Raw genomic sequence first — 112619 nt, forward strand, 5'->3', positions numbered from 1 at the left:
ATGTTCCCGAACCTGAAGGTGATCGTCACCCTGGGCGACGTCTCGCGGCGCAACGTCCTCAAGACCCTGGGCCTGAAGGCCTCGGCGGGCATCCCCGGCCACGGTTCGGAGTTCCAGGCCGGCCCCTATCGCATCTTCAACAGCTATCACTGCTCGCGGCTCAACACGAACACCGGCCGCCTGACGACGCCGATGTTCGAAGCGCTGTTCGAGCGGGTGAAGGCTTATCTGGACGAGAACCCCTAACTAGCGGGGCTTCATCCAGCCGTTGTCGTTCAACCAGTCGACCAGCAGGTTCGGCCAATGCTTGAACGAGGCCTGCTCCTTGCGCAGGCCCATGTTGAAGGCGTGGCCGCCGGCCTGGAACAGGTGCAGCTCAACCGGCACCTTGGCGGCGCGGAACTTGGGCAGCAGGTCGACCAGCGGCGCCGAGCAGCACTCGTCGTCATTGGCCGCGACCATGAAGGCGGGCGGCGTATCGGCCGGGACCTTGTCGGGCACGCCCAGCGGGCCGGGATAGACCAGCACCTGGAAATCCGGCCGCGCGCTGACCTGGTCGATCGCGTCGACCTTCGGGTCGCTCGGCAATGCGCCCTGGTAGACCTCGAGATTGGCGGTCTCGCCGCCGGCCGAGAAGCCCATCAGGCCGATGCGCTTGGGGTCGACCCCGTACTCGGCGGCATGGCTGCGCACCCACCGCACGCCCCGAACCGCGTCTTGGCGGGCGTGCTCGATCGTGTAGGGCGAGCCCTCCTCGCGAAACAGCCGGTACTTGATGATAAAGACCGCCACGCCGGCCGGGTTCAGGACCTTGGCGACGTCCGTGCCTTCCGAGCGGATCACCAGGATCCTGTGACCACCGCCCGGCAGCACGACCAGGGCCGCGCCGGTGGCGATCTCCTTGGGCGGCAGATAGACGGTGACCGACGGGTTGTTGATGCTCCTGAGCCAGTAGTCGCCGGGGATCTCGGGCATGTCCTTGCGGCTCTCGAAGCCCGGCGCGCCGTTGGGCCACAGCGGGATCTGCTGCTGGGCATGAGCCAGGCCGGGCGCCAGCAGCGCCAAGGCCAGGACCAGAGCCCTCACAGCTTCACCGTCCGACCTTCGCGGGCGGCGCGGTAGATGGCCTCGATCACCCGCAGGTCCTTCAGCCCCTCCTCGCCCGACACGATCGGGTCACGGTTCTGAAGGATGCATTCGGACAGGTGGTCCAGCTGGGCCGAGAACTGGTTCTTGGGCTGCGGGGCCGGCTCGCGCGGGCCGTTCTGGCCGCTGAATCGGGCGCGCATCGACTGGCCCTCATAGCTGGTCGCCGGCTCGCAATCGACGAAGCCCTTGGGCCCCGTCACCCGATAACGATTGAAGTTGGCGCTGTAAGCCGAATAGCAGTTGGCCGTCGCGCCCGAGGGGAACTTCAGCTGGAAGCTGATGATGTCTTCCACCTCCTTGAAGCGGATATCGTTGTGGTCGGTGGACTCCACGGCGTTGACCGCAATGGGCTCCTCGCCGGTCAGATAGCGAGCGGCGTTCAGACTGTAGATGCCGATGTCCATCAGGCTGCCGCCGCCGGCCAGGGCCTTGTTTAGCCGCCACTGCTTGGGATCGCCGATGGTGAAGCCGTGGTCGGCCACCACGGTGCGCACCGGGCCCAGCGCCCCGTCGCGGATCAGCTTGATGGCCTCGATGTTGTGGGCCTGGAAACGGCTGCGATAGCCGATCATCAGCTTGCGGCCGGCCTTCTTGCAGGCGGCGATCATCGCCTCGCAGTCGGCGACCGTATTGGCCATCGGCTTCTCGCACATCACGTGCTTGCCGGCCTTGGCCGCCCGCTCGGTGAAGGTGCGGTGCAGGCTGTTGGGCGTGATGACGTAGACGATATCGACGTCGGGATTGTCGATGATCTTGTCGAAGGTCTCGTAGCTGTAGCGGTGGCTTTCCGGGACGCCATACTGCTCGCCGAAGGTCTTCAGCTTCTCGGGCGTGCCGCTGACCAAGGCCACCAGCTTGGAGTGCTCGCACTCGGCGAAGCGCGGCATGATGATCCTGGTGGCGTAGTAGCCCAGCCCTAGGATCGCGTAGCCCAGCTTGCGCCCGGGCTCGGCGGCTTTCGCGCCCAGAGGCAGAGCGGCGGCGAGACCAGCCGCCAGGAATGTCCGCTTGCTGATCTCGTCCATGATGCTTCTCCCCTTACCAGGCTAGTCCGGAGGTCTTGGTGCGCACCTTCGCCACGACGTGGTTGGAGGTGATGAACAGCGTCTTGCCGTCCTCGCCGAACGTGCAGTTGGCGGCCGGCCCACCCGTCTCGATGACGCCCAGCAGCTTGGCCTCCGGCGTCAGGATCAGGATGCCGCCCGGCCCGCTGGCGAACAGCCGCCCCTTGGCGTCGACCTTCATGCCGTCGGGCAGACCGGGACCGCCGGCCGCCTTCAGCTCGGTCGCGTCGAAGAACACCTTGGACGAGGTCGGCAGGCCGTCCGCGCCCAGGTCATAGGCCATGATCACCGGCCGCTTGGGGTCCGAGATCGCGACATACAGGCGCTTGCCGTCCGGCGACAGGCCCACGCCGTTCGGGAAGGTCAGCTTGTCGTCGACCAGCGCCACCTCGCCATTGGGTCGCAACAGGTAGACGCCGTTGAACGGCAGCTCCTTGGCCGGCGAGGCGTCGCCGCCTTCCAGGCCATAGGGCGGATCGGTGAAGTACAGCGAGCCCTTCAGCGGCCCGTCGCGGACCTCTACCAGGTCGTTGGGGCTGTTGAACTTCTTGCCCTTGTAGGTCCCGGCCAGGATCGTCTTCTTCTTGGTCGCCAGGTCGATCTTGGCGATGCCGCGATTGCCGCAGTCGGCGGCCAGCAGCTCGCCGGCCAGGCTGATGATCGCGCCGTTCGTGCCGGCCTCGCGGAAGATCTTGGTCGGCGGGCCGTCATAGCCCGAGGGCCGCAGGAAATCGGTCTTGCCGCTCTTGGCGTCCCAGCGGTGCATGACGTTGCCGGGCACGTCCGAGAACAGCAGGTACTTGCCTTCCCACACCCAGGTCGGGCCCTCGGCCCAGGTGATGCCGTCGGCGATCTGCTCGATGGGCGCATTGGCGTCGAGGATCGCGTCCAGCTCCGGCGAGAGGCGGCGGATGCGGCCAATCTTGGGATAGGCCGTCGGAACGGCGAAGGCCTGGCTCGAGGCCAACAGGGCGGCTCCAGCGCCCAGCACGGCGCGGCGGGTTGTCATGATGAGTTCCGCTTCTTGATTGGTCTGACCTTTATGCGGAGACAGCGTTGTCGCTGCAATCCGCAGTACGACTAAAGTCGTATACGGGGCACCGCGTCCAGCCAGCGGGCGTAGGCCGCCTCGCGCTCGTGATCCTTGATCGAGGGTGTCAGGGTCTCGGCGGCGGGGCTGACTTCCGCCGCCTCCTCGACCGAGGCGTAGAGCCCCGCCCCCACCCCGGCGAACAGGGCCGCGCCCAGCGCCGTCATCTCCTGGTAGCTGGCCCGACGGACCGAGATGCCGGTCAGGTCGGCCAGGCGCTGCGAAAACCAGGCGCTCTTGGACATGCCGCCGTCGATCCGCAGCTGCGCCGCCTCGCCGAACGCCGTGGGCGCATCGGCCCGCATGGCCTCGATCAGGTCGCAGCTCTGCAGGGCGCAGCTGTCGAAGGTGGCGGCCGCTATCTCGGGCAGGCCGGCGTCGCGGGTCAAGCCAAAGATCCCGCCGCGCGCATTGGCGTCCCACCAGGGCGCGCCCAGGCCGGTGAAAGCCGGCACCACGACGACGCCGTGATCGGCCTTGGCCGCACGCGCCAAGGCCTCGGCCGCACGCGGGCCGCCAGTGATGCCCAAGCCTTCGCCCAGCCACTGGATCGCCGCGCCGGCCACGAAGATCGAGCCTTCCAAGGCGTAGGTCGTCTTGCCGTTCACCCGCGCCGCCACCGTGGTCAGCAGCCGCGAGCGCGAGATCGGACGTTCCTCGCCGGTGTTGATCAGCATGAAGCAGCCGGTGCCATAGGTGGCCTTCATCTGGCCGGGTGCCACGCACCCCTGCCCCATCAGCGCCGCCTGCTGGTCGCCGGCCACACCCCGGATCGGCACCTCGCGGCCCAGCACCTCGGCCTTCGACGCGCCGTAGTCGTCGACACAGTCCAGCACCTTGGGCAGCAGCGCCGCCGGCACGTTGAAGAGCTCGAGCATCTCGGCCGACCAGTCCTGGCCGGCGATGTCGAACAGCAATGTGCGCGAGGCATTGGTCGCGTCGGTGGCGTGCACGGCCCCGCCCGTCAGCCGCCAGATCACCCAGCAATCCATGGTGCCGGCCAGCAGCTCGCCCGCCTCGGCCCGAGCCCGCGCGCCGGGGACCTTGTCGAGGATCCAGGCGATCTTGGTGCCCGAGAAGTACGGATCCAGCAGCAGGCCCGTGACCTCGGTGACGCGCGGCTCGTGACCCGCGTCCTTCAGCCGGGCGCAGACCTCGGCGGTGCGGCGGTCCTGCCAGACGACGGCCGGATGGATCGGGCGACCGGTCTTGCGGTCCCAGATCACCACCGTCTCGCGCTGGTTGGTGATGCCGATGGCGGCGATGTGCTCGGCGCGGCCCGACTTCTCCGAAGCCTCGCGCAGCACCGCCACGCAGGCGGCGTAGATCTCCTCGGCGTCGTGCTCGACCCAGCCGTCGTTCGGATAGCTCTGGCGCAAGGGCCGCGTAGCCTCGGCCAACGGCTGGCCGGCGCGGTCGAACAGGATGGCCCGGGTGCTGGTCGTGCCCTGGTCCAGGGCCAAAATCAGATCTTGGGCCACACGCGCCTCCGCTCAAGCTTGCGACATCTCGACGCGATACGCTGCGTCGGCGTCTTTGTTCCGTTTAAGCATGTTTTCATTTGGGGACGGCAAGGTCATCCTCATCCGGTCTTCCGGATTCGAAGGAGGCGGGCCATCCAAGCCGTCGAGATCGCATCGCTCTTGAAGCTGGCCCGCAGTCGCGAGGCCGGAGACCGTGAACGTCTGCTCACGGGGATCATCGACCTGTGCGAGGCCGGCCAGGCGCGTGGCGAGCCGACCCACCCCGACATCCAGGCCCTGCTGAACTCGATCTTCATGACCTTGGTGGTCGAGGCCGAGCGCGACATCCGTCATCGCCTGTCCGAACGCCTGGCCGACGCCGACTGGGCGCCCTCGGCGCTGATCAACATCATGGCGCTGGACGAGATCGACATCGCCCGGCCGATCATCGCTCGCAGCCCGGTGCTGCAGGATCACGACCTGATCCGCCTGCTGGTCCAGGCGACCCTGGAACACCAGATCGAGATCGCCCGCCGCCCGCGCCTGCCCGGCGCCGTGGTCGAGGCGATCATCAGCCGCGACGAGCCGGCCGTGCTGACCGCCCTGGCCTCCAACGAGACCGCCGAAATCTCGCCCGACGCCATGGGCCGCCTGGTGAGCCGCTCGCGCGAGGTCGTCGCCCTGCGCTCGCCCCTGGCGCGCCATCCCAGGCTGTCCAGCGACCTGGCCGAGCAGCTCTATCTGCTGGTCGGCCGCGCGCTGCGCGACGCGCTGGCGACTCGCTTCCACCTGGATCCGGCCAAGATGCAGGCGGCGGTCAACGACGCCCTGCGCGCCGCACATCGTGGCGAGAACGATGACGAGGTCGGCCCGGTCGAACAGGACGAGGACCGCGAGGAGATGGAGCGCTCGTTGATCGAGAAGCTCGACTCCGCCGGCCAGCTGCGCCCCGGCTACCTATTGCGCGTGCTGCGTGAAGGCCGGCTGCAGCTGTTCGTCATGGCCCTGGCGCGCCTGGGCAAGTTCGAATCCGCCCAGATCCGCCGCGCCATCGACAGCGGCCGCCCCGAACTGCTGGCCCTGGCCTGCTCGGCCGTGGGCATCGACCGCAGCGTCTTCCCGACCATCTTGGAACACGTCCGCCAGTTGAACGGCGGCCGTCCGGGCGGCGGTGACGAGGGCGTGCGCCGCGCCGCCAGCGCCTTTGGCCCCTTCACGCCGGACATCGCCGGCATGGCCTTCCGCCAGGCCGTCGGCCAGGCCTGATCTGTGGTTTGACAAGGCGGCGGCGTTCCCGCCACTTGGCCGCATGTACCAGCCGCAACCGATCGTGACTCGCCTGGCGTTCAAGGCCAGCGACCGGCCCGAGGCCATCGAAGCGCGTGAACGCCTGACCGCCCGCTACGGCGACGTCGGCGACGAGAACGCCCAGGTCATCGTGGCCCTGGGCGGCGACGGTTTCATGCTGGAAACCCTGCACGAGGCGATCGCCACCCAGACGCCGATTTACGGCATGAACCGCGGTTCGGTCGGCTTCCTGATGAACGAGTACAGCGAGGACGACCTCCTGGAGCGGATCAACGCCGCCGAGCGCGCCGTCATCCATCCGCTGGCCATGGTCGCCATCGATTCGCGCCGGACCCAGCACCGGGCCCTGGCGATCAACGAGGTCTCGCTGCTGCGCCAGACCCGCCAGACCGCCAAGCTGCGCATCTCGATCGACGGCAAGGTGCGGATGGGCGAGTTGGTGTGCGACGGCGCCCTGCTGGCCACCCCGGCCGGCTCGACGGCCTACAATCTGTCCGCCCACGGCCCGATCATTCCGATCGACGGCCAGGTGCTAGCGCTGACGCCGATCTCCGCCTTCCGCCCTCGCCGCTGGCGCGGCGCCCTGCTGCCGCAGTCGTCCCGCGTCACCTTCGAAATCCTGGAAGCCGACAAGCGTCCGGTTAGTGCGGTGGCGGACAATTTCGAGGTCCGCGACGTGATCGAGGTCCACATCTCCGAGGATCGCGGCACCTCGCTGTCCATGCTGTTCGACGCCGGCCGCAGCCTGGAAGAGAGAGTGTTGGCCGAACAGTTCTCGGCCTGATCTGAAGATCTCGCCCGCCCCCTGAGACGTTGGGTCGCGGGAAACGACGGTCTCATCCAATGTTAACGCCTGCTATGTTAGCGGTACTCAACTATCCGCCACTGGGGAGGCGCTCCGTGACGAACAAGACCGCTGAAGTCATTCAGGTGCCGAATATGCTCAAGCTCAAGGTGGGCGGGCGTGGCGGCATCGACATGGCTGCCATCGCCAAGGCCGAGGCCGCTCTGAAGAGCCTGTCGGGCAACTTCGCCCAATGGCTGAACGACGAAATCACCAAGCTGGAAGCCGCTCGCCTGGGCGTTCGCACCGAGGGCCTCAACGCCCAGACGGTCGAGACGCTGTACCTTCGCGCTCACGACCTGAAGGGCCTCGGCGCGACCTACGAGTTCCCGCTGATCACGCGCCTGTCGGCCTCGCTGTGCAAGCTGATCGACGATCCGGACACCCGCCTGTCGGCGCCGATGTTCCTGGTCGACGCCCACATCGACGCGATCAAGGCCTGCGTCCGCGACGACATCAAGGTCGACACCCACCCCGTGGGCAAGGCCCTGGTCACCGAGCTGGAAGCCCGCGTCACCGAATATCTGGGCGCTGCGGCCTGATCCGCTAGGACAGGCCGAACAGCCCCTTCAGATACGGATTGAGCATCCGGCCTTCCGGATCCAGTTCCTGGCGCACGGCCAGGAAGTCCTTCCAGCGCGGATAGATCGCCGCCAGCTGGCCGCCGTTCAGCGTGTGCAGCTTGCCCCAGTGCGGCCGGCCGTCGTAGCGGCGGAAGATCGGCTCGATCAGTTCGTACAGGAACGTGAAGTCGTCGCGGTAGTAGGCGTGCACCGCCACCGAGCCGCGCACCCCGCCCTGGAACGGCGACAGCCAGGCGTCGTCAGCCGCGATGCGCCGCACCTCGATCGGGAAGAAGACGTCGGGACGCTCCTTCTCGATGGTCGCGACAACCTCCTGCAGGGCCTTGAGCTGGTTCTCGACCGGCAGGTGGAATTCCATCTCGTTGAAGCGCACCGGACGCTCGGTCGACAGCAGCTTCCAGCCCTCGTCGACGGCGGTCTCGGGCTTGGCGGTCGACAGCAGCGCCTTGGCGGCGGCCTTGCGCAGCGGCGTGGCGAAGCCCAGCAGGTTGCGCAGGCCCCGCAGCGCCAGCAGGAACTCGGTGTCCTGGTCGGGACCCCGGTCCAGGGCCGGATCGTCGGTCTCGTCGTGGCTGATATTGGCCGCCAGCCCCGTGAACGGCACGGCGTAGAACTCGAAATTGCGGTGCTGAGCCCAGCGGGCCTCGGCGTTGGCCAGGGCCTCATCGAACGGCTCCAGCCAGACCTTGCGGCGCAGGCGGCGGTTGGCGCTGGTGCGCATCCGCACCTGGCTGATCACGCCCAGCGCGCCCAGCGAGACGCGAGCGGCCTGGAAGACCTCGGGGTTCTTGGTCGCGTCGGCGTCGATGACCTTGCCCGAGGGCGTCACAAGTCTCAGGCCTGTGACGTCGCCGTGCATGGCCATGATTTTCTGGCCCGTGCCGTGGGTGGCGGTGCCCAGGGCGCCGCCCAGCGACTGCTTGTTGATGTCGGGCAGGTTCGGCAGCGCCCGGCCCTTCTCGGCGAGCAACGGGCCGAGCGCCCCGAGCCGCGTGCCGGTGCGGATGACCGCCTCGTCGCCTTCCCAGCCAACGATGCCGGACATGGCGTCCAGCGACACCAAGGTCCCGCTGGTGGGGGCCAGCGCGGTAAAGGAGTGGCCGGCGCCAACGGGCCGGATCGGGGCCTGGGCGACCTTGAGCGCCGTGGCCAATTCGTCCTCGTCCTTGGGGGCCAGGCGGGCGGCGGGATAGGCGTGCTGCACGCCCGACCAGTTTCGCCACAAGAGCTTGCCCTCGGCGTTTACCGAGGCCGGCGACGGCGGTTCGGGCTTGTCCCCGGTGGCGACCTTGTAGGCGGCGACACCGCCGCTCGCGACCACAGCCGCTCCGGTTCCGCCCGCTATCAGGGCTCCGCGCCTGGAGATCATGCCCGCTCCTCGCCTATTTGCCGGAGTCTTCGCGCCCCGCCATGAATCGGATCAGACCCCGGAAGTCGTCCGGTGTGCAAGCCACGCACTGTCCGGTGGCCGGCATGGCGTTGAAGCCCTGGATGGTGTGGTCCAGCAGCACCGCCTCGCCCTGCTTCCAGCGCGGGTCCCAGGCGGCGTGGTCATGGACCAGCGGCGCGCCCGTACCCGGCGTGGCGTGGCAGGCATGGCACGAGGTCTCGTAGAGGCCAGCCAGCTTGGCGTTGGTCGGGCGCAGCGCCGCCGCCTGTTCAGGCGTAGGCGGCGGCGGGGTCTTGGCCCCGCAGGCGGTGAGAAAAAGGGCGGACGCGAGAACGACGAACGCCCTCCGCATCAGGCGATCCCCGACAGGCGTTTGGCCGCCGTCAGCGTGTTGGCCAGCAAGCAAGCGATGGTCATCGGCCCGACTCCCCCCGGAACCGGCGTGATGGCGCCGGCGATTTCCCTAACCTCGTCGAAGGCGACGTCGCCGACAAGCCGGGTCTTGCCCGCCGCGGCGGCTTCGGGATCGCGGGCCGGGAAGCGGGTGATGCCGACGTCGATAACGACCGCGCCCGGCTTGATCCAGTCGGCCTTGACCATCTCGGCCCGACCGACGGCGGCCACGACGATGTCGGCCTGGCGCACGATCCCCGGCAGGTCCTGGCTGCGCGAGTGGGCGATGGTCACCGTGCAGTCGGCGGCCAGCAGCATCTGGGCCATCGGCTTGCCCATCAGGTTCGAGCGGCCGATCACCACGGCGTTCTTGCCCTTCACGTCGCCGATCACGTCCTTGATCAGCATCATGCAGCCCGTCGGCGTGCAGGGCGCCAGGGCCGGCAGGCCGCTGGCCAGGCGACCGGCATTGGTCACGGTCAGGCCGTCGACGTCCTTGTCCGGCGACAGGGCCGCCACGACGTCCATCTGGCTGATGTGCGGCGGCACCGGGAACTGCACCAGCACGCCGTGGATCTTCGGATCGGCATTCAGCTTGGCGACCACGGCCAGCAGCTCGTCCTGGGTGGTCTCGGCCGGCAGGCGGTGGGTCTCGGAGTACATCCCCGCCTCTTCCGTCTGCTGACCCTTGCTGCGAACATAGACCTGGCTGGCCGGATCCTCGCCGACCAGTACGACGGCCAGGCCGGGGGTCAGGCCATGCTCGGCCTTCAGCGCCGCGACCTCCTCGGCAACCTTGGCCCGCAGATCGGCCGCGAAGGCCTTGCCGTCGATGAGTTTGCCCTGGGCCATGGTCGATCTCCTGCTTGGCCCGTCCCTACCGTTTGGAGACGAGACTCGCAACGCCGAGGGGTTGACCATCCTCCGGCGCCGGCGTGTGCTCGGGCCATGACCCAGCCCTCTCCCGACGCCCATGCCCGCGAATTGCTGAGCAAGCTCGGCGTCCCCGCCCTGCCCGCCGACGGCGGCCATCCAGTGCGCAGCCCGATCGACGGCCAGGTCCTGACCCACGTCCCCTTCGACGACGCCCGCGAGATCGGCGCCAAGGTCTCGGCCGCCTGCCATGCCTTCGCCGCCTGGCGCATCGTTCCCGCTCCGCGTCGGGGCGAACTGGTCCGCCTGTTCGGCGAAGAACTGCGCGCCGCCAAGGCCGACCTCGCCGCCCTGGTCACCCTGGAGGCCGGCAAGATCGCCTCGGAGGCGGCCGGCGAAGTCCAGGAGATGATCGACATCTGCGACTTCGCCGTCGGCCTCTCCCGCCAGCTGCACGGCCTGACCATCGCCTCCGAACGCCCCGGCCACACCATGCGCGAGACCTGGCACCCACTGGGGCCAGTGCTGGTGATCAGCGCGTTCAACTTCCCGGTCGCCGTCTGGGCGTGGAACGCGTGCCTGGCGCTGGTCTGCGGCGATCCGGTGATCTGGAAGCCGTCCGAGAAGACGCCGCTGACGGCGCTGGCGACCCACGCCATCCTGCAGCGCGCCCTGGACCGCTTCGGGGACGCGCCCGACGGCCTGACCAGCGTCGTCCTGGGCGGCCGCGATGCCGGCGAGCGCCTGGCCCGCGACCCGCGCATCCCGCTGGTCAGCGCCACAGGCTCGACCCGCATGGGCAAGGCGCTCGCGCCCCTGGTCGCCGAACGTTTCGGCCGCTCGATCCTGGAGCTGGGCGGCAACAACGCCATGATCGTCACGCCCTCGGCCGACCTGTCGTTGGCCCTGCGCGCCATCGTCTTCTCGGCGGCCGGCACGGCGGGCCAGCGCTGCACCAGCTTGCGCCGGCTGATCGTCCACGAGAGCCTGGTCGACAAGGTCGCCGACGCGGTCGATACGGCCTTCCAGCGCCTGCCTGTCGGCGATCCGCGCGAGACCAACACGCTGCTCGGCCCGCTGATCGACAAGGCCGCCTATGACGTCTTCGTCGAAGCCATAAACCAGGTCCGCGCCGAGGGCGGGACCGTCAGCGGCGGCGAGCGCCTGCTGATCGACCAGCATCCGGACGCCTTTTATGTGCGCCCTGCGCTCGCCCGCCACGCCGCTCCCGCCCCGTGCATGCAGCGCGAAACCTTCGCGCCGCTGCTGCACGTCTTGCCCTACAGCGACTTCGACGAGGCCGTGGCGATCCAGAACGACGTCCCGCAAGGCCTGTCCTCCTGCATCATGACCAACGACGTCCGCGAGGCCGAAGCCTTCCTGTCGGCCGCCGGCAGCGACTGCGGCATCGCCAACGTCAATATCGGCCCCTCGGGCGCCGAGATCGGCGGCGCGTTCGGCGGCGAGAAGGAGACGGGCGGCGGCCGCGAGAGCGGCTCCGACAGCTGGAAGCAGTACATGCGCCGCCAGACCGCGACGGTGAACTATTCGGGTGCCCTGCCGCTGGCTCAGGGGGTGCGGTTCGATCTGTGAGGCGCTCTTGCCGTCCGCCCCGGCAGACGGCATAAGCCCTGCCTCGGGTCATCGACCCATGAAACGCCGGCTTAGCACAGCGGTAGTGCAGCGGTTTTGTAAACCGAAGGTCGGGGGTTCGATCCCCTCAGCCGGCACCATTCTCTTCCAGGTCCCCTTTCCGGTAGGCTTCAGGTCGATGACCGCCATCCTCTTCATCGACGCCGACGCCTGCCCCGTCAAGGACGAGGCCTACAAGGTCGCCGCACGCCACGGCTTCAAGACCTTCGTGGTGTCCAACAGCTGGATCCGCGTGCCCGCGACCCCGGTGATCGAGCAGATCGTGGTCGACGCCGGCCCCGACGTGGCCGACGACTGGATCGCCGAGCGCTGCGGGCCGGGCGACGTGGTGGTGACCAACGACATCCCCCTGGCCGACCGGGTGCTGAAGGCCGGCGGCGCGGCGCTGGCCCCGAACGGCCGAGTGTTTAGCCCCGACATGATCGGCTCGGCCCTGGCCTCACGGTCCATCGGCGAGCACCTGCGCTCGATGGGCGAGGTCACCAAGGGCCCCGCCGCCTTCGCCAACGCCGACCGCTCGCGTTTCCTGCAGGCCCTGGACCAGCTGGTGGTCAAGGCCAAGCGCGCGGGCCCGCCGCGATGATCGAGATCACCTCCTGGCTGCGGATCGACGAGGACGAGCTGGTCTGGAAGGCCACGCGCGCCTCGGGTCCCGGCGGCCAGCACGTCAACAAGACCTCGACGGCGATCGAACTGCGGTTCGATGTCCGCAACTCCCCGGCCCTGCCCGAGGACGTCAAGGCGCGGCTCGAGACGCTGGCCGGCAGCCGCCTGACCCAGGACGGCGTGCTGATCCTGTTCTCGCAAGGCTCGCGCTCGCAGGAAATGAACCGCCAGGACGCCCAGGAGCGCCTGGTCGACCTGATCCGCCGCGCGACCGAACGGCCCAAGCCCCGCAAGGCGACCAAGCCGACCTATTCCAGCAAGCTCAAACGCCTGGATGGTAAGGCCAAGCGCGGGACCGTGAAGTCCGGACGCGGACGGGTGAAGTTCGACGACTAGGCCGTCGCTTTAGGCGGTTTCCGGCGGCGCCGGGGTGCTGAACCCGATCACGTCCTGCTTCCATTCCGGTTCGACGATCAGGCCGGTCAGCATCTTCTGCAGGTAGCCGGTCATGGCCGCCTGCTCTTCCGGGGTCAGATTGGCGCAGATCTCGCGGTTCAGCGGACGGATCTCGCCGCGGATCTTTTCCAGCAGGTTGCGACCGGTGTCAGTCAGGCACACGACGACGATCCGACGGTCGCTGGGCGAGGCTTCCCGCGCCACCAGGCCGTCGGCGATCAGGCTGTCGATCGAACGGGTCAGCGTCGTGCGATCGGTGGCCGCCAGCTTGGCCAGCCGGGTCATCGACAGGTCCCCAAACCGACGCAGAGAGATCATCGCCACCCACTTGGCGAAGGTCAGGCCGTGTTGCGCCAACAGGTCGGCGGCGACCGCGCGGCGATGCTGCTCGGTCTGATAAAGCAAGTAGCTCAGATAGCTCGGCAGCGGCAGGGCGTGGTCCTCGACCAAGCCGGCGCGCTCATCCCCCTTACGCATAGTCGTTTCGCCCCCCAAAGCGGCGCTCTGTGTCTCATAAGGTTAACGGTCACGCAATCTGCGGCGCCCCTAGGCCAAACGAAAAACCCCGCGAAAGGCTTCGCGGGGTCATCTGTTTCAATTTAAGCGCGAAACCCGAGCGGTGAAATGCGCTTGCCCGGTGTTACCGGTCTCAGGCGCGAGCCCCTAGGTCAGGCGGCGGCGCGGTTGCGGGTGACGCCGCGGGTCAACCAATCGTCCGGATACGTCTCACGGACGGTGATCGACTTGAACTGGGTGACGGGGATGCTGGCGTGGTCGCCGGGGTTCAGATCGCGCGACACCGAGTGGCCGGCGAACTCCTCGATGATGGTGATCACTTGGCTGCTGCCGGCGGCGTTCTCGATCAGGACCATGTTCATGGGGGTTCTACTCGGTGATCTCGAGGAAAATGAGAAAGTCGTGCGGAAGGAAGGGAGCCGAGCCTAGATCTGGCTGGGCTGGACGCGTTCCTTGAGGCCCTTCAGCGCCCAGGCCTCGACAGCCTTGGCGTTGCCCAGGCGGCGGAAGGCGCCGGCCGTGTGCTGCTCGCAGTAGGACCCGCGGCTGGTCAGCTTGGGGCGGCCGCAGAAGCCGAAGTCGTCGCCTTCCGGATTGCCGATCGGCCAGCGGCACGAGTGGGCGCCCAGCTCCAGGATGCCCGAGGTCGGCAGCAGGTCTTCTTCGGTGCGTTCCAGGCGCGGCGCGACGTGGGGCGCGGCGGTGGTCTCACGGGTCGGCCGGCGCGCCGGGATCCGCGACGGAACGCGGACGCTGGTGACGCGCTGGCGCACCGGAACTTCGCGGACGGTGATGCCCAGGCGGTGGACCTTGCCGATCACCGCGCTGCGGCTGACGCCGCCCAGTTGACGGGCCACCTGGCTCGCGCTGAGGCCTTCGAGCCACAGCTTCTTGAGGGTGGCGGTCCGCTCTTCGCTCCAGTCCATGGTCGTTCTTCCCTGCCCGTCCGGAGCCAGCCCGCTCCGGTGAGAAAAGTGGTAGATTTTATGGTTAACGCTCGTCAAACAGTTATGTGCAGACCCACGGTTTGCGATTTCACTTTTCGTGTGAAGAATCACGTAGATACCGGCGATTGTCGCAGGGGCGCGGCCAAGCTTAGATTAAGGAACATTGTTCCGTGACAAGCCCGCGGCCCTGATTTTATAAGGGTTTGGAATGCGTCGCGCGGTCGCAGACCGTGCGGCGAAACGTCAGTCGGGGACCATCATGCGTACTGTGAAACTGGCCGTCGTCGCGGCCCTCTGCCTGACCGTTTCAGCCTGCTCGAAGGACGGCGGCAGCTCGGCCGACGCCCCCGCCGACGCACCGGCGTCCGCGCCCAAGGTGACCGACGCCGACCAGACCGCGGCCCTGGCCGCCCTCCCCGCCCCGTACAACACCGGCGACCTGTCGAACGGCCAGAGCAAGTTCGCCTTCTGCCGCTCGTGCCACACCATCACCGAAGGTGGCCCGGACATGACCGGCCCCAACCTCTATGGCGTTTTCGGCCGCAAGGTCGGCTCCAAGCCCGGCTACGCCTATTCCGAGGCGGTGAAGAGCGCCGGCTTCACCTGGGACGCCGAGCACCTGGACAAGTGGCTGTCGAGCCCGCGCGAATTCCTGCCCGGCACCAAGATGACCTTCGCGGGCATCCACGACGCCAAGGACCGCATCGACCTGATCGCCTATCTGAAGGTCGAGACCGGCTACAAACCGGCTCCGTAAGCGATGCGCCCGGCCCCGCCCGAGATCGAGGCGCTGGTCCAGCGCCTCTACGACGCCAACCAGCGGCGCGACTTCGCGGCGTTCAGCGCCCTGGTCGCGCCGGACCTGCAGTGGCCGGACGCCACGCGGGGCGGCGTGCTGACCTCGCCCGAGGCGGTTCGCGCGTACTGGGCCTATAACGACGCCGCGATCCGGGTGGAGACCACGCCGGTCGAGGTCCATCTGGATGACGACGACCGCATCATCGTGGACGCCAACCAGGTGGTCTGGAACCGCAATGGCCAGCTGTGGTCGGACATGTGCGTGCGGCATTGTTACACGCTCCGCGACGGCCTTTTCTGGCGCATGGATGTGGGTTCCAGGGGGGACTCGGACTGAAGGCCCATGACGCCCGACGAAGATCGGATCGCGCAGCTGCTAAGGGCCATCAACGCCCGGGACCTCGACGCGACCGTGTCGTGCTACGCGCCTGACGCCCGCTTCGCCGATCCGCTCGAAGGCGGCATGCTGGAAGGCCTGGACGCTATCCGCGCCCACTTCGTCCATCTGTTCGAAGCCGTTCGCGTGGAGCTGACCGCGATCACGCTCACGCGCGAACCCGACGACCGCGTCCGCGCCCGCCTGCACATCGTCACGCGCGGCCCCGGCGGCGGGCTTTGGCAGGACGATGTGATCACGGTCTGGTATCGTCTGGACCGGGGGCTGATCGCCGAGCAGGACGTCGACGACAGCGGTCGGGACGGAAACGAACCATGAGCGCGCTGCTGGCCGTGCTGGAAGAGGCCTATGAGGCCTTCAACGCCCAAGACCTGGCGGGCATCCGCGCGGCGCTGCATCCCGAGGTGACCTGGCCCGACACGCTGGAGAGCGGCTCGCCCTTCGTCGGCCTGGAAGCCACGATGGCCCAGTTCGCCCACATCTTCGCGACCATCGTGCCGAACATCCAGCTGATCCGGGTGCTGGAAGAGACCGCCGACGCCCTGACGGTCGAGGCCCAGTACTCTGTGGAAAGCCCCGACGGCCACGTCTGGACCGACACCCGCGCGACCCTGACCTATCACTTCCGCGACCGCCTGCTGACGGGCATGACGATCGTCGGCGGGTTCTAGGCCAGCAGGTCGGCGCAAGCGTCCAGGATGGCTTCAGCGTCCAGGCGGTACTTCCCGTACAGATCCGGCAGGTCGCCGGACTGGCCGAAGACCTCCAGGCCCAGGGCTCGCACCCGCTGCCCGCGCACCGAGCCCAGCCACGACAGGGCCAGCGGCGAGCCGTCGGTCAGGGTGACGAGGCCGGCGTCGCGATCCAGCGGGGCCAGCAGGGTCTCGATCGTGGAGACGCGAGCGCCCTCCCCGGTCCAGCGGGCGCGGCCCGAGGCGGTCCAGTCGCGATGCAGCACGTCGGCCGAGGTGACAGCCAGCAGGCCGGCCTCGGGCATGTCCTCGGCCAACGCCTCGAACGCCGCCAGGGCCTCGGGGGCCAGGGCGCCGCTGTAGACCAAGGCGAGGCGTGCACCGGGCGCCGGAGGCTTCAGCCAATAGGCTCCGTCGATCACGCCCTGGCGCCAGGCGTCGTCCGTCCGCTCGGGCTGCTGCAGCACCCGTGTCGACAGGCGCAGATAGGTCGAGCAGCCGTCCGTCGCCTGGATACGCTCGAACGCATGCGCCATCAGCACCGCCGTCTCGTCGGCGAAGGCCGGCTCGTAGGTGTCAAGGCCCGGCTGGGCCATGCCGATGACCGGCGCATTGATCGACTGGTGCGCGCCGCCTTCGGGGGCCAGCGTCAGGCCCGAGGGCGTGGCGACCAGCAGGAACCGGGCGTCCTGGTAGCAGGCGTAGTTCAGGGCATCGAGACCCCTGGCGATGAAGGGGTCGTACAGGGTCCCGACCGGGAACAGCCGCTCGCCGAACAGCGGCGCGGTCAGGCCCAGCGCCGCCAGGGCGATGAACAGGTTGTTCTCGGCGATGCCCAGCTCGACATGCTGACCGGTCTCGGCCTTGGACCAGACCTGGGCCGAGGGGATGCGGCGGCGCTTGAAGACGTCGTCATGGGCGCGGCGTTGGAAGACGCCCCGGCGGTTCACGAAGCCGCCCAGGTTGGTCGACACCGTCACGTCCGGCGAGGTGGTCACCACTCGGCCGGCGAACTCGTCCTTGCGAGCGGCGATCTCGAACATCACCTTGCCGAAGGCGGCCTGGGTCGACTGCTCGCCCCCGCCGGCGACGGCGGCCAGCAGCTCGTCGGCCGCGGGCGTCGGGATGGCTGGCGCGATATGCTGGCGCTCGACCTCTTTGGCGAACGGCGCGCGCGCGACCAGGCCCTTCAGGGCCGTGCGTTCGGCAGCCGACAGGCCCGACAGCGGATCCCACTCCTCGCCCTCCACGACACCGAGACGCTCGCGCAGCTCGGCGATCTGGGAGGGCGTCATCAGGCCGGCATGGTTGTCCTTGTGGCCCTGGAACGGCAGCCGCAGGCCCTTGACGGTGTAGGCGATGAAGAAGCGCGGCCGGTCGTCCTGTCCCGCCTTCTCGAAGGCCTCCAGCAGGGTCTCCAGGCAGTGGCCGCCCAGCTCGGTCATCAGCTCAGCGAGGTCCACGTCCTTGTAGGACGCGATCAGGGCCAGGGTTTTGGGACTACCCTCCAGGTCGGCATTCAGTCGCTCACGCCAGGCCGCGCCGCCCTGGTAGGTCAGGGCCGAGAACAGGTCGTTCGGCGCGGTTTCGATCCATTCGCGCAGCTTGTCTCCGCCCGGCTTGGCGAAGGCCTCGCGCTGGCGCTTGGACCACTTCAGCGTTTCGACCGTCCAGCCGGCGGCCTCGAAGATCTCGCCGTAGCGGGTGAACATCCGGTCCTGAGTGGTCGCATCCAGGCTCTGGCGGTTGTAGTCGACGATCCACCAGGTGTTGCGGATGTCATGCTTGCAGGCCTCGATCAGGGCCTCGTAGATGTTGCCCTCGTCCAGCTCGGCGTCGCCCAGCAGCGAGATCATCCGGCCCATCTTCTCCGGCTTCACCGCGCCGCGCGCCGCCAGATAGTCCTGGGTCAGCGAGGCGAAGGCGGTCATGGCCACGCCCAGCCCCACCGAGCCGGTCGAGAAGTCGACGTCGTCCACGTCCTTGGTGCGCGAGGGATACGACTGCGCCCCGCCCAGCGCCCGGAAGCGCTTGAGGTTCTCAAGGCTCTGGCGGCCGAACAGGTGCTGGATGGCGTGGAAGACGGGGCTGGCGTGCGGCTTGACCGCCACCCGGTCCTGCGGCCGCAGCGCCTTCATGTAGAGGGCCGTCATCAGCGTGGTCATCGAGGCGCAGGAGGCCTGGTGTCCACCGACCTTCAGGCCATCGCGGCTTTCGCGGAGATGGTTGGCGTTGTGGATCGTCCACGCCGCCAACCACAGAATCCGTTCCTCGAGACGGCGCAGCAGAGCGATTTCCTGCCGCTTGGCCGTCAGATGGCCATCAGCCATGCTTCCTCACCTGCGTTAAGCGGGCGAGGTTTGCCCCTCGCCGTTCTTCTCGGCGGCTTCATACTCTTCGATCTGGCGCGCCGTCCACTCCGGCGACTTCGTGAAGCGCGCGAGCAGGTCATAGAACACCGGAACGATGAACAGCGTCAGCAGGGTCGCGAAGATCGAGCCGGTGAAGATCACCGAACCGATGGTCTTGCGGCTTCCCGCGCCAGCGCCCGCCCAAAGCATCAGCGGCAAGGCGCCCATGGCCGCGGCGATCGAGGTCATGATGATCGGACGCAGGCGCAGGGCCGCCGCCTCGATCACCGCCTCGCGCACGGTCAGGCCCTCGTCGCGCAGCTGGTTGGCGAACTCGACGATGAGAATGCCGTTCTTGGTGGCGATGCCGACCAAGATGATCAGGCCGATCTGGCTGTAGGTGTTGATGGTCGAGCCCATGACCAGCAGGCCGAACAGGCCGCCCAGCGCCGCCAGCGGCACGGTCAGCATGATCACGGCCGGGTGGATCCAGCTTTCGAACTGGGCCGCCAGCACCAGGAACACCAGCAGCAGGGCCAAGCCGAAGGCGATGGCGATACCGCCCGAGCCTTCCAGATAGTCCTTGGCCTGGCCGCCCCACTTGATGCTGACGCCGGGCGCCTGGCGCTCATTGGCCAGGTCCTGGAAGAAGGTCACGGCGTCACCGACGGTGTAGCCGGGGTTCAGCTGGGTGGTCAGGGTCACCGAGCGCAGGCGGTCGACGCGCGGACGGTCCGGGGTGTCGCCGCGCAGCTGAGTGGTCACCACGGTCGACAGCGGCACCAGGGCGCCGGAGCTGGTCCGCACGTTCAGGCGGTTCAGGTCCTCGACGCTGCGACGCTGGTCCAGGTTGGTCTGCAGCAGGACGTCGTATTCCTGGCCGTTCTTGATGTAGGTCGTGACCTGGCGGGAGCCGAACATGGTCTCCAGCGCTCGGCCGACCGACTGGGCCGAGACGCCCAGGGTGGCGGCCTTGTCCAGGTCGATCTGCACCAGCAGGCGCGGCGCGGTCGGCTCATAGTCCAGGCGCGGACGCGACAGGCCCGGATTGTCCTGGGCCTCGGCCAGGATCGGCTTCAGCCAGTCGGCCAGCTGGATGTAGTCGTTGCCCACGGCGATCAGGTCGACGTTGGTGCCGCCGCCACCGCCGCCACCGCCGCCCCGTTGGAACGGACCCCGGACGCTGGCCACGGCGCGCACGCCGGTGATCTTCGACAGCTCCTTGTTCAGCTCGGCGGCCACCTGGTCGGCGGTCTTCTTGCGCTCGCCCCAGGGCTTCATGACCACGACGGCGTTGCCGCTGTTGAACTGGTTCTGGCCAAAGCGCGGGATGGTCAGGATGGTGCGCTCGGCCTCGCCGTTCTCGCGATACTTCGAGATGATCTTCTCGACGCGCGAACCGATCGAGGCGGTGTAGTCGTAGCCCGCCCCTTCCGGCGCGCTGATCTGGATGTCGACGCGGCCACGGTCTTCCGGCGGCACCAGCTCCTTGGGAATGTGGGTGAACAGCAGGAAGGCAAAGCCCGCCAGCAGCACCACGATGCCGCCGGCGATCGCCGCCGACCAGCCGCCCAGGATGCTTTCCAGCGAGGCGCGGTACGAGTTCTTCAGCGCGTCCATGGCCCGATCGACGCGACGAGCCAGCCAGCCCTCGCCGTGCGCGGGCTTGAGCAGCTTGGACGCCATCATCGGCGACAGCGACAGCGCCAGCAGGGCCGAGAAGCCGACGGCGGCGGCGATGGCCACGGCCAGCTCGACGAACAGGCGGCCGATATAGCCGGGCAGGAACATCAGCGGCGCGAACACCGAGATCAATACGATGGTGGTCGCCACGACGGCGAAGAACACCTGGCGGGTGCCGCGCTCGGCGGCGACCAGGGCCGGCTCGCCCTCGTCCACCCGGCGCTGGATGTTCTCGACCACCACGATGGCGTCGTCGACGACCAGGCCGACGGCCAGCACCAGGGCCAGCAGGGTCAGGAGGTTCAGCGAGAAGCCCAGCGGGGCCAGGACGATGAAGGTCGACAGGATGCAGATCGGCGCGACGATCGACGGGATCAGCGCCGAACGCCAGCTGCCCAGGAAGATCAGGTTGACCAGCACGACCAGGCCGATCGACATGCCCATGGTGATCCACACCTCGTGGATGGCCTCGGCGGTGAACATCGAGTTGTCCACGGCCACGACCATCTTGGTGCCAGGCGGCAGGCTCTGGTTGATGACGTCCACTTCCTTGCGGACGGCCTCGGAGATGGCGACGTCGTTGGCCTGCGACTGGCGAGTCAGGCCGATGCCGACCTGATCGATACCATTGCCGCGGAACTGGCGGCGGCGCTCGTCCGGACCTTCCTCGATGCGGGCCACGTCGCCCAGGCGCAGCACGAAGCCGTTGGCGTCAGCCGCGCGCAGCGGCAGGCGGGCGAACTCTTCCGGCTTGGCGTAAGCGCGGGCCACGCGGATGGTGAAGTCCTTGGACGCGCTTTCCAGCGAGCCGGCCGGCAGTTCCAGGTTCTGGGCGTTGAGGGCGTTCTCGACGTCGTCCACCGACACGCCGCGGGCGGCCATCTCGTTGGCGTCCAGCCAGATCCGCATGGCGTAGATCTTGGCCCCGAACAGGTTGGCCTGGGCCACGCCGTCGATGGTCGACATCCGCTCGACCAGATAGCGGTCGGCATAGTCGGCCAGCTGCAGGGGATCCAGCGTGGTCGAGGTCAGGTTCAGGATGATGATCGGCGATGAGTCGGCATTGGCCTTGGCGATCTGCGGCGGATCGGCCTGGTCCGGCAGGTTGCTGGTAACCCGGCTGACGGCGTCGCGCACGTCGTTGGCGGCGGCGTCCAGGTCGCGGTCCAGGTTGAAGGTGATGGTGATCTGCGAGCGGCCGTCACGGCTGCTGGAGTTCACGCGGTCGATGCCCTGGATGCCGGCCACCTGGCGCTCGATCACCTGGGTGATGCGCTCTTCGATGACTTCGGCCGAGGCGCCGCGATAGGCGGTCGAGACCGAGACCACGGGCGGGTCGACATTGGGCAGCTCGCGGATCGCCAGCGACGAGAACGCCGCGAAGCCGATGACGCAGAGAATGATCGCCGCGACGGCGGCGAAGACGGGACGACGGACGGAAAGGTCGGACAGCATCAGCCGGCCTTGCCTTCACGCTTCTTGCCTTCGCCCTTGCCGCCTTGGCCGCCACCCTGCCCGCCCTTGCCGCCGCCCACCGGAGCGCCGTCCTGGATACGGTTCAGGCCGTCGGCGACGATCTTGTCGCCGGCCTTCAGGCCGCCGCGGATCTCGACGAAGCCGTTCTGGGTGATGCCGGTGTCGACGTCGGTGCGACGGGCGACCATGCCCTTCGGACCCTTGGCGATGCGATAGACCGAGGCCTGGTTGCCTTCGAACTGCACGGCCGCTTCCGGCACGGCGGGGGCGTTGCGCACGCCCTGGTCGATGGCGACCTTGACCAGCATGCCCGGCTTCAGGCGGCCGCCGCCATTCGGGAACTCGGCGCGGGCCTTGATGGCGCGGGTGGCGGGATCGATGCGGGTGTCGATCTGGGCGATCGTCCCTTGGAAGGTCTCGCCCGGCAGGGCGTCGGGACGCGCCGCGATCGGCAGGCCCACGCGCAGGGTCGAGAGGTAACGATCGGGCACCGAGAAATCGACGCGGATCACCGAGGCGTCGTCCAGGCTAACGATCGGCGTGCCGGCGGCGATCAGCATGCCCGGCGCGACGTCCGAAATGCCGACCCGGCCCGAGAACGGCGCGCGCAGCACGCGGTCCAGCTTCTGGGCCTGGGCGGTGCCGACCGAAGCCTTGGCGACTTCAAGGGCCGACAGATATTGCTCGGCCGTGGCGCGCGGGGCGATGCCCTTGTCGGCCAGGGTCTTCCAGCGGGCGTAGTCGCGCTCGGCCTGGGCCAGCCGGGCCTTGGCTTCCGAGACGCCGGCGTCTTCCTGGTCGGCCTTCAGCGTGACCAACACCTGGCCGCGCGTGACGGCCTGGCCGTCGCTGAAGTGAACCGAAGTGATCAGTTCCGGCGTGTTGGAGGTGATCGTCACCGACTGACGGCCCTTGGCCGCGCCCAGCACTTCGATGCGGTCGGTGAACGCCTGCTCGGCCACCACCGCCTGCGAGACGTTGGTCGCGCGACCGCCGCCGGCGCCGCCCTTGGCCTCCTTGTCGGCGAAGGCGAGTTTCCAGCCCCCGATCACGACCATCAGGACCACGGCCACCAGGGCCACCACGAGGAAGAAGTGCCTGCGGATCAAGAAAACGCTCCGGGCGCCGATGACTCGGCGAAGCTATAAGTGCGGCGAGATATGCACCGCAGCCTAAAGCGGCGTCCAGTGACACGCGGATGACCAACTGTTTCAGTTTTGAAACAAGCTACAGACGTCGCCACAAAGCGAGCACCACGCCGCGATCGCGGGCGGTTTCGCGTCCTGACAACGTATCACGCCATCCGGCCTGGACGCTCCAGTTTCCAAGCGATCGGACGACGGAGAGTTCGGCCTTCAGCCAGCGCGCCTTGATCGTGTCGCGGTCGGCCTGGCCGCCATAGGTCTGGGCCAGCAGCAGCCAGTTCTTGGCCGGACGCAGGCCCAGGGTCGTGTCGATGCGGGTCTCGTCGGCCAGTCCCTGGCGTTTCAGCCGCGCGGCCTGCAGGTCGACATAGACCTCGCGGCCCTTCCAGACGCCCGAGCGGCCGTAGAGCACGCGGGCTTCCAGATCCAGGCTCCCCTGCCCCGGCGCGGCATAGCCGGCGTTGCGGCCTGCCCCCGCCTCCCCCGCGCCGACATAGACCGCCAGGGCAGAGCGGTCGTCCTGCCGAACGGTCCAGCGCAGCCCAGCCTCGACCGGTCCGCGCCCGGAGTACTCGACCCACTGGTCGTGGCCGCGCGTGACACCGGCCTTGGCTTGCAGGGTCAGGCGCGGGGTCAGGCCGTGCTCGACAAAGACCGACAGCGCCTCGTCGCGGCGATGGCCGATGTCGACCAGCACGGCGTCAGGGTCGAAGCCCTGGTTGGCGGTGCTCTGTTCGTATTTGGCGATGAAGAGCGTACGCCCCTTCTCCACCGGCCAGGCGCCCGCCAGCGCCGCGACCGGGCACGAAAAAGCCGCCGCGATCGCCAGGACCGCGACGGCTTTCAGGATCTTGGAAACGCAGCCTAGTCCGCGTAGCCCGGCAGCTCGCGATCCAGCTTGCGCAAGCAGCCCGGCCACGCCAGGCCGCCGATCATGCCCATGCCCATGCCGACCTGCTTGCGCACCTCCTCCTGCGCCGCGTCGGGCGCCAGGAGGACGTTCTCGCGTCCGATCGACAACGCCATGACCTGCTGCGCGCACGCCCGCTCCAGGAAGAACATCCCCAACCAGCACTCAGCCGCCGAGCTGCCCACCGACAGCGTACCGTGGTTGCGCAGCATCATCAGCTTCTTGGTCTCGCCCAGGTCGGCCACAAGCCGTTCCCGCTCGTCCAAGTTGAGAGCAATGCCTTCATAGTCGTGATAGGCGAGCTGAGGCAAGACAATCAGTGAATGTTGCGTCAGCGGCAGCAGGCCCTCGGCGTGCGCCGAGACCGCCACGCCCTGGTCGCTGTGCAGGTGCATGACGAAGTGGGCGTCCTCGCGCGCGGCGTGGATGGCCGAGTGGATCGTGAAGCCCGCCGGATTGATGTAGTACGGCGTCTTGTCGATGACGTTGCCGTCCAGGTCGACCTTGACCAGGCACGAGGCGGTCATTTCGCCGAAGAACATCCCGTACGGATTGATCAGGAAATGATGCTCGGGACCCGGGATGCGGGCCGAGATGTGGGTGAAGATCATGTCGTCCCACCCGTGCAGGGCCACGAGACGATACAGGGCGGCGAGATCGACCCGCGCCTGCCACTCCGCTTCGCTGACCTTGCCCTTGAGGGACGTGATAGGCAGGGCGCCATCGGCCATGGTGAGCCTCCCGTAGGTTATCATTGTTACCTTGAGGGTCGCGCCGAGGCGAAAGGCAGTCAAGAGGGCCGATGAACCCGCCTGCCCGCTTGCCAGCCTGCTCGGCGCATCGGACCGTGCCTTCGAACGAGGGGACGAGTCGGACCAAATGCTGACGCTGTTGGGCGTGGCGGTGATCGTGCTGGGCTTTGCCCTGCGCTTCAATCCGCTGCTGGTCGTGATCGCCGCCGCCCTGACCTCGGGCCTGGCCGCCGGCCTGTCGCCGGTTGAAGTGCTGGCCGCCTTCGGCAAGGCCTTCAACACCAACCGCTATGTCACCGTCGCCTGGCTGGTCCTACCGGCCATCGCGGTGCTGGAGCGCGCCGGCCTGCGCGAACAGGCGCGCCGAACGATCCAGGGGCTGAAGGCGGCCACGCCGGGCCGGCTCCTGATCGCCTATCTGGCCCTGCGCCAGATCTCGGCGGCCCTGGGCATGACGCAGGTGGCCGGCCACGCCCAGACCGTCCGTCCGCTGGTCGCGCCGATGGCCGAGGCCGCCGGCGAGCCGCTGGACGAGGACCAGCGTGAACAGGTCAAGGCGATGACCGCCGCCACCGACAATGTCGGACTGTTCTTCGGCGAGGACATCTTCCTGGCCATCGGCTCGATCCTGCTGATCGTCGGCTTCCTGGACCAGAGCGGCATCACCGTCGAGCCGTTGCATCTGTCCATGTGGGCGATCCCGTCAGCGATCGCGGCTTTCGTCATCCACGGCGGCCGACTGCTGCTGTTCGATCGAAAGCTGAAGTCATGATCGGCCTGCCGCTCGTCTATCTGCTGGCCGGCCTGATGTTCGCGGCCTTTGCCGCACTGAGCGCCGCCGATCGCGAGAACCGCAAGCGCTTCGGCAACGCCGCCTTCTGGGGCCTGTTCGCGGCGAGTTTCCTGTTCGGCGACCGCTTCGGCGACCTGGGCAACGGCTTCCTGGCGCTGGCCCTGGCCCTGATCGCCGGAACCGGCCAGCTGGGCGTCGGCGCGCCGAAGACCACTTCGCCCGACGAGCGCGAGAGCCTGGCGGCGACCTACGGCGCGCGGTTGTTCATCCCGGCCCTGGTCATCCCCGTGCTGGTGCTGGTCGGCTCCCTGACCCTGAAACGCCTGTCGTTCGTCGATCCCAAGCAGGCCACCCTGGTCTCCCTGGCCCTCGCCGCCCTGGTCGCGGCGATCCTGGCCAAGGTCATGTTCCGCCAGCCGGCCTCAGCGCCCCTTCAAGAAGGTCGCCGGCTGATGGACTTGGTCGGCTGGGCCGCCCTGCTGCCCCAGATGCTGGCCGCTCTGGGCGCGGTCTTCGCGCTCGCGGGCGTCGGCAAGACCATCGGCGAGCTGGCCGTGCAGCTGACGCCGGTCGACAGCCGCTTCGCCGTCGTCGTCGCCTACTGCCTGGGGATGGCGGTGTTCACGGTGATGATGGGCAACGCGTTCGCGGCCTTCCCGGTGATGACCGGCGGCATCGCCCTGCCCCTGGTCATCGGCCGTTTCGGCGGCGATCCGGCCGTGGTCTGCGCCATCGGCATGCTGTCGGGCTTCTGCGGCACGCTGCTGACGCCGCTGGCGGCCAATTTCAACCTTGTGCCAGCCGCCCTCCTACAGTTGAAGGACCGCTACGCCGTGATCCGCGCCCAGGCGCCGACCGCGGTGCTGATGCTGGTCGTCAACGTGGTCCTGATGAACGCCCTCGCTTTTCACAAATGAGCCTCGCCCGATCCACCGCCTCGCGCTTCGCCAAGATCGCCCTGGGCCACCTGACCCGCGAGTATCCCAACAAGCTGGACCATGTGATGGCGGGGCCGGACGACGTCCGCTCGCCGCGCGAGCTGCATCCGATCTTCTTCGGCAGCTTCGACTGGCACTCGTGCGTGCACGGCTACTGGCTGTTGGCCACCCTGCTGCGCCTGCGCCCCGAAATGGCCGAGGCCGAGACCATCGTCGCCCTGTTCGACGACGCCTTCACGCCGGACAAGGTCGCCGGCGAGGTCGCCTACCTGGCCCGTCCCGGGAGCCGAGGCTTCGAGCGCCCCTACGGCTGGGCCTGGAGCCTGATGCTGCAAGCAGAACTGCTGCGCCATGACCGGCCCTGGGCCAAGGCACACGCGCCCCTGGCCGCCGCCTTCAAGGCCCGCTTCGAGACCTTCCTGCCCATCGCCGACTATCCGGTCCGCACGGGCACGCACTACAACACCGCCTTCGCCCTGGTGCTCGCCTACGAATATGCCGAGATGACCGGCGACCAGCCGTTCTTCGACCTGCTGCAGAGCCGGGCCCTGGTCTGGTATGGCCAGGACGCCGCCTGCCCGGCGTGGGAGCCGTCGGGCGACGACTTCCTCTCGCCCGCCCTGATCGAGGCCGAGGCCATGCGCCGCCTGCTGTCGCACGAGCGGTTCCAGATCTGGTTCCCCCGTTTCCTGCCAGACCTTGGCCAAAAGCAGCCCGCCACGCTGTTCAACCCTGTCCGGGTCAGCGACCGCAGCGACGGCAAGATCGCCCACCTGGACGGCCTGAACCTGTCGCGCGCCTGGTGCTGGCGCACCCTGGCCAGCGCCATGTCCGAGGCCGATCCGGCCAAGCCCCACGCGGTCAACGCGGCCCTCAACCACCTGGCCGCCGCCATCCCGCACGTGTCCGGCGACTATATGGGCGAGCACTGGCTGGCCACCTTCGCCCTGCTGGCGCTGGAGAACGGCTAGCTAGACCATGCAACCCTGACGATAAGATCGCTTGCACGAATGTCCGCACACGGTTTACAATCGTTGACAATGCAAGGCGACGGGTACGCGTTAAGGATGAACGCGCGCTCAAGCTCAGGGGCGCGATTCTAGTTCGGGGAGTTCGTCGTCATGCCTGACGCCGCCCACTGCCAGCGTATAGAAATCGCCCACGTCTCCGAAGGTTGGGTCGTCACCGAGGACGGTCGACTGGCCGGACACTTCGACAGCGTCGAAACCGCCTACAAGCAGGCCCTCGCCATCTGCGGCGACCTGTTCGAACGCGGCGTGGCTTCGAAGGTCTACGAAGTGCCGGTCCTGGCCTGAAGTTCGCAGCATCAACCTCCAACCTCCGTCATTCACGCTTTTGCGGCGGGAATGACGGCCGGTGGGAGACTAGATCGGCTCAAGCATCTCGGCGAGCGCCAGCACCGCCGTCCACGGCCGACCGGTGATCCGCGTGCTAAGGGTCTTCTCGACCAGGCTGTTGGTCAGTTTCGAGCCGCCGACGCCGTCGGGATAGATCGCATAGATCTGGCGGCTTTCGGCCCGCGCCTGCTCGGTCCCGCGGATTGCCGCACGCAGGGCGCCCATGGCCTTCTTGTCGGGGGTGTCCTTGCAGAACAGGGTCATCAGCCAGCCCGGATCGGTCGCCGCGAAATCCGGGAACGGGTTGGCCGCGACCAGGGCCCGCCAAGCCTCGGCGCTGCGGACATAGACATCGGTGCGCAGGCCCAGGCGCGCCATCAGCTCGGTTTCGATCTGCGTCTGAAGTTCTGTACCCGTGCGCTCCCCGCTCTCGAACACCAGGTCGCCGGCCTTGGGGCCCATGCGGACTTCGGTGTGGCCGAGATCGGTCAGCAGGCCGGTCAGCTCGTCGGCGGTGATCAGGCGACCGCCAGCGGCATTAACGCTGCGCAGCAGGGCAATGTGGAGAGACATGGTCGGGCCTTTCAAACGAGACGGCTGATCTACTTCTTCGGCGTCGAAAGCGGTCGCTAGTCCTGAGGACGGACGAACACGTAAAGCCCGTGCAACACCCCCCAAGCCAACCCTTTACAATCGTTGACAATGTTTCGCCGCTGGTAGGGCTAACATATTCATCAGGGACTGATTTGCCGCGCCCGGGATGGCGCGACCTGATGGAGCCTAGCCATGGCCCAGACCACGCGTAACCAGTTGCGTACCGAAGTCCGAACCTACCTCCTGGTCAGCGCCGGCGCGTTCGCCCTGGGCCTGGCCATCGGCTTCGTCACCCTGGGCGGGCTCTCCTAAGGGAGAGCCGCTCAGTCGTCTCGGCCGCCGCTCTTCATCAGGCGGGCCTTGTCGCGCTGCCAGTCGCGCGCGGCCTCGGTCTCGCGCTTGTCGTGGTTCTTCTTGCCCTTGGCCAGGCCGATCTCCAGCTTCGCCAGGCCCTTCTCGTTCCAATAGAGCTTCAGCGGGATCATCGTCCGGCCGTCGCGCTGGACCGCACCGATCAGCTTGTCGATCTGCTTGCGATGCAGCAGCAGCTTACGGTGCCGGCGCGGCTCGTGATTGAAGCGGTTGGCGTGGCCGTAGGGCGGAATGTCGGCGTTGATCAGCTTGATCTCGCGCCCTTCGACCGACGCATAGGACTCGGCGATATTGGCCCGGCCGACGCGCAGAGACTTCACCTCGGTGCCGGTCAGCATGATGCCGGCCTCGAAGACCTCCTCGATGAAGTAGTCGTACCGGGCGCGCCGGTTCTCCGCGATCGGCTTGGTCATTACTCGAGGCCAGCCTCGCGCATGGCTTCCAGAATGATCGGACGCACGGCTTCGGCGCAGGTGGTGATCGGCAGGCGCGCCTCGTCCGAGCACAGGCCGAGCTGGGCCATGGCGAACTTGGTCGGGGCCGGCGACGAATCCAGGAACAGCGCCTTGTGCAGGCGCACCAGGCGATCCTGCCAGTAGAGGCCGGTTTCCCACTGGCCGGCCATGCAGGCGTTCATGAAGGCCGCGCAGGCCTCCGGGGCGACGTTCGAGGTCACCGAGATCACGCCGTGGCCGCCATGGGCCATGTAGCCCAGGGCCGAGGGGTCGTCGCCCGTCAGCAGCACCCAGTCGGGACCGCACAGCAGGCGCTGCATGCTGATGCGGGTCAGGTCGCCGGTGGCGTCCTTGATCCCGACGATGTTGGGCAGCTTGGACAGGCGCGCCAGGGTCTCGTTGGAGATGTCGACGCCCGTGCGGCCTGGCACGTTGTAGACGAACACCGGCAGCTCCACGGCGTCGTTGATCGCCTTGTAGTGCTGGTACATGCCCTCTTGGCTGGGACGGTTGTAGTACGGGGTCACGACCAGGGCGGCGTCGGCGCCGACAGTCTTGGCGTGCTGGACCAGCATGATGGCTTCGTCGGTCGAGTTGCTGCCCGCGCCCGCGATCACCGGCACGCGGCCGGCGGCGGTCTTCACGCACAGCTCGACGACGCGCTTGTGCTCCTCGTGCGACAGGGTCGAGGTCTCGCCGGTGGTGCCGACCGGCACCAGGCCATGGACGCCGCCCGAGATCTGGCGCTCGACCAGGGTCACGAACGCTTTTTCATCCACCTCACCGTCCCGAAGCGGCGTGACGAGGGCCGGAATGACGCCCTTGAAGTGAGACTGGACCATGACTTGCAAATTGCCGTGAGGAGACGCCGCATCGGTTGCGGCAGGATGATGGGGGCGGACAATATGTCCCTGCCCCTCGGTCCCGCAATGGGCGCCTCGGGGCAGGTGCGGGATTTGATGGGCCAAGCCGGTCCGGTCAAGCCCCGCCAACCGGTCTTTAAACCTATTAGGGCCTGAATCGTCGCATAGGGGACGGCCCGAGATTCGAGTACAAGCTCTTCGGGGGCTTGGTTAAGGAGAGTGGTTTGGTGTCTGTGGCGCGTCGGATTCTGCTCGGGGGAGCCTGCATCGTGGCCTTGGTCGTCGGGGCCGCGGACGCCCAGACCACGTCGGGCTATGCGACTCCGTACCAGAGCCAGCCCGGCCTGATCACCACCCCGCCGACCGCCGTCCCGGGCGCCCTGTCCGACACCGACTCGGCCAACCTGCAGACCGCCCTGGCCGCCGCCAAGCGTGGCGACGTCTCGGGCGCGCGTATGGCCATGGACAGCCTGCAGGATCCGATCGCCAAGAAGATCGCCCAGTGGCAGCTGGTCGACAGCAACGCCGAGGCGCTGAGCTTCTTCGAACTGGACGCCGCTCGCCGCGATCTGTCGGGCTGGCCGCGCGGCGCCCGCCGTGACGCCGCCGCCGAAAAGGCGCTGTCGACCTCGGGCCTGGATCCGGCCCGCATCATCGCCTGGTTCGGCGGCGCCCAGCCGGCGACGGCCGACGGCGCCATGGCCCTGGCCAGCGCCTGGCAAGCCACGGGCCGCAACCAGGACGCCACGAACCTGATCCGCCGCACCTTCCGCGACAAGGTGTTCGAGGCCGACGCCCAGCGCAGCATGATCGCCCGCTTCGGCGGCATGCTGACCGCCGACGACTACGCCCGCCGCGCCGACATACTGCTGTACGGCCAGCAAGGCCCCGCCGCCCGCGACATCGTCGCCATGCTGTCCGACACCGGGCAGGCCACCGCCCGCGTGCGCATGGCCTATCGCTCGAATTCGGCCAGCGCCAACACGCTCTACAACGGCCTGACGCCCGACCTGCAGGCTTCGCCCGGCGTGGTGTTCGAGCGCGCCGCCTATCTGCGCCGCGCCGGCATGGACACCCTGGCCCTGCCGATGGTGGTCAACTTCCCGGTCCCGCCGACCGAGGAAGCCTCCACCGCCATCTGGAAGGAGCGCAAGCAGCTGATCGTCTCGGCCCTGAAGGCTGGCAACAGCGCGGGCGCCTACGCCGCCGCCGACAACACCCGGGCGCTAGCCCCCGCCGACATCGCCGAGAGCGAATTCTACGCTGGCTGGATCGCCCTGACCCGCCTGAAGAACCCCGACGCCGCGGCCGCCCACTTCGCCGAGATCGCCGCCGTCGGCGCCTCGCCGATCACCCGCGGTCGCGCCCTCTACTGGCAGGGCCGCGCGGCCGAGGCGCAAGGCGACCTGATCGCCGCCCAGGCCTTCTATGGCGAGGGCGCGCGCTACATCACCACCTTCTACGGCCAGTTGGCCGCCGAGAAGGCGGGCATCAAGGAACTGCGCCTGGACCGCGACCCGGTCATCACCCAGGCCGACCGCGCCCGCTTCTATGGCCGCGAGCAGGTCCGCGCCGCGCGGATCCTGGCCGACAACGGCCAGCGCGACCTGTTCCGCAGCCTGGTTCTGTATATCGACGACACCCTGCCCAATGCCGAAGAGTCGGCCCTGCTAGTCGACATGGCGCGCGGCTACGGCGACCAGGACCTGGCCATGCGCGCGGTCCGCACCGCCGCCCAGCGCGGCATGATGCTGCCCGAGCGCGGCTATCCGCTGCTGGACCACCACTTCACGCCCGGCGCCGGCGCGGCCGAGACGGCCTTCGTCTATTCGATCTCGCGCCAGGAAAGTAACTTCGACCCGGCCGCCCGCTCGGGTGTCGGCGCGCGCGGCATGATGCAGTTGATGCCGGCCACCGCCGCCATCGTCGCGCGCAAGCTGGGCGAGGCCCACACCGTCGATCGCCTGTCGGACGCGCCCTACAATATGCGCCTGGGCTCGGTGTATCTGGGCGACATGGTCCGCAGCTTCAGCGGCTCGTACATCATGGCCGCCGCGGCCTACAACGCCGGTCCGGGACGTCCCGCCGCCTGGGCGGGCCTGTGCGGCGACCCGCGCGGCGCCCAGACCGACCCGCTGGACTTCATCGAGTGCATCCCGTTCTCCGAGACCCGCAACTACGTGATGCGGACCCTGGAGACGACGATGGTGTATCGCGCCCGCCTGAACGGCGGCGTCAGCCCGCTGACCCTGTCGTCCGACCTCAAGCGCGGCGGCTATGTCTACACGCCGTCGGTAGCCTCGGCGGACATCGGGTCGGCCCAGCCCTAGGCGCGTTTCGCCGCCAGCACCGGCCCGACATCGGTCTGGACCAGCTCGCCGTCCAGCCGGAAGACATGGCTGAGGATGAACCGCGACAGCGCCTCGCGCGGCTTGCCCTCGGCGACGATGCGGCCGTGATCGACGACGATGATCCGGTCGCAGGACCGGGCCGCCAGGCCCAGGTCGTGCAAGGTCACTACGACGGCCGCGCCACGCTTGGCCTCGGCACGTAGCAGGTCCAGGGTCAGCAGCTGAGCGTCCGGATCCAGACCCGCCACCGGCTCGTCGGCGACCAGCAGCGGCGCCCGCGTGGCCAACAGGCGCGCCAGCAGCACCCGAGCGCGCTCGCCGCCGGACATGTCCAGCACGCCGCGATCGGCCAGGTCCCTGGCGCCCACGCGGTCCAGGCATTGCAACGCCAGGAGGTCGGCCGCCGTGTCGGCCAGGTCGCTGGCGCCCAGCGCCGCGACCATGCGGGCCGGCAGGTTCCAGGCCACGCGGCGGTCCTGCGGCAGGTAGCCGACCAGCTTGGCGCGTTCGTCCGGCTTGAGGGCGGCCAGGGCCTTGCCCGACAGTTTCGCCTCGCCGACGCTCAGCGGCAGCAGGCCTAGGCCCGCGCGCAACAGACTGGTCTTGCCCGCGCCGTTGGGGCCGACCACACCGACCAGCTCCCCGGCGGCGACGCTGAGAGACGCGGCTTCCAGCACCGTCTTGCGCCCCTGGCGGGCGGAGAGGTCCGTGAGGGTCCAGGCGCTCATGCCCGCCAGCTCCGCGAGGCGCGCCAGGCCAGCAGGGCGAAGGCCGGGGCGCCAAACAGGGCCGTCACGACGCCCAGCTTCAGCTCCTGCTCAGTCGGGATCAGGCGGGCTGCGAGGTCCGCCAGCACCAGCAGCAGCCCGCCGGCTAAGGCCGAGGGCCACAGGATCCGGCGGGGATCGTCCTTGACCAGCGCCCGCACCAGGTGCGGCGCGGCCAGACCCACGAAGCCGATCACGCCCGCCGCCGCCACGGCCGCGCCGGTCAGCAGGGCCGAGCCGGCCACCGCATAGACCCGCAGGCGCGACATCGGCAGGCCCGACATCCGCGCGGCCTCCTCGCCCAGGGTCAGCATGCGCAGCCCCTGCCCGGCCCGCATGCACAGGGCCGCCCCCAGCGCCATCGGGATCAGCGCTCGAGCGGCGTCAGTCCAGTCGCGGTTCTGCACCGAGCCCATCAGCCAGGCCAGGATCTCGGCAGTCGCCACCGGCGAGGGTGAAAGGTTGAAGACCAATGCGGTCAGAGCGCCGCCGAACGCCGACAAGGCCACGCCGAACAGGATCAGCGCCTCAGGTTCCTTGAACCGCGCCGCCAGGGCCACGACCATGGCGCCGGCGGCCAAGGCGCCGACCAGGGCCGACAGCTCGATGCCGCCGGGAACCAGGGCCAAGCCCGCCGAGATCGCCAGAGCCGCGCCCAGGCCTGAGACTGCCGAAACGCCCAGCACGCCGGGATCGGCCAGCGGGTTGCGCAGCAGTCCCTGCATGGTCGCGCCCGCCAGACCCAGAGCCGCCCCGACCAGAGCGGCGACGGCGACGCGCGGCGCGCGGATGGTCCACAGCACTTCACCCGGCGGCGAAGCCGGATGGCTCAGGGCCAGGCCGTACTGCGCCATGGTCAACGGCGTTTCGCCCAGCGACACGGCCAGGATCGCCGCGCCAGCCAAGGCCAGCAGCATCAGGAGACAGAGACGCAGCAAGCTCATCGCGCCGCCCTCGCCAGGGCTTCGGTCCCATCGGCGGCGAACCAGCCGGCGCAGCCGACCACGGAGCCGGGCAGCGAGGCCACGGTGCGGGTGCTCACGACCTTCTGGAGCGCGGCGTGGCGGCCGGGTCCCCAGCGATCGGCGCCAGCACGGACCATGTCGAACAGGCCCAGCACCACCGCGGCCGGCGGCTGCATCACCATCCGCTCCAGCGACACCGGCGCGAAGTACGTGTCCTTGGTCGCGTTTGTGTATCCGGCCGCCTTGAACATGGCGTCGATCAGCGTGCCCGAGCCGGCCGTGAAGCCGCCCGGCGTCAGATAGAGGGCCGCCCGTCCCTGCCCCGCTCCGGCCGAACGCGCCAGCTGGGCGTCCATGCGGGCGATCAGCGCCTCGCCCTGCGACTTGCGATCCAGGGCGACGGCGACCTTGCGGACATTGGCCCGCAGGCCGTCGAAGTCAGCGGCGTCGTCCAGGGCGACGGTGGTGATGTTCTTCTTTTCCAAGGCCTTGGACAGCCGCGCGTCGCCGCCCCACAGGCGGACCACGACCTCGGGCCGCGCCGCCACCAGGCTCTCGAAGGTGGCCCGCCGCAGCGGCAGTCCGCCGGCCCGGTCGCGCATGTAACTGTCGCGCGAGACGGCCCGATGCGAGAGGCCGACGATGGTCTCGCGCGGCGCCAGGGCCAGGACGTACTGGTCGGCGCACGAGTCCAGCGACATCACGCGCGGTCCGGCCAGCACCGCACTGGGCGCAACCGCCATCGCCGCCAGAAGCGCTAGCAAGGCCTTGGCGGCGCTCATGAAATCAGTCCGTGACCAAGCCGTACAACAGGCCGTCCAGCATCACCTTCATCAGCTGTTCGGGATCGGACCACCCGCGCGAGGGCTTGGTGATCAGCAGCGAGACCAGCCCGTGGCAGCCGCTCCACAGCACCTCGGCGGCCTCGACGGCCGAACCCGAGCGCAGGCGGCCCTGGGCGGCGATCTGGTGCACCGGCTCGCTGAACTTCTCGAAGCACCGGTCGCCCAGCGCCATGACGTCGGCGCTCTTGTCCTGCGAGACGTGCTCGCCGGTGCTGCAGAACACCAGCTGGTAGGTGTTGGGGTTGTCCAGGGCGAACTGCATGTACGCCTCCAGCATCACCCGCACCCGCGAGACCGGGTCGATCGGCTGGGCGGCGATCTGGGTGTTCAGTTCCAGCAGACGCTCGATCGCGTCGTTGCTGATTTCCAGCAGGATCTGGTCCTTGTCGCGAAAGTGCATGTAGAGCGCCGTCGACGACACCCCCACGGCATCGGCGATCTTGCGGATCGTCGCGCCGGCATAACCTTCGGCGATGAAGATCTTTTCAGCCGCCGCCAGGATCTCGCCTCGACGCAAGTGCCCGTCACCCTTGGGCTTTCGCGCGGACTTGTGAGGCTTCTTCAGAACGACCGTCACGGACTTGGCTTCCCCTGCATTTCCCCAGTCCGACACTAAACGGGAATCACCCAGCCGTCGCAAGAACGTGCGTCGCAGGAGAATTTCGGGCGAGCCTCGCCTCGCGCGCGCGAGGAACACGTCGCAAAACGCGCATTTTTCCATTTGACAGCCTTTGGTTGCGATTCCGTTATGCGCGCCGTTGGGGCGAGCAGCGTTCGGGAACTTCCATGGCGCGCGAGGAAAGACGGCTGGACTTCGCGTCCAGGCCGATGGGCGGACCTGTGCCTGCCGCACAGGAAGGACCGGCGGAAACCGGCGCGCGAGACGGCGCGCACATGACGCTGTCACGCGTTCAGGCGGCCTTTGTCGCCCTGGCCGGCCTGCTGGCGGCGCTGGGCGTGGCGCTGGATCCGAACGGCGCCATGACCGTAATCCACCACCTGTTCTTCGGCGTCTTCCTGCTGGGCGGCTTCACCCGGTTGGCGGCGGCCTGCACGCCGCTGCCGCCCGTCCACGTCCCCGCGTTGGCCGAGGCGGACCTGCCGACCTACACGATCATCGCCCCGCTCTATCGCGAGGCCGAGGTCGTGGCCGAGCTCGTCGAGAACCTGATCGCCATCGACTATCCGCGCGACCGGCTGCAGGCCCTGATCGTGCTGGAGGCCGACGACGAGGTCACCAAGGCCGCCGTCCGCGCCATCGACCTGCCCGCCTTCGTCCAGGTGCTGATCGCGCCGCCGGGCGTCCCCAAGACCAAGCCGCGCGCCTGCAACCATGCCCTGGACCGGGCGCGGGGCGAGCTGGTGGTGATCTACGACGCCGAGGACATGCCCGATCCGGGCCAACTGCGTGAAGCCGCCGCCCGCTTCGCCGCATCGGACGCGCGGGTGGCCTGCCTGCAAGCGCCGCTACGGATCGAGGATCCTGGCTTTTCGCTGTTCCTGCCCTCGCAGTTTCGCCTGGAATACGCCGCCCATTTCGAGGTGCTGCTGCCGGCCCTGGCGCGCTGGGGCCTGGCCTTTCCGCTGGGCGGCACCAGCAACCACTTCAAGACCGCGCCGCTGCGCGCGGTCGGCGGCTGGGATCCCTATAACGTCACCGAGGACGCCGATGTCGGCTTCCGCCTCGCCGCCGCCGGTCATCGCCTGGGCGTGATCGGCCGCCCGACGTGGGAAACCGCCCCGACGACCGTCGAGCAGTGGTTCCCGCAGCGGGCGCGCTGGATCAAGGGCCACATGCAGACCCTAGCCGTCCATGCGCGCGGCCCGGTCCCGCGCCAGCCACGCAACGCCTTGGCGCTGATCCTGACCCTGGCTCAGTCGGTGGCCTCCTCCCACCTGCACGGGCCCGTCATGGCCGTCGCCATCACAGCGGCGATCATCGACTACCTGCCCGACGCGGCGTTCGGCATCCCGGCGTGGGACCTGATGCTCTACGTCCTGGGCTGGGGCTCGGCCGCCATCGCCGGGGCGCGCGGGGTGATGCGGGCCGGCGGCCTGCCAAAGTCCCTGCACCTGCTGGGCATGCCTGCCTATTGGCTGTTCCAGAGCGCTGCGGCGGTGAAGGCCCTGCATCAGTTCATCACCGCCCCGCACCGCTGGGACAAGACGCGGCATGCGCCGCGCTCTGGACCTCCCCACCCGTAAGGCGGTATGGGCGGGCGATGGCTCCGAAGATTGCTCCCGCCCCCATCGTCATGCGCACCACAGGTTGGGCGGACTACGCCCTGCTGGACAGCGGTAACGGCAAGAAGCTCGAGCGCTACGGCCGCTACACGGTCGTCCGCCCCGAGCCGCAGTGTTTCTGGGCCCCGCGCCTGGACCAGAAGGTCTGGGACGACGCCGACGCCGTCTTCGATCCCAGCGACGAGGACGAGGCCGGCCGCTGGCGCTTCAAGGGCAAGCCGATCGAGAAGTTCGACCTGGCATGGGGCGGCGCCAAGTTCCATGGCCAGTTCACGCCCTTCCGCCATCTGGCCTTCTTCCCCGAGCAGGCCGCCAACTGGGCCTGGCAGGATGAGCGCGTCCGGGCGCTGTGCAGCGTCTCAGGCCCTCAGCCGAAGGTCTTGAATCTGTTCGGCTATACGGGCGTGGCCTCGCTGGTCTGCGCCGCCGCCGGCGCGGCCGTCACCCACGTCGATGCCTCCAAGAAGTCCGTCGGGTTCGCGCGCGAGAACGCCGCCTTCGCCGGCCTCGCCGACAAGCCGATCCGCTGGATCGTCGAGGACGCCCGCAAGTTCGTGGCCCGCGAGGTCCGGCGCGGCAACACCTATGACGGCATCATCCTGGACCCGCCCAAGTTCGGCCGCGGCGCCGACGGCGAGGTCTGGCGCCTGTTCGAGGACCTGGCCGCCCTGACCAAGGACTGCGCCGCCCTGCTCTCGGATGACGCCTCGTTCCTGCTGATGAACGCCTATGCCGCCCGCGTCTCGGGCGCGGCGATGTCGGGCCTGTTGGCGCAAGAGCTGGAAGGCCGCGGCGGCGTCATCGACTGGGGCGAGCTGTCGCTGGTCGAGGAAAAGGGCGACCGCCAGATCGGCCTGTCGTTCTTCGCCCGCTGGTCGTCGGAAGGTTAGATGAACACCAAGACCGTCACCTCCCTGACCAACAACACCGTCAAGGCCGTCCGCGCCCTGCACATGCGCAAGGAGCGTGAGGAGAGCGGCCTGTTCCTGGCCGAGGGCCTGAAGATCGTCATCGAGGCGATCGACTGCGGCCACGCGCCCAAGATCGTCATGTACGGCCCGGACGCCGCCGATCACCCGATGCTGAAGAAGGCCGTCGCCTCATGCCTGAAGGCCGGCGGCGAAGTCATCGAGGTCAATCGCGAGATCCTGGAAAAGGTCTCGCGCCGCGATAACCCGCAGGCGGTCGTGGCGGTGTTCCAGCAAGTCCACACGCCCCTGTCGGCGATCATTCCTGAGAGCGCGCCGTGCTGGGTGGCCATGCAGGCCGTCCGCGATCCGGGCAACCTGGGCACCGTCATCCGCACCGCCGACGCGGCTGGCTGCGGCGGGGTGATCCTGGTCGGCGACTGCGTCGACCCCTATTCGGTCGAAGGCGTGCGGGCGACCATGGGCTCGATTTTCGCGGTCAAGATCGCCAAGGCCACCATCCAAGAGTTCCTGGCCTGGCGCGAAACCTGGCCCGGCAGCGTGGTCGGCACTCTGCTGACCGCCACGGTCGACCACAAGTCCGCTGACTATGTGAAGCCGTCACTGATCCTGATGGGCAACGAGCAACAGGGCCTGCCGCCCGAGCTGGCCGCCGCCTGCGACGTCAACGTCAAGATCCCGATGCGCGGCCGCGCCGACAGCCTGAACCTGTCGGTGGCCACGGGGATCATGATCTACACGGTCACGGGGTAGCGCTAGACGGCGGGAACGGGTGGGAAGCGCCGGCTATTGCTAGCGCCTTCTTGCGCCGTGGTACGCGGAAAAGGCGGCCCACAGGGTGGTCGCCCCTATGACGAACATCGTGCCGAGCCCTTCGGCGAACGGCGCGATAGCGAACGCGATTCCCGCAATCGCGAGCGCAACGGCGAAATACACCCACATCGGGAACATCAGCGGTCCTCCCCAATTCGCGCCAGTGACGCTACGCCTCGAGGTTGCTGGGAGCAATGTCTACAACGGGTCGAAAGCGGCCGCTCAGGTCCCGCGTGGCTTGGCCCGCGTCGTCGGCGCTGTGTTGGCCGGGTCATCCGGCCAGACGTGGCGGGGATAACGACCCTTCATTTCGACCTTCACCTCGCGCCAGGAGCCCTTCCAGAAGCCGGGCAGGTCGCGGGTGATCTGGATCGGCTTGTGGCCGGGCGACAGCAGCGACAGCACCAGGGGCACCTTGCCGCCGGCGATGCTGGGGTGTTCGGTCAGGCCGAACAGCTCCTGCACGCGGATGTCGATGCGCGGGCCTGCGTCGGCGGCGTAGTCGATGGCCACCGTGGTGCCGGTCGGGGCCGTGAAGCGCGCCGGTAGCATGGCCTCGACCTTTTGCTGCAGGTCCCAGGCGACCAGCGAACGGATCGCTCCGTCCAGGCTGCTTTCATCGACGCTGGCCAAGGAGGAGCGGCCGTGCAGCAGCGGCTCCAGCCATTCGTCCAGGCGGGCTATCAGGGCGGCGTCCGACAGGTCGGGCCAGGCCGTCTCGTCCAGCGCCCGCAGGAAGGCGACCCGGCTACGGAAGCCCTCGACACCCTTCCCAAGGCGCAGGGTCGAGAGGCCGTCGGCGCGGACCTGGTCCATCAGAGCGCCGGCGATCATGGCCGGGTCGGGGTTCTCGATCAGCCGCTCTTCCAGCACCAGCCGGCCCAGGCGCAGCAGGCGCTTGGCGCGGACCTTGCCGCCGGCGGTCTCCAGGCGGTCCTCGGCGACCAGGCGGTCGGCGAAGGTCTCGCGCAGGTCGGCCTCGTCGACGGCGGCGGCTAGCAGGATGCGGTCACGACTGTCGCCGCCGCCCAGCTCGCCCACCGCCAGCCAAGCCTCGCGGGCCAGGGGATCGGTCGGTTCCAGATAGACGCCGCGCCCGCCGGCCAGCTGGAACTCGCCGGGCTTGCCGCGCGCCTTGGCCACCCGTTCGGGATAGGCCTCGGCCAGCATCAGGCCGGTTTCCAGCACCTTGGCGCCGGAGGGGCGGCCCGCCGCGCGGCTCCAGCGCTCGACCAGGGCCATGGCGTCGCGGCTGCGGGGCGAGCGGTCGCGGTGCAGGTTTTCCAGCCGTCGGCGCAGATCGACATCCTTGCCGCCGAGGCCCTGCTCGGTCAGCGCGGCGGCGATCTCGGCGGCCTCGCGGGCCTGGCCCGAGGCGGCTGCGCGAACGACCATGTGGGCCAAGCGCGGCGGCAGCGGCATCTCGGCCAGGGCCTTGCCGTGAGCGGTCAGGTCGCCCTGCCCGTCCAGCGCCTGAATGCGAGTGAGCAAGGTGCGCGCCTCGGCGAAGGCGGCGGCCGGCGGCGGGTCCAGGAAGGTCAGGCCCGACGGATCGCGCGAGCCCCAGCGGGCCAGGTCCAGGGCCAGGCGCGAGAGGTCTGCCTCCAGAATCTCGGGCCGCGCGAAGGCCGGCAGCGCACGGGTCTCCGGCTCGTCCCACAGGCGATAGCAGACGCCAGGCTCGGTGCGGCCCGCGCGGCCTCGGCGCTGGTCGGCGGCGGCGCGGCTGACGCGGACGGTCTCCAGCCGGGTGATGCCCGAGGCCGGGTCGTAGCGCGGCACGCGGGCCTGGCCGGCGTCGATGACGACCCGGACGCCCTCGATGGTCAGGCTGGTCTCGGCGATCGAGGTGGCCAGCACCACCTTGCGGCGGCCGACCGGCGACGGGCTGATGGCGCGGTCCTGGGCGGCGGGCTCCAGCGCGCCATACAGGGGCGCGATATCGACGTCCGGCCGGCGCAGACGCTCGTTCAGCCAGCTCTCGGCGCGGCGGATCTCGCCCTGGCCCGGCAGGAAGACCAGGATCGAGCCGCTCTCCTCCGCCAAGGCGCGCTCGACGGCGCGGCCGACGCGCTCTTCCAGGCGCTGGCGTTCGTCGCGCCCCAAATAGCGGGTGTCGACCGGGAACATCCGGCCCTGGCTCTCGACCACGGGCGCGTCGTTCAGCAGCGCCGAGATGCGGGCGCCGTCCAGGGTGGCCGACATGACCAAGAGGCGCAGATCGTCGCGCAGCACGCTCTGCACGTCGCGCGCGAAGGCAAGGCCCAGGTCGGCGTCCAGGCTGCGCTCGTGGAACTCGTCGAACAGCACGGCGGCGACGCCGTCCAGGCCCGGGTCGTCGAGAATCATCCGGGTGAAGACGCCCTCGGTGACCACCTCGATGCGTGTCCTGGCCGAGACCTTGGACTGCAGGCGCACGCGGAAGCCGACCGTTTCGCCGACGGATTCGCCCAGGTTGGCGGCCATGCGCGTAGCGGCGGCGCGGGCGGCCAGGCGGCGGGGCTCCAGGACGATGATCTTGCGCCCTTCAACCCACGGCTCTTCCAACAACGCCAAGGGAACGGCCGTGGTCTTGCCCGCACCGGGCGGCGCGACGAGAACGGCGGTATCCCGTTCGGCTAGGGCGCCTTTCAGCGCCGGAAGGGCCTCGAAAATGGGCAACATCGCGCCCGCTTTAGCCGCAGCCGCTCCCGCCGCCAAGCAGCGCTGGACTAGCCAGGGGCGCGGAGAACATTTACGCGCATCCGCTGCTCGACCTTGACCCCATGCTCATAAACGGGTCACGGTCCGCAAAATTTTCTAAAGGCGACCCCCGGGGGGAGTCTTGCCTATCAGGAGGAACTATGTGGCGCGTTAAATCGCTTGATGCGATCCTAGCGACGGCTGAGAAAAAATCCCTTCACCGCTCGCTTGGTCCCATCCAGCTGACGCTGCTGGGTGTCGGCGCGATCATCGGTACGGGTATCTTCGTTCTGACCGCCGCCGCCGCCCAGAAGGCCGGCCCGGGCATGATGTGGTCGTTCGTGATCGCCGGCGCCGTCTGCGCCTTCGCCGCGCTCTGCTACTCCGAACTGGCCTCGATGGTCCCGGTCTCGGGCTCGGCCTACACCTATTCCTACGCCGTGATGGGCGAGCTGCTGGCCTGGATGGTCGGCTGGGCGCTGATCCTGGAATACGCGGTCGCCGCTTCGGCCGTGTCGGTCGGCTGGTCCGGCTATTTCCTAGGTCTGATCGAGAACGCACTAGGCTTCCACTGGCCTGACGCCCTGCGACATGGTCCCGCCTGGTCGATGAACGGCTTTGTGCCGGTCGCCGACTTCAGCGCCGGCATCGTCAACGTCCCGGCCATCATCGTGGCCCTGGCCGTGACCGCCCTTCTGGTCATCGGCACGACCGAAAGCGCCCGCGTCAACGCCGTCCTGGTGGCCATCAAGGTCACCGCCCTGACCGTGTTCGTCGTCATGGCCCTGCCGGTCCTGAAGACCGGCAACTTCTCGCCCTTCACCCCGAACGGCTGGTTCGGCCCGACGGGCACGACCGGCATGGGCGTGGTCGGCGCCGCCGCCTCGATCTTCTTTGCTTACGTCGGCTTCGACGCCGTCTCGACGGCCGCCGAAGAGACCAAGGACCCGCAGCGCAACGTTCCGATCGGCCTGATCGGCTCGCTGGCCCTGTGCACCATCTTCTATCTGCTGGTCGCCGCTGGCGCGATCGGCGCCGTCGGCGCTCAGCCGGTGCATGGCCTGGACGGCTCGATCGTCCAGCCGGGCTCGGCCGCCTTCACCGCCGCCTGTAACCTGGCCGCCAACAAGGAACAGCTGGTCTGCTCGAACGAGGCCTTGGCCCACGTCCTGCGCCAGATCAACTTCCCGGTCCTGGGCAACCTGCTGGGCCTGGCCGCCAACCTGGCCCTGCCCTCGGTCATCCTGATGATGATCTACGGCCAGACCCGGATCTTCTTCGTCATGGCCCGCGACGGCCTGCTGCCGCAGAGCTTCGCCACCATCCACCCGAAGTGGAAGACGCCTTACATCGTCACCATCTTCACTGGCGTCTGCGTCGCCATCGCCGCCGCCTTCTTCCCGGTGGGTCAGCTGGCCGACATCTCGAACTCGGGCACGCTGTTTGCCTTCTTCATGGTGTCGATCGCCGTGATGGTGCTGCGCGTGAAGGATCCGAACCGTCCGCGTCCGTTCAAGACGCCGCTGGTGTGGGTCATCGCCCCGATCGCCATGCTCGGCTGCGCGGTGCTGTACTTCAACCTGCCCTTCGAGGCGATGGCCGTGCTGCCCGTCTGGGGCGCGATCGGCCTGGTGATCTACTTCGCCTATGGCTTCCGCAAGAGCCACGTCGGCAAGGGCCTGCGCGGCGAAGTCCACGAACTGGACGACGACGCTCCGCCCACCGGCCTGCCCGGCGCGGAATGATCTTGATCTGCGGCCACTAGGCTTTAGGTCAAAGAGGGCGGGCGCTTCGGCTCCCGCCCTTTTTCTTTTGGAGTCAGGTCCCATGACCATGCCCATCGGCGCCGTGATCGCCCCGGTCACTCCGCTGCAGCAGAACTGCACGATCGTCTGGTGCGCCAAGACCATGAAGGCCGCCGTGATCGATCCGGGCGGCGAGGTCGACCGCCTGCTCAAGGCCATCGCCGACAAGGGCCTGACCCTGGAGAAGATCTGGATCACCCACGGCCACATGGACCACGCCGGCGGCGCCGCCGAGCTGAAGGTCCGCACGGGCGTGCCGATCGAGGGACCGCATGAGGACGACCAGTTCTGGATCGACCAGATCCAGCAGTCCGGCGAGATGTACGGCATGCCCGAGGCCCGGATCTTCGTTAGCGACCGCTGGCTGAAGGACGGCGACACCGTCACCCTGGGCGAGACCGAGTGGGAGGTCTTCCACTGTCCCGGCCACACGCCCGGCCACGTGGTGTTCTTCCACCGCGAGACCAAGTTCGCCCAGGTGGGCGACGTGCTGTTCCAGGGCTCGATCGGCCGTACCGACTTCCCGCGTGGCAACCACCAGGACCTGATCGACTCGATCACCCAGAAGCTGTGGCCGCTGGGCGAGGATGTCCGTTTCGTGCCGGGCCACGGGCCGATGTCGACCTTCGGGGCCGAGCGGCGCAGCAATCCGTTCGTCGGGGATCGGGTGGTCGCGGCGATGCAGGCGCAGGGCAGCGCCTATCAGGCTCCGAAGAACCACTCGCCGGGCTAGCGGGATCATCGAGGCCCGACCCGCTCAAGGGGGGCTAAAACGGGCCGAGCCTCAACGCCTTCGGCCCGCTTAGGGTGGGGGAAAGCGGCCCGCCGGTGCGACATCAGATCGCACGACCGGGTTGCGTCGCTGTTTCAGGCGTGAAATCTGAGCGTGACGGGGACGTGACAGGAACGACGCATGGAAAATGTCCAGAACACCGTCCCAGGGACCACGGGCCAAGGCGACATCGACGCACCGCGCGGCGCGGCCCCCCGCATCCTGATCGTTGATGACGATCCGGGCATCCGCGACGTCGTCTCCGACTTCCTCACCCGTCACGGCTACGCGGTCGAGACGGCGCAGGACGCCCGCACCATGGAGCAGGTCCTGGCGCGCGGTCCGATCGACCTGATCGTGCTGGACGTCATGTTGCCCGGCGAAGACGGCCTGGCCATCTGCCGCCGCCTGTCGGCCGGCGCCGACGGTCCGGCGATCATCATGTTGTCGGCCATGGGCGAGGAAACCGACCGCATCGTCGGCCTGGAACTGGGCGCCGACGACTATCTGCCCAAGCCCTGCAATCCCCGCGAACTGCTGGCCCGCGTCCGCGCCGTGCTGCGCCGCCGCCAGGAGCCGCGCGCGGTGGACGACGCCATGGGCGCGGCCTGCGAGTTCGCCGGCTGGCGCCTGGACCTGGTGCGCCGCGAACTGCGCTCGCCGCAGTCGGTGGTCGTCAACCTGTCCAGCGGCGAATTCTCGCTGCTGCGCGCCTTCGTCGAGCGCCCGCAACGCGTGCTGACCCGCGACCAGCTGCTGGACCTGGCCCGAGGCCGCGACAGCGACGCCTATGACCGCGCCATAGACGTCCAGATCAGCCGTCTACGCCGCAAGCTGGACGACGGCGGCGGCAGCGAGCTGATCCGCACGATCCGCAGCGAAGGCTACATGTTCACCGCAAAGGTCGTCCGCACCCCATGACCCTGCTCCGGCGCGGCGCGCCGCTGTTCGTCCAGGCCCTGGGCCTCGTCATCATCACCCTGGTGGCGGCCCAGCTGATCTCGATCGCGGTTATCTTCAACCTGCCCCCGCCCCCGCCGGAGTTCTACCGGTCCAGCGAGATCGCGCGCGCCCTCAAGTCGGGCCAGTCGGTCCCCACGCGCGACGGCCGCGCCCTGGTGGTCAAGCATCACGGCTCGGTCCGCGCCATCGGCCCCGACAATCCGCGCCGCGCCGAGTTCAAGGCCGAGATGAGCCGCCTGCTGGACGTCCCGGTCAATCGCATCGAGATCCAGATCGACAACGGTCCGCGCTTCTTCGTGCGACGCCAGCCCGTCACCCCGCCCAAGTCCGACCCCACGCCGCCCCCGAACCGGGCGCGCGAGCCCTTCGCCCGTGAGCCCGGCGGTCGCCCGCAGGGCAAGGACGAGCAGCTGATGTTCGGCGACTTCAAGCTGGGCGTCCGCCAGAGCGACGGCCACTGGCTGATCGTCGAGCCCAAGCCGACCTTCTTCCGCTTTGACAGCTGGCAGCAGCGCGTGCTGCTGATCCTGTTGCTGTCGGTGGCGGCCGTGACGCCGCTGGCGTGGCTGTTCGCCCGCCGCCTTGCCCAGCCGATCACCGCCTTCGCCGACGCCGCCGAGCGCCTGGGCAAGGACCCGCGCACGCCGCCGCTGAACATGTCCGGCTCCAGCGAGGTGCTGGCCGCCGCCACCGCCTTCAACATGATGCAGGAGCGCCTGCGTCGTTACGTCGAGGACCGCACGGCCATGGTCGGCGCCATCGCCCACGACCTGCGCACGCCGCTGACCCGCCTGAAGTTCCGCATCGAGTCCACGCCCGACGACGTCCGCCCCAAGCTGGCCGCCGACATCGACCAGATGGAGGCGATGATCGCCGCCACCCTGGGCTTCGTGCGCGACACCAGCCGCCCGGCCGAGCGCACCAAGCTGGAACTGTCCTCGCTGCTGGAAAGCGTGATGGACGAGGCCGCCGAGACCGGCGGCGACACCACGGTCGACCGCTCCGAGAAGGTGGTCATCGAGGGCGATCCCGTCGCTCTCAAGCGTCTCGTCACCAACCTGGTCGACAACGCCCTGAAGTACGGCGGTGTGGCGCGTGGCCGAGTGTATGCCGAGGGCCACATGGCGATCATCGAGATCGAGGACGACGGCCCTGGCATCCCCGCCAACGAGCAGGAACGGGTGTTCGAGCCCTTCTATCGCGGCGAGCCCTCGCGCAACCGGGAAACGGGCGGCATCGGCCTGGGCCTGGCGGTCGTCCGCTCGCTGGCCCGCGCGCACGGCGGTGACGTGACCCTGCACAACCGCACGGGCGGCGGCCTGCGCGCCTGCGTCTTCCTGCCGGCCTGATAGGCTTCGGCAAGTTTCGGCAGCGCTTTGCGGCGGAACCGGGGCGGATGTTGCCGCCGCGCAAGGCTCACGGCCAAGCCTGACATCGCCGGGACATCCAGATGGGCTTCAAAGCTCGACTGACTGGAGATCCTTGGCGCATGAACCTTCGCTCGCTCGGCCTGACCGCCATCCTCGCTACCTCGCTCGCCGCCTGCGCCTCGGCGCCGCCGGAGCGGCCACACGGACGGAGCGGGCCGCCAGGAGAGGACGCTGGCCCGATGCGTGGCCCTCAGCTGTTCATCAGCCCGGCCGGCGAGCCCTTCCGCGCCCCGCCCGGCGCCCCCTACCCCGTCAAGGCCTGGTTCGACGGCGCCGACGGCAATCATGACGGCGCGCTGAGCCGCGACGAGTTCGTGGCTGACGCCCTGCGGTTCTTCGCCGTGGTCGATACCGACAAGAACGGCGTCATCGACGGCTTCGAGGTCTCGACCTACGAAACCCGTATCGCGCCCGAGATCGTCGGCCTGCCCGCGCCCGGCGCGATGCGGCGCGGACCGATGGGCCAGGGTCCGGGCGAGGATGGCGGCGGCGATGACGCTCCGCGCCGGCGTCCGCAGGGGACCAATGTCCTGCAGGGCGCGGCCCTGTTTGGCCTGATCGCCGAGCCCGAACCGGTCATGGCTTCAGACGGCAACTTCGATCGTCGCATCACCAAGGACGAGGCGGCCAAGGCCGCCAAGACCCGCTTCGCCCTGCTCGACACCGACAAGGACGGCGTCCTGAAGCTGGAGGAACTGCCCAAGACCCCGGCCCAGACCGGCCTGCGCCCCGGCGCCAAGGGCAACAAGGGCAAGGGCGGCGGCATGGGTCGTGGCGGCGGTCGCGGGGGCCGTGGAGGCCACGGCGGTGGCATGGGCCGCCCCGGCTAGCCGCCGATCAGGCTGGCGATGATGTTGATGCCCAGGGCCAGGATGGCGGTGTTGTAGAAATAGGCCGCTGCGGCGTGGGCGGTGACCAGCTTGCGCAGCTTGCTGGTCAGAATGCTGTTGTCCGAGACCTGGAACGTCGCCCCCACGCTGAAGCCCAGATAGGCGAAGTCCATGTAGCTGGTCGGCGGCTCGCCCGGAAAGCCGATGCCGCCCTTCCCTTTCCCGTCGCCGAAGTGGCGATGGGCGTAGTGCAGGACAAAGGCCGACTGCAGCACCAGCCACGACAGCACCAGCGTCATGCCGGCGCAGACGCCGATGAAGGCCTTGGTGGCGTCGGCGGCGTTCTTGACGGCGATCATGGCGTCGACCACCGCCCCCAGGCTGGCGACGATGGCGGCCAGGACGATCAGCAGCAGGATCGGCACGCCCTCGTCTTCCTGAGCAGCGCGCGAGCGAACCTCGGCCTCGTCGGCCTTGAGAAACAGCAACCACGTCGTGAACAGATAGACCAGGGCGGCGGCGTCCCAGCCCAGCAACAGGTGCGATCCCTTCGGCGCGCCAAAATATTTCGCCGCGCTCCAACTGATTATTCCGGCGACGAAACCGGCGGCCAAACGCCAGTGGGATGCGGCGCGATCGACCATCTGCTTGGACTTGCGGGCCATTCTCCGACGACTCCTTAACCGCCGGCTCGTCCCGGTGCGGCGTAATTAGTGTGATCTGGGCGTGAACCGAAAGCGTCTTCGCTGGTTACTTCACCGGAACGCTCAGGAAACGACACCAGTGACCGACCCAGACGCCCCGCCTCCGCCCGAGCCCAAACCGCCCGAGTACGAGCCTGGCGTCATCCCCGTCGAGGAGCCCCCCACCTCGCCGCCGGTCGATCCAGGGGACGACCGTCCCTATGGCGCCGCGACCTAAACGTCCGCCCAGTACAGACCCGACTAGGAGCCCCCACATGGACATCGATAGCGAACGTCCCCGCGGTCGTCGCGGTTTCGCCGCCATGGACCCGGAACGCCGCCGCGAAATCGCCAGGAAGGGCGGAGCTAGCGTGCCCAGCGAAAAGCGCAGCTTCGCCAAGGATCGAGACCTGGCGGCGAACGCCGGACGCAAGGGCGGTTCGTCCTCGCGCGGCGGTCGTCCCGGCGAACGCGCTCTCTAAGAGAGCGGCGGAAACGAACTTAACGCGCCGGTCCCGATCTTCGGAACCGGCGCGTTTTCGCGCGTGTATGGCAGGCGTAGCGCCTGACCGCCTCAGGCGGTCAGGGCGTAGACCGCGAAGGTCGGGTCCTCGCTGACCCAGCGCTGGGCCACGGTCCAGCCGGCGCGACGGGCGATCGCCTCGAAGGCCTCGGCCGGATACTTGTACGAGTTCTCGGTGTGGATGGTCTCTCCGGCGGCGAACCGGAAGCCGTAGTCGCCGACCATGACGATCTGGTCGCGCGTGCTCTCCAGATGCATTTCGATGCGGCTCTCTTCCGCGTTCCACACCGCCTTGTGAGCGAAAGCCTCGGGATCGAAGGTCCCACCCAGCTCGCGGTTGATGTGGACCAGGACGTTGCGGTTGAACGCCGCTGTCACGCCTTGCGCGTCGTCATAGGCCGGGATCAGCACGGCCGGATCCTTGGCGACGTCGGCCCCGACGATGAACAGTGAGCCCTCGCCCAGCAGCACGCGAGCCTGACGCAGCAGCGCCTCGGCCTCGTCCGGCGCAAAGTTGCCGATCGTCGAGCCGGGGAAGAAGCCAACCGGCGTGTGGCCCTTGACGCCTTGCGGTAAGGTCATGGCCTTGGTGAAGTCGTCGACCAGCGGGGCCACGGTCAAGTTCGGGTAAGCCTGGCGCAAGCTGGCGGCGGCCTCGTCCAGGGCAGTCGGGCTGATGTCGATCGGCGCGTAGACGGCGATCTGCGGCGCGGCGTCCAGCACGATGCGGGTCTTGGTGCTGGCCCCGCTGCCGAACTCGACCAGGGCCGCGCCGTCCGGGATGCGCGCGGCGATCTGCGGCGCGATCTGGCGTAGCAGCGCCGTCTCGGTGCGGGTCAGGTAGTATTCCGGCAACTCGCAGATCGCCTCGAACAGGCGCGAGCCCTCGGCGTCGTAGAAGTACTTGGCCGGCAGGGTCTTCGGCGACGCCGACAAGCCCGCGATCGCCTCGTCTAGGAAGGTGTCGCCCGGCTTGACCTCGCTCAGGCGGTCATCGTCGGCCAGGCGCACCCCGCCGAACATCCAGCGGCTGCCGGGGTGGAAGAAGTTGCGATAGGTCGCCCGCGTGTGGCCAGGCGGCGTGGCCTCGCAGCCGCCACGCAGGGTCATCTGGCTGACCATGAACTTGCCGTTGTACTCGCCTAGGGCGCCAGGACCGGGCTTGAAGCCGGGATAGGGGCTGTAGGCGCTGGCGGTCCACTGCCAGGCGCCGCCGTAGAGCTGGCGCAAGGCGGTCATGCCGCTGGCGGTGGCGGCGGCCTCCCACTCGGCCTCGGTCGGCAGGCGACGGCCGCTCCAGGCGGCGTAGGCGGCGGCTTCGTAGTAGCTGACGTGGACGACCGGCGCGTTCGGATCCACCGGATGGCGGCCGCGCAGGGTCATGGTGGTCCAGGCGCCGGTCTCGTCGCGGCGCCAGTAGCCGGGAGCCTCCCAGCTCTCTTCGTTGACCTTGGCCCAGCCCTCGGACAGCCACAGGTCGGCGCGGCCGTAGCCGCCGGCCTCGATGAAGGCCAGCCACTCGCCATTGGTCACCAGGCGGTCCGACAGGCGGAACGGGGCGACATAGGTCTTGTGGCGCGGACGCTCGTTGTCGAAAGCGAAGCCCGCCTCGCAGGCGCCGATCTCGACCAGGCCACCGGCGAAGCGATGGAAGCGCTGCGGGCCGGGATCCGGCCGCGCGGTTGCGGCGCCAGGCTGATAGGCCGGGCTCAGCGGCGACTGGGCGAAGAGATGCAGGATGTCCATCAGGATCAGCTCTTGGTGCTGCTCCTCATGGTTCAGGCCCAGCTCGACCCGCTCGCGGATCTCGGGCGTCAGCGGCCCTTCCAGCAGGCGCACCATGGCCGCGTCAACATGGGCGCGATAGGCGCCGACCGCCTGCGTTGAGGGACGGGTCAGCAAGCCCCGCTGCGGACGCGGCTGCCGCGGACCGACGGCCTCGTAGTATGAGTTGAACAGGTAGCCGAAGCTGGCGTCATAGACCGTGTAGCCCGGCAGGAACGGCGTCAGCAGGAAGGTCTCGAAGAACCAGGTCGTATGGCCCCGATGCCACTTGGTTGGGCTGGCGTCCGGCATCGACTGGGCCGACTGGTCCTCGGGCGACAGGGGCGCGGCCAGGGTCTCGGTGCGCCGGCGCACCATCTGGTAGCGATCGACGAGCGCTTCAACGGAACATTCCGCGATGGTCATCGCGGGCATATCGTCCGGGGTCATGAGCACTCCTGCGGGAAGAGCGGGCCAAGCTTCAGCCCAGGCGACGACAACGTTCCCGGAACTTCGGTGTTCCGCCCGTCCGTGACAAGGACGCTACCCGCGCGCTGCTGCCAGGATGTGACAGGAGCCGACACGCAAGGCTTGGACGGAAAAACTCAAATCGAGCGCAAAAACCCTGGAGGGCGAAGGTTTGCGGAGACGTCTACGTAGTGGAGGACGTCGGCAGCCCCTTACGTCGACGGACCTGCCGGTCGGAGAATTGAGCAGCTCCGACCGGCGATCCCACCCCATCAAAAGCTAATCGGCCAGAGGCGCATCTAATAAGGCGTCGATCATCGCCTGCAGCACTTCGGTGGCGCGCTTGGGCGACAGCTCCTGGTCGCGGCGCAGCCGGTTCCAGGCGTCGAAGCTGAGCAGCAGGTCGATCGCCTCGAAGCGGACGCGGTCCTTGGCCAGTTCCGGCGGCAGCTGGCGACGCAGAATCTCACGCGAGATCTCGACCATCTTGGCGTTGTCCAGGGCCAGGGCCGGCGAATGATGGCGGTGGGCCTCGGAGGCCCGCTTGAACGGCCCAACCTTCTCGTAGGCCCCGCCGCGGCGCTCGACCAGCTCCAGCACCCGCTCACGCCAGGTAATGCCCTTGAAGGGCGTATACACCAGGGCCATCAGCTCGGCCTCGATCACCGCCGACATCTCGCGGTACAGGCTCTCCAGATCCTTGAAGTGACGGAAGACCGTACGCAGGCCGACGTCGGCGCGGGTCGCGACCAGCTCGGCCGACGGCGAGGGATCGCCCTCGCGGACCAGCTCCAGCATGGCGGCGACGATACGGGCCCGGCTGTCCTGCGAGCGGCGGCGACGGCCGTCCTCGGAAGGGGCCTCGACGTCTGGATGGACTTGGCGCTTGGCGGCGCTCACGACCCGGCTTCTCCCTGCTGCTGTGCTTTGAGTAGACCGCTCGCGCGCGCTCGGCCACCTCAAAACGGCAGAAGGTTCAGCCTGTTCGACCATAGGATGTCCGAGCTACCCGCCGGCAGGGAGGCGAAGTCACCGTCATGGCCGACCTTCAACGTCCCGCCGAAGATGGCCCGCGAGCGGCCCAGGAACGGCCCTTCCAGCGCCTTGACCGGCAGCGGCGGGATGATGTGGTAGAACATCAGCGCCTTGACCCCTGCGTCCTTGGCCTCGCGCGCGGCGACCTCGGGCGGGGTGTGGTAGCTCAGGATATCGTGGAAGATGCGGGCGTAGTTCTCGCGTCCCGCCGCCAGGGCCGCCGCGCGCTGGTCGGCGACCAAGTTCGGCGCCAGGCCTTCGTGCAGCAGCAGATCGGCGCCCTTGGCGGCGCGGACCAGGCGCTCTGACGGGCCGGTGTCGCCGCTGATCACGACGCTGCGCCCCTTGTATTCGAAGCGGTAGCCGACCGCCCCCTCGACCGGGTGGTGCGACACCGGGAAGGCCCAGACCTTTAGGTCCGGCTTTTCCAGCACCAACACGTCGGGCGCGTTGGGATCGGCGGTAAAGGCATGAGGCGTCCCGCCGAAGCCCGACGGTGGCGCGACGGTCTCGCCATGGTGGGCGATGCGATAGCCGCGATCGGGGCCGTAGGCCTGCTGGAAGCCGTTGACCACCGGCTCCAGGCCCGGCGGACCGTGGATCGGCAGCGGCGCCTTGGCCGCTCCGGCCGCCCAGCGTTGCAGCATCAGCTCGCCCAGATCGCCGATGTGGTCGGAGTGGTAGTGGGTCAGGAAGACGTCCGAGACGCGCGGCGGCGGCAGGTTCATCAAGAGCAGGTTGCGGGTCGAGCCCGGCCCGGAGTCGACCACGAACAGGTCCCTGCCCGCCACCACCGCCACGCAAGGCCCTGACCGCGTCGGGTCGGCCATCGGCGAGCCCGAGCCGCAAAGGCCGACATGCAGCCCGTCCGGCAGCGCCGCGATCGGGTCCTCGGCCATGATCTGCCGATAGACCTTGCTCATCCCCGCCTCGGCCAGGCGACCGCGCAGCAGCCAGCCGCCGCCCGCGACCAGCGCCGCTATGGCGCCCACGACGCCAAGACCGATCCAGACCTTGCGCATGCTGGTTCCTCCCCTTCTTGACCGCCAGTCTTGACCGAATGACCACATAATGACACTCATAGTGTCAATATGAATCCGCCAAGCGGACGGGAGGAAACGCCATGGACGTGTTGCGGACGCCGGACGATCGGTTCCAGGGATTGGCCGACTGGCCCTATGCGCCGCGCTACACGCCGGTGTTCGACGCCGACGGCACGGCGCTGCGCATCCACCACGTGGATGAGGGCCCCAAGGATCAGCGGCCGATCCTGCTGATGCACGGCGAGCCCTCGTGGGCCTATCTGTACCGCCACGTCATCGCCGACCTGAGCCAGCGCGGCCGCCGGGCGATCGCGCCGGACCTGGTGGGTTTCGGCCGCTCGGACAAGCCGGCCGCCCGCGCCGACTACACCTATGAGCGGCACGTCGAATGGATGAGCGACTGGCTGGTCCGCAACGAGCTGACCGACATCGTCCTGTTCTGCCAGGACTGGGGCGGGCTGATCGGCCTGCGGCTGGTGGCGGCCTTCCCCGAGCGGTTCGCCGCCGTGGTCGTCTCCAACACCGGCCTGCCGATCGGCGTGGGCAAGAGCGAGGCCTTCGAGGCCTGGCTGAACTTCAGCCAGAACGTCCCGGAGCTGCCGATCGGCTTCCTCCTGAACGGCGGTTCGGCGCGTGAGCTGACGGAGGCCGAGCGCGCCGCCTATGACGCCCCCTTCCCCGACGAGACCTACAAGGAAGGCGCGCGGATCTTCCCCGCCCTGGTGCCGATCACGCCCGAGCACGCCTCGGTCGCCGAGAACAAGGCCGCGTGGCAGGTGCTGGAGCGGTTCGACAAGCCGTTCGTCACCGCCTTCAGTGACGCCGACCCGATCACGCGCGGCGGAGAGGCCGTGTTCCAGAGCCGCGTACCGGGGGCAAAAAAGGTCGCCCACACGACGCTGAAGGGCGCCCACTTCATCCAGGAGGACAGTCCGAGCGAAATCGCCGCCCTGCTGGACGCCCTGGCGGGGTCGCTACCCGTTTCCAGTTCGGATGCGCTGGAAACCGTCTAACTTCACCGTATACCCCGTTTTGGGGTCGCGCCGCTCACAGCGCGATCCAAAGCGTTCGCGGAGCCCGCTGAATGAAGGTTGTCAACGCCGTCTTCCCGTCCTCCGACCAGTTCGAAGACTTCTTCGGCGCGCCGGATGACGGTCCCTTCGTGATGGTCAACCTGTTGAAGTTCAAGGAAAAGGCCGAGTATGCCGACGGCTCGGACGCCGAGCTGTCGGGCCGCGAAGCCTATGGCCGCTACGGCGCAGTCGTCACCGGCCTGATCGAGGCCCTGGGCGGGCGAATCCGTTACAGCGGCGCGGTCACGGGCCTGTTGCTGGGCGAGGTCGACGACCTGTGGGACGCCGTGGCCCTGGCCGAGTACCCCTCGCTGGCCGCCTTCCAGGCCATGGCCGTCTCGCCCGAGATGCACGCCATCGAGCATCACCGGAAAGCCGGCCTGGCCGGTCAGTTGAACATCCGCACGCGGCCCGCCGCCGGCTACGAGCCGCGCGGCCTGCACAATGACGACCGGATGTGGAAGCCTGAGCTGGCGGGCGCCCTCAACTAGTCCCGCAACACCGTGCGGAAGCCGACGTGCGAGGCCCCGCTGTCGGGCGGTCCTGGCGTGCGCGCGGCGGGCCGGTAGCGGAAGCAGAAGTCGTCCGTGCACAGGAACGAGCCGCCCTTGACCACGTGCTTGGGCGTGTTGGGTTCGTCGGGATCCAGCGCCCGCGCCTGCGGCGGGCCGCCGGTCTCGACCACCTCGGCGGGCTCCAGGCCCGGTCGGAACCAGTCCTTGGTCCATTCCCAGACGTTGCCGGCCATGTCGACCAGGCCAAAGCCGTTGGGCGGATAGCAGCCGACCGGCGCCGGGCTGGCCTTGTAGCCGTCGGTTCCGAGGTCCTGCGCCGGGAACGGCCCCTGCCAGGTGTTGGCCTTTGGATGCTGGGCATCCTGCGGCTGGTCGCCCCAGGCGTAGCGTTTGCCTGTCAGGCCGCCGCGCGCGGCGTATTCCCACTCGGCCTCGGTCGGCAGGTCGCGGCCCAGCCACTTGGCGTAGGCCATGGCGTCCTCCCAGGCGATGTGGACGACCGGCCAGGCGTCCTTGCCCCTGATGTTCGAGCCTCGCCCCGTCGGGTGTCGCCAGTCGGCGCCGGGGACCACCTGCCACCACTGTGAGGGATCGTCCGACCTCGCCGCCTTCGTCCCCCCGACGAAGACAAGCGAGGCCGGACGCCGCTGCGCCGCCGACAGCTGGGCGTAGCGCGCGGGATCGAGCGGCCGCTCGGCCACGGTGCGATAACCCGTGGCCTCGACGAACCGCGCGAAGGCGGCATTGGTGACCTCGGTGCGGTCGATCCAGAACGGCGCGACCTTCACCGCCTGCGGTGGCCCCTCCTCGGCGCGCAGCGGCGCCGCGCCCATCAGGAAGTCCCCGCCCGCCAGCCGAACCATGCCCGCCGTACGGTGGGTGGGGTCGGCGACCGGCAGGTCCGCCAGGCATGCCTTGGGCGCCGGCTTGCACGCCGTCAGCGCCAGGATCGCCATGACCGAAAGCGTCCTCAGTTGTCCCAATAGACGTACTCGTCACTGGGCTTGGGCTTCTGGCCGCCCGGATGGTCGATATAGAAGGCGCCCGAGATCAGCGACGGCCAGGCCGGCTTGACCATCTGGCCATCCAGCTGGGCCAAGGTCGCCTGGAGCTCGCGCAGCTTGTCGGGCCGGGCCTTGGACAGGTCGTGGCGTTCAGTCGGATCAGTCGACAAGTCGAACAGCCAGGTCCGGTTCGGCTCCTGCGCCACTTGCAGCTTCCAGCCGCCCGCCAGCACGGTCTTGTAGCGGCCCGAGCGCCAGTAGATCGCCTTGTGCGGATCGCCGCTGGCTTGGCCCTTCACGAACGGTACGAGATCGACGCCGTCCATCACCCGGTCCTTCGGCGGGGTCGCGCCAGCCGCTCCGGCGGCGGTGGCGAAGATGTCCACGTGGCCCACGGGGCTGCGATAGACCGCGCCCGCCGGCAGCTGATTGGGCCAGCGCAGCAGGAACGGCACGTGGATGCCGCCCTCGAAGAAGGTCGCCTTCCAGCCGCGATACGGCCGGTTGATGTCGGGCAGGCCGATATAGTTCGCGCCGCCGTTGTCGGAGGTGAAGATCACCAGGGTGTTGTCGTCCAGGCCCTTGTCCTTCAGCGTCTGCAGCACGCGGCCGATGTTGCGATCCAGGTTGCGGACCATGGCGGCATAGACCCGCATCCGATGGTCCTTGATCTGGCTCAGGGCGTCATAGTCGGCCTTAGGCGCCTGCAAGGGCGTGTGGACGGCGTTGTAGGCCAGATACAGGAAGAATGGCCGGTTCTTGTTGGCGTCGATCGCCTTGACTGCCTCATCCGTCAGGTAGTCGGTCATGTAGGTCGACGGGTGGAACATCTTGCCGCCGTTGTACTGCACGGCGAACGGCAGAGCGCCCCACAGGAACTTGTCGATCGGATCCCAGTCCTGGCGCGACTCCTCGACGGAGTTGTCGCCCACCGGCGCGAACAGCGCGGCGCCGGCCATGAAGCCCAGGCTCTCATCGAAGCCCTGGTCCTCGGGCCGCGAGCCCTTGACCCCGCCCAGGTGCCATTTGCCCAGGTGGATGGTGTGGTAGCCGCGGGTCTTCAGCGCCTCGGCGATGGTGATCTCGGTCGAGGGCACGGCCTCGGTGTTGTCGTCCTTGGGCGTGTTCTTCACCTCGTCCTTGTTGAAGTGCGAGGGATGCAGCGGGTCGCCCGCATGGCCGCCGACGACGCGTGAAAAGGCCACCGGCGTAGGGGTGAACTCGAAGCCGAAGCGGGTGGCGTAGCGGCCGGTCATGATCGCCGCCCGCGACGGGGCGCAAGTGGCGTTGCCGCTGTAGCCGTTGGCGAAGGTCACGCCCTGGTGGGCGATCGAGTCGATGGCCGGTGTCGGTACAGCCCCGCCCGCGACGCCGCCGCCGTTCAGGGTGATGTCGTTATAGCCCAGGTCATCAGCCAGGATGAACACGACGTTGGGCGGCCGCTGGCCTTCCGGCGGCGTGGCGGGTCCCTGGACCCAGGTCACCGGCTGATTGGCCTCGACCTTGGGCTGCTTGGACTTGGCGATCAGGATGATCAGGTCGAAGCGGAAATGCCAGGCCAGCGCGCCGGCCACGACTAGCGTCCCGACTGTCGCCAGGAGCCCCTTCCAGGCCTTCATCACGCGCCTCCCTGTTTGAGTCAGAGCATATATTGACATTCATCGTGCCGCTAGATGTCATTCCCCTCGACACGAGGAGGACAGCCATGTCCCTGCGCACCACCCTCATGCGCGGCGCGACCGCCGCCCTGACCAGCCCGACCCGGCGCAAGCTGGCCCGCGACCTCGCGGCCTTCAAGGCCACGCTGCGTGGCGAGAAGCCGACCGTCCGCTATTTCCACCAGGCCGACGATCCCTATTCGCACCTGGCGGCCCAGATGCTGCCTAGGCTGCGGGCCCGCTACAACGTCGAGGTCGTCACCTGGCTGGTCCCGCCGCCCGAGGACTCGGCCGCGCCGGATCGCGAGCGCCTGCGCGATTACGGCCTGCGGGACGCCGCTCGCCTAGCCCGCGCCCGGGGCCTGGGCTTCCCGGCCAAGGCCGCCCTGCCCGATCCCGAGGCCGCGCGCCGGCTCGAGGTCGTTCTGGCCGACGCCCTGGAACGCGGCCGGTTCGAGGAGGTGGCCTCCGCCGCCGGCGCGGCGCTGTGGTCTGGCGACGCCCGCACCCTGGCCGGCATGGCCGCCTGGGCCAGCGGCCAGGACCCGCGCCTGGTGGACGACATCCTGATCGCCGGCGAGGCCCAACGCGCCCGGCTGGGCCACTATCTGGGCGGCATGTTCCACTTCGAGGGCGAGTGGTTCTGGGGCGTCGACCGCCTGGGCTGGTTGGAGCGCCGCCTGGCCGACCGGGGCCTGGACCGCGAGGCCGGAACACCGCCGCTGGCGCCGGCTCTGGAGCCGACGCTCAGCCCACCGCTGGGTCTGCCCGCCCCGACCATCGAGCTGTGGTTCTCGTTCCGCAGCCCCTATTCCTGGCTGGTCCTGCCGCGCATCCGGCAACTGGCCCAGGCCTATGGCGCGAAGCTGGAGCTCAAGCCGATCCTGCCGATGGTCATGCGGGGCCTGGCCGTGCCGCGCGTGAAGACCCTGTACATCGCCCTGGACTGCAAGCGCGAAGCCGAGCGCCTGGGCCTGCCGTTCGGCAAGATCGTCGACCCGGTCGGGGCCGGCGCGGAGCGCGCGCTGGCGGTGCTGCACCACGCGATCCCGCTGGGCCTGGGCGAGCCGTTCGCCGAGCTGGGCCTGAAGGCCGCCTTCGCTGACGGGATCGCCCTGGCCGAGGACAAGGGCCTCTATGCCGTCGCCCGTCGCGCCGACCTGACCGACGCTCAAACCGCCGCCGCCCTGGCCGACGAGAGCTGGCGCGACCGGGTCGAGGCCAACCGCGCCGCCCTGCTGGACGCTGGCGTCTGGGGCGCGCCCAGCTTCCGGGTCAGCGGCCAGCCGGCCCATTGGGGCCAGGACCGCCTGTGGATGCTAGAGGACGACATCCGGGCGGCCATGGAGCCGCTGCGGGGTTACGCCCCGAACGGATTGTCCGGATAGACCGAAGAGCCCTTCGCCGCCTCGCTCAGCTCGGCCCGGCCGCAGATTTCCAGCGCCGTCAGGGCGTAGACCAGGGCGCTGTCGGCCAGGTCCTTGGGCGTCGGCCGCCAGCGGCGCGGGCCGGTGGTGATGGCCGGTACGCGGTGCATGTTGAAGACGTTGTGGTCGCGCCACATGCTCGAATAGACCGGGTTGGCGCGTTCGACGGCGTGGCCCAGGCCCAGCCGGGTGGCGGCATCCACGGCCCCGACCAGCGGTGCGACCTCGTCCGCCTGAGCTTCGAAGCCGTGGCGCACGACCACCGGCTCGATCTCGACACGACCGACGCCGGCCGCGCGGGCCATGGCCTCCAGGGCGTGCTGCACGTCGGCGGCCTTCTGGCGCGGGTTGAGGCCCACTTCCAGATAGAGGCTGACCACCTCGGTCCCGTCCCCGAACTGGAACGGCACGCCGCCGCGGATGGCGCACAGCTGGACCTTGGGCTCGGCGATCCCGCCGGCGCTTTCGTAGCGGCTGGCGGCTTCCCACGCGCGGGTCCAGGCGTGGATGGCGTCGGTCAGCTTGCCGACGCGATAGATCGGGTTCGGATGGTCGCCGGCGACCTCCGGATGGCGCAGCAGCGGCGTGAAGGTCCCCTCGCCCCAAAGCCTTAGCCGGAACACCGCATAGCCGCAGCCGACGCTGGTCCAGCCGAGGTCGCAGCCCTCGGCGGCGATGGCGTAGTCGGGCGCGACGCCGCCGTGGTGGAACAGGTAGTGGGCGCCGATGTCCTTGCCGAGATAGGCGATCCCGCTGTGCTCCTCGATCGGCTCGGGCCCGATCTCGCCGGGACAGGCGGTCAGGTACATCTTCCCGGCCAGGCCGTAGCCGGCGGTCTTCAGCGCCTTGGCCGCGATCAGGAAACAGCTCATCGGCCCGCGATCATTGGCGATCGGGTAGCCGCGCAGTTCGCCGTCCTCGAGCCAGCAGCGCTCCCACTCCGGATCGGCCAGAGTGGCGGGGCTGTACTTGTGGACGTCGAGATCGGGGTTTCGTGTGGGGCTCTCGGTGTCCAGGTGCGCCGTGAACAGCAGGTTCTTGCCCACACCCAGGCCGCCATAGGTTCCGATGACGTTGAAGCGCTCCGGCGTCGCCCCGACCTTGCGCGGCGAGAAGCCCTCACGCGCCATCCAGTCGTGGACGAAGTCGCCGGCCTCGCGCTCCTGGCCCGAGCGGCTGGGGATGTTGCCCAGGGTCAGGGCCAGTTCAGTCAGTTCGTCCGTATCGATAGCGGCGGCGATCACGTCGCGATCCGCTTGGCTGACCATCAAACGCCCCAGGCTTCAGCGATGCTGGCCGTGTCGGTCAGGATCGCGGTGTTCAGGTCCAGCATCTTCAGCGCCCCGGCATGCAGGTCCGGCTCGTAGGCCGCGCAAGCGTCGACGGCGATGAACACATGATAGTCGTGGTTGAAGGCGTCCTTGGCGGTGTCGGCGACGCAGCACTCGGTGGTCAGGCCGGCGATCACCAGGGTGTCGACGTCCAGGATCTCCAGCTGGGTATGGATGTCGGTGTCCCAGAACGGGCTGTAGCGGGTCTTGCGCAAGACCAGTTCATCCGGTTGAGGCTGAGGACCGACGAAGTCGCTGCCCCGCGCGCCAACGCGGCAAAGCGCCGGGCCGGCCTCGGGGTCGTTGCCCCGCCGGCGCATCCGCTCGTCCCAGGCGTCGGAGTCGGTTTCCGGCGTCGTGAACAGGCCCACGAACACCACCGGGACCGCTGCGGTTCTGGCCGCGACGACCAAGCGTTCGGCCGCGGCCAGGGCCGCCGGCACGGTCGAGAGATCCAGCCCCCACTGACCGCTCAGCCCCTCGGGCAAGGCGAAATCGACCTGCATGTCGACGATCACCAGCGCTGTGCGATCCGGCGCGATCCACTCTTCGAGGCTCACGAGAACACCGTGCGCAGCTGCGGCAGGATTTCGGACCCGAACATCGACAGCCCCTCCACATAGTCCGGGAAGATCAGCATCAGCCCGTCCAGCTCGCACTCGGTCATGAACGCTTCGACCTGCTCGCGGCAGGTGGCGGGCGAGCCGACCATGGTCTGGGTCATGAACGCACCCTGCTTCTGGGCCACCGCGTCCAGGCGTTCGGGCGGCACGCCCCAGCTGGCCAGCATGGCGACGATCGCGCCCATGTCAGCGCCCTCGGCATACCGCTGGACCAGGGCCTCGGCCCCGGCGTCGCTCTCGGCGTGGATGATCGTGCACATGGCGTAAGTGCGGACGGTCTTGCCCAACTGGGCGGCCAGGGCCTTGGCGCGGCGAGAGGCCTCGCGGTGCTCTTCTCGCGAGCGCCCACCGATGAAGCAGGCGTCGGCCTCGCGCACCGAGAACTGGAAACCCCGGTCGGACATGCCTGCGCAGATCAGCTCGGGACGCGGCGCCGACAACGGCTTGGGCTTGGACTGGCAGTCCTTCATCGTGAAGTACTTGCCGGCGAAGTCGACGCTGTCCTCGGTCCACAGGCGCTTGACGATGGTCGTCCATTCCTCGGCCAGGCCGTAACGATCGTCGTGGGACAACGAATCGTCCCAGGCGCTCATCTGGTCGAACTCGGCCTTGTAGGCCCCGGCCACGATGTTCAGGCCGGCTCGGCCGCCGCTGATATGGTCCAGGGTGGCGATCATCTTGGCGGCCACCGCCGGGTTCTGCAGCAGCGGATGCACCGTGGCCCAGATGCGCACGCGCTTGGTCGCCTCGGCGATGGCGGCCATCAGGGTCACCGACTCAAGCGAGGTCCCCCAGTGGTCGGTCTCGCCGCCGAAGCCGCGAAACTTGCCCATCGACATCACGAAATCCATGCCGACCTCGTCGGCCTTGATCGCGGCGGCGCGGTTCTGGGCATACAGCCCGTCCAGCGTGGGCGTGGTCTTGGAGACGATCCACCCGCCATTGGCCACCGGCAGGAAGACGCCGAAATCCTTGTGTTGCGCGGGTCGATCGAACATGGCGGGGATCATCACGCGCTTCGGTGACGCAAACAACCGCACTTGACCGGACGTCAACGACCGCCATCTGCATGGCAAATTACATGCGCCAGGACCGCGCACCGGAAAACAAAGGTCTTGGGCGAACGGCGGCGTAGGACTATCCATTCCTCAAATGCTCACCCAGACCGATGGCGTCTCCGCCGTCCCCCCCGTTGAAAGCGCCGCAGAACGGGCCCGCAATCGCCGCCGGGCGCCGGTCCGTCGCCTGCGCTTCGCCCTGGCCGTCTTCGCCATCGGCGTCGGCGTGGCCGTGGTCGGCCAGGCGGCGCTGCGCAGCTTCGCCTCGAACAAGCTCCAGACCCAGGCGGCCAACACGCCCCTGGTGCTGGACAAGCCGCGCTTCACGGGCGTGCTGAAGGATGGCCGGGCCTTCCTGATCACCGCCCAGCACGCCGAGCGCGACGCCAAGGACCAGAACCTGGTGCGCCTGACCGCCCCGCTGCTGGTGCGCGGCTATGGCGCCGCCGATCCCAGCCAGGCGATCGCCAAGACCGGCCTCTATCGCGAGGCCGAGCACACCCTGCTGCTGTCGGAAGACGTCAAGATCACCAGCGCCGAGGGTTATACCTTCGACGCCCCGCAGGCGCTGATCGACATGCGCACCGGCGAGGTCAGCGGCAATTCGGGCATCGCGGGCGAAGGCCCCAAGGGCAGCACCCAGGCCAACAGCTACAACGTCACCGACAAGGGCGATCGCGTCGTGCTGAAAGGCCGGGTCCGCACGCGGCTGGAGCCCGGGCGCTGACGTGGCCGCCGCCAAACGCGTCTGCTTCCTCTACATCGCGCAACACCATCAGGTCTGGCACAGCCTGTCGGTGGCCGTCGCCATGGCCAGACGCTGGCCGACGATCAAGGTCGAGATCGCCGCGACCACGCCCGAACTGATCGACTATGTCGCCAGCCTGCTGGCCGAGCTGGGCGGCGCGCCGATCGAGCTCGTTTTGCTACCGCCGGCCTGGCTGCGCCGCTTAAGCAGCGGCGCGCCGCCCAAGGCGCCGATGCTGATCGCCAACGCCCTGCGCCTGGCCCGCTATGACGCGGTGATCACGCCCGAGCGCACCACCGCCCTGCTCCGCCGCATCGGCGTGCGCCATCCGCTGCTGGTCTACACCCAGCACGGGGCCGGCGACCGCGAGGGGCCGTTCGAGCCGCGCTTGAAGGTCTTCGACCTGGTCATGGCCGCCGGTCGCAAGCAGTACGACCGTATGCTGCACGAGGGCTGGGTCACCGAAGACACCTGCGCCATGGTCGGCTACCCCAAGTTCGACCTGGTCGACGAGTTGCCCCAGCGCGACATCCCGCGCTTCGACAAGCCCGGCCCGGTGGTGCTGTACAACCCACACTTCCACGGCGAGCTCGGCTCCTGGCCCAAGTGGGGGCAGCAGGTGCTGGAATATTTCGCGGCCAACGACCGCTACAACCTGATCTTCGCCCCACACATCCGGCTGTTCGAAACCGCGACGATGGATGAACGCGGCGCGTTCAAGGCCTTCGCCGAAAACCCGCGCATCCATATCGACCTGGGCGGGCCCGCTGCTGCGGACATGACCTACACCAAGGCCGCCGACCTCTACCTCGGCGACGTCTCCAGCCAGGTCTATGAGTTCCTGCGCACGCCCAAGCCCTGCCTGTTCCTCAACAGCAGCGGCGCGTCCTGGTGCGGCGATCCCAGCTTCCACCACTGGCTGTACGGGCCGGTGCTGGAGACTATCGACCATCTGGGCCAGGGACTGGACCAGGCCTTCGCCACCCACGAGGACTATCGCGAGACCCAGGTCTGGGGCATCGACGAGACCTTCGACGTCAGCAACACGCCCGCCTCGGTGCGCGCGGCCCGCGCCATCGTCGACAAGCTGGAACGCGCGGCATGACCGACGCCGCGCCTGTGGTTTCCCCGCTCAAGAAGGTGCTGGGCAATGCCGGCCAGCTGCTGAGCGGCCGCGTGGTCAACGCCGTCGTCGGCCTAGCCTATATCGCCCTGACCGCCCGCAGCCTAGGCAAGGAAGCCATGGGCGTGGTGGTGCTGATCAACGCCTTCGCCCAGTTCCTGGGCGAGGTGGCGCACTTCCAGTCCTGGCAGCTTCTGATCACCTATGGCACGGCCCCGGCCATGGAGGGCGACAAGCCCAAGTTCCACCAGGTTCTGCGGCTGTCGCTGCTGCTGGACCTGATCAGCGGGATCCTGGGCACCGCCCTGGGCGTGGCCGGCGCCTTCCTGTTCTGGCACCAGCTGCAATGGCCGGCCGACGTGATCGGCTTCGGCGCGCTCTACGCTCTCTCAATCGGGGTGATGACTTCGGCCACCGGTGTCGGGCTGCTGCGCCTGTTCGACCGCTTCCGCTTCCTAGCGGCCCAGCAGGCGGTCAGCTCGCTGGTGCGGATGATCGGCTGCGCGATCTGCGCCGTGACCGACGCGCCGATCCAGTGGTTCCTACTGGCCTGGGCGGCCGGCACCTTCGTCTCGTTCTTCTACATCGCCGGCATCGCGATCTGGGACTTGAGCAAGCGCGGCCTGCTCACGGGCTTCACCCTGGCCGGCCCGACCAGCCAGGGCATGCCGGGCGTCTGGCGCTTCGCCATGGCCACCAACTTCTCCAGCACGGTCGATGTCGGCTTCACCCACGTGCTGACCCTGGTGGTCGGCGCCATGCTGGGTCCGGTGCAGGCCGCCTACTGGCGCATTGGCAAGCAGGTCGCCGACGGCATGGCCAAGCCGGCTCGCCTGATGGTGCCCGCCATGTACCCCGAACTGGCCAAGATGCGCACGACGGGCGGGCAGCAGGCCATGACCAAGCTGGCCATGCAGATCGGCCTGATCGGCGGCGGCGCGGCCGGCGTGCTCTTGCTGGTCAGCCTGGTCGCCGGCAAATGGATCCTCGAGATCGTCATGGGCAAGGCGTTCGGCGGCGCCGCCGGCGTGATGAACTGGCAGGTGGCCGCCGCGGCCATCGCCATCCTGTCCCTGCCGCTGGAGCCCATGCTGGTCTCGATGCGCGCCGCCGGCGCGGCCTTGGCCGTGCGCCTGGTGGTCGTTATCGCCTATCTCGCGGCCCTCGCGCCCCTTATCAACGCCTTTGGCCTGACTGGCGCGGGCGCCGCGCTGGTTGCGTCCGCTTTGGCTATGGCCGTGGGCATGTATTTCATGGCGCGTCACAGGCTCGCCCGACTCGCGACGGAGGAAGGCTCCGCGCGCACCGACAAAGACGATGAAAGACTATCTTATGATCACCCCCACGGCGTCTGAGCGTACTGTCCGGTTCGCCGACTTCCCGACCCTGACCCAGGCGCTGGATTTCGCCGCCACGGGTGAGACGGGCGTCAACCTGTACTCGCTGCGCGGCGAGCTGGTCGAAGCCATCCCCTACGCCAAGCTGCGCGAGGACGCGCTGGTGCTGGCCCGTCGCCTGCTGGCCACGGGGGCCAAGGTCGGCGACAGCGTGGCCCTGCTGGCCGAGACCGACGCCGACTTCGTGCGCGCCTTCTTCGCCTGCCAATATGCCGGCCTGCTGCCTGCGCCGATGGCCCTGCCGACCCCGCTGGGCGGCCGCGCGGCCTATATCGAGCAGATCAAGAACCTGACGATCTCGGCCAAGGCCAAGATCCTGATCGGCCCGGTCGGCCTGAAGGACTGGGTGGCCGAGATCGGCGAGGCCGCGGGCCTGGACTTCGCCGGCGTCCTGGCCGACCTGCCGGAAGACGGCGGCGCCGAACTGCCGACGATCAAGCCGGAAGACCCCTGCTACCTGCAGTTCTCGTCGGGCAGCACCCGCACCCCGACCGGCGTCCTGGTCCTGCACAAGGCCCTGATGGCCAACTGCGTGGCCATCACCCGCGACGGCCTGCAGGTGGTGCCCAGCGACCGCGCCATCTCGTGGCTGCCGCTCTATCACGACATGGGCCTGATCGGCTTCCTGCTGGCTCCGCTGAGCTGCCAGATGACGGTCGACCTGCTGCCCACCGGCGCGTTCGTCCGCCGCCCCCTGCTGTGGATCGACCTGATCGGCCGCAACGGCGCGACGATCGCCTACAGCCCCACCTTCGGCTACGAGCTGTGCGCCCGCCGCGTGCAGGGCCAGCCGCTGGACGCCTATGACCTGTCGCGCTGGCGCAACGCCGGCCTGGGCGGCGACATGATCCGCATGCCGCCGCTGAAGGCCTTCGTCGAAGCCTTCGAGCCGGCCGGCTTCTCGCCCAAGGCCTTCGTGGCCAGCTACGGCATGGCCGAGGCGACCCTGGCCCTGTCGATGGCCCCGCTGGGCAAGGGCCTGCGCGCCGAGACCCTGGATGTCGAGCGCCTGGAGCGTGACAAGGTGGCCGCCGACGCGCCGGAAGGCTCGGACCGCGCCCGCGACTTCGCCCGCTGCGGCCCCGCCCTGCCCGACCACTTCCTGGAAGTGCGCGACGACGACGGCGCCGTCCTGCCCGAGCGCGGCGTCGGCCGCATCTTCGCCAAGGGGCCCTCGATCATGAGCGCCTACTTCGCCAATCCGGACGAGACCGCCCGCGTGTTGTCGGCCGACGGCTGGCTGGACACCGGCGACCTCGGCTTCAAGATCGAGGACGAGATCGTCATCACCGGCCGCGCCAAGGACCTGATCATCCTGAACGGCCGCAACATCTGGCCGCAGGATCTGGAGTGGACCGCCGATCACGAGATCGACGGCCTGCGTAGCGGCGACGTCTGCGCCTTCGCCATCCCCGCCGAGCCGGAAGACCAGATCGTGGTGCTGGTCCAGGCCCGCGGCGGCGACGCCGACACCCGTGCGGCCCTGGTCGAGCAGGTCACCACCCTCCTGCGCACCCGCCATGGCGTCGACGCCAAGGTCAAGCTGGTCGGCGCCCACGCCCTGCCCCAGACCTCGTCGGGCAAGCTGAGCCGTTCGAAGGCCAAGGTCGCTTACCTGGCCGGAAACTACGGTGACTAACCGGATCGTCGCCGTCACCGGCGCCACGGGCTTCCTGGGCCGCCACCTGGTCCGCGCCCTGGCCCGGGACGGCTGGACGCCGCGCGTCCTGGTGCGCCGTGATCCGGTGCACCCGTTCTGGCGCGACATCCAGGTCGAGGTCGTCGTCGGCGACCTGAAGACCCCCGGCGCGCTGGATCGCCTGGCTCATGGCGCCGAGGTCGTCATCCACGTGGCCGGGCTGATCAAGGCCGCCTCGCTGGAAGGCTTCAACGCCGTCAACCGCGACGGCGCTCGCGCCGCCGCCCTAGCCGCCAAGGCCGCGGGCGCGCGGTTCATCCTGGTTTCCAGCCTGGCCGCCCGCGAGCCCCAGCTCTCGAACTACGCCGCCAGCAAGCGCGCCGGCGAGGACGCGGTCCGCGAGGTCCTGCCCGACGCCCTGGTCGTGCGCCCGCCGGCGATCTACGGTCCCGGCGACACCGAGACCCTGCCCCTGTTCCAGCTGGCGGCGAAAAGTCCGGTCCTGCCGGTGCTTTCGCCCGACACGCGGATCGCCATGATCCACGTCCAGGACGCGGCGGCCAAGCTTGCAAGCTACTGCAAAAAGCCGATTTCAGGCTTGGTCGAGCTGTCGGATGTGCGGCGCGACGGTTACACTTGGGCGGAAATCATGAGCGCGGCGGGTGCGACAATGGGCGCAAACCCGCGCCTGGCAAGGCTTCCCGACGGGGTGCTGGCATTCGCCGGAACCCTAGCGGACGCTTGGTCTTTCGCCACCGGAACCCCGACAGTTTTCGGTTCTGGCAAGGTTCGGGAGTTGCTTCACGCCGATTGGTCCCTATCTAGCGCTCCGATGGCTGAGGGAGTACCCAGCGTGTTCGGCCTGATCGATGGGTTTGCTCATACCGTCGATTGGTACCGTACAGAGGGCTGGTTGCCTGAAAATATCGTCGCCTAATTCGATTAGGGCGGAAATCTGACAGACTCGCCGTTACAGTAGTGTCACGGGTGGGGCTCCCGGAGGTTTGATTTAGAATGGAAACGGTGACGGATCTCAGCTTGCGCGAGATCGGTGTGGCTGCGAGCAAGGTTCTAGGACGGCCCGTCGAAGTGCGCGCAGAGTCGCATATTGGCCGTGACCTCGCTGTCGACTCCCTGGCCCTCATGAACATCATCATGGAGCTCGAAGACACCTTCGACATCTCCGTTCCCCTGGATCGCCTGGCCTCTGTCGAGACCGCCGGCGATCTTTCGAAATTGATCAACGATCTCCGGACTAGGGCTTAACGAATGGGGCTGTTTGATAAGCACCTGGCCTATCGCGACGCGTACAAGGCCATTCAGGACGCGGGCGCCGACCCCTTCAAGGTCCGCTTCGACAAGGTGATCTCGCCGACCGAAGGCGTCGTCGACGGTCGCCCGACCATCCTGCTGGGCACCAACAACTATCTGGGCCTGACCTTCGACCAGCAGGCGATCGACGCCTCGGTCAAAGCGGTCCAGGAACGCGGCACCGGCACTACCGGTTCCCGCATCGCCAACGGTTCGTTCGAGGCGCACGTCGAGCTCGAGACCGAGCTGGCCAAGTTCTACGGCCGCAAGCACGCCATGGTCTTCACGACCGGCTACCAGGCCAATCTGGGCGTGCTGTCGACCCTGGTGGGTCGCGGCGACCACCTGATCCTGGACGCCGACAGCCACGCCTCGATCTATGACGCCTCGCGTCTGGGCCAGGCCGAGGTCATCCGCTTCCGCCACAACGACCCCGAAGACCTGGCCAAGCGGCTGCGTCGCCTGGGCGACGCGCCCGGCGAGCGCCTGATCGTGGTCGAAGGCGTCTATTCGATGATCGGCGACGTCGCGCCGCTGAAGGAAATCGCCGCCGTGAAGCGTGAGCTGGGCGGCTACCTGCTGGTCGACGAAGCCCACTCGATGGGCGTGCTGGGCGCGACGGGGCGCGGCCTGGCCGAAGCCGCCGGCGTCGAAGACGACGTCGACTTCATCGTCGGCACCTTCTCCAAGAGCCTGGGCGCCATCGGCGGCTTCTGCGTCTCGAACGTCGACGACTTCGACGTCATGCGCGTCGTCTGCCGCCCGTACATGTTCACCGCCTCGCTGCCGCCGGCCGTGGTCGCTTCGACCATTACCGCCCTGCGTCGCATGATCGAGCAGCCCGAGCTGCGCGACCGCCTGAACCGCAACGCCAAGCGCCTGTATGACGGCCTGACCGCCATGGGCTTCCACACCGGCCCGACGGCCAGCCCGGTGGTCGCCACGACCATGCCGGACCAGGAGCGCGCCATCGCCATGTGGAACGGCCTGCTGCAGGCCGGCGTCTACCTGAACCTGGCCCTGCCGCCCGCCACGCCCGACAGCCGTCCGCTGCTGCGCGCCAGCGTCAGCGCCGCCCACACCGACGAGCAGATCGACGCCGTCCTCAAGACCTTCGCCGAAATCGGTGCGGCCTTGGGCGTCATCGAACCGCTGAAGCGCGCCCGCGCCTGACAGCGTTCCCATAGTTGAAACGAAGACGCCCGGGGCTCCTGCCCCGGGCGTTTTTGTTTGTCAGGCCGCCTTGCGCCGGCTCTTCCAGACCTTCAGCAGCACGCCGGGCGCCGCCAGGATCGGATGCCGTTCGCGCCAAGGCGTGACCTCGACGGCCACGCCGGTGTGGCGCTCGATCTTCCAGGCGGCGTAGCGCGCCGCGCCCTGGAAGGTGAAGGACGCCTTCATCAGCCGGGCGGCGTTCAGCGGCTTGCCCAGCAGCTTGCGTGGGGTCCAGGCTTGGCGGACACGGGTCCGCTCGCCCTCGCCTAGCGGCCCACCTTGGTCGGCCTGCACGGCCTCCATGACGCGGTCGTAGCGGCCCGGATCGAACGTCAGGATCGAGACCTCCCGGCCGGCCTTCTCGACCCGCAGCTCGGCCTTGTAGGTCTCCTGGAACAGTGCGGTCCACAGGGCCTGTGGCGCACCGCCGACAGGGCCCAGGGCCTGGGCGTAGCGGGCGGCCGTGCGACAGGCGTCGGTCACGGCGTCGATCACCGTCTCGCGCGCGCCGTCTGCCGCCCAGATCAGGGCGCAGGGCTGGACGAAGCGGGCCCAGATGGTGGTGTCGTAGTCGCCGCCGCCCGCGGTCTTGCGAAACTGGCTGAGGGTCATTGAGGCGACCTTGGCCCGCAGCACTTCGCCGCCCACTTCCAGCTCGTGATAGCTGACGTCCGGCCACAGGATGCGCGTGAAGAACCCGCGCCAGCCCTTGGGCGGCTTCTCGGTCAGCACGTAGTAGTCGAGCACGCCCGACAGGTCGCCGGTCCGCAGGATCGAGCCATAGAACAGCACCGCCCGCGCATCGGGAAAGATCTCCGCCAGATGCTCGGCGAAGGCGGTGATCGGCGCGGGGGTCGAAACGGACAGCTCGGCCGCGACCAGGTCGCGAAGGCGGCTCATCCGACCAGGAACCTCAGCGATGGACCGAGGCCGATCGTCAGCTCGCCGCCCTCGAACACCTCGCCGTCCAGCACGAACGGCGCGCCGCCGGCCAGGCTGATCTCGCGCGGGTCGCGACGGCGATAGCCCATGCCTTCCAGGGCCGGCACGACCTTGCCGCTCAGCACCATCGGGAAGGCCTTCAGCAGCCGGTGCGGGGGCGCGTCGACGTCCAGCAACTTCAGTCCCTCGCGCGGCGCGCCGAAGGGCATGACGCCGAACGGCAGGCGCTTCAGCGCCGTGGCCAGCACCGCGAAGCGCTCGCCCTCGGGCTGGGCTTCGCCGTCCAGGGCGATCTTGGCCGGCACGCCTTCGCGCCACTCGTCGCGCGAACCGCCGAACACGGCCCGCAGCGCGGCGGTGACGATGGTCACGGCCACGGCCAGGTTATGGAAGAAGCCGACCTTGTGGACCCGCTGGGCCAGGGTCGTGGCCTTCACCGGCGCGCCGATGCCGAAGAAGAAGCCCTGCAGGCAGGGACGATGACCGTCGGCCCAGGTGACGCGCAGCGGCGGCCGCGACTTGACCGTTGGCTCGGCGCGGCGGGCGGCGATCAGCACCTCTTCCAGTCGCCAGTCGTCGGGGGCGCCCAGGTCGATGGCCAGCACGTTGGTCTTGCCCGAGGGCAGCACCGCCAGCATCGGCAGGTTCTCGCCGAAGGTGTGGGGCAACAGGCTGATGACGTCGCGCACCGTGCCGTCGCCGCCGTCGATGACCAGCAGGTCCAGGCCGTCGCGGGCGAAGGTCTCCAGCTCGGTCCGCAGGGCGTCGCGGCCGAACGGCTCGACCAGGATCACGCCCTCGGGCGTGGGCCCTGGCGGATGCAGCCGGTTGCCGTGGCTCTTCGGATTGCGGACGACCCCGATACGCGTCATTTCGACAGCCAAGATTGGATCGAGCCCTTCGGTGCGGCCAGCCCCTGCAGAATCTGGACGGCGTGCACCAGGAAGCACACGGCGGTCCAGATAGCCACCAGGGTGAAACCGACGTCCGGACGGCCCACGAGCACGCAGGCGGTCATCAGGATCAGGTTCGGGTTCCGGCGCGCCGTGATCAGGCGGAAGAAGCTGTCGAACGGCCGCCAGGCGTGCATCTCCAGCTTGAAGAGGGACAGGAAGATCCCCTCCTCCACCCGCTGGGCGACATAGCCGGCGATGACGATGAAGAGGCTCAGCTCCGGATACGGGATCTTCTGGCCGACCACGCCGACGCCGACGAACCACGCCCACCACCAGAACGGCGGGTGCAGCAGGTCGATGCCGTGATCGAAGACATTGCCCCACTTGGACGAGGTCAGGGTCACGCGGGCCAGCTTGCCGTCGACGGTGTCGAGGAAGGTCATGATCCAGGCGCAGACCAGGCCCCAACCGAACTGGCCATGCCAGAACAGCCAGGTGGCGGCCAGGGTCAGCAGGAAGCCGATGAAGGTCACCTGGTTCGGCGTCATCTTGGCGATCGCCGCCCAGCGGGTGACGACCCGGGCCGGGGTCGGCCAGACATACTTGGTGACGAGGTCGGTGACGCCCTTGTACGAGCCCTGGAACAGGCGCTTCTCGACAGCGCGGACGGTCTCCGGCGTCAGGCGCTCCAGCACCGGCGGCTCGCGCTTGCGCAGGGCGCTGTTATAGGCCGAGCCCAGCTCCAGAGCGGTCAGGCGCACCAGGCGCGGGTCCAGGCCCGACGGATCCTGGCCGGCGTTCAGCGCTTCGGTGGCGGCATAGGCCAGGTCGGCGGGCGCGTGCACCGCCACGGCGCGGCCGGCGTCGTCCACCAGCACCGCGCCTTCGCGGCCGGCCAGGGCCTTGATCAGCGACTCGTCAAACACCCAGCCGGCGTCGACCGCCACGACGGCGTTCGACAGGTCCACGGCCGGCGTCTCGACCAGGCCGATACGACGATAGATGCGCGACAGGCGCTCGGGCGAGCTCATGCCCCAGATGCGGCCGCCGGCTTCGCCGACGGTCAGAGCGCGCGGCCCGTTATGAATTTCGCTGCTCAAAGACAGATATACCCCTTGAATCTCGACCCGATTGATACGCAGCTTCGCCCGCTTCGACCAGAACGACCCGAACCGTCTTGTCCATATATCGCATCGCCCACCTCTCCGACCCCCACCTGCCGCCGCCGCCGGGCGCGTTTCGGTGGAAGGACGTCTTCACCAAGCGCCTCCTGAGCCGCATCGCGTGGCGTCGGAAACGCAAGGTCCATAGGCCCGAAGTGCTGGCGGCGCTGGTCGCCGACCTCAAGGCCGCTGGCCCCGATCATGTGGTGATCAGCGGCGATCTCACCAACTTTGCTTCGCGTACGGAGATCGCGGCCGCGCGCACGTGGCTGGAAACATTGGGCAATCCGGCTGACTTCACCGTCAGTCCTGGCAATCACGACGCCCTGGCCGGCTCGGCCGAGGTCGAACGCTTCGCCACCTGGACGCCCTGGCTGGGCGACGCGGGCGAGACCGTCTTCCCGCAGGTGCGGGTGCGCGGCCCGGCAGCGATCTTCAACCTGTGCTCGGCCGTCCGCACCGCCCCGCACCTGGCCACGGGCCGCCTGGGCGAGGATCAGCTGCAGCGCCTGGACGCCCTGCTGGGCGACGCGGCCTACAAGAATCTGTTCCGCCTGGTGACGCTGCACCATCCGCCGCAGACGGGCGCGGTGGCCAAGCGCAAGGAGCTCGAGGACCAGGCGGAGCTTCGCGCGATCCTGGCCAGGCACGGCGCCGACCTGGTCCTGCACGGCCACGCCCACGAAGCCCTGATCGGTTCGGTCCCCGGCCCGAACGGCGCGGTCATTCCGGTGCTGGGCGTGCCGTCGGCCTCGGCCCAGCCGCGCGGCCACTCGCCCGCCCGCTGGCACATGATCGAGATTGAGGACCGTCACGTTCGCGTCGTGGCGCGTGGCGTCGAACCCGGGCGCGAGAGCCTCTCGGAGCTGGGCCGCTACAGCCTGGCCGACATCAGCGGCTAGACGGGTAGCGCACCTTCACGCGGATGGTGGTCTCGCCCACCGGCTTGACCCCGAAACGCACCGCGTCGAACGATGGCGAGGCGAACTTGGTCGGGGCGTCGTTCGAGAAACCGTAGCCCTCCGTGGGCATACCACCCGGGCTGCGGCTCAGATCGCCGTTGCCGTCGGCGTCGTGATAGACCTCGACCGCATAGGCGTCCTCGGGCGACGGCAGGAAAAAGCAGGCCTGGCTCATCGGGGCCGACGTCTTGATCTTGGCGCGTCCCACCTTGCCGCGCGCGGTCATGAAGCGGCTGGGATCGCCCGGATAGACCACGATCACCACGTCGCCGGCGTTCGAGCGCAGCGCCCCCACCTGCACGGTCAGACGGGTGGCGGTCTTGCGGCCCATGCACTCCTTGTCGACCAGCGCGCGGGCCACGCCCTGGGCGCGCGGGGTCCCCGTCGTCGCAATCATCGCGAACATTACGCCGACGAGAACGGAACGTACTTTCATCTAAAAGGCCGCGTCCTTATTGTTACGCGCAGGTGATATCGCCTGAAGTTCCGGCTTTCTCATGACCAATCCCACCGCCCTGGCGTTCGGCTATCCCGCTTCGAAGGTCGCGGAGACCGATCACTGGCTGATTCTGGTTCGTCCCAAGCAACCGACATTTGGGTCTTTGGTCCTTGTGTGCAAGGAAGCTGTCCAGGCCTTCTCAGACGTGAGTCCCGCCGCCTTCGCCGACCTGCAGGTCGCCGTGGCCGGGATCGAGCGCCTTCTGAAAGCCAAGATCGCCTACCAGAAGATCAATTACCTCATGCTGATGATGGTCGACAAAGACGTCCATTTCCACGTGCTTCCGCGCTACGACGGCGTTCGCGAGCATGACGGGCAGTCTTTCCCTGACGCCGGTTGGCCCGCCGCCCCCGCCCTGGGCGCGGCCGTGGCCCTGTCGGACGAGGCCGTGCAACGCCTCGCCCAAGACTTCGCGCAAGCCTGGGTCCAAGCGTGAGCGCCAAGGACCTGACCGCCGGACCGATCCGGCTGCTCGACCGCTACCTGCTGCGCATGCTGGTCTGGCCGCTGGTCGGCTGCCTGGGCGTCACCGTCGTGGCCCTGCTGCTGGAGCGCGTCCTGCGCCTGCTGGACGTGCTGTCCCAGAGCAGCGCCCGTTTCGGCTACGTCACCCAGCTGGCCGCCAACCTGGTGCCGCACTATCTGGGCCTGGCCCTGCCGGTGGCGTTCTTCGTGGCGCTGTTCATCGTCATCACCAAGCTGTCGGACGGCTCCGAGATCGACGCCCTGCTGGCCAGCGGCCAGTCGCTGGAGCGCATCGCCGCGCCGTTCCTGGCCGTCGCCGTGTTCCTCAGCGTCTTCAGCGTCGGTGTGTTCGGTTACATGCAGCCCTACAGCCGCTACGCCTATCGCGCCGTCATGCACGCGGCGATCAACGCCGGCTGGAACGGGCGATTGGCAGGCGGCGCTTTCATCGACGACAAGGGCTCGCTGCTCACCGCCGATAGCGCCGACCTGGCCGGCCAGCGCCTGACGCGCGTGTTCATCCGTCGCCTGGACACGCGCGGCCAGGAAGAGATCATCACCGCCGCCTCGGCCGACCTGAAGCTGGATACCGGCGGCAAGACCATCACCATGGACCTGAAGGACGGCCGCCGCATCGCCCGCGACGCCAACGGCCAATACCGCAACCTGGCCTTCAACAGCCTGACCACCCAAACGCCGCTGGCCGCCGCCGCGGTGCTGCTGCGCGATCGCGGCAGCGACGAGCGTGAGCTGACCCTGGGCGAGCTGTACCGCCAAGCCCATTCGCCGAACCCGGTGGTTCCCAAGGCGAACCTGCTCAGCGAGTTCTACGGCCGCTGGGCGCGGGCCATCTTCCTGCCGTTCCTGCCGCTGCTGGCCTTCCCGCTGGGCCTGGCCTCCAAGCGCGGCAACCGCGCGCCGGGCCTGGTGATGGCTGGCCTCCTGCTTCTGGCGTTCCAGCACTCGCTGCTGATGGGCCAGGGCTTGGCCAAGGCGGGCAAGCTCGCGCCGTTCCCGGCCATCTGGGTCCCCTTCACTGTATTCGCGGCCTTGGCGGTCTGGCTGTTCGTCGGCAGCCGCACGCGACCGGGCGACACCCCGGTCTCGCGCACGGTCCGCCGGGTCAACAAGATCGTGGCGAACATTGTTCGCGCCCTGCCCCTGCCAAAGAAGCGACAAGCCGCATGAGATTGCAGCTCTACGTCCTGCGGACCATCGCCACCCATATCCTCGGTGCGGCGCTGATCCTGATGGCCATCCTGCAGGTGCTGGACCTGCTGGACGTGACGCCCGACATCCTCGACCGAGGCTTAGGCATGGCCGGCGTGGCCTACTACGCCTTCATGCGCCTGCCGCGCCTGTTCGAGCAGGTCGCCCCGATCGCGGTGCTGGCCGGCGGCCTGTTCGCCTTCTCGGGACTGGCCCGCGAGAGCGCCGTCGTCGCCATGCGCGCCACCGGCATCTCGGGCTATCGCATCGTCGGCATGGCCGTGCCCGCCGCTATCGTGGTGATGCTGCTGGACGCCCTGTGCGGCCAGTACCTGGCCCCCCGCGCCGATCCGACCCTGGCCGACTGGTGGAAGAACACGACCCCGGTCGCCGAGCGCAAGGTCCCCGCCCCGCGCACCTTCCGCGCCGGCGCCGACCTGGTCATCGGGGCCAGCGCCTCGGCCAGCGGCCGCGAGATCGACAACGTCACCATCTTCCGTCGCGACCCCAAGGGCATCCTGATGGAGAAGGTCGAGTCTCCGAAGGCGCTCTATGCCAACGGCGCCTGGACCCTGGACCAGCCCAAGACCACCCGCTTCACCGGCGACCTGGCCCAGACCTCGACGGCCGCCTCGACCAGCTGGCCTAGCGGCCTGCGGCCCCGGGATGTTCAGAGCCTGTTCGGCGACGACGCCGTGCCCACCGCCGCCTCGGCCCAGCGCGCCCTGCAGAACGGCGCTTCGGACCGGCCGGAGAGCTTCTACGCCACCCACCTGCAGGCGGCCTTCGCCGGGCCGTTCGTGTCGCTGGTCATGCTGCTGCTGAGCGCGCCCGTCGCCCTGGCCAACTTCCGTAGCGGCCAAGGCGCGATGCTGCTGACCGGCGGTCTGGCCGCCGGCCTGATCTTCCTGGTGGCCAACGGCATGCTGACCGCCCTGGGCGAGTCCGGCTCCCTGTCCCCGATCCTGGCCGTCTGGGCCGCCCCCGCGATCTTCGGCGCTCTCGCCATTCGCACATTCCTTGCCCTGGAGGGGTGATGCCTTTCGACTCCGCGAACGCCGACCTGCAGGTCATTCCCGTCCAGACGCCGGACGAGCTGAAGCGCTTTATCGCCCTGCCCGCCCGCCTGAACGCCAAGGATCCCAACTGGATCACGCCGCTGTTCATGGAGCGCACCGAGGCCCTGACGCCCAAGACCAACCCGTTCTTCGCCCACGCCGAGGTCCAGCTGTTCCTGGCCACGCGCGGCGGCCGTGACGTGGGCCGGATCAGCGCCCAGATCGACCAGCTGACGCCGCAGCCCACGCCGGGTCGCCTGGACGGCCACTTCGGCATGATCGCCGCCGAGGACGACGCGGCGATCTTCCAGGTGCTGTTCCGCGCCGCTGAGGACTGGCTGCGCGCCCGCGGCCGCACCCACGTGGTCGGTCCTTTCAACCTGTCAGTCAACGAAGAGGTCGGCCTGCTGGTCTGGGGCTTCGACACCCCGCCGATGATCCTGATGGGCCACGACCCGGCCTATGCCGGCAAGCGCGTCGAGGAGCAGGGCTACGCCAAGACCCAGGACCTCTTCGCCTATCGCGCCGACGAGACCGGCGACATCCCCGAGATCGCCCAGCGCCGGGTCAAGCGTGGTCTGCCGGCGGGCGTGGTCCTGCGCCAGCTGGACATGAAGCGCTACGACGAGGAGGTCCAGACGCTGACGGACATCCTCAACGACGCCTGGCGGGAGAATTGGGGCTTCACCCCCACCACCGAGGCCGAGACCGCCCAACTGGGCAAGGCTCTCAAGCAGGTGATCGACAAGCGCCTGATCTGGTTCGCCGAGATCGACGGCGAGGCGGCCGGCGTGGTGGTCTTCCTGCCTAACGTCAACGAGGCCATCGCCGATCTGAAGGGCAAGCTGCTGCCGTTCGGTTGGGCCAAGCTGCTGTGGCGTCTGAAGGTCAAGGGCGTGAAGTCGGCCCGCATCCCGCTGATGGGCGTGAAGAAGAAGTTCGCCTCCACCCAGCGTGGCCGCATGCTGCCGTTCTGGATGATGAAGGCCAGTCGCGATATGGCGATGAGCCTGGGCTACAATCGCTACGAGATCTCGTGGGTGCTGGAGGCCAACAAGGCTATGACCCACATCGCCGAGAATGTCGGCGGCACGCACTACAAGACCTATCGCCTCTACGAGAAGGCGCTTTGAACAGCTTCAAAGCCCTGATCCTGGCCGGCTCGCGCGGCGGCGAGGTCGATCCGGCCGCCGCCTATGCCGGGGTCAGCCACAAGGCGCTGATCACGCTGGAAGGCCGGACCTTGCTGGACCGGGTGCTGGACGCCGTCCGCGCGGCGGGTCCGGAGACGATCGGCGTCGCGGCCAATGACGAGGCGATCAAGGCCCGCCTGGCCGACGCCGGCGTGGTCATCCTGCCCACCGCCTCGGGCCCCAGCCAGAGCGTCGAGAACGCCGCCCATCAGCTGGGCTTCCCGCTGGTGGTGACCACCGTCGACCACGCTTTGCTCAAGCCCGAGTGGATCACCCAGTTCCTGGTCGACACGCCTGACTGGGCCGACGTCGCCGTGCTGCTGGCGCCGGAAGAGCGGGTCCAAGCCGCCGCCCCCCAGACCAAGCGCACCTATCTGCGCTTCCAGGACGGCCGCTATTCGGGCTGCAACCTCTTCCTGCTGCGCAACGAGACCGCGCTGCGCGTGGTCGAGACCTGGCGCAAGGTCGAGGCGCTGCGCAAGCAGCCCTGGAAGATCGCCGCCATGCTGGGGCCGTCCTTCCTGATCCGCTACCTGCTGAACTGGCTGACCCTGGACCAGGCCGTGCTGAAGCTGGGCAAGCTGGCGGGCGTCAAGGCCGCCGCCGTGCGGGCGCACGATGGCCTGGCGGCTGTCGATGTCGACAAGCCGTCGGACCTGGATCTGGTTCGGGAGTTGGTGGGCGAAACCTCGCCCACCGCCTAGGTCAGGCCGAGACCGTTTCCTTGGCCGCCCACTGCGCCGTCAGGGCGCGGTTGTGGATCAGGTCTTCCGGGAAATCCATCTCGGACCATTCCAGGCCCTGGATCGAGCGCACGCGCACCACATCGTGGGCTTGAGCGATTTCGTTGATGACGCTGAGGTACCAGCGCTTCAGGCCTTCCGGCGTGCGCATCAGCCCTTCCAGGGTCTCGACGAACAGCTTGGAGCCTTCGGCGTTGAAGCGCAGGAAGCCGATCGACTCGGCGTCGTACTCGGTGATCGTCTTGCCGATGGCGCGCAGGGCGTCGCCGTCGGTCAGCACCTTCATGTCGTCGCTGTCGTAGACCCCGTCATCCTTGCGGTCGACGGTCACGGTGATCGGCGCGTCCGGCGCGCTGATCAGACGCTCGGCGATGCCCGGCTCGAACAGGGTGTCGCCGTTGAGGATCATGAACGGCCCGCCGCGCATCTCCTCGCGCGCCAGCCAGCAGGTCGCGAGGTTGTCGGTCACGCTGTAGAACGGGTTGTAGAGCGTGCGGATGCTCATGCCGGGCAGATCCAGGCGCGCGACCTCGGCCTCGACCAGGTCGGCGCGGAAGCCGGTGACCACCACCGCCTCGGTCACACCCGCCTGATGCAGGTGGCGCAGCTGCCATTCCAGCACCGTCTTGCCGGCCAGCTCGACCAGGCACTTGGGCCGGTCGTCGGTCAGCGGCGACAGTCGCTTGCCCTGACCGGCGCTGAGGATGAGGGTCTTGACCGGCTGCATGACGTTCTACAAATCTCGCTGGATCGGGGCCTTAATTCGCCCCTTTAGGAATCGCGGACCGCGACCTGGGCGGCCGCGAGCGCATAACTGAGCACGAACCCGCCCTACGGCAAGTGCGCACGGCCCGCCAGAAGCCTGTCATGACGTCGCGGCGCAACCCCCTCGAAAGACCATGGGCGCGCTTTTTCCAAAACCGCGTCCAACGGGTGACGGTCGGGCCGAGTTCCCGTCCCCGTCCTGTGACACGCCTCATGGTTCAGCTTGGGTTCAGCTTGACCTGAAGATTGTCCGCTCTCCGACACAAGCGCCCCTTCCGGAAACTGAACCATTCCACCATATGCCCATTGTCATACGGAGGATTGGGCGGGGGCCTCGGAGTAACCAACGGAGGCGTCGTGCAGCGCGCGGACAGATTCAGCCGTCAGTTCACTGATGAAAAACCAGCCCAAGGCCTGCGCCTGGCCCTATTCTCCGGCAACTACAACTACACGCGAGACGGCTCCAACCAGGCCCTGAACCGCCTGTCGGCCTATCTGATCAGCCAGGGCGCCGAGGTTCGGGTCTATTCGCCGACCACCGACACGCCCGCCTTCGAGCCCTCCGGCCAGCTGGTCTCGGCCCCGTCGGTGGCGATCCCAGGGCGCGGCGAGTATCGCCTTGCGCTGGGCCTGACCCGCGCCCTGCGCGCCGACCTGGCTGAGTTCCAGCCGACCGCCGTCCACCTCTCGGCCCCGGATATCCTGGGATCGCAAGCCGGCAAGTGGGCGCGCCGCCAGGGCTTGCCGCTGGTCGCCAGCCTGCACACCCGGTTCGAGACCTACCTCTCCTACTACGGCCTCGACTGGCTGCGCCCGCGCGCCGAACGTTATCTGGACGGCTTCTATCGCGGCTGCGACCGCGTGCTGGCCCCGAACGCCCCGATCGCCGACCTGCTGCGTGAACAAGGCCTGGGTGAGCGCGTCGCCGTCTGGGGCCGCGGCGTCGATCGCGACCGCTTCTCGCCCGCCAGGCGCGACGCCCAGTGGCGCCGAGCGCAGGGGATCGCCGACAATGAGATCGTCGTCGCCTTCCTGGGCCGCCTGGTCATGGAGAAAGGCCTGGACGTCCTGGCCGAAACCATGGTCCGTCTGCGCGGCCAACCGATCCGCCCGCTGATTATCGGCGACGGTCCGGCGCGGAGCTTCCTGGAGGAACGTCTGCCCGAAGCCATCTTCACCGGCCACCTGGACGGCGAGGCCCTGGGCCGCGCGGTGTCCAATGCCGACGTCCTGTTCAATCCCAGCCTGACCGAGGCCTTCGGCAACGCCACGCTGGAAGGCATGGCCGCCGGCCTGGCCGTGCTGTGCCCCCGCGCGCCCAGCACCAGCGCCCTGGTCGCCCACGGCCAGGACGGCGTGCTGGCTCCGCGTGCCGACGCCGAGACCTATGCCGCCGCGATCCTGGCCCTGGTCAACGAGCCGATGCGCCGCCTGCGCCTGGGCCGCGCGGCTCGCGCCTCCAGCGCCCGCTACGACTGGAACGCCATCTGCGCCGCGGTGCTGGACGTCTATCGTGACCTGGGCGCGGCCCCGACGCTGCGCGCGCGCTCGGCGGCATGACAGCAGAGGTCGAGAAGAAGGCCTCACCGCTCAGGGGTTGGCTGCTGACGATCGGCGTCGGGCTGCTGGCGGTCATGCTGGCCACCCACGGCGTCGGTGCGGTCCGTGAGATCCTGGCCCAGGTGGGCTGGCAGACGCTGATCGTCATCGCCGCCCACCTGCCCGTCACCTTCCTGGCCACGGTCAGCTGGCAGGTCCTGCTCCCGCCCGATCGCCGTCCGCCGCTGTCGTTCCTGTTCCGCGTCCGCTTCATCAAGGAAGCCGTCAACGCCCTGCTGCCCGTCGCCCAGGTCGGCGGCGACGTCGTGCGGGCCAAGCTGTCGGCCCGCAACGGCCTGACCCTGGCCGAGGCCACCGCCAGCTGCATCGTCGACGTGCTGGCCGGCACGGTCGGCCTGGTCATGTTCGTGCTGACCAGCCTGATCGTGACCATGGTCACCCTGCACGATCCTCGCCTGGCCCAGGCGGGCCTTGCCCTGGTCGGCATCATCGTGGCCATCGTCGCTGCGGCCTACATCGCCCACAAAGCCGGGGTCGGCCGACGCCTGGGTCAGTTCTCGCAACGCTGGACCGCCCTGGCCGGCCGGGTCGACGAACTGGGCGAGGCCTTCCGCGTCATCGGCCGCCAGCGCAATAACCTCTTCGCCTCCTGGGCCTGGCACTTGGCCGCCTGGATCGCCGGCGCGTTCGAGACCTATGTCTCGATGTGGGCCCTGGGCCTGAACCCCACCCTGCTGCAGGCCCTGATCGTCGAGGGCCTGGCCCAGACGGCCAAGGTCGTCGGCTTCGCCATCCCCGGCGCCCTGGGCGTGCAGGAAGGCGGTTACCTGCTGCTGGGCGGAGCCATGGGCCTGCAGCCCGACCAGGCCCTGGCCCTGTCGCTGCTGCGCCGCCTGCGTGAGCTGATCCTGGGCGGCATCGGCCTGGTGCTGTGGCGCACGACCCGCCCCGAGGCGACGATCGCTAAAGAATCCGACAGCGAAGCGGCCCCCGCCTGAGGTCTATCGGGCGGGTCAGCAACCCCGCCGGATAGCCATGCGCCCTCTCCTTTGACGACCTAGCCGCGACGAAGCGGATCGACCGGAGCCGGGTCGGGCGGGATCGCGATCGCCCTGGCCGTTCCGCGTCCGTCGCCCCCTCCCCCGATCACGTCCTTTCAAGACATCCCCTCAGGGGACAATCCATGGAGCGCCCTATGGACGCGAAGACCTGCGCCGCATGCGACTGCGAGCTGGAGACCGACATCATCACCGTCACCATCGGCGGTCGGGCCGTCGAGGTCTGCTGCCAGGAATGCGCCCTGGCGCTGGGCGAGGCCCAGGCCGCCATCACCGGACTGGAGGCCCGAGCCCAATGACCACAGACATGACCCGCCGCCGCTGGCTGACCGCCTCGACCTGCCTCATCGCCATGACCCTGTCGAGCCTCGAGGCTCGCGCCGACCAGCTGGATGCCGCCTATGACGCCCAGACCGCTGAGCGATGGACCCGCGAGCGCCGTTTCCAGGCCACGCCCTATGGCCGCACGGCCTATATCGATCGCGGGACCGGCCCCATCGCCCTGTTCCTGCACGGCTTTCCGCTGAGCAGCTTCCAGTGGCGCGGCGCGATCGACCGGCTCGAGAAGCACCGCCGCTGCCTGGCGCCCGACTCCATGGGCCTGGGCTTCACCGAGGTGCTGCCTGGCAAATCGGTCACACCCGACGACCAGGTGAAGATGCTGATCGCCTTTTTGGACGCCCTCTCCGTCGACAGCGTCGACCTGGTGGCCAATGACAGCGGCGGCGCGGTGGCCCAGCTCTTCGCCATCCGCCACCCCCAGCGCGTGCGTTCGATGCTGCTGACCAACTGCGATGTGGAGACCAACAGCCCGCCGCCGGCCCTGACCCCGGTGTTCGAGCTGGCCGAGATGGGCATCTGGCCCGACGCGTGGCTGGATCCGTGGCTGAAGGACCCGGCCAAGGCCCGTGCGCCCGACGGCCTGGGCGGCATGTGCTTCAGCAATCCGGCCCACCCGACCGACGCGGCGCTGAAGCAGTATCTCGGCCCCATCCTGCAGTCGATCGAGCGCAAGGACCTGGCCAACCGCTACGCCCTGGGCCTGAAGCCCAACCCGCTGGCGGGGGTCGAGGCGTCGCTGCGCCAGCTGGACATCCCGGTGCGGATCATCTGGGGCCAGAGCGACCCGATCTTCCCGCCGGCCGACGGCGAGTACCTGGCCCGCACCCTGCCCCGCGTGGAAAACATCCGCCGGATCGCGGAAGCCAAGCTGTTCTTCCCCGAGGAGTATCCCCATATCGTCGCCGAGGAAGCGCGGCTGCTGTGGAAGGTCGCGTGAGGGTCCGATGAGCGGATACGCCGTCCAGCAACTGCTCGATACGCCGACCGTGTCGCTGTACGACGTGGTCTGCGACGGCGCGTGCCGGCACAAGAGCGGCGAGGAATGCGCCCACGGCGCGCATCTCGTCTTCCCCTATCGCGGCGTCTTCATGCACCACCTGGGCGGCGACCGCGACGCGGTGGCCGAGCCCAACCAAGTGATGTTCTTCAACGGCGACGAAGGCTTCCGCGTCAGCCATCCGGTCGACGGCGGCGACGCCTGCCTGTCGCTGTCGCTGAGCCCTGACATGCTGGCCGAGCTGGCGCCCAAGGACCAGACGCGCGGCGGGCCGGAGGTCGCCTTCGAGGCCCAGCGGCGCGGCATCGATCCGCGCGCCCAGGCCCTGGTCGCCCTGCTACGCCACAGCCTGACGCGCGGGACGATCGAGACCCTGGAGGCCGAGACCCTGTCGCTGACCCTGGTGCGCCGCGCCCTGGGCGAGCGCACTTCGCACGCCAGCGCCGGCAGCTGGGGCCGCACCAAGCTGGTTGACCGCGCCAAGCTGGTTTTGGCCTCCGACCTCGGCCGTCGCTGGACCCTGGCCGAGATCGCTGAGGAGGTGGGCGTCTCGCCGGTGTACCTGACGCAGGTCTTCCAGCAGGTCGAGGGCGTGCCCCTATACCGTTATCAGCTGCGACTACGGCTGGCTCGAGCGCTTGACCTGTTGGACCAGTACGACCATCTGACCAACCTGGCCCTGCATCTGGGCTTCTCCAGCCACAGCCACTTCAGCGCCGCGTTCAAGCAGCACTACGACCGGACGCCGGCTCAATTTCAGCGCTCGGTTCGCGCGGGAGCTTAAATCCCACATCACAGGACAATGTCCTGCATTTTGACATTGAACCCCTCCCCTGGCGGCGTTACCAAAGCGCTCGGACTCTGCACGCGATAGGGAGGCGGCATGATCCTGGATCGGCGCACGCTGCTGGCTGGCCTCGTTCTCGCGCCGAGCGCCGCGCTCGCCAGGGAGGACGCCCCCGTGTGGGCCTTCGATTTCACCACGACATCCATCGGAGTCTATGACCCCGCCGTCGGCCACGGCTTCGAGCCGGGTCCAGGCAAGCTGTTCTCGGTGAAAGTTCCCGAGGGCGACTACCAGATCACGCTGGAGCTGGGCGGCGACAAGGCGTCCGAGACAACGGTCAAGGCCGAGTCCCGGCGGCTGATGCTGGAGACGGTCCGCGTCGGCGCCCGCAAGACCGAGACCCGCACCATCGTCGTCAATGTCCGCCGGCCCGAGCTGGCCCCGCCGCCGCCCAACGCCCCGGGCGGCAAGCGCGTGGCGCTGAACGCCCGCGAGGACGGCAGCTACGACTGGGACGACAAGCTGACCCTGGAGTTCTGCGGCCCCACCGCCGCCGTGCGCCGCCTGAAGATCGAAGCCGTCACCGTGCCAACCGTGTTCCTGGCCGGAGACTCCACCGTCACCGACCAGCGCTTCGAGCCCGCCGCCGGCTGGGGCCAGATGCTCCCGCGCTTCTTCAAGCCCGATCTGTCGGTCTCCAACCAGGCCGAGTCCGGCGAGACGCTGAAAGCCTTCCTGGTCGAGCGGCGCTTCGACAAGATCCTCAGCAAGATCAAGCGCGGCGACTGGCTGCTGATCCAGTTCGGTCACAACGACCAGAAGGCCCAGTGGCCGCAGACCTATGTCGAGGCCGCCACCACCTATCGCGACTATCTGCGCGCCTATGTCGGCGAGGCGCGCCTGCGGGGCGCGACACCGGTGCTGGTCACCTCCATGCACCGCCGCAAGTTCGATGAGGCCGGCAAGATCGTGAACACCCACGGCGACTATCCGCAGGCGGTGCGCGAGACGGCCCGGGCCCTGAACGTCCCGCTGATCGACCTGCACACGATGAGCGCGGCCTTCTATGAAGCCCTGGGCCCCGACAACGCCTGGAAGGCCTTCAACGACGGCGGCAAGGACGCCACCCACCACAACAACTACGGCGCCTATCAGCTGGCGCGCTGCGTGGTCGAGGGCATCCGGGCCAATGTGCCGGATCTGGCCGCCCACCTCGCCACCGACCTGCCGGCCTTCGATCCGGCCAGGCCGCCCGCGCCCGAGACCTTCGCCGTGCCCGCCAGCGCCGCCTCCAGCCAGGAAATTCCTCGTGGAAACTGATCGCCGCGCTCTGCTGGGTCTCGCCGCCGGGCTAATGGCCGCCCCGACCCTGGCGCGCGCCGCCGAGAGCGCCGTCGAGACCGTCGACCTGTGGCCCGGCGCGGCGCCCGGCGGCGAAAAGGTCACCGTCACCGAAAGCGTGATCCTGCGCACGCCCGGCGGCGATCCGAACGACACGGCCTTCCTGAACGTGACCAAGCCCTGGCTGACCATGCGCCGGCCCGCCAAACCGAACGGCGCGGCGGTGCTGATGATCCCCGGCGGCGGCTATGTGCGCGTGGCGGTGGGCAAGAACGGCGGATCGATCGACGCCTGGCTGGCCAGTCTGGGGATCACCGCCTTCGTCATGGACTACCGCCTGCCCGCCGACGGCTGGGCGGCCGGCCCCGACGTCGCCTTGCAGGACGCCCAGCGGGCCATGCGCCTGATCCGCGCCCGCGCGCCATCGCTAGGCGTCGATCCGGCCAAGGTGGCGGCGATCGGGTTCTCGGCAGGCGGCCACGTCGCCGCGCGCCTCGCCACCCAGTTCGGCCGCGAGACCTACGCCCCGGTCGATGCGGCCGACACGCTGCCGACCCGGCCGTTCGCGGCCGGCCTGTTCTATCCGGTGATCACCGGAACCCTGCCCTATGCCCACGGCCAATCGGTGAAGCAGCTTCTGGGCGCGACCCCGACGGACGCCCAACGCCAGGCGATCTCGGTCGAGCTGAACACCCCCGCCGACACGCCGCCGGTGTTCATCGCCGCGGCGGCGGACGACAAGACCGTGCCGGTCGAGAACAGCATGCTGATGTGGCAGGCCCTGCGCGCCAGGAAGGTCCCGGTCGAGATGCACCTGCAGGAGGTCGGCGGCCACGGCTTTGGGCTGAAAGACCGCAGCGGCCAGATCGCGCCGGTCGCCCTGGCCCTCGACGCCTTCTTCAAGCGCCACGGCCTCTACGCGTGACGCTGGCCACCGACACGATCAACGCCGCCATCGCCCACGCGCACGCGCGCGGCGGCGGCGAGGTCGTGCTGCCGGCTGGCCGCCACCTGTCGTTCTCGATCCGCCTGCTCAGCGGCGTGACCCTGAAGCTGGAGGAAGGCTGCGTGCTGGAGGCCGCCGATCCGGCCCTGCACGGCGGAACCTACGACGCCGCCGAACCCAATCCGCACGACCTGTGGCAGGACTTCGGGCACAGCCACTGGCGTAACAGCCTGATCTGGGGCGAGGACGTCGAGGACGTCGCTATCCTGGGTCCCGGTCGCATCGACGGCGCCGGCCTGACCCGCGAAGGTCCCGGCTCGCGCTGGACGAAACAGGCCGGCGAGTTCCCGCTCAGCATGGCCGGCCTCTCGGCCGAAGCGATGGCCGAGCTGTCGCCGCAGGTCGAGGCCATGGCCGGCCTGGGCAACAAGGCCATCGCCCTCAAGCGCGCCAAGCGGGTGCGGATTGAGGGCCTGACGATCTTCCAAGGCGGACACTTCGCGGTGCTGGCCACGGGCTGCGAGGACCTGACCCTGCGCGACCTGGTGGTCGACACCAACCGCGATGGCCTGGACATCGACGCCTGTCGCCGCGTGCTGGTCAGCGGCTGCCGAGTCAACACGCCCAATGACGACGCCATCGTGCTGAAGAGCTCGCTGGCGCTGGGCGAACTAATCCCGACCGAGGACGTGACCATCGAGCACTGCGAGGTCAGCGGCTTCGACCTCGGCACCCTGCTGGACGGGACCTTCGGTCGGACCCAGCTGGTGTCGCCCGACCAGGACCGGGTCACCGGCCGCATCAAGCTGGGTACGGAGTCCAATGGCGGCTTCAAAGACGTGACGATCCGCGACTGCCGCTTCGTCCGCTCGCGCGGCCTGGCGCTGGAGGTCGTGGACGGTGGCACGATGGAGAACATCGTCTGCGAGCGCCTGCACCTGCAGGAGGTGACCACCGCCCCGATCTTCCTGCGGGTCGGCGATCGGCGACGCGGGCCGGAGGGCACGCCGCTGGGGGCGATGCGTAACATCGTGCTGCGCGACATCGAGGCCTTCGACGTCCTGCCCGACTATGCCGCGACGATCGCGGGCCTACCGGACTCGCCGATCCAGGATGTGACCCTGTCGAACATCCGCCTGTCCTATCGCGGCGGCGGGCCGGCCGAGTGGGCCGAGCGGCGGCCGGGCGACCTGCCGCAGGCCTATCCCGAACCCAGCATGTTCGGCCCCTCCCCGGTGCATGGCTTGTGGGCGCGGCACGTGGACGGCCTGAAGATCGACAACCTGGTCATCGAGACCACGACCCCGGACGCCCGTCCCGAGCGTCTGTTCGAGAACGTTCGCGAGGTCGACGCATGATCCTGGACCGCCGCGCAGTGCTGACCGGCCTCGCCGCCACGCCGTTCGCGGGCCAGGGCAAGCGGCTGCATGCCGACGCCTTCCGCGACCGGAAGCACTGGACGATCGAGGCCGAGAAGCCGGCGACCATGACGACCAAGGGCGGCGTGCTCGACATCGTCGCCCCGGCCGGCCTCACCGCCTGGTTCAAGTCGGAGCTGGTCGGTCCCGTGGCGATCACCTACCAGGCCCAGGCCGTCTCGGAAGGTGGTCCGCTCGACCGGGTCAGCGACCTGAACTGCTTCTGGATGGCGCGCGAGGCCGATGGCGGCTCGCCGCTGGAGCATCCGCGCTCGGGCGCCTTCGCCGACTACGACACGCTGAAGACCTACTATGTGGGTCAGGGCGGCAATACGAACACCAGCACCCGCTTTCGCCGGTATGTCGGCCGCGCTGGCGACCGGCCGATGCTGCCGCAGCACGACCATTCGGTCGCCGACGAGCTGCTGACGCCCAACCACTGGACCACCGTGCGGCTGATCGCCGACGGCCAGCGCATCGAGTACTGGAGCGACGGCCGCCAGCTGTTCGAGCACCAGGACCTGGAGCCGTACACCCGAGGCTGGTTCGGTCTGCGGACCACGCAGAGCCATCTGCGGGTCCGTCAGTTCGAGGTCTTCAGCCTACTCCCAGCCGGCCGGTAGGCTGTCCGGCGCGGCGTCGCCGACCAGGGCCAGCAGCTCGAACAGGTTCAGCGCCCACTGCGCCGATTGGTTGGTCGAGACGCCTTCCATCTCGTCGATCGGGTTCAGCACCGTCGTCCCGGTCACGCGGGTGATCGGCTCGGGGCTGTTTTCCTGGCCGGTCTTGGTCTTGGCCAGGAACTCGGTCCAGGCCCGCTTGGCCAGCACCGGATCCTTCAGCTTCACCGCCGCCCAGGCCGTCAGGCGCGCATGCCAGACGGGATAGGCGAAGTAGCGGTCGATGGCCGCCGGTCCCAACGCGGCCTGCCGCTCGGCCAGGGGCGCATTGTAGTAGGCGCAGAAACGGACCCAGGCCTTGCTCCAGGCCGGGTCATCAATAAGCCCGTCCAGCTCGAACACCAGCTCGGCCCCGCCCATGATCGTCACTAGGTGGTAGCTGGTCGTGAAGGCCGTGCCGAGGTCGTACAGGGTCGCCGTGGCCGGGTCGTAGCCAAAAGGCGGGCCGGTGAACATGCCGTGGGACGAGGCCGCGATGGCGTCCAGGCCCTTGACGATCTTGTCGCGCCACTTGGCATCCCCCGTCCGCTCCCAGGCCACCAGCCAGTTGCTGGCGAAGGCGAACCAGTCCGGACCCGAGCGGGCCTGGGTCGGGTACTTGGTCTTGGCGGCGACCTTGCGCACCGGATTGACGGCCAGCAGCGCGTGATCGCCGTCGTACAGGTCGGCCATCAGGTCGCCGGTCCGCTCGTCGGCGGTCAGGTAGTAGTAGTGGCGGCGCAGCAGCGACTGGCTGATCCGCGCCTCCTTGGCCCCGTCGCCCCAGTGGCTGACATTGTGCCGCGAGCCCAGGCCCTTGAACGGACCCAGGTGGTGGACGTCGACCTCGCCGGTGTGTCGGGTCATGGCCTCGGCCATGCGGAAGACGTCGGCGCGGCCGGTGCGCATGAAGGCGGTCCACAGCCACAGGTCCGGCACCAGCTCGCTGTTGGCCCAGGCATAACCGCCGACGTCGTAGCGCCAGACGTGCCGGTCCTGGTCGTAGGTGTGCATCACGTCGCCGTGGTCCCAGAACCCGTACCAGCGGCGCTGCTCGATCTCGTGCTGATAGAAGCCCAGCAGGCGCTCGTGGGCGGCCTCCAGCTTGGCCTTTACCGGCGTCGAGGTGTCGACCGGGGTGAAGACGCCGCCGAACGCGCCGACGCTCTGGTAGTAGGTCGGCGCGGCGACCGGCAGGGCCGGCTCAGTGGTCGCCTTGGCCATGGCCGACAGCGCCGCGCGCGTCGGGGTGGCGGCCACGGGCCACAGGAAGACCTGGTTGGTGCGGGCGATGCCCAGCGGGGTGCTGTGCCCCTCCTCGACGTCTTCGTACTGGATCTCCAGGCCGTGGGCCTTGTCGCTGTAGTGGCGCAGGTCCATCGCCCCGGCCTGCGGCGACCACAGCCACAGGGTCACGGTCGCGGCGTCGGTCGTCGCGCCGTCGATCTCCAGGCCCGTCGGATGCCTTTGCCAGAAGTGGCGCAGGCCGAAGGCGACCCCGCCCGAGACGCCGCCGACATAGCCCAGGCCCGGCGCGCGGCCGCCGTGGTCGGCGCGCAGCCAGCTGCTCTTGGTGTTGGTCCGCTTGTCGATCGCGAAGGCGTCGGCATCGCCCTGGAACAGGCGATAGCCGTTCCAGGCGGGCACGGTCAGCAACTGGTCGCGAGTCTTGGCGTCCATCGCGGCCAAGTCCGGGACGCGCTCGCCGCGCAACTGGTCCTGGAACTTGGCCGCAAGGGCGAACTTGGTCGGCTGCCAGCCCGGGATGTTGCGAACGGCCTCGCCCCACATCCCCTCGCCTTCGCCAGCGAAGCGGACATGGCGGTTGTGCAGCTCGTCGGTCAGCGGGACGTCGAAGCGGATGCCCAGTCCGGCGATGAAATCCTTGTTCCCGTCGCCATCGAACGTGAAGCTGTGGGTCAGGGTCAGTCGCCCGTCGGCGTCGACCGCGACGCGCAGGGTGAACGGTAGCCAGTCACGACCCGCGCCACGATGGCGACCTTCAAAACGCACCACCGCCCGCACCGGGCCGCGCTGCTCGACGGTGACGGCGTCGATCACGCCGTCGAAGACCTGGGTCTCGCGCGGCGACAGGTCGCCGGGCGGGGTGTTCTGGTTCAGGGCAACGAGGCGTCCGCCGCGTAGGGTCTCGCGGCCGGCCAGGCTGACGCTCTCGATCAGCGCTCCACCCGTCCGCGCGAACCGGCAGATGAGATCGCCGGCGGCGATCTCGATCCGCTCCGGCGTCTCACGCACCGCGACAGACTTAGAAGGAGTAACTGGCTTACCCGGCTTGACCTGGAAACCCTTGGGAGCCGGTCCCGCCAGCGCGTGACCCGTCCACTTCAGCGAACCGTCGGGCCAATACGCCAAAGGCCAGGTCTGCAGAGGCAGAGCCTGGCCGTCGGCGGCGATCGCCGTCAGGGTCGTCTTGGGCTTGACCGCCCCGCGTGGCCAGGGCGTGCCCCAGACCGCCGCGCCGGGCGCGGTCGGCGGGGCGTCTCCCAGCCAATGGAAGTCCGCCGAGGCTGGCGGAGACTTGGCGGCCTGCGCCACGCCTCCCCCGGCCAGCGCCGCGACGGGGATCACCAAACTCGAACCCAGCAAACCCCGTCGCGATACCGTCACGCTGCTACTCCCAACTAGTTCTTGTAGACAAAGCCGATCGCGAAGCGCGAGCCGCCGTACTGCACCGACCAGGGGTTCGGGGCGTTGGCGAAGCCGGCCCGCTCGGAGCCGACGCTGAGACGCGCGGCGTTCAGCAGGTTGCGACCTTCGGCATAGATCTCGAGGTTCGGATTGATCTTCCGCGAGATCTTGGCGTCCAGGTACTCGTACTTTTCCGAATAGAGCGGCTCGCCCGGATTGTACGGGAAGCCCACGAAGTTGCCGACATTGGTGTTCGGCGAATTGCGGACCGGCGAGCTGGCCGTCGAGGTGCACGGCGAGATGCAGGTCAGCACCCGGTCGCGGGTCTGGTAGGCGATCCGGATCTTGGTGACGTTGTCGTCGTACCACAGCACCAGGTTGGCGAAGTACTTGGACTGGCCGGCCGGATCCAGCGACTCCGCGGTCAGCGGATCGATATAGGCCGCCGCCGTGCCCGACTTGGTGGTCGAGATGTTGAAGTCCACGCCCGTGTGCTTGAACTCCCACGGCAGGAAGGTGAAGGCCGTCCGCGCCACGAACTCCCAGCCCGACTGCACGTAGCCCGGACCGTTGATGAAGGTGTTCACGCCGAACTCGTAGTCGGACAGCTTCTTGTTGGTGCCCGGAACAACCTCGTCGCTGCCGGCGAAGATGTTGCCGTTCTTCAGCGGCACCTGGACCGGCGCGCCGATCCGCACCTTCTGGCGGTAGTAGGCCAGGCTGAACGAGGTGTCGCGGTTGGGGTACCACTCGATCGAGGTGTTGTTCTTGGTCGCCGTATAGGGCTTCAGGTCCGGATTGCCGAAGGTGTTGGCGCAGGCCATGTCCTGCTCGCTGCCGTCGCTGTCCTGGAAGCCTTCGCGGCGTTCGTCATAGGTGCACGAGCCGGCCGGGAACAGGCGGTTCAGCGGCGGCGGGGCGATCGTCTTGGCCCACGAATAGCGGATCACCAGCTTGTCCGGGATGGTCCACAGGGCCGCGTTATAGGCCGGCATCCAGCCCGTATATTCGCGGTTGATGCTGACCGGCTTGGTGAAGGTGGCGCTAGTGAATCCCAACGGATTGGTCGGGTCGGCGGCGTTGAAGGCCGGAGTCTTGAGCGTATAGGTCAGGCCCACATAGCCCGAGCCCGACACCTGGGTCTTCAGCATGCGCATGCCCAGGTTGCCGTTCAGCTCCATGTTCAACGGCAGCTGCTGCTCGAACTCGGCCATCCAGTACCAGGACGTGTACTTCTCCAGCGCCTTGTTGACCGGCTGGTCGTAGACCTTGCCGTCACTGCCCTTGCACGACTTCACGCAATCGAAGTTGTAGTTGGCGGCGCTGGCCAGTTCGCTGAAGGCCTTGGGCACGTCGATGCTGTCCCAGACCGTCAGGCCCTTGGTGCCCTCATAGCCCTTCATGAAGGCGCCCGAGTTGTCCTGCAGGCTGTTCTGGAAGATCGAGATCAGCTTGGCCTGCGGCACCGTCTCGATGCCGTACAGGAAGGTGTTGCCCGTGGTCGGGTTGGGCGCATAGCCGTAAACGCAGGCATTGGCCGCCGTCGTGGTCGGCAGGTTTTCGCAGGCGCGGACGTCGCTGCGCAGCGCCATGGTCGGCACGAACACCCCGGCCGAGGGCGTGTAGCCGCCTGCGCCCCACGAGTCGGTGTTGGCTTCGCGATAGAAGCCGCCGATCTTGAAGCGGGTGAAGAACGGGATCTTGCCGTCGGTCAGATAGCTGACGTCCAGCTTGTACTGGTCCTCGCCGCTCTCGACGATCCGCGGGTTCCACTGCAGGCGCGACAACGCGCTGTAGCTGGCCATGCCCGGCGCCGTCGGAGCCAGCATCTGCACGAAGTTCGTCATGTTGGTTTCGTCGAAACCGGCCGGGGTCTTGATGTCCCAGATGCCGTTTTCCAACGCCGTCATGGTGGCGTTGCCGTAGGTGTAGCTACGCGCGAAACGACGGTCGTAGCGGGTGTAGCTGGCCTCGGTGCGGCCGCCCCGGAACTCGACGTTCAGCGGCCCGCGATTGTAGTCGGCGCCGTAGGTCAGGTAGTTGGTCTTCCAGTCCTGGGTGTTCTCGATGTGGTCGATGCCGATGGCGGCGTTGGTGATGTCGAACGAGGTCAGGTGGTGGGCTTCATCGACCTTGATCGAGCCCGGGATGATGTTGGCGGCGATGCCGTAGATCGGGAACGAGTTGTTGGTGACCACGGTCCCCGGCGTCGTATCGATCGCCGACACCCCCGTCGGGATCCCGCTGTTGTAGATGTAGTAGCCCGAGCCGGCGACCGGCGAGAGCGGGTTGATCGTGCCAGTCGGATAGAAGGTGTTGGTCACCAGCGGCGAGGTCACCTGGTTGGCGGTGGCCACGCCCAGCGAGGTGATGCCGCCACGCGTGCGCTGGCGGTTGTCCTCATGCTGGCTGCGATTGGCGACCTGGTACTTGCCGAAGATCGTCAGGTTGTCGGTGACGCGGTAGTCCAGGCGCAGGTCCCACTCCAACCGCTTCTCGTACTGCGACCAGTTCTGATCGCGGATCAGGTTGGGCGCGTAGTCGTTCCACTGGTTCAGGCAGCTGATCTGCGAGTTGATCATCGCCGCTTGGGCCGCCTGGCGGTTGGCGTTGCTGGTCCCCGGCGAAATGGTGTTCAGCTGGGTGTCGGTCAGCAGCGGGAAGGCCGCCAGACAGTCGGCCTTGGTCTTGGCGTTGGCCGACTTGGTGACGATGTCCAGCGGCGTCGGGGCGTTGAAGTTGCCCGAACCGCTGGCCAGGGCCCAGGTGCCGACCGGCGTGCTGGCGTCGGGACCATTGGTCGCCGCGGGATTAAAGGCCCAGGTCTTGTCGGGCGAATTGTCGAAGTCGGCGAAGCGCGTATAGCCCTGCTGGTTGTTCGAACCGGCGCTGTTGAGGGCGTGGCTGTCGTTATAGCGCTTGGTCGAGTTGATGTTGCCCATCACGCCCAGGCGGTCGTCGAAGAACTTCCGCGTGGCGACGACGCCGATCTCGGGGCCGTACTTCTTGGACAGGGTGTTGCCGGCGGCCGCGCCGCGCACCGAGATGAAGGGCTTCTTGAAGTCGAGGCCCGTGCGGGTCTGGATCTGCACCGTGGCGCCGAGACCGCCGGGCGTCATGTCGGCCGTCTGGCCCTTGATGACGTCCAGGCTCTTGATCATCTCGGCGGGCAGCTCGCGCATGTCGGCCGAGCGGCCATCGCCGCCGCCAGCCGCCAGGCTGAAGCCCGAGGCCGCGACGCCCAGGCCGTCCAGCTCCACGCGGGTCAGGTCCGCGCCGTTGCCACGGATGGCGAAGCCATCGCCTTCGCCGAAGCCGTTACGCTCGATGGCCACGCCGGCGATGCGCGACATGGCTTCGTTGACGTTGCTGTCCGGGAACGAGCCGACATCGTCGGCGACGATCGAGTCCTGGGCCGTCTTGCTGCGCTTCTTGCGCTGGATCGACGACTGCTGCGAGGCGCGAGCGCCGACGACGATCACCTCGACGGTGTTGTCTTCCGCGCCGGCGGCTTTGGCGGGCGCCGATGATTGCGCCGAGGCTGGCTGGGTCATTGCGATGCCGGCGCTCAAGGCCAGGATCGATACGGTGGCGGCGGCCGCGCGGCGGCGAGCCCGTGTGAGCTGCATGGTGTCCCTCCCTGTATGGCCGGAGCCCCGTCCCCACGCGGCTCCGCACGCCTCCCGACCCAAGGCGGCCCCGAGGGACCGCACCGGACTCGACGGCGCATTATTAGTACAAATACCGTAGTGCCATATGTTGAGATGTCAATGCAATTTGTGGGAAGACATAACGTAGGTTTCGTGATGTAAACCTCAGCGATCCTGAAACACGCCCTCGCGGGCGTGGATTCTAAGAAGCCGCTGAGCGCGGCCTGGGATCGCACAGGGCTTTCAGGGAGGGCGCGTTCATGGCTCCGAGGAAGAAGACGCTTGTGGCGACCGTCTGCATGGTCGCGCTGCTGGCGACGGGAGCGGCCCACGCCGCCCCACGCTGGATGGAATCACTGGATCGCGGCGTGGTCGCTGTCCCCGCCAAGGACGGCGGGGTGCTGGTCAGCTGGCGATTGCTGGGCGACGACCCGGCCGGCGCGACCTTCAATCTCTACAAGGACGGGACGAAGCTGAACGCCAAGCCGCTGAGCGGCGGCACGGACTTCGTCGACAAGACCGCCGCCGCGGGCGCCTACACGGTCCGCCTGGTCGCCAAGGGCAAGGAAGGCGCGGCCAGCCGCCCCGCCCAGGTCTGGACCGACGGCTATCTGTCGATCCCGCTGGATCCGCCGCCGGCCGGCGTGACGCCCACGGGCGAGGCCTATTCGTACACCGCCAACGACGCCAGCGTCGGCGACCTGGACGGCGACGGCCGTTACGAGATCATCCTGAAGTGGGACCCGACCAACTCGAAGGACAACGCTTTCGGCGGCTACACCGGCGACGCCTATCTCGACGCCTACACCCTGGAGGGCAAGCGCCTGTGGCGCATCGACCTGGGTCGCAACATCCGGGCCGGCGCGCACTACACCCAATTCCAGATCTTCGACTATGACGGCGACGGCAAGGCCGAGCTGGCCGTGCGCACCAGCGACGGCACGATCGACGGGACCGGCAAGGTCCTGGGCGACGCCAATGCCGACTGGCGCGAGAGCGGTGGCGAACGGCCCCAGGCCGACCGCACCGGCGCCTTCGTCCAGCCGGACGGAACCAAGGTCGCCAAGGTCCAGGGTCGCATCCTCAAGGGCCCCGAATATCTGACCGTCTTCGAAGGCGCGACCGGCAAGGCCCTGGCCAGCGCCCCCTATGCCCCGCCGCGCGATCCGCGCACCGATGCGCCCAGCGTCGAGCAGATGACCGAGATCTGGGGCGACGGTTACGCCAACCGTTCGGACCGCTTCCTGGCCGGCACCGCCTATCTGGACGGCCAGCGGCCCAGCATCGTCATGGCGCGCGGCTACTATGGCCGCTCGACCCTGGCGGCCTGGGACTTCCGGGGCGGCAAGCTGACCCCGCGCTGGTTCTTCGACAGCGCCGCGCCGGGCAACGAAGCCTTCGGCGGCCAGGGCAACCACCAGCTCAGCGTCGCCGATGTCGACGGCGATGGCCGCGACGAGATCGTCTACGGCTCGATGACCGTCGACGACAACGGTAAGGGCCTGTGGAGCGCCCGCCTGTTCCACGGCGACGCCATGCATGTCGGCGACCTGGACCCCACCCATCCGGGCCTGGAGAAGTTCGGCGTCCACGAAAGCCCCCGCATGAACGGCGGCATCGGCGCGGCCATGCTGGACGCCAAGACCGGCAAGGTCCTGTGGAGCACGCCCACCGACAAGGACACCGGCCGGGGCCTGGCCGCCGACATCGATCCGCGCTTCCCGGGCGACGAAGCCTGGGGCACGAACCAGGACGCGCTCTACACCGCCCAGGGCAAGGCCATCGACGGCGTGAAGCACCCGCGCCAGACCAACTTCGCGGTCTGGTGGGACGGCGATCCTCTGCGCGAGCTGCTGGATAAGAACCAGATCAGCAAGTGGGACTGGAAGACCGGCCAGGCGCAGCCGCTGCTGACCGCCGAGGGCATGACCTCCAACAACGGCACCAAGGCCACCCCGACTCTGTCGGCCGACCTCTTGGGCGATTGGCGCGAGGAGGTGATCTGGCGGGCCGAGGACAACAAGTCCCTGCGGATCTACACAACGCCCTACCCCACCGACCGCCGGCTGGTGACGCTGATGCACGACCCGCAGTACCGCGTCTCGATCGCCTGGCAGAACACCGCCTACAATCAGCCGCCGCACACCAGCTTCCATCTGGGCGAAGGCATGAAACAGCCCAAGCCCACGGCCATCGTCACTCGTAAGGCGTCGCAATGAAGTCGTTTGTTCTTGGCGGTCTGGCCGCCCTTCTCCTGGTCGGCGGAGCCTCGGCCCAGGACGTCATGACCCTGGGCAAGCCCGGCGCGCCCGAGCCGCCGCTGGAGTGGGTGGACAAGACCACCGGCCACCGGATCGTCCGCCTGTCGCGCGAACCGGGCAGCTCCAGCCTGTACTTCAACTACAACGGCTACACGCCCAAGGGCGACCGGCTGGTCTTCGCGACGCCCACCGGGATCGTCGCCATGGACCTGAAGACCCGCGCCCTGACCAAGATTGTCGAGGGCAAGGTCCGGCTGCTGTATGTCGGCCGCAAGACCGGCTCGGTCTATTACGAGAAGTCGCTGACCGATAACCCCGGCGGCCCCAAGGCCGTTATGGCGGTCGATCCGTATACCAAGGCGGTCCGCGAGGTCGCCAAGATGGATCGCGGCAGTCTCCAGACCATCAATGCCGACGAGACCCTGCTGGCCGGCGTGGTGGTGCGCAACGACGTGCCGATCCCGCCCAACATGATGGACGCCCTGCCCCGCAATCCCGACGACGTGAAGAGCGCCGACGGCAAGGAGCTCTCCTATGCCGAGGGCCGCGAGGTGCAGCTGAACGCCCGCCTGGACAGCCGCATCCCGATGGAGATCTTCACGATCAACACGGTGACCGGCGAGCGCAAGATCGTCCACCAGGCCACCGATTGGCTGAACCACCTGCAGTTCTCGCCGACCGATCCGGGCCTCCTGATGTTCTGCCACGAGGGTCCCTGGCACAAGGTCGACCGCCTGTGGCTGATCCGGACCGACAAGGCCGGCGACCAGCCGGTCAAGATCCACACCCGCACCATGAACATGGAGATCGCCGGCCACGAGTGGTTCAGCGCCGACGGCAAGACCGTCTGGTACGACCTGCAGACCCCGCGCGGCGAGGACTTCTGGGTCGCCGGCTACGACGTCGCCACCGGCAAGCGCAACTGGATGCACGTGCAGCGCAACGACTGGTCGGTGCACTTCAACAGCTCGTCGGACGGCAAGCTGTTCGCCGGCGACGGCGGCGACAGCGAGATGGTCGCCCATGCGCCGGACGGCAAGTGGATCGTACTGCTGAAGCCCCGCACGGTGCCGGACGTGGCCGGGATCCACGCGCCGGGGGCCGAGCACCTGATCGCGCCGGGCGTGCTGGACTCGGAGCGCTTGGTGGACATGCGCGAGCATGACTATCGGCTGGAGCCGAACGTGAACTTCACGCCCGACAACAAGTGGCTGGTGTTCCGCTCGAACATGCACGGCCAGAGCCAGGTGTACGCGGTCGAGGTGGCGAAGGCGCAGCCGTAAGGCCGCGCCTCGGCGCACTACTTCACCCGCCGGTGGAGCTCGGCCTCGATGATGCCGAGGCCCCCACCGGCCGCGACCTTTTCCGCGCCCGTATCTAGGCCAGCCCGCGCGCCGGTGATCTCGACGATCTTGCCGAACGCATCGCGGTCCACCGTCGGCTCGGTCAAGGAGATCCGCAGGCGCGAGCCCTTCACCGCCTTCAGCGGCAGCACCACGTAGCCCAGGCTCTTGGCCGGCACGCCCTCATAGACCACCACGCCGTCCATGGTGATGCGCAGCGGGTATGAGCGCAGGCGCCAGCCGATCAATTTCAGCTCCAGCTCGTCGACCACCTGGGGCTTGTCCAGGCGGTACTCGATCCAGGCGTTGGCCAGCTGGCCGTCGCTGGCCCAGTGGGTCATCTCGTCATCGTCCTGGGCCAGGGCGACGGTGTCGGCGTTCGAGCCGGCGATGGTCTGCGCCGGACGCACACTCACCCGCCAGGGCTTGAACGACGGCGTCGACGGTGTGGGACCGCGCGCAAGGCTGACCGGCAAGGCGTCGTCGCCCACGGGCCAGCGGCCAGCGGCCTTGGGCGGCGCGGCGGCGTCCAGGGTGATCAAGGCGTCCGGCAGGCCCTCGGCCTTGGCGGTAACGGTGACCTTCCCTGCTTCCAGTGTCGAGCGCAGCGACACGCGGTTGATCCCCGCCTCGACCGGCAAGGTCTTGGACAGGATGAAGTTGTCGTCCGAGCGCGCCGCGCCAGGGAACTTGGTCACCTGGTCCGCGCCGGCGGCCTTCTCGGGCTCGGTCGAGGCCGGCGGCGCGGGCTTGCGGCCCAGGCTGTCGCCCTGGGCGATGCCTCCGCGCCATTCCACCGGTCCCGTCGTCGAGAAGCTGATGGTGTTCAGCGCCGTCGGAACGCGCCGGCCCTGCTTGTCGACGACCTCGACATCGACCAGCGCCAGGTCCGAACCATCGGCCTTCCAGCCGCCCGGCCCGGTGCGTGGCGTCAGGCGCAGGGCAGCCGGCTCGCCAGTCGTCTCCAGGGCGTGGCGCGAGACGACCTTGCCCTTGGCGTCGTAACCGACCGCCTCCAGCTTGCCCGGCATCCAGGCGACCTGCGGGAACGTGAACAGGAACCCGTCGCTCTTCTTGCCGAAGCCCAGCGAACGGCCGTTCAGGCTCAGCGCGACCTTGTCGGCGCTGGAGACGACCAGCACGTCTTTCACCGTGCCCGGCGCGTAGTTCCAGTGGCCGATGATGTGGCTGCGCGGCCGTTCGACATCGACCCAGCCATCCCACATCACCTGGTGGGCGTAGAAGCCCTCCTTGGGTAGGCGCATGCCGTCCACCTCGCCGCTGCGGCGGTAGTTGTTGTCGCCGCGGAAGTGGGTGTTGCTGTCGGAGAAGACGATGTTGACGCCGCCCGAGCTGACCCGGTCGCCACCGCCCGGCCGCGCGCGCCAGTAGTCGTACCAGCGGCGGACATTCTCGGCCGCGTGGCTGTCCTGGTTGCGGTTGTAGTCAGGGCTATCCTTGTGGAACGGTGGGGTGAAGTCGTCCTGGAACTTCCGCGCGCCCTCGTCGCGCGAGTACTCCATCGCCCAGACGGGCTTGGTGGCGCTCTTGTTGATGTAGAGCATCTCGCCGCCGTACTCGGCGACCTTGCTGGACAGCATCTCGCGCGAGCCGATGGCGCGGCCGCCGTGCGGGTCCAGCTTGTCGCGGATGGCCTTCAGCTCGGCCATGTGCTCGTCGCTGATGTTCTCGTTGCCACCCTCGTAGAAGACGATCGAGGGGCTGTTGCGGAAGCGGACGATGGCGTCGGCCATGACCTCCTTGCGCTGGTCCCAGCGGCGGCCGGTGACGTCGCTCTCGGCGTCGCCGGCGGGCATGGCCTGCAGCAGGCCCACGCGGTCGGCCGAGGTGACGTCCTGGCGGGCCGGCGTGATGTGCATCCAGCGCACCAGATTGCCGCCGCTCTCGACCATCAGGGCGTTGGAGAGGTCACTGATCCACGGCGGGATGTCCGTCCCCAGGGCCGGCCACTCGTTGCTGGTGCGCTGGGCGTAGCCGTGGACCTGGATCACCCGGTCGTTCAGCCGGACCATGCCCTGGCCGAAACCGGTCTTGCGGAAGCCGGTGCGGGTGGTGACTTCGTCCACCGCCTTGCCATCCTCCACCAGGGACGTGCCGATCGCGTAGAGATAACCGTAGCCCCAGCTCCAGAAGTTCAGGCCTGACAGGCGCTGCTTGGCCGAGACGACGCGGGTCTCGCCGGGCGCCAGGGTGACCGTCGGCCCGGCGAACTCACCGACCGCCTTGCCGTCGATGTCACGGACGGTGACGCGGTAGCTGAAGGTGCGTGGGCGATCGGTCTCGTTGCGGACCTCGGACTCGGCGTGGACGGTCGCCGCACGGCCCTTGATGTCGAAGTCGTCGGCCCAGATGTAGACGCCCGTCGTGCCCAGGCTGGCATACAGCGGCAGGGTCTGGTGCAGGCCACCGGTCAGGTGCAGCCGCACGGCGCGGTGGATGCCGCCGTAGTTCACATTGAAGTTGTTGTTGTTCCACTGGAAGCCGCTGCCGGTGGCCTTCTCCTTGTACTTCCAGTCGCTGTCGACGCGCACGGCCACGACGTTCTCGAACGGCGCGGGCCGCAGCAGCTTGGAGGCGTCGACGCCGAAGGCCGTGACGCCGTTCTCGTGGCCGCCGGCCAGCACGCCGTTGACATAGACATCGCCGGCCTGGCGCACGCCCTCGAACTCCAGGAACGCCTTCTCGAAGCCGGCCGGCACGACGAAGCGCTTGCGGTACCAGGTGATCCCGCCCTTCAGGTCGTGGATGTCGACCTTGAAGGCCTCGTCCTCGTTGAAGGCGCGCGGCAAGGTGATGGCCTTCCAGGCGGCGTCGTCGAAGTCGGGTTTCTCGGCGCCGGCGATCTCGCCCGTCGCCATCCGCCAGCCGTCGTTGAAGGTGTATTCGGCACGCTGGGCCAGGGCCTGGGCCGGGACGACAGCGGCCAGGATGGCGCAAGCGAACGGCACGGGCCGGAACGGGCTCGACATACGACACCTCCCATTGGTCAGGCCACTTTAGGCTCTCTCGCACCTTTGGCTTGACACCCGGCAAGCTGTCAAGCAATCTCATTATATCGGATGATATCTCATATTTTGAGATATTCTCTGTCAGCGGTCTGTCGCCTCCTCGGGCGCCGCTGCGCACTTTTCACCGGCCATCCCCCGTGCCGGCCTATGGAGCGTCTCCCTCCCGGGACGCTCCATTTTTCTATCTATGGGCAGCTTGGCCCGCCCAGCCGGGCCTGATTGTCCAGCGGCGCGGGATGGACGTAACGCGAGAGCGGCAGCTTCAGCTTGGCCAGCCGGGTCGCCACCAGAGCCGCGCCCAGGCGCGCGCCCTGCTCGTTGATGTGGGTGTCGTCCTTGATCCCCTCGGGGAAGCGGGCGACGCCATCGTAGGGCTGGTACTGCAGATAGAGCCCGCGCGAGGCCATCTGCCCCCTCGCCTTCTGCGCCGCCATCATGTCGCCGTCCAGGTCGACCAGCGGGACTTTCAGGTCGGTCGCCACGCGGTGGATCGTGGCGGCATAGGCCGCGTGTGCGTCCTTAGGCTGACCGTTCTCCCACAGCCAGCGGGCGATCGGGGTGACCAGCACCGGCTCCCCCTGCTTAGCCCGCACCTCAGCCACGAAACGGCGCAGATTGACGTCGTAGGCCCCGTTCGGATCGGTGAAGCGGACGATCTTCTTGGTGTCGGCGTCGTTGTGGCCGAACTGGATCAGGACCGTGTCGCCGGGCTTCAGCTGGGCCAGCAGCTGGTCCCAGAGGCCTTCTTCGATGAAGGTCTTGGTCGAGCGGCCGCCGCGCGCCAGGTTCACGACCTCGACGCCCGGCTCCAACGAGCACTTCAGCACCATGCCCCAGCCCATCTGCGGGTACTGGGACGGGCCGTAGTTGGCGGCGGTGGAGTCGCTGGCGATGACCACCCGAGGGGGCGCTGGCGTCACGATCGTGACGCCCATGGCCATCGCCAGCGCGGCGATCACCGCTCCAGCTCGGCCAGGATCGACCGGTCGATCGAGGCGACGTCGCGCACGCCCGTCAGGGCCATGGCCACGCGCATCTCCTTCTCGATCAGGTCCAGCAACTGGGTCACGCCGGCCTCGCCACGCGACGCCAGGGCGTAGACGAAGGCTCGGCCCAGCAGCACGCCCTTGGCGCCCAGGGCCAGCATCCGCACCACGTCCAGGCCCGAACGCACGCCGCTATCGGCCAGCACAGTCAGCCGGTCACCGACCGCCTCGGCGATGGCCGGCAGAGCGCGGGCCGACGACAACACGCCGTCCAGCTGGCGGCCGCCGTGGTTGGAGACCACGACCCCGTCCGCGCCGATGTCGGCGGCGGCCTTGGCGTCCTCGGGATCGAGCACGCCCTTGATGATCAGCGGGCCCTTCCACAGGTCGCGGATCCACTCCAGGTCCTTCCACTGGATGGAGGGGTCGAAGTTCGCCCCCAGCCAGCCCATGAAGTCCTCGAGGCCAGAATTGGCGCCCAGCACCGGGGCGACATTGCCCAAGGTGTGCGGACGGCCCATCAGCCCGACATCCCAGGCCCATTGCGGCTTGAACATCGCCTGCACCATGCGGCGCGCGGCGGCGTTGGGGCCGCTCATGCCCGAGTGCGCGTCACGATAGCGAGCGCCGGGCACGGGCATATCCACCGTGAAGACCAGAGCCGTCGCGCCCGCCGCGCTGGCGCGGGCCAGCAGGTCGCGCATGAAGGCCCGGTCGCGCAGCACATAGAGCTGGAACCAGATCGGCGCGGACGAGGCCTTGCTGACCTCGTCGACGTCGCAGACCGACACGGTCGACAGGCAGAACGGCACGCCCTTCTTGGCCGCCGCGCGCGCCGCCTGCACCTCGCCCCGACGGGCGTACATGCCCGTCAGGCCGACCGGGGCCAGGGCCACCGGCAGGGCCTGCTTGACGCCGAACAGCGTGGTCGAGGGATCGCCAGCCGAGACGTCCTTCAGCACCCGCTGGCGCAGGGCGATGTCGGCCAGGTCCGAGACGTTGCGGCCCAGGGTCCGCTCGGCATAGGCGCCGCCGTCGATATAGTCGAACAGGAAGCGCGGCAGCTTGCGCCGCGCCGCCTCGCGGAAGTCCGTCGTGGACGAGACGATCACCGGACTACTGCAGGTTCACGAAGGCGCCGCCGTCGACCAGCAGCGCCGCGCCGGTCACGTACTTGGCCAGGTCCGAGGCCAGGAACACGATCGGGCCGGCCAAGTCGTCGGGCTCGCCCAGGCGGCCCAGCGGGATGCGGCCGGCCATGTATTCGCGCTTGGCGACGTCGGCCAGGTCTTCCTTGTTGATCGCCGTCTCGATGGTGCCCGGCAGCACCGAGTTGCAGCGGATGCCGTACTTGCCCAGCGCGATAGCCGTGGACTGCATCAGGCTGTGCACGCCGGCCTTAGTCGGGGTGTAGTGCGTCTGCATGCCGCCGCCGACCAGGGCGCTGATTGAGCTGACGGCGATGATCGCGCCGCCATTGCCCTGCTTGACCATCTGGTTGGCCGCCGCCTGCACCATGTAGTAGGCGCCGAACAGATTGACCTTCATCGTCCGCTCCATGACCTCGGGCGGCATGTCGAGGAAGGCGTGGAACGGGCAGATGCCGGCATTGTTGACGAACACGTCGACCTTGCCGAACGCGTCGACAGCGGCCTGCACGAAGGACTTGGAGGTCTCGACATTCGCCACGTCGCCCTTGATGGCGATGGCGCGACGGCCCAGAGCCTCGATCTGGGCGACAGCGTCGGCGGCGCCGGCCTCGTCGGAGTGGTAGTTGATCGCCACGTCCGCGCCGTGCTGGGCGCAACCGATCGCGGCGGCCTTGCCGATCCCCTGCGAGGCGCCGGTCACCAGCACCACCTTGTCCTTCAGCAGCATAACTACCTCTTGTTTGTACTCATCAGCGGGCCAGCCGCTTTCCGTTCCAGCCCAGGTCACGACCGATGGCGTTGGCCGTGTCGCGCACGTCGTCGACCAGCGTGGTCATGCGGCCGTCGTCCATGTATTGCGCCGCGCCCGAGACACTGATCGCGCCGACGATCTGGCCCGAGGCCCCACGGATCGGCGCGGCGACGCAGCGGATGCGGTCTTCGTTCTCTTCAAGGTCGAAGGCGATGCCGCGCTTGGAATAGTCGCGCATCCAGTCGATCCACTGCTTCTCGTCCGGAGCGCCCGGCAGGGCCGCGCCTTCCGAGCGATACAGGGTGCGCCAGCGGTCCTCGGTCTCGTCCAGCACCAGCGCCTTGCCCAGGCCGGTCGAGCGGACCGGCTGGCGATCGCCCACGCGCGAGCTGATGTTGATGCGGCGGCGGCCGGTCAGCTTGTCGAGATAGAGAGCCCGGTCATCGTCGAGCACGCCCAGGTGCACGGTGTCCTCGGTCTCTTCCCACAGCTTTTCCAGGTGCGGACGCGCGATACGCGGCAGGTCCATCTGCTGGCTGGCCAGATAGCCCAGCTCCAGCAGCTTGCTGCCCAGGCTGTAGCCTTCGCGCGGCGCCTGCGAGAGCAGACGGCGCTCGACCAGGGCCGTGGCCAGACGGTGAGTCGTGCTGCGGGTCAGGCCCAATTGCTTGGCCAGGGCCGGCAGCGCGATGGTCCCGGACTCGGCGACCACATCCAGCAGATCCAGGCCCCGGAACAGGGTTTGGCTGCCGCTGGGAGACTTGGTCGTCGCGTTTTCGTCCGCCGCCACCGGTTCCGCTCCCCTTGACGCTGGTTTCATTTTGTAGCACTACCTCTCATATTGTGGAACGCAAGGCAAGCGGAACGACGGCGACTCTGTACGAGCGCGCCGGCCTCGCGAACCGATAGCGTGACATAGGTTATGTTGGGGAGGTAGGCGCGGTCTAAAGGCGGCGTCACGGGCCTGCCGGAACGCTTCCGGCAAGCGCATCTCCCTTGTCCCCAGGCGGCGCTAGAAGCGACCGCCCCAAGGTTGGAGCCTCGTCGTCCATGGCGTTTCCGGTCATCAAGCATGTGCGTGCGTTCGTGGTCCGAGGGGGCGGCGCCGACTATCATGACCAAGGCGAAGGCCACTGGATCGACGACCACATCGCCACGCCGATGTCGCGCTACCCGGAATATCGCCAGAGCCGCCAGTCGTTCGGCATCAACGTGCTGGGCACGCTGGTCGTCGAGATCGAGGCCGCCGACGGCACGATCGGCTTCGCGGTGACCACCGGCGGCGAACCCGCCGCCTACATCGTCGAAAAGCACCTGGCCCGCTTCCTGGAAGGTCGCGACCCGACCGAGGTCGAGAAGATCTGGGACCAGATGTACTTCTCCACCCAGTACTATGGTCGCAAGGGCCTGGTCGTGAACGCCATCTCGGGCGTCGACCTGGCGCTCTATGACCTGCTGGGCAAGCTGCGCCAGGAGCCGGTCTACGCCCTGCTGGGCGGCAAGGTCCGCGACGAGCTGACCTTCTACGCCACGGGCGCGCGCCCCGATCTTGCTAAGCAGATGGGCTTCATCGGCGGCAAGATGCCCCTGCACCACGGCCCGGCCGAGGGCGAGGAGGGCCTGCGCAAGAACATCGAAGAACTGGCCACCATGCGCGAGCGCTGTGGCGAGGACTTCTGGCTGATGTTCGACTGCTGGATGTCGCTGGACCTGAACTACGCCACCAAGCTGGCCCACAAGGCCCATGAGTATGGCCTGAAGTGGATCGAGGAAGCCCTCAGCCCCGACGACTACTGGGGCTATCGCGACCTGAAGAAGAACGCCCCCAAGGGCATGCTGGTCACCACCGGCGAGCACGAAGCCACCCGCTGGGGCTTCCGCATGCTGCTGGAGATGGAATGCTGCGACATCATCCAGCCGGACGTGGGCTGGTGCGGCGGCGTCACCGAGCTGATCAAGATCGCCAACCTGGCCGACAGCAAGGGCGTGATGATGATCCCGCACGGCTCGTCCGTGTACAGCTACCACTTCGTCATCACGCGCCATAACAGCCCGTTCGCCGAGTTCCTGATGATGGCCCCGAAGGCCGACGAGGTGGTGCCGATGTTCCACCCGCAGCTGATCGGCGAACCCGTTCCGGTGAACGGCAAGCTCAAGCTCTCCGACGCGCCGGGCTTCGGCGTCGAACTCAATCGCGAGGTCGGCTTGCACCGTCCTTACGCCCGCTGATTCATTTGAAAGCGTAGACCCATGAAACTGCTCCGCTACGGCCCCAAGGGCGCCGAGAAGCCCGGCCTGCTCGATTCCGAAGGCAAGATCCGTGACCTGTCGGGCCACGTGGCCGACATCACCGGCGCCCAGCTGTCGCCGGCCAGCCTGAAGGCCCTCGCCGCCATCGACCCGGCTACCCTGCCCGTCGTCGAAGGCTCGCCCCGCTACGGCGTGCCGGTGAACGGCGTGTCCAAGTTCATCGCCGTGGGCCTGAACTTCGCCGACCACGCCGCCGAGTCGAACCTGCCGATCCCGGCCGAGCCCGTCCTGTTCACCAAGGCCGTCAGCTGCCTGACCGGTCCGAACGACAACGTCATGATCCCGCGCGGTTCGGAAAAGACCGATTGGGAAGTCGAGCTCGGCGTCGTGATCGGCTCGCGCGCCAGCTACGTCACCGAAGACGAAGCGCTGGACTACGTGGCTGGCTACGTCCTGATCAACGACGTCTCGGAACGCGCCTTCCAGATCGAGCGCGGCGGCACCTGGGACAAGGGCAAGGGTTGCGACACCTTTGGCCCGGTCGGCCCGTGGATGGTCACCTCGGATGAGGTCGGCGATCCGCAGAACCTGGGCATGTGGCTGGACGTCAACGGCGCCCGCAAGCAGGACGGCTCGTCCAAGACCATGATCTTCCCGATCAGCAAGCTGGTCTCGTACATCAGCGAGTTCATGACGCTGGAGCCGGGTGACCTGATCACCACCGGCACGCCTCCGGGCGTCGGCATGGGCCAGAAGCCCGAGCCCGTCTACCTGAAGGCCGGCGACGAGATCCGCCTGGGCATCGAGAAGCTGGGCGAGCAGCGCCAGATCGTCGTGGCCTGGTCGAAGGACGGCGCCCAGTGAGCACCGTTTATCCCAATCGTTTCGCCGGCCGCGTCGCGGTCGTCACCGGCGGCGCCTCGGGCCTGGGCAAGGCCGTGGCCGCGCGCATCGTCGCCGAAGGCGGCCAGGTCTCGCTGTGGGACCTTGACGCCGATGGCCTGAAGGCAGCCGCCGAGGAAGTCGGCGCGACCCACACCGTCGCGCTGGACGTCTCGGACGAAGCCGCCGTCCTGGCCGCCGGCCAGGCGGCCAACGCCGCCCTGGGCCGCGTCGACATCCTGGTCGCCTCGGCCGGCATCACCGGCGCCACGGCCCCGGTGTACGAGTACCCGACCGACAGCTGGAAGCGCGTCTTCGACATCAACGTCAACGGCGTCTTCTACTGCTGCAAGTCGATCGCGCCGCTGATGATCGCCCAAGGCTACGGCCGGATCGTCAACGTCGCCTCGGTGGCCGGCAAGGAAGGCAATCCCAACGCCGGCGCCTACTCGGCGTCGAAGGCGGCGGTGATCGGCCTGACCAAGTCGCTGGGCAAGGAACTGGCCACCAAGGGCGTCATCGTCAACAGCCTGACCCCGGCCACCTTCGAGAGCCCGATCCTGGAGCAGCTGCCCGCCAGCCAGGTCGAGTACATGAAGGGCAAGATCCCGATGGGCCGCCTGGGCGAGATCCACGAGAGCGCCGCCATGGTCTGCTTCATGGCGTCGGAGGAGTGCAGCTTCACCACCGCCTCCACCTTCGACACCTCCGGCGGCCGGACCACGTTCTAGGAGTACTGGAGCCATGGCGTACACGGGCCCCATCGTCGATCCCCACATGCATCTGTGGGACCTCGATCGGCACTATTACGCCTGGCTCCAGGACACGCCGCTGCCCAGCAACCCGGCCGGCGACATGTCCGGGATCGCCTACAAGTCCTACCTCCTGGACGACTATCTGGCCGATGCGAAGGGCTGGAACGTCGTCCAGGTGGTCCATGTCGAATGCGGCCTGCCGCCCAAGGACCAGCTGTCCGAGACCGATTGGCTGCAGAGCATCGCCGACCAGCGCGGCGTGATCGGCGGCGTCGTCGCCGGGGCCAATCTGGATGATCCCGATGTCGAGGCGATGCTGGCGGCCCACGCCAGCCGCAAGGCCGTCCGGGGCATCCGCCAGATCGTCAACTGGCACGAAGATCCGACCAAGACCTACGGCCCGAGCGACAAACTCCAGGACCCGCAATGGCGCGAGGGCTTCGCCCTGCTGGCCAAATACGGCCTGTCGTTCGACCTGCAGCTCTACGCCTCGCAGATGGCGACGGCGGCCGCGCTGGCCGACGCCCATCCGGACATCCCGCTGATCGTCAACCACGCCGGCATGCCGACCGATCGCGACGAGGCGGGCCTAGCCGCCTGGCGCGAAGGCCTGGCCGAACTGGCCAAGCGCCCGAACGTCAGCTGCAAGATTTCAGGCCTGGCCATGGTCGACCGGTCGTGGACCACCGCCAGCCTCAAGCCGTTCGTGCTCCAGGTCATCGAGACCTTCGGCGTCGAGCGCTGCATGTTCGCCAGCAACTTCCCGGTCGAGCGCGCACACGGCAGCTTCGGCGGTTTCTACGCCGCCTATGACGCGATCACGGCCAGCTTCAGTGACGACGAACGCGACGCGCTGTTCGCCGGAACAGCCAGGCGGATCTACCGCCTGACCTGACGACCCAGAAAAAGAACAAGACGAATAACCAGGAGGAAGACGATGAGCACGACGACGGAAAGCCGCCCCCTCGCCTTCCGCATGCAGCTGAAGCCAGGCGTCGCCGCCGAGTACGAGCGCCGCCACGACGAGCTTTGGCCCGACCTGGCCGAGGCCCTGCGCGACGCGGGCATCCACGACTATTCGATCTTCCTGGACGAGGAGACCATGAGCCTCTTCGCCGTGCTGCGCCTGCGCCCCGACCACAAGAAGGACGCCCTGCCGCTGCAGCCGGTGATGAAGCGCTGGTGGGACTTCATGGCCGACCTGATGGAGGTCCATCCCGACAACAAGCCGGTCGAGTGGCCGCTGAAACCCGTCTTCTACTTCGAGGGCTGAGCATGCGCGCCCTCCCCGCTCTCGGCCTCGTGACGGCGCTGCTGGCGACCACCGCGCTGGCTGAGCCCGTCCGCTACACGATGACGGCGTTCACCAACGCCAGTCAGTCGAACATGAGCGTGTACGACTCGGTCGATGGTGCGCGCTTCACGCTGAAGAAGCCGCTGGCCTACACGCCACCCAAGGGCCTCATCCGCGATCCCAGCGTGATGAAGCATACGGACGGCTGGTACTATGTCGCCTACACCACCGGCTGGACCGGCGACACGATCGGCCTGGCCCGCAGCCAGGACCTGACCGACTGGACCTTCCTGCGCGACGTGAAGATCGACGTAGCAGGCGCGACCAACAGCTGGGCGCCGGAGTGGTTCGTCGACCAGGATGGGTCGATCAGCCTGATCCTGTCGGTCTCGACCACCGGCATCGCCGGCCAGTTCCAGCCCTACCGCATCACCTCTGATGCGTCGTTGACCAACTGGAGCGCGCCCAAGGTGCTGTCGGGCCTGGGTCCCAACTTCATCGACACCTTCGTGGTGCGCCAGGACGGCCAGTACCAGGCCTTCGCCAAGAACGAGACGACCAAGTTCATCGAGCTCTACACCGCCCCCTCGCTGGACGGGCCATGGGCGCCGAAGGGCACGGGCGACTGGGCTGGCTGGGGTCGCTACCTGGAAGGCCCGGCCATGAGCCGCACGCCCGACGGCGCGTGGCGGATCTATTTCGACGAGTACATGGCCAAGCGCTACTGGTACTCCGACAGCAAGGACGGCTTCAGGACCTGGAGCCAGAAGGCTGAACTGCCTGAGCTTTCCGGCACAGTGCGCCACTTCACGGTGCTGAAGGAAGGCGGTGACCAGGCCGCCGTCGCCAAACCCGCCGAAGCCCACAAGATCACCTGGGACAAGTACTCGCTGAAGGTCGACGGCCAGCGCATCTTCTCGTGGGGCGGCGAGTTCCACCCCTTCCGCGTGCCCAGCCCAGACCTGTGGCGCGACATCCTCCAGAAGATGAAGGCCAGCGGCTACAACACGGTCGCGATCTATTTCGACTGGGGCTACCACTCGCCCAAGCAGGGGGTCTACGATTTCAGCGGCGTGCGCGACATGGACCGCGTGCTGACCATGGCCAAGGAAGAAGGCCTGTACGTCATCACCCGCGCCGGGCCCTACGTGAACGCCGAGCTGACCCGCGGCGGCTTCCCCGGCTGGATGGTCAATCAAGCCGCCCGCGCCCGCACCGACGCGCCGGAATATATCCAGGCCTCGGACGAGTGGCTGACCCGCATCAACGCCGTTATCGCCCGCCACCAGCTGACCACCGGCCAGGGCACGGTCATCGCCCACCAGATCGAGAACGAGCTGGACGTCGTCGGCGCGCCCCAGCAGCGCTACATGCAGTGGCTGTACGACAAGGCGAAGGCCGACGGTATCACCGTCCCGATCTTCCACAACGACAAGGGCCGCAACGGCTATTGGGTGCCCAAGGGCTCGAACGTGCCCGGCACGGTGGAGGGGCCCAACGACCTCTACGCCTTCGACGGCTATCCGGGCGGCAACTGCCGCGTCGACAGCAAGCCGGCCAGCCCCGGCGTCGCCCCCGACTGGGGTATCTATGGCGCGAACGGCGCCAAGGGCGGGGCTCTGGCCAGCCCGAACACGCCCGGCTTCCTGGCCGAGTTCGGCGGCGGCTGGTTCGACTATTGGGGCAGCAACGGCGACTATGACTGCACGGCCATCCACCGCGGCGTCGGCTATCAGCGGGTGTTCTACGGGACCAACATCGCCAACGGCCTGACGCTGCAGAGCTTCTACATGACCTATGGTGGGACCAGCTGGGGCTGGCTGCCGGCCCCGGTGGTGTTCACCTCGTACGACTACGGCTCGGCCATCGACGAGACCCGGGGCCTGCGCGACAAGATCCGCGTCATGAAGCAGATGGGCGAGTTCATCGCCGCCGTCCCCGACCTGACCCGCATGGACAAGGGCGAGGCCGTCGTTCCGTCGAACGACAAGGTCCGCGTCTATCACAACGTCAACGCCGAGACCGGCAGCCACCTCTATGTGGTGGTCCACAATCCCAGCAGCGCCACCGGCGACGAGGCCCTCACCTTCAAGCTGAAGACCCGCGACGGCGAGTACGTCGTCCCCTCGCGGATCAAGGGCCAGGACAGCAAGATGCTGATGGCCAGCTACGACCTGGGCGGTCAGCGGCTGGTCTATTCGACGTCCGAGATCCAGACGCACCTGAAACAGGACGGCGGCGACGTGGCCCTGCTCTACGGCCGCGCTGGCGAGGCGGGCGAGGCGGTGCTGCGCTACACGTCCGCGCCGAAGGTCGAGGTGATCGAAGGCGAGGTCACCTCCACCTTCGATGCGGTCAAGGGCGACCTGAAACTGGCCTACGCGCACAAGGGCCTGGCCCGCGTGCGGATCACCGGCGGCGGTCGCCCGCCCCTGACTCTGCTCCTGGCCGACGCCGAGACCGGCCAGACCTTCTGGCGGCGTGACGAGGTGCTGGTGCGCGGTCCGGGTCTGGTCCGCAACGCACCGGTCAAGGGCGGCGTCCTCTCGCTCACCGGCGACACCGAGACCGACAGCCCGCTGGAAGTCTTCGCGCCCAAGGCCGTGACGTCACTCCGCTGGAACGGCGCCAAGGTCGCGACCAAGACCACCGCCTCGGGCAGCCTGCTGGCCGACAAGGTCCTGGCAGGTCCGGGCGCGATCGCCCTGCCCGACCTGGCCAAGCTGAACTGGAAAACTGCCCCAGGCTCGCCCGAGGCCGATCCCAAGTTCGACGACGCCGCCTGGCTCAAGACCGAAGGCCGCCGCAGCGGCTCGACCGTGCGTGGCCCCACCGGCCAGCCGGCGCTGGACATGAGCACCTACGGCTTCCACCAGGGCGACGTCTGGTATCGCGGCCGCTATCAGGGCCAGGCCGACATCGACACCCTGACCCTGCACTACGGCGCCGGCGGCGCAGGGATGCTGCAGGTCTGGCTGGACGGCCGCTTCCTCGGCGAGCACGAGCTGGACGGCGGCCTACCCCGCCCGATCACCACAGGCGTGGCGACCTTCAAGCTGCCCGCGGATCTGCGCGGGACCGGCGAGCACGTGCTGTCGGTCATGGTTCGCAACAACGGCCACAACTGGGACCTCGACGCCGACGACTTCCACAAGGAAGCGCGTGGCCTGGTTTCGGCCTCACTGTCGGGTCCGGGGACCTACAGCTTCGCCGTGCCGATCGCCTGGAAGATCCAGGGCAACAAGGGCGGCGAGGACATCCAGGACCCGGTGCGCGGCAACCCCAACAACGGCGGCCAGTACGGTGAGCGCGAGGGCTGGCACCTGCCGGGCTTCCCGGACACGTCCTGGGCCAAGGCCGACATGGGCGATACGAAGCCCTACGCCGGCACGACTTGGTACCGCACCAGCTTCGACCTCGCCCTGCCCAAGGACCAGGACACGACGCTAGGCCTGACCATCGGCGATCCGGACAAGCCGCGCTCGCCGAACAAGCGCTACCGCGTGCTGATCTTCGTCAATGGCTGGAACATGGGCCAGTTCATCTCCCATGTCGGCCCGCAGCGGACCTTCGTCCTGCCCAATGGCATCGTCGATCCGCGCGGCAAGAACACCATCGCGCTCGCGGTGACTAGCGACGGCGCCCCCGGCGACGCCCTGGAAGCCGTC

104 protein-coding genes, 1 tRNA gene and 1 pseudogene (2 of these 106 only partly in view) are annotated in these 112619 nt (G+C 68.5%); 61 read left to right on the forward strand and 45 right to left on the reverse strand.

Annotation, left to right across the window (positions count from 1 at the left end; all coding sequences use genetic code 11):
• Positions 1-246, forward strand: partial view of a uracil-DNA glycosylase gene (locus tag AC1RRR_RS06740; RefSeq protein WP_492811557.1) — the 3' portion only. The gene continues 432 nt to the left of window position 1, outside the view; 246 of the gene's 678 nt are visible here — the last part of the coding sequence; the start codon falls outside the window, past its left edge; the stop codon is at positions 244-246.
• Here AC1RRR_RS06740 and AC1RRR_RS06745 read toward each other — a convergent pair whose 3' ends face one another.
• The 4 genes and pseudogenes from AC1RRR_RS06745 to glpK all read right to left on the reverse strand — a co-directional run bounded on the left by AC1RRR_RS06745 (position 247) and on the right by glpK (position 4784).
• On the reverse strand, positions 247-1086 hold the full coding sequence (locus tag AC1RRR_RS06745) for an alpha/beta hydrolase (RefSeq protein ID WP_492811558.1): 840 nt from the start codon (positions 1084-1086) through the stop codon (positions 247-249). It abuts the gene before it with no gap.
• Positions 1083-2281, reverse strand: a pseudogene (locus tag AC1RRR_RS06750) (Gfo/Idh/MocA family protein). The gene AC1RRR_RS06745 and the pseudogene AC1RRR_RS06750 overlap by 4 nt, the downstream one beginning before the upstream one ends.
• Entirely contained in the window at positions 2188-3222 is a 1035-nt protein-coding gene (locus AC1RRR_RS06755) for an SMP-30/gluconolactonase/LRE family protein (protein WP_492811559.1), read from the reverse strand. Before AC1RRR_RS06755 ends, AC1RRR_RS06750 begins: the two are co-directional and overlap by 94 nt.
• A gap of 71 nt (positions 3223-3293) precedes the next feature.
• Positions 3294-4784, reverse strand: coding sequence for a glycerol kinase GlpK (gene glpK / locus AC1RRR_RS06760; protein ID WP_492811560.1), 1491 nt, complete (start codon positions 4782-4784; stop codon positions 3294-3296).
• Positions 4785-4946: 162 nt separating this feature from the next.
• Here glpK and AC1RRR_RS06765 point away from each other — a divergent pair, with 162 nt between their 5' ends.
• The 3 genes from AC1RRR_RS06765 to AC1RRR_RS06775 all read left to right on the forward strand — a co-directional run bounded on the left by AC1RRR_RS06765 (position 4947) and on the right by AC1RRR_RS06775 (position 7460).
• Entirely contained in the window at positions 4947-6032 is a 1086-nt protein-coding gene (locus tag AC1RRR_RS06765; RefSeq protein WP_492811561.1) for a DUF2336 domain-containing protein, read from the forward strand.
• A 43-nt stretch (positions 6033-6075) separates the two neighbouring features.
• On the forward strand, positions 6076-6858 hold the full coding sequence (locus AC1RRR_RS06770; protein ID WP_492811562.1) for an NAD kinase: 783 nt from the start codon (positions 6076-6078) through the stop codon (positions 6856-6858).
• A gap of 116 nt (positions 6859-6974) precedes the next feature.
• Complete coding sequence (locus AC1RRR_RS06775) at positions 6975-7460, forward strand: Hpt domain-containing protein (RefSeq protein WP_492811563.1); 486 nt, start codon at positions 6975-6977, stop codon at positions 7458-7460.
• 4 nt (positions 7461-7464) lie between these two features.
• On the opposite strand, the gene AC1RRR_RS06780 is transcribed toward AC1RRR_RS06775, so the two are convergent.
• The 3 genes from AC1RRR_RS06780 to folD are packed head-to-tail and all read right to left on the reverse strand — an operon-like array spanning position 7465 to position 10137.
• On the reverse strand, positions 7465-8871 hold the full coding sequence (locus AC1RRR_RS06780) for a D-arabinono-1,4-lactone oxidase (protein ID WP_492811564.1): 1407 nt from the start codon (positions 8869-8871) through the stop codon (positions 7465-7467).
• 13 nt (positions 8872-8884) lie between these two features.
• Complete coding sequence (locus AC1RRR_RS06785) at positions 8885-9244, reverse strand: c-type cytochrome (RefSeq protein WP_492811565.1); 360 nt, start codon at positions 9242-9244, stop codon at positions 8885-8887.
• The gene (gene folD, locus AC1RRR_RS06790; RefSeq protein WP_492811566.1) at positions 9244-10137 is read right to left on the reverse strand and encodes a bifunctional methylenetetrahydrofolate dehydrogenase/methenyltetrahydrofolate cyclohydrolase FolD; all 894 of its coding nucleotides are present in this window, start codon (positions 10135-10137) and stop codon (positions 9244-9246) included. Before folD ends, AC1RRR_RS06785 begins: the two co-directional genes overlap by 1 nt.
• A gap of 96 nt (positions 10138-10233) precedes the next feature.
• Between folD and amaB the strand changes: the two genes are divergently transcribed.
• The 4 genes from amaB to arfB all read left to right on the forward strand — a co-directional run bounded on the left by amaB (position 10234) and on the right by arfB (position 12813).
• Entirely contained in the window at positions 10234-11751 is a 1518-nt protein-coding gene (amaB, locus tag AC1RRR_RS06795; protein ID WP_492811567.1) for an L-piperidine-6-carboxylate dehydrogenase, read from the forward strand.
• 65 nt (positions 11752-11816) lie between these two features.
• Positions 11817-11891, forward strand: a tRNA-Thr gene (locus AC1RRR_RS06800).
• 38 nt (positions 11892-11929) lie between these two features.
• Positions 11930-12394 carry a YaiI/YqxD family protein gene (locus tag AC1RRR_RS06805; RefSeq protein ID WP_492811568.1) on the forward strand — a complete coding sequence of 155 codons (465 nt, stop codon included), beginning with the start codon at positions 11930-11932 and terminating at the stop codon, positions 12392-12394.
• Entirely contained in the window at positions 12391-12813 is a 423-nt protein-coding gene (gene arfB / locus AC1RRR_RS06810) for an alternative ribosome rescue aminoacyl-tRNA hydrolase ArfB (RefSeq protein ID WP_454716787.1), read from the forward strand. The genes AC1RRR_RS06805 and arfB overlap by 4 nt, the downstream gene beginning before the upstream one ends.
• Before the next feature lie 9 nt (positions 12814-12822).
• Here arfB and AC1RRR_RS06815 read toward each other — a convergent pair whose 3' ends face one another.
• From AC1RRR_RS06815 to AC1RRR_RS06825, 3 genes are all read right to left on the reverse strand, one after another.
• Positions 12823-13350: a MarR family winged helix-turn-helix transcriptional regulator gene (locus AC1RRR_RS06815; protein ID WP_492811569.1), complete on the reverse strand. Its 528-nt coding sequence runs from the start codon at positions 13348-13350 to the stop codon at positions 12823-12825.
• 191 nt (positions 13351-13541) lie between these two features.
• Positions 13542-13751 carry a hypothetical protein gene (locus AC1RRR_RS06820; protein WP_492811570.1) on the reverse strand — a complete coding sequence of 70 codons (210 nt, stop codon included), beginning with the start codon at positions 13749-13751 and terminating at the stop codon, positions 13542-13544.
• Positions 13752-13814: 63 nt separating this feature from the next.
• Positions 13815-14315 (reverse strand): GcrA family cell cycle regulator, encoded by a 501-nt coding sequence (locus AC1RRR_RS06825; protein ID WP_492811571.1) that lies wholly within the window; start codon positions 14313-14315, stop codon positions 13815-13817.
• A 280-nt stretch (positions 14316-14595) separates the two neighbouring features.
• Here AC1RRR_RS06825 and AC1RRR_RS06830 point away from each other — a divergent pair, with 280 nt between their 5' ends.
• From AC1RRR_RS06830 to AC1RRR_RS06845, 4 genes are read left to right on the forward strand one after another with little or no spacing between them, the layout of a single operon-like run.
• Entirely contained in the window at positions 14596-15093 is a 498-nt protein-coding gene (locus AC1RRR_RS06830; protein WP_492811572.1) for a c-type cytochrome, read from the forward strand.
• Positions 15094-15096: 3 nt separating this feature from the next.
• Complete coding sequence (locus AC1RRR_RS06835; protein WP_492811573.1) at positions 15097-15471, forward strand: nuclear transport factor 2 family protein; 375 nt, start codon at positions 15097-15099, stop codon at positions 15469-15471.
• A 6-nt stretch (positions 15472-15477) separates the two neighbouring features.
• A complete protein-coding gene (locus AC1RRR_RS06840) occupies positions 15478-15849 on the forward strand; it encodes a nuclear transport factor 2 family protein (protein WP_492811574.1) in 372 nt (123 codons plus the stop codon).
• The gene (locus AC1RRR_RS06845) at positions 15846-16202 is read left to right on the forward strand and encodes a nuclear transport factor 2 family protein (RefSeq protein ID WP_492811575.1); all 357 of its coding nucleotides are present in this window, start codon (positions 15846-15848) and stop codon (positions 16200-16202) included. Before AC1RRR_RS06840 ends, AC1RRR_RS06845 begins: the two co-directional genes overlap by 4 nt.
• Here AC1RRR_RS06845 and AC1RRR_RS06850 read toward each other — a convergent pair.
• The 5 genes from AC1RRR_RS06850 to AC1RRR_RS06870 all read right to left on the reverse strand — a co-directional run bounded on the left by AC1RRR_RS06850 (position 16199) and on the right by AC1RRR_RS06870 (position 24519).
• A complete protein-coding gene (locus AC1RRR_RS06850) occupies positions 16199-18553 on the reverse strand; it encodes a thiamine pyrophosphate-binding protein (protein ID WP_492811576.1) in 2355 nt (784 codons plus the stop codon). The genes AC1RRR_RS06845 and AC1RRR_RS06850 overlap by 4 nt on opposite strands.
• Positions 18554-18568: 15 nt before the next feature.
• A complete protein-coding gene (locus AC1RRR_RS06855) occupies positions 18569-21712 on the reverse strand; it encodes an efflux RND transporter permease subunit (protein ID WP_492811577.1) in 3144 nt (1047 codons plus the stop codon).
• A complete protein-coding gene (locus tag AC1RRR_RS06860; protein WP_492811579.1) occupies positions 21712-22842 on the reverse strand; it encodes an efflux RND transporter periplasmic adaptor subunit in 1131 nt (376 codons plus the stop codon). Before AC1RRR_RS06860 ends, AC1RRR_RS06855 begins: the two co-directional genes overlap by 1 nt.
• 118 nt (positions 22843-22960) lie before the next feature.
• Positions 22961-23650: a hypothetical protein gene (locus AC1RRR_RS06865; RefSeq protein WP_492811788.1), complete on the reverse strand. Its 690-nt coding sequence runs from the start codon at positions 23648-23650 to the stop codon at positions 22961-22963.
• 92 nt (positions 23651-23742) lie between these two features.
• Entirely contained in the window at positions 23743-24519 is a 777-nt protein-coding gene (locus AC1RRR_RS06870; protein WP_492811581.1) for a class II aldolase/adducin family protein, read from the reverse strand.
• Positions 24520-24667: 148 nt separating this feature from the next.
• On the opposite strand from AC1RRR_RS06870, the gene AC1RRR_RS06875 reads away from it, so the two are divergent.
• From AC1RRR_RS06875 to AC1RRR_RS06890, 4 genes are all read left to right on the forward strand, one after another.
• A complete protein-coding gene (locus AC1RRR_RS06875; protein ID WP_492811583.1) occupies positions 24668-25312 on the forward strand; it encodes a DUF969 domain-containing protein in 645 nt (214 codons plus the stop codon).
• The gene (locus tag AC1RRR_RS06880) at positions 25309-26250 is read left to right on the forward strand and encodes a DUF979 domain-containing protein (protein ID WP_492811585.1); all 942 of its coding nucleotides are present in this window, start codon (positions 25309-25311) and stop codon (positions 26248-26250) included. The genes AC1RRR_RS06875 and AC1RRR_RS06880 overlap by 4 nt, the downstream gene beginning before the upstream one ends.
• On the forward strand, positions 26247-27242 hold the full coding sequence (locus tag AC1RRR_RS06885) for a DUF2891 domain-containing protein (protein WP_492811587.1): 996 nt from the start codon (positions 26247-26249) through the stop codon (positions 27240-27242). The genes AC1RRR_RS06880 and AC1RRR_RS06885 overlap by 4 nt, the downstream gene beginning before the upstream one ends.
• A gap of 150 nt (positions 27243-27392) precedes the next feature.
• Positions 27393-27587, forward strand: coding sequence for a hypothetical protein (locus AC1RRR_RS06890; RefSeq protein ID WP_492811588.1), 195 nt, complete (start codon positions 27393-27395; stop codon positions 27585-27587).
• 69 nt (positions 27588-27656) lie between these two features.
• On the opposite strand, the gene AC1RRR_RS06895 is transcribed toward AC1RRR_RS06890, so the two are convergent.
• Entirely contained in the window at positions 27657-28202 is a 546-nt protein-coding gene (locus AC1RRR_RS06895) for a DUF1697 domain-containing protein (RefSeq protein WP_492811590.1), read from the reverse strand.
• A 213-nt stretch (positions 28203-28415) separates the two neighbouring features.
• Between AC1RRR_RS06895 and AC1RRR_RS06900 the strand changes: the two genes are divergently transcribed.
• The gene (locus AC1RRR_RS06900) at positions 28416-28535 is read left to right on the forward strand and encodes a hypothetical protein (protein WP_454716804.1); all 120 of its coding nucleotides are present in this window, start codon (positions 28416-28418) and stop codon (positions 28533-28535) included.
• Between the two features lie 11 nt (positions 28536-28546).
• Here AC1RRR_RS06900 and smpB read toward each other — a convergent pair whose 3' ends face one another.
• Entirely contained in the window at positions 28547-29008 is a 462-nt protein-coding gene (gene smpB, locus AC1RRR_RS06905; protein ID WP_454716805.1) for an SsrA-binding protein SmpB, read from the reverse strand.
• Positions 29008-29892, reverse strand: coding sequence for a 4-hydroxy-tetrahydrodipicolinate synthase (gene dapA / locus AC1RRR_RS06910; protein WP_492811591.1), 885 nt, complete (start codon positions 29890-29892; stop codon positions 29008-29010). Before dapA ends, smpB begins: the two co-directional genes overlap by 1 nt.
• Positions 29893-30137: 245 nt before the next feature.
• On the opposite strand from dapA, the gene AC1RRR_RS06915 reads away from it, so the two are divergent.
• On the forward strand, positions 30138-32243 hold the full coding sequence (locus AC1RRR_RS06915; RefSeq protein ID WP_492811592.1) for a lytic transglycosylase domain-containing protein: 2106 nt from the start codon (positions 30138-30140) through the stop codon (positions 32241-32243).
• On the opposite strand, the gene AC1RRR_RS06920 is transcribed toward AC1RRR_RS06915, so the two are convergent.
• From AC1RRR_RS06920 to AC1RRR_RS06935, 4 genes are read right to left on the reverse strand one after another with little or no spacing between them, the layout of a single operon-like run.
• Complete coding sequence (locus AC1RRR_RS06920) at positions 32240-32992, reverse strand: ABC transporter ATP-binding protein (protein WP_492811594.1); 753 nt, start codon at positions 32990-32992, stop codon at positions 32240-32242. The genes AC1RRR_RS06915 and AC1RRR_RS06920 overlap by 4 nt on opposite strands.
• The gene (locus AC1RRR_RS06925; RefSeq protein WP_492811789.1) at positions 32989-34029 is read right to left on the reverse strand and encodes a FecCD family ABC transporter permease; all 1041 of its coding nucleotides are present in this window, start codon (positions 34027-34029) and stop codon (positions 32989-32991) included. Before AC1RRR_RS06925 ends, AC1RRR_RS06920 begins: the two co-directional genes overlap by 4 nt.
• Entirely contained in the window at positions 33972-34778 is an 807-nt protein-coding gene (locus AC1RRR_RS06930) for an ABC transporter substrate-binding protein (protein WP_492811595.1), read from the reverse strand. Before AC1RRR_RS06930 ends, AC1RRR_RS06925 begins: the two co-directional genes overlap by 58 nt.
• A gap of 4 nt (positions 34779-34782) precedes the next feature.
• Complete coding sequence (locus AC1RRR_RS06935; RefSeq protein WP_492811597.1) at positions 34783-35418, reverse strand: TetR/AcrR family transcriptional regulator; 636 nt, start codon at positions 35416-35418, stop codon at positions 34783-34785.
• 209 nt (positions 35419-35627) lie between these two features.
• Here AC1RRR_RS06935 and AC1RRR_RS06940 point away from each other — a divergent pair, with 209 nt between their 5' ends.
• Genes AC1RRR_RS06940 through AC1RRR_RS06950 form a run of 3 tightly spaced genes read left to right on the forward strand, consistent with a single transcriptional unit; the run spans position 35628 to position 38767 of the window.
• Positions 35628-37046, forward strand: coding sequence for a glycosyltransferase (locus AC1RRR_RS06940; protein WP_492811598.1), 1419 nt, complete (start codon positions 35628-35630; stop codon positions 37044-37046).
• 17 nt (positions 37047-37063) lie between these two features.
• On the forward strand, positions 37064-37975 hold the full coding sequence (locus tag AC1RRR_RS06945) for an RsmD family RNA methyltransferase (protein WP_492811599.1): 912 nt from the start codon (positions 37064-37066) through the stop codon (positions 37973-37975).
• A complete protein-coding gene (locus AC1RRR_RS06950) occupies positions 37976-38767 on the forward strand; it encodes a TrmH family RNA methyltransferase (protein WP_492811600.1) in 792 nt (263 codons plus the stop codon).
• Positions 38768-38806: 39 nt separating this feature from the next.
• On the opposite strand, the gene AC1RRR_RS06955 is transcribed toward AC1RRR_RS06950, so the two are convergent.
• Positions 38807-38965, reverse strand: a complete 159-nt coding sequence (locus tag AC1RRR_RS06955; protein ID WP_492811602.1) for a hypothetical protein — start codon at positions 38963-38965, stop codon at positions 38807-38809.
• A gap of 84 nt (positions 38966-39049) precedes the next feature.
• Positions 39050-41491: an ATP-dependent helicase HrpB gene (gene hrpB, locus AC1RRR_RS06960; protein WP_492811603.1), complete on the reverse strand. Its 2442-nt coding sequence runs from the start codon at positions 41489-41491 to the stop codon at positions 39050-39052.
• Between the two features lie 179 nt (positions 41492-41670).
• Here hrpB and AC1RRR_RS06965 point away from each other — a divergent pair, with 179 nt between their 5' ends.
• The 5 genes from AC1RRR_RS06965 (at position 41671) to AC1RRR_RS06985 (ending at position 47309) form a co-directional block, all read left to right on the forward strand.
• Entirely contained in the window at positions 41671-43254 is a 1584-nt protein-coding gene (locus AC1RRR_RS06965) for an amino acid permease (RefSeq protein WP_492811604.1), read from the forward strand.
• An 82-nt stretch (positions 43255-43336) separates the two neighbouring features.
• The gene (locus AC1RRR_RS06970) at positions 43337-44047 is read left to right on the forward strand and encodes an MBL fold metallo-hydrolase (RefSeq protein ID WP_492811605.1); all 711 of its coding nucleotides are present in this window, start codon (positions 43337-43339) and stop codon (positions 44045-44047) included.
• Between the two features lie 180 nt (positions 44048-44227).
• A complete protein-coding gene (locus tag AC1RRR_RS06975; RefSeq protein ID WP_454716819.1) occupies positions 44228-45007 on the forward strand; it encodes a response regulator in 780 nt (259 codons plus the stop codon).
• Positions 45004-46398 carry an ATP-binding protein gene (locus tag AC1RRR_RS06980; RefSeq protein ID WP_492811606.1) on the forward strand — a complete coding sequence of 465 codons (1395 nt, stop codon included), beginning with the start codon at positions 45004-45006 and terminating at the stop codon, positions 46396-46398. The genes AC1RRR_RS06975 and AC1RRR_RS06980 overlap by 4 nt, the downstream gene beginning before the upstream one ends.
• 140 nt (positions 46399-46538) lie before the next feature.
• Positions 46539-47309 (forward strand): EF-hand domain-containing protein, encoded by a 771-nt coding sequence (locus tag AC1RRR_RS06985; protein WP_492811607.1) that lies wholly within the window; start codon positions 46539-46541, stop codon positions 47307-47309.
• Here AC1RRR_RS06985 and AC1RRR_RS06990 read toward each other — a convergent pair.
• Complete coding sequence (locus tag AC1RRR_RS06990) at positions 47306-47974, reverse strand: DUF1345 domain-containing protein (RefSeq protein ID WP_492811608.1); 669 nt, start codon at positions 47972-47974, stop codon at positions 47306-47308. The genes AC1RRR_RS06985 and AC1RRR_RS06990 overlap by 4 nt on opposite strands.
• Positions 47975-48092: 118 nt before the next feature.
• On the opposite strand from AC1RRR_RS06990, the gene AC1RRR_RS06995 reads away from it, so the two are divergent.
• Both AC1RRR_RS06995 and AC1RRR_RS07000 read left to right on the forward strand, forming a co-directional pair.
• Complete coding sequence (locus tag AC1RRR_RS06995; RefSeq protein WP_291873387.1) at positions 48093-48230, forward strand: hypothetical protein; 138 nt, start codon at positions 48093-48095, stop codon at positions 48228-48230.
• On the forward strand, positions 48214-48474 hold the full coding sequence (locus tag AC1RRR_RS07000; protein WP_492811609.1) for a con-10 family general stress protein: 261 nt from the start codon (positions 48214-48216) through the stop codon (positions 48472-48474). Before AC1RRR_RS06995 ends, AC1RRR_RS07000 begins: the two co-directional genes overlap by 17 nt.
• Positions 48475-48566: 92 nt before the next feature.
• Here the strand turns inward: AC1RRR_RS07000 and egtB are convergent, their stop codons facing one another.
• From egtB to AC1RRR_RS07015, 3 genes are all read right to left on the reverse strand, one after another.
• Entirely contained in the window at positions 48567-50729 is a 2163-nt protein-coding gene (gene egtB / locus AC1RRR_RS07005) for an ergothioneine biosynthesis protein EgtB (RefSeq protein ID WP_492811610.1), read from the reverse strand.
• A 297-nt stretch (positions 50730-51026) separates the two neighbouring features.
• Positions 51027-51647 carry a TetR/AcrR family transcriptional regulator gene (locus tag AC1RRR_RS07010; protein WP_492811611.1) on the reverse strand — a complete coding sequence of 207 codons (621 nt, stop codon included), beginning with the start codon at positions 51645-51647 and terminating at the stop codon, positions 51027-51029.
• Positions 51648-51706: 59 nt separating this feature from the next.
• Entirely contained in the window at positions 51707-52804 is a 1098-nt protein-coding gene (locus AC1RRR_RS07015) for an MBL fold metallo-hydrolase (protein ID WP_492811613.1), read from the reverse strand.
• Between the two features lie 101 nt (positions 52805-52905).
• Here AC1RRR_RS07015 and AC1RRR_RS07020 point away from each other — a divergent pair, with 101 nt between their 5' ends.
• Together AC1RRR_RS07020 and AC1RRR_RS07025 are read left to right on the forward strand one after the other, a co-directional pair.
• Positions 52906-53838 carry a haloalkane dehalogenase gene (locus AC1RRR_RS07020; protein WP_492811615.1) on the forward strand — a complete coding sequence of 311 codons (933 nt, stop codon included), beginning with the start codon at positions 52906-52908 and terminating at the stop codon, positions 53836-53838.
• Positions 53839-53909: 71 nt separating this feature from the next.
• Entirely contained in the window at positions 53910-54389 is a 480-nt protein-coding gene (locus tag AC1RRR_RS07025) for a DUF1330 domain-containing protein (protein ID WP_492811616.1), read from the forward strand.
• On the opposite strand, the gene AC1RRR_RS07030 is transcribed toward AC1RRR_RS07025, so the two are convergent.
• Both AC1RRR_RS07030 and AC1RRR_RS07035 read right to left on the reverse strand, forming a co-directional pair.
• Positions 54386-55396, reverse strand: coding sequence for a formylglycine-generating enzyme family protein (locus AC1RRR_RS07030; protein WP_492811617.1), 1011 nt, complete (start codon positions 55394-55396; stop codon positions 54386-54388). The genes AC1RRR_RS07025 and AC1RRR_RS07030 overlap by 4 nt on opposite strands.
• A complete protein-coding gene (locus AC1RRR_RS07035; RefSeq protein WP_492811619.1) occupies positions 55384-57036 on the reverse strand; it encodes a sulfatase-like hydrolase/transferase in 1653 nt (550 codons plus the stop codon). The genes AC1RRR_RS07030 and AC1RRR_RS07035 overlap by 13 nt, the downstream gene beginning before the upstream one ends.
• 86 nt (positions 57037-57122) lie before the next feature.
• Here AC1RRR_RS07035 and AC1RRR_RS07040 point away from each other — a divergent pair, with 86 nt between their 5' ends.
• Complete coding sequence (locus tag AC1RRR_RS07040) at positions 57123-58463, forward strand: DsbA family protein (protein WP_492811621.1); 1341 nt, start codon at positions 57123-57125, stop codon at positions 58461-58463.
• On the opposite strand, the gene AC1RRR_RS07045 is transcribed toward AC1RRR_RS07040, so the two are convergent.
• The 3 genes from AC1RRR_RS07045 to AC1RRR_RS07055 are packed head-to-tail and all read right to left on the reverse strand — an operon-like array spanning position 58436 to position 61454.
• Positions 58436-59770: a zinc-binding metallopeptidase family protein gene (locus AC1RRR_RS07045; protein WP_492811623.1), complete on the reverse strand. Its 1335-nt coding sequence runs from the start codon at positions 59768-59770 to the stop codon at positions 58436-58438. The two genes, AC1RRR_RS07040 and AC1RRR_RS07045, sit on opposite strands and share 28 nt — an antisense overlap.
• Positions 59770-60393 carry a cysteine hydrolase family protein gene (locus AC1RRR_RS07050; protein ID WP_492811624.1) on the reverse strand — a complete coding sequence of 208 codons (624 nt, stop codon included), beginning with the start codon at positions 60391-60393 and terminating at the stop codon, positions 59770-59772. The genes AC1RRR_RS07045 and AC1RRR_RS07050 overlap by 1 nt, the downstream gene beginning before the upstream one ends.
• Entirely contained in the window at positions 60390-61454 is a 1065-nt protein-coding gene (locus tag AC1RRR_RS07055; protein ID WP_492811626.1) for an LLM class flavin-dependent oxidoreductase, read from the reverse strand. Before AC1RRR_RS07055 ends, AC1RRR_RS07050 begins: the two co-directional genes overlap by 4 nt.
• Before the next feature lie 154 nt (positions 61455-61608).
• On the opposite strand from AC1RRR_RS07055, the gene lptC reads away from it, so the two are divergent.
• The 7 genes from lptC to spt all read left to right on the forward strand — a co-directional run bounded on the left by lptC (position 61609) and on the right by spt (position 68905).
• Entirely contained in the window at positions 61609-62241 is a 633-nt protein-coding gene (gene lptC, locus AC1RRR_RS07060; RefSeq protein ID WP_492811628.1) for an LPS export ABC transporter periplasmic protein LptC, read from the forward strand.
• 1 nt (position 62242) lies between these two features.
• Entirely contained in the window at positions 62243-63367 is a 1125-nt protein-coding gene (locus tag AC1RRR_RS07065) for a CDP-glycerol glycerophosphotransferase family protein (RefSeq protein WP_492811630.1), read from the forward strand.
• Positions 63364-64740, forward strand: a complete 1377-nt coding sequence (locus AC1RRR_RS07070) for a lipopolysaccharide biosynthesis protein (RefSeq protein WP_492811631.1) — start codon at positions 63364-63366, stop codon at positions 64738-64740. Before AC1RRR_RS07065 ends, AC1RRR_RS07070 begins: the two co-directional genes overlap by 4 nt.
• On the forward strand, positions 64703-66421 hold the full coding sequence (locus AC1RRR_RS07075; protein ID WP_492811632.1) for a fatty acyl-AMP ligase: 1719 nt from the start codon (positions 64703-64705) through the stop codon (positions 66419-66421). Before AC1RRR_RS07070 ends, AC1RRR_RS07075 begins: the two co-directional genes overlap by 38 nt.
• Complete coding sequence (cerR, locus tag AC1RRR_RS07080) at positions 66414-67358, forward strand: ceramide reductase (RefSeq protein WP_492811633.1); 945 nt, start codon at positions 66414-66416, stop codon at positions 67356-67358. Before AC1RRR_RS07075 ends, cerR begins: the two co-directional genes overlap by 8 nt.
• A gap of 77 nt (positions 67359-67435) precedes the next feature.
• The gene (locus AC1RRR_RS07085; RefSeq protein ID WP_291873422.1) at positions 67436-67687 is read left to right on the forward strand and encodes an acyl carrier protein; all 252 of its coding nucleotides are present in this window, start codon (positions 67436-67438) and stop codon (positions 67685-67687) included.
• A 3-nt stretch (positions 67688-67690) separates the two neighbouring features.
• A complete protein-coding gene (gene spt / locus AC1RRR_RS07090; RefSeq protein ID WP_492811634.1) occupies positions 67691-68905 on the forward strand; it encodes a serine palmitoyltransferase in 1215 nt (404 codons plus the stop codon).
• Positions 68906-68965: 60 nt separating this feature from the next.
• On the opposite strand, the gene AC1RRR_RS07095 is transcribed toward spt, so the two are convergent.
• The 3 genes from AC1RRR_RS07095 to AC1RRR_RS07105 are packed head-to-tail and all read right to left on the reverse strand — an operon-like array spanning position 68966 to position 71885.
• Positions 68966-69847 (reverse strand): hypothetical protein, encoded by an 882-nt coding sequence (locus AC1RRR_RS07095; protein WP_492811635.1) that lies wholly within the window; start codon positions 69845-69847, stop codon positions 68966-68968.
• A complete protein-coding gene (locus AC1RRR_RS07100) occupies positions 69844-70839 on the reverse strand; it encodes a diacylglycerol/lipid kinase family protein (RefSeq protein ID WP_492811636.1) in 996 nt (331 codons plus the stop codon). The genes AC1RRR_RS07095 and AC1RRR_RS07100 overlap by 4 nt, the downstream gene beginning before the upstream one ends.
• Positions 70758-71885: a CDP-alcohol phosphatidyltransferase family protein gene (locus tag AC1RRR_RS07105; RefSeq protein WP_492811638.1), complete on the reverse strand. Its 1128-nt coding sequence runs from the start codon at positions 71883-71885 to the stop codon at positions 70758-70760. Before AC1RRR_RS07105 ends, AC1RRR_RS07100 begins: the two co-directional genes overlap by 82 nt.
• 77 nt (positions 71886-71962) lie before the next feature.
• On the opposite strand from AC1RRR_RS07105, the gene AC1RRR_RS07110 reads away from it, so the two are divergent.
• Positions 71963-72850, forward strand: a complete 888-nt coding sequence (locus AC1RRR_RS07110; protein WP_492811640.1) for a metallophosphoesterase family protein — start codon at positions 71963-71965, stop codon at positions 72848-72850.
• Here AC1RRR_RS07110 and AC1RRR_RS07115 read toward each other — a convergent pair.
• A complete protein-coding gene (locus AC1RRR_RS07115; RefSeq protein WP_492811642.1) occupies positions 72840-73316 on the reverse strand; it encodes a DUF2141 domain-containing protein in 477 nt (158 codons plus the stop codon). The two genes, AC1RRR_RS07110 and AC1RRR_RS07115, sit on opposite strands and share 11 nt — an antisense overlap.
• 91 nt (positions 73317-73407) lie before the next feature.
• Between AC1RRR_RS07115 and AC1RRR_RS07120 the strand changes: the two genes are divergently transcribed.
• Genes AC1RRR_RS07120 through AC1RRR_RS07140 form a run of 5 tightly spaced genes read left to right on the forward strand, consistent with a single transcriptional unit; the run spans position 73408 to position 78038 of the window.
• Positions 73408-73845: an HIT family protein gene (locus AC1RRR_RS07120; protein ID WP_492811644.1), complete on the forward strand. Its 438-nt coding sequence runs from the start codon at positions 73408-73410 to the stop codon at positions 73843-73845.
• On the forward strand, positions 73842-75062 hold the full coding sequence (locus tag AC1RRR_RS07125; protein WP_492811646.1) for an LptF/LptG family permease: 1221 nt from the start codon (positions 73842-73844) through the stop codon (positions 75060-75062). Before AC1RRR_RS07120 ends, AC1RRR_RS07125 begins: the two co-directional genes overlap by 4 nt.
• Positions 75059-76120, forward strand: coding sequence for an LptF/LptG family permease (locus AC1RRR_RS07130; RefSeq protein WP_492811648.1), 1062 nt, complete (start codon positions 75059-75061; stop codon positions 76118-76120). The genes AC1RRR_RS07125 and AC1RRR_RS07130 overlap by 4 nt, the downstream gene beginning before the upstream one ends.
• Positions 76120-77274 carry a ceramide synthase gene (bcerS, locus tag AC1RRR_RS07135; RefSeq protein WP_492811650.1) on the forward strand — a complete coding sequence of 385 codons (1155 nt, stop codon included), beginning with the start codon at positions 76120-76122 and terminating at the stop codon, positions 77272-77274. Before AC1RRR_RS07130 ends, bcerS begins: the two co-directional genes overlap by 1 nt.
• The gene (locus AC1RRR_RS07140; RefSeq protein ID WP_492811652.1) at positions 77178-78038 is read left to right on the forward strand and encodes a nucleotidyltransferase family protein; all 861 of its coding nucleotides are present in this window, start codon (positions 77178-77180) and stop codon (positions 78036-78038) included. The genes bcerS and AC1RRR_RS07140 overlap by 97 nt, the downstream gene beginning before the upstream one ends.
• 1 nt (position 78039) lies before the next feature.
• On the opposite strand, the gene AC1RRR_RS07145 is transcribed toward AC1RRR_RS07140, so the two are convergent.
• Positions 78040-78804, reverse strand: a complete 765-nt coding sequence (locus AC1RRR_RS07145; protein WP_492811654.1) for a phosphocholine cytidylyltransferase family protein — start codon at positions 78802-78804, stop codon at positions 78040-78042.
• A gap of 395 nt (positions 78805-79199) precedes the next feature.
• Here AC1RRR_RS07145 and AC1RRR_RS07150 point away from each other — a divergent pair, with 395 nt between their 5' ends.
• From AC1RRR_RS07150 to AC1RRR_RS07190, 9 genes are all read left to right on the forward strand, one after another.
• Complete coding sequence (locus AC1RRR_RS07150) at positions 79200-80402, forward strand: glycosyltransferase family 4 protein (protein ID WP_492811655.1); 1203 nt, start codon at positions 79200-79202, stop codon at positions 80400-80402.
• On the forward strand, positions 80399-81400 hold the full coding sequence (locus tag AC1RRR_RS07155) for a flippase-like domain-containing protein (protein WP_492811657.1): 1002 nt from the start codon (positions 80399-80401) through the stop codon (positions 81398-81400). Before AC1RRR_RS07150 ends, AC1RRR_RS07155 begins: the two co-directional genes overlap by 4 nt.
• 197 nt (positions 81401-81597) lie before the next feature.
• Entirely contained in the window at positions 81598-81759 is a 162-nt protein-coding gene (locus AC1RRR_RS07160; RefSeq protein WP_454716853.1) for a hypothetical protein, read from the forward strand.
• Positions 81756-82739 (forward strand): alpha/beta fold hydrolase, encoded by a 984-nt coding sequence (locus AC1RRR_RS07165; protein ID WP_492811660.1) that lies wholly within the window; start codon positions 81756-81758, stop codon positions 82737-82739. Before AC1RRR_RS07160 ends, AC1RRR_RS07165 begins: the two co-directional genes overlap by 4 nt.
• 7 nt (positions 82740-82746) lie before the next feature.
• Positions 82747-83583, forward strand: a complete 837-nt coding sequence (locus AC1RRR_RS07170; RefSeq protein ID WP_492811662.1) for a helix-turn-helix transcriptional regulator — start codon at positions 82747-82749, stop codon at positions 83581-83583.
• A 99-nt stretch (positions 83584-83682) separates the two neighbouring features.
• Positions 83683-84906 (forward strand): rhamnogalacturonan acetylesterase, encoded by a 1224-nt coding sequence (locus AC1RRR_RS07175; protein ID WP_492811664.1) that lies wholly within the window; start codon positions 83683-83685, stop codon positions 84904-84906.
• A 34-nt stretch (positions 84907-84940) separates the two neighbouring features.
• Positions 84941-85852 (forward strand): alpha/beta hydrolase, encoded by a 912-nt coding sequence (locus AC1RRR_RS07180; protein WP_492811790.1) that lies wholly within the window; start codon positions 84941-84943, stop codon positions 85850-85852.
• The gene (locus AC1RRR_RS07185; protein ID WP_492811666.1) at positions 85849-87231 is read left to right on the forward strand and encodes a rhamnogalacturonidase; all 1383 of its coding nucleotides are present in this window, start codon (positions 85849-85851) and stop codon (positions 87229-87231) included. The genes AC1RRR_RS07180 and AC1RRR_RS07185 overlap by 4 nt, the downstream gene beginning before the upstream one ends.
• A complete protein-coding gene (locus AC1RRR_RS07190) occupies positions 87228-87914 on the forward strand; it encodes a DUF6250 domain-containing protein (protein ID WP_492811668.1) in 687 nt (228 codons plus the stop codon). Before AC1RRR_RS07185 ends, AC1RRR_RS07190 begins: the two co-directional genes overlap by 4 nt.
• Here the strand turns inward: AC1RRR_RS07190 and AC1RRR_RS07195 are convergent.
• Together AC1RRR_RS07195 and AC1RRR_RS07200 are read right to left on the reverse strand one after the other, a co-directional pair.
• Positions 87894-90578 (reverse strand): exo-rhamnogalacturonan lyase family protein, encoded by a 2685-nt coding sequence (locus AC1RRR_RS07195; RefSeq protein ID WP_492811669.1) that lies wholly within the window; start codon positions 90576-90578, stop codon positions 87894-87896. The two genes, AC1RRR_RS07190 and AC1RRR_RS07195, sit on opposite strands and share 21 nt — an antisense overlap.
• A gap of 14 nt (positions 90579-90592) precedes the next feature.
• Complete coding sequence (locus AC1RRR_RS07200) at positions 90593-94228, reverse strand: TonB-dependent receptor plug domain-containing protein (protein WP_492811671.1); 3636 nt, start codon at positions 94226-94228, stop codon at positions 90593-90595.
• Between the two features lie 281 nt (positions 94229-94509).
• Here AC1RRR_RS07200 and AC1RRR_RS07205 point away from each other — a divergent pair, with 281 nt between their 5' ends.
• Both AC1RRR_RS07205 and AC1RRR_RS07210 read left to right on the forward strand, forming a co-directional pair.
• Complete coding sequence (locus tag AC1RRR_RS07205) at positions 94510-96468, forward strand: rhamnogalacturonan lyase (RefSeq protein WP_492811673.1); 1959 nt, start codon at positions 94510-94512, stop codon at positions 96466-96468.
• Positions 96465-97793: an oligogalacturonate lyase family protein gene (locus AC1RRR_RS07210; protein WP_492811675.1), complete on the forward strand. Its 1329-nt coding sequence runs from the start codon at positions 96465-96467 to the stop codon at positions 97791-97793. Before AC1RRR_RS07205 ends, AC1RRR_RS07210 begins: the two co-directional genes overlap by 4 nt.
• A 17-nt stretch (positions 97794-97810) precedes the next feature.
• Here AC1RRR_RS07210 and AC1RRR_RS07215 read toward each other — a convergent pair whose 3' ends face one another.
• The 5 genes from AC1RRR_RS07215 to AC1RRR_RS07235 all read right to left on the reverse strand — a co-directional run bounded on the left by AC1RRR_RS07215 (position 97811) and on the right by AC1RRR_RS07235 (position 104590).
• Entirely contained in the window at positions 97811-100843 is a 3033-nt protein-coding gene (locus AC1RRR_RS07215) for a glycoside hydrolase family 2 protein (protein ID WP_492811677.1), read from the reverse strand.
• A gap of 224 nt (positions 100844-101067) precedes the next feature.
• On the reverse strand, positions 101068-101841 hold the full coding sequence (locus tag AC1RRR_RS07220) for a rhamnogalacturonan acetylesterase (protein ID WP_492811678.1): 774 nt from the start codon (positions 101839-101841) through the stop codon (positions 101068-101070).
• The gene (gene lldD / locus AC1RRR_RS07225) at positions 101838-102980 is read right to left on the reverse strand and encodes an FMN-dependent L-lactate dehydrogenase LldD (RefSeq protein ID WP_492811680.1); all 1143 of its coding nucleotides are present in this window, start codon (positions 102978-102980) and stop codon (positions 101838-101840) included. Before lldD ends, AC1RRR_RS07220 begins: the two co-directional genes overlap by 4 nt.
• Before the next feature lie 4 nt (positions 102981-102984).
• Complete coding sequence (gene lra1, locus AC1RRR_RS07230) at positions 102985-103746, reverse strand: L-rhamnose 1-dehydrogenase Lra1 (RefSeq protein ID WP_454716865.1); 762 nt, start codon at positions 103744-103746, stop codon at positions 102985-102987.
• Between the two features lie 22 nt (positions 103747-103768).
• Complete coding sequence (locus AC1RRR_RS07235; protein WP_454716866.1) at positions 103769-104590, reverse strand: IclR family transcriptional regulator; 822 nt, start codon at positions 104588-104590, stop codon at positions 103769-103771.
• Positions 104591-104820: 230 nt separating this feature from the next.
• Here AC1RRR_RS07235 and rhmD point away from each other — a divergent pair, with 230 nt between their 5' ends.
• The 6 genes in view from rhmD to AC1RRR_RS07265 are tightly spaced (at most 42 nt apart) and all read left to right on the forward strand, a layout consistent with a single transcriptional unit that may run on beyond the window.
• A complete protein-coding gene (gene rhmD / locus AC1RRR_RS07240; protein ID WP_492811682.1) occupies positions 104821-105999 on the forward strand; it encodes an L-rhamnonate dehydratase in 1179 nt (392 codons plus the stop codon).
• A 21-nt stretch (positions 106000-106020) separates the two neighbouring features.
• Positions 106021-106884, forward strand: coding sequence for a 2,4-didehydro-3-deoxy-L-rhamnonate hydrolase (locus AC1RRR_RS07245; RefSeq protein WP_492811684.1), 864 nt, complete (start codon positions 106021-106023; stop codon positions 106882-106884).
• On the forward strand, positions 106881-107633 hold the full coding sequence (locus tag AC1RRR_RS07250; RefSeq protein WP_492811685.1) for an SDR family NAD(P)-dependent oxidoreductase: 753 nt from the start codon (positions 106881-106883) through the stop codon (positions 107631-107633). Before AC1RRR_RS07245 ends, AC1RRR_RS07250 begins: the two co-directional genes overlap by 4 nt.
• 13 nt (positions 107634-107646) lie before the next feature.
• Positions 107647-108552: an amidohydrolase family protein gene (locus tag AC1RRR_RS07255; RefSeq protein WP_492811686.1), complete on the forward strand. Its 906-nt coding sequence runs from the start codon at positions 107647-107649 to the stop codon at positions 108550-108552.
• A 42-nt stretch (positions 108553-108594) separates the two neighbouring features.
• Complete coding sequence (gene rhaM, locus AC1RRR_RS07260; protein ID WP_223390517.1) at positions 108595-108930, forward strand: L-rhamnose mutarotase; 336 nt, start codon at positions 108595-108597, stop codon at positions 108928-108930.
• Positions 108931-108932: 2 nt separating this feature from the next.
• On the forward strand, positions 108933-112619 hold the 5' portion of the coding sequence (locus AC1RRR_RS07265) for a beta-galactosidase (RefSeq protein WP_492811688.1). 75 nt of this gene lie beyond the right edge of the window; 3687 of the gene's 3762 nt are visible here — the first part of the coding sequence; it begins with the start codon at positions 108933-108935; the stop codon falls past the right edge of the window.

It is taken from the genome of Caulobacter sp. GW821-FHT12D05, from assembly GCF_058807295.1.

Excerpts from the sequence above, each read along its gene's own strand:
- AC1RRR_RS06755 (WP_492811559.1), bottom strand. The coding sequence starts at position 3,222 with ATGACAACCCGCCGCGCCGTGCTGGGCGCTGGAGCCGCCCTGTTGGCC.
- AC1RRR_RS06770 (WP_492811562.1), top strand. The coding sequence starts at position 6,076 with ATGTACCAGCCGCAACCGATCGTGACTCGCCTGGCGTTCAAGGCCAGC.
- AC1RRR_RS06780 (WP_492811564.1), bottom strand. The coding sequence starts at position 8,871 with ATGATCTCCAGGCGCGGAGCCCTGATAGCGGGCGGAACCGGAGCGGCT.
- AC1RRR_RS06785 (WP_492811565.1), bottom strand. The coding sequence starts at position 9,244 with ATGCGGAGGGCGTTCGTCGTTCTCGCGTCCGCCCTTTTTCTCACCGCC.
- folD (WP_492811566.1), bottom strand. The coding sequence starts at position 10,137 with ATGGCCCAGGGCAAACTCATCGACGGCAAGGCCTTCGCGGCCGATCTG.
- amaB (WP_492811567.1), top strand. The coding sequence starts at position 10,234 with ATGACCCAGCCCTCTCCCGACGCCCATGCCCGCGAATTGCTGAGCAAG.
- AC1RRR_RS06805 (WP_492811568.1), top strand. The coding sequence starts at position 11,930 with ATGACCGCCATCCTCTTCATCGACGCCGACGCCTGCCCCGTCAAGGAC.
- arfB (WP_454716787.1), top strand. The coding sequence starts at position 12,391 with ATGATCGAGATCACCTCCTGGCTGCGGATCGACGAGGACGAGCTGGTC.
- AC1RRR_RS06815 (WP_492811569.1), bottom strand. The coding sequence starts at position 13,350 with ATGCGTAAGGGGGATGAGCGCGCCGGCTTGGTCGAGGACCACGCCCTG.
- AC1RRR_RS06820 (WP_492811570.1), bottom strand. The coding sequence starts at position 13,751 with ATGAACATGGTCCTGATCGAGAACGCCGCCGGCAGCAGCCAAGTGATC.
- AC1RRR_RS06825 (WP_492811571.1), bottom strand. The coding sequence starts at position 14,315 with ATGGACTGGAGCGAAGAGCGGACCGCCACCCTCAAGAAGCTGTGGCTC.
- AC1RRR_RS06830 (WP_492811572.1), top strand. The coding sequence starts at position 14,596 with ATGCGTACTGTGAAACTGGCCGTCGTCGCGGCCCTCTGCCTGACCGTT.
- AC1RRR_RS06835 (WP_492811573.1), top strand. The coding sequence starts at position 15,097 with ATGCGCCCGGCCCCGCCCGAGATCGAGGCGCTGGTCCAGCGCCTCTAC.
- AC1RRR_RS06840 (WP_492811574.1), top strand. The coding sequence starts at position 15,478 with ATGACGCCCGACGAAGATCGGATCGCGCAGCTGCTAAGGGCCATCAAC.
- AC1RRR_RS06845 (WP_492811575.1), top strand. The coding sequence starts at position 15,846 with ATGAGCGCGCTGCTGGCCGTGCTGGAAGAGGCCTATGAGGCCTTCAAC.
- AC1RRR_RS06850 (WP_492811576.1), bottom strand. The coding sequence starts at position 18,553 with ATGGCTGATGGCCATCTGACGGCCAAGCGGCAGGAAATCGCTCTGCTG.
- AC1RRR_RS06855 (WP_492811577.1), bottom strand. The coding sequence starts at position 21,712 with ATGCTGTCCGACCTTTCCGTCCGTCGTCCCGTCTTCGCCGCCGTCGCG.
- AC1RRR_RS06870 (WP_492811581.1), bottom strand. The coding sequence starts at position 24,519 with ATGGCCGATGGCGCCCTGCCTATCACGTCCCTCAAGGGCAAGGTCAGC.
- AC1RRR_RS06875 (WP_492811583.1), top strand. The coding sequence starts at position 24,668 with ATGCTGACGCTGTTGGGCGTGGCGGTGATCGTGCTGGGCTTTGCCCTG.
- AC1RRR_RS06880 (WP_492811585.1), top strand. The coding sequence starts at position 25,309 with ATGATCGGCCTGCCGCTCGTCTATCTGCTGGCCGGCCTGATGTTCGCG.
- AC1RRR_RS06885 (WP_492811587.1), top strand. The coding sequence starts at position 26,247 with ATGAGCCTCGCCCGATCCACCGCCTCGCGCTTCGCCAAGATCGCCCTG.
- AC1RRR_RS06890 (WP_492811588.1), top strand. The coding sequence starts at position 27,393 with ATGCCTGACGCCGCCCACTGCCAGCGTATAGAAATCGCCCACGTCTCC.
- AC1RRR_RS06895 (WP_492811590.1), bottom strand. The coding sequence starts at position 28,202 with ATGTCTCTCCACATTGCCCTGCTGCGCAGCGTTAATGCCGCTGGCGGT.
- AC1RRR_RS06900 (WP_454716804.1), top strand. The coding sequence starts at position 28,416 with ATGGCCCAGACCACGCGTAACCAGTTGCGTACCGAAGTCCGAACCTAC.
- smpB (WP_454716805.1), bottom strand. The coding sequence starts at position 29,008 with ATGACCAAGCCGATCGCGGAGAACCGGCGCGCCCGGTACGACTACTTC.
- dapA (WP_492811591.1), bottom strand. The coding sequence starts at position 29,892 with ATGGTCCAGTCTCACTTCAAGGGCGTCATTCCGGCCCTCGTCACGCCG.
- AC1RRR_RS06920 (WP_492811594.1), bottom strand. The coding sequence starts at position 32,992 with ATGAGCGCCTGGACCCTCACGGACCTCTCCGCCCGCCAGGGGCGCAAG.
- AC1RRR_RS06930 (WP_492811595.1), bottom strand. The coding sequence starts at position 34,778 with ATGAGCGCCGCCAAGGCCTTGCTAGCGCTTCTGGCGGCGATGGCGGTT.
- AC1RRR_RS06940 (WP_492811598.1), top strand. The coding sequence starts at position 35,628 with ATGGCGCGCGAGGAAAGACGGCTGGACTTCGCGTCCAGGCCGATGGGC.
- AC1RRR_RS06945 (WP_492811599.1), top strand. The coding sequence starts at position 37,064 with ATGGCTCCGAAGATTGCTCCCGCCCCCATCGTCATGCGCACCACAGGT.
- AC1RRR_RS06950 (WP_492811600.1), top strand. The coding sequence starts at position 37,976 with ATGAACACCAAGACCGTCACCTCCCTGACCAACAACACCGTCAAGGCC.
- AC1RRR_RS06955 (WP_492811602.1), bottom strand. The coding sequence starts at position 38,965 with ATGTTCCCGATGTGGGTGTATTTCGCCGTTGCGCTCGCGATTGCGGGA.
- hrpB (WP_492811603.1), bottom strand. The coding sequence starts at position 41,491 with ATGTTGCCCATTTTCGAGGCCCTTCCGGCGCTGAAAGGCGCCCTAGCC.
- AC1RRR_RS06965 (WP_492811604.1), top strand. The coding sequence starts at position 41,671 with ATGTGGCGCGTTAAATCGCTTGATGCGATCCTAGCGACGGCTGAGAAA.
- AC1RRR_RS06970 (WP_492811605.1), top strand. The coding sequence starts at position 43,337 with ATGACCATGCCCATCGGCGCCGTGATCGCCCCGGTCACTCCGCTGCAG.
- AC1RRR_RS06975 (WP_454716819.1), top strand. The coding sequence starts at position 44,228 with ATGGAAAATGTCCAGAACACCGTCCCAGGGACCACGGGCCAAGGCGAC.
- AC1RRR_RS06980 (WP_492811606.1), top strand. The coding sequence starts at position 45,004 with ATGACCCTGCTCCGGCGCGGCGCGCCGCTGTTCGTCCAGGCCCTGGGC.
- AC1RRR_RS06985 (WP_492811607.1), top strand. The coding sequence starts at position 46,539 with ATGAACCTTCGCTCGCTCGGCCTGACCGCCATCCTCGCTACCTCGCTC.
- AC1RRR_RS06990 (WP_492811608.1), bottom strand. The coding sequence starts at position 47,974 with ATGGCCCGCAAGTCCAAGCAGATGGTCGATCGCGCCGCATCCCACTGG.
- AC1RRR_RS07000 (WP_492811609.1), top strand. The coding sequence starts at position 48,214 with ATGGCGCCGCGACCTAAACGTCCGCCCAGTACAGACCCGACTAGGAGC.
- egtB (WP_492811610.1), bottom strand. The coding sequence starts at position 50,729 with ATGACCCCGGACGATATGCCCGCGATGACCATCGCGGAATGTTCCGTT.
- AC1RRR_RS07015 (WP_492811613.1), bottom strand. The coding sequence starts at position 52,804 with ATGCGCAAGGTCTGGATCGGTCTTGGCGTCGTGGGCGCCATAGCGGCG.
- AC1RRR_RS07020 (WP_492811615.1), top strand. The coding sequence starts at position 52,906 with ATGGACGTGTTGCGGACGCCGGACGATCGGTTCCAGGGATTGGCCGAC.
- AC1RRR_RS07025 (WP_492811616.1), top strand. The coding sequence starts at position 53,910 with ATGAAGGTTGTCAACGCCGTCTTCCCGTCCTCCGACCAGTTCGAAGAC.
- AC1RRR_RS07035 (WP_492811619.1), bottom strand. The coding sequence starts at position 57,036 with ATGAAGGCCTGGAAGGGGCTCCTGGCGACAGTCGGGACGCTAGTCGTG.
- AC1RRR_RS07040 (WP_492811621.1), top strand. The coding sequence starts at position 57,123 with ATGTCCCTGCGCACCACCCTCATGCGCGGCGCGACCGCCGCCCTGACC.
- AC1RRR_RS07045 (WP_492811623.1), bottom strand. The coding sequence starts at position 59,770 with ATGGTCAGCCAAGCGGATCGCGACGTGATCGCCGCCGCTATCGATACG.
- AC1RRR_RS07055 (WP_492811626.1), bottom strand. The coding sequence starts at position 61,454 with ATGTTCGATCGACCCGCGCAACACAAGGATTTCGGCGTCTTCCTGCCG.
- lptC (WP_492811628.1), top strand. The coding sequence starts at position 61,609 with ATGCTCACCCAGACCGATGGCGTCTCCGCCGTCCCCCCCGTTGAAAGC.
- AC1RRR_RS07070 (WP_492811631.1), top strand. The coding sequence starts at position 63,364 with ATGACCGACGCCGCGCCTGTGGTTTCCCCGCTCAAGAAGGTGCTGGGC.
- AC1RRR_RS07075 (WP_492811632.1), top strand. The coding sequence starts at position 64,703 with ATGAAAGACTATCTTATGATCACCCCCACGGCGTCTGAGCGTACTGTC.
- AC1RRR_RS07085 (WP_291873422.1), top strand. The coding sequence starts at position 67,436 with ATGGAAACGGTGACGGATCTCAGCTTGCGCGAGATCGGTGTGGCTGCG.
- spt (WP_492811634.1), top strand. The coding sequence starts at position 67,691 with ATGGGGCTGTTTGATAAGCACCTGGCCTATCGCGACGCGTACAAGGCC.
- AC1RRR_RS07095 (WP_492811635.1), bottom strand. The coding sequence starts at position 69,847 with ATGAGCCGCCTTCGCGACCTGGTCGCGGCCGAGCTGTCCGTTTCGACC.
- AC1RRR_RS07115 (WP_492811642.1), bottom strand. The coding sequence starts at position 73,316 with ATGTTCGCGATGATTGCGACGACGGGGACCCCGCGCGCCCAGGGCGTG.
- AC1RRR_RS07120 (WP_492811644.1), top strand. The coding sequence starts at position 73,408 with ATGACCAATCCCACCGCCCTGGCGTTCGGCTATCCCGCTTCGAAGGTC.
- AC1RRR_RS07130 (WP_492811648.1), top strand. The coding sequence starts at position 75,059 with ATGAGATTGCAGCTCTACGTCCTGCGGACCATCGCCACCCATATCCTC.
- bcerS (WP_492811650.1), top strand. The coding sequence starts at position 76,120 with ATGCCTTTCGACTCCGCGAACGCCGACCTGCAGGTCATTCCCGTCCAG.
- AC1RRR_RS07145 (WP_492811654.1), bottom strand. The coding sequence starts at position 78,804 with ATGCAGCCGGTCAAGACCCTCATCCTCAGCGCCGGTCAGGGCAAGCGA.
- AC1RRR_RS07155 (WP_492811657.1), top strand. The coding sequence starts at position 80,399 with ATGACAGCAGAGGTCGAGAAGAAGGCCTCACCGCTCAGGGGTTGGCTG.
- AC1RRR_RS07160 (WP_454716853.1), top strand. The coding sequence starts at position 81,598 with ATGGACGCGAAGACCTGCGCCGCATGCGACTGCGAGCTGGAGACCGAC.
- AC1RRR_RS07165 (WP_492811660.1), top strand. The coding sequence starts at position 81,756 with ATGACCACAGACATGACCCGCCGCCGCTGGCTGACCGCCTCGACCTGC.
- AC1RRR_RS07170 (WP_492811662.1), top strand. The coding sequence starts at position 82,747 with ATGAGCGGATACGCCGTCCAGCAACTGCTCGATACGCCGACCGTGTCG.
- AC1RRR_RS07175 (WP_492811664.1), top strand. The coding sequence starts at position 83,683 with ATGATCCTGGATCGGCGCACGCTGCTGGCTGGCCTCGTTCTCGCGCCG.
- AC1RRR_RS07180 (WP_492811790.1), top strand. The coding sequence starts at position 84,941 with ATGGCCGCCCCGACCCTGGCGCGCGCCGCCGAGAGCGCCGTCGAGACC.
- AC1RRR_RS07190 (WP_492811668.1), top strand. The coding sequence starts at position 87,228 with ATGATCCTGGACCGCCGCGCAGTGCTGACCGGCCTCGCCGCCACGCCG.
- AC1RRR_RS07200 (WP_492811671.1), bottom strand. The coding sequence starts at position 94,228 with ATGCAGCTCACACGGGCTCGCCGCCGCGCGGCCGCCGCCACCGTATCG.
- AC1RRR_RS07205 (WP_492811673.1), top strand. The coding sequence starts at position 94,510 with ATGGCTCCGAGGAAGAAGACGCTTGTGGCGACCGTCTGCATGGTCGCG.
- AC1RRR_RS07210 (WP_492811675.1), top strand. The coding sequence starts at position 96,465 with ATGAAGTCGTTTGTTCTTGGCGGTCTGGCCGCCCTTCTCCTGGTCGGC.
- AC1RRR_RS07215 (WP_492811677.1), bottom strand. The coding sequence starts at position 100,843 with ATGTCGAGCCCGTTCCGGCCCGTGCCGTTCGCTTGCGCCATCCTGGCC.
- lra1 (WP_454716865.1), bottom strand. The coding sequence starts at position 103,746 with ATGCTGCTGAAGGACAAGGTGGTGCTGGTGACCGGCGCCTCGCAGGGG.
- AC1RRR_RS07235 (WP_454716866.1), bottom strand. The coding sequence starts at position 104,590 with ATGAAACCAGCGTCAAGGGGAGCGGAACCGGTGGCGGCGGACGAAAAC.
- rhmD (WP_492811682.1), top strand. The coding sequence starts at position 104,821 with ATGGCGTTTCCGGTCATCAAGCATGTGCGTGCGTTCGTGGTCCGAGGG.
- AC1RRR_RS07245 (WP_492811684.1), top strand. The coding sequence starts at position 106,021 with ATGAAACTGCTCCGCTACGGCCCCAAGGGCGCCGAGAAGCCCGGCCTG.
- AC1RRR_RS07255 (WP_492811686.1), top strand. The coding sequence starts at position 107,647 with ATGGCGTACACGGGCCCCATCGTCGATCCCCACATGCATCTGTGGGAC.
- rhaM (WP_223390517.1), top strand. The coding sequence starts at position 108,595 with ATGAGCACGACGACGGAAAGCCGCCCCCTCGCCTTCCGCATGCAGCTG.